The organism is Rufibacter soli (assembly GCF_054781795.1).
In genome coordinates this window covers 403,306-485,252 of sequence record NZ_BAAGTS010000001.1, presented here as the reverse complement: position 1 = coordinate 485,252, position 81,947 = coordinate 403,306, and the positions used below count along the sequence as shown (strand labels likewise).

The following is an 81,947-nucleotide window of genomic DNA, read 5'->3' as shown; positions in this document are numbered from 1 at the left end:
CGTCCGTAGACTTGAACCCTACCACCGTGGCCCCTTGGTCAAAGCGCAAAAGGGCCATTACCCTGTTTTGGCCCATGTGCAGGACCTGGATTTCAGAGAACCCGCTTCTTTCGTGGATTTTATGGAAAGTCCACGTCTGGAAATAGTCGGTGGTCTTGATGCACCAGCCCCGGCCCGGCGAACCCGCCGTATAGCCGAACTGGAAGAACCCTATAAGGTACTCCCCCGGCGCATCCCCCTTGGTGATGGGGCCGAACGTGCTGCAAGACTGCGTGACCTCTGGCACGTTGTTGGCGCCGGGGTCGGTGAACAGGTATCTTCTAGAGCCCCAATTCAGGTTATCATCATTGGCAATCCTTAAGAAAGGCTCGGCATTCCCCGGTGTTTCCGGGGCGGTAGAAATATACCGTATGGCCACGGGGCTTTTAGAGGAGAAATACACATACTTCCCGTTGTCCATCGCGCCGCCGTAGCAGTCACTTAAATCGCGGTCAGGCTCGGTGTCAATGGTGGTTTTTTCAGAAAACGTATCCGTACTAGGGTAATAATGAAATTGCATCGTGTCACCCTTGTACATGTGGGCGTAGGAGTGCGAACCGTCCGGCTCCGTCTGGCTGATACCTTCTCTACAGATGTAGGTGATCCTATCCGCCCCGGTCTGCATGGCAAACCCGAAGGCGGTATACCTCTCCGTCTGCTGCTGCGAATAGGGCACCACGCGCACGTTTTTCGTAAAGTCACCTCCTACGGGCGCGGGCGGTTGGGAAAGGGTCGCGCTATGGCCCTTTTCCATTAGGCTTATAACAGCGCGTATCATTATGAGATTGCGTATTTAGCCATTAACTCCTCTATAACCGCCTGCTTTTCATCCTCCGTCAAAACCACTTTCAGCAGCCTGTGTTCCAACAGCATGTAGTGCGCGGAAAGCCCGGAGGATTCATAAAGCTGGAGCGTTACATTCGTGTCCGCATCCCCTACCGGGCCATCTGCCCCCTTTACCTCGTTTACATATAATTTCCCGTTGGCGGTGCCTGGGGCCCCGGCGTTGAACTCCTTCAAAAACACAAAAGGTACACCTACCTGAACCCCTACCGAGGATTCCAGTACAGTGTTGTTATCGCCCACCATGTAAGGTTTCAGACCATTCACCCCGTAGGCCATGGTGGAACAGTGCTGCATGTACCCATAGGCACGTTGCTCTAGGAGAATACAGACAGAGACAACCGTCAGCGGCTTGAAATGCGCCTCCCCGCTGTTCCATTGCAACTTATCCCCCGTCCTTATCTCAATCCCCTGGTATCCATTCAGCGCGTTAGCCACCACCTTTGGCCCCGTTCCGCTAGGGTCTACCACCAAGTCCGTGAACTCCGTAGAGGTGGCCGTTTTGTTGTTGATGGAAACTATCACCCTATCCGCCCCGGTGCCTGTAGTGGTGATATTGGCGTCCTCCATGGTGTAATCAGAGTAGTAGCGGCTGTACTCAATCCCCCCCGCTGGCGGGTTCTCCGTGGTGGTGGTGAAACCACCAGAAACCGCGTTAGGACTTTGGTTGCGGGTGCCACTGGCAACAGAGTAGGCAGTAATATTGCCCTCAATATTGCCCACCAAAATCACCCCGTTAGCAGGCACGGCCTGCGCCTGGCTTGCCCCCTCTGCTGTGATGTACCACCGGTAATCTGTCATAGGTACACCGCTGGCAGGCACCAATGTGACTGTGTTGGCGGTATCGTCAAAGGCCGTGAAGGCAGGCGCTGCCGGGGTGGTGTTGCCAGCAGGGGCCACGGTAAAGGCGGGGGAGTTGGCAACAGAAGATTCGTTTCTGCCGGTTGCGGCCTTCACCTTAAATTTCCAGTAACCGGCGGCACGCGCCACATCTCCCACGTTGATGGTCCCGGCATAGGCTACATAGGCCCCGCCGTTGGTGCTCACCACAATCTCAGAGGTACCCAGCGCATGGGAGGCGGAAAGGGTGTTGGCGGCATCATCTGCCGTTACAGTAGGGGCGGCAGGCGTAGTATTGCCGCCGCCAGTGTTAGAATTGGCAGTACTGTAGTCAGGGTAATATTTTGTCACCACCCCATTGGTGAGAATACCCACACTGGTACATACCCCAGCGGCAGGGTCAATACTTACGGCGTCACCGTTGATCATTAGGGTTCTGGCCCCTTCCTGCTGGGTGATGTTCAGGACGGCGTACATGGGTACCCGGTGCGGTGAGAAGATCAGGTTCACATTCCCACCTGCCGCCGTGATGTTGGCGGTCTGTCCCTCTTCGGTAGACCAGATGGGGTTCAGTCCAACCAAATCCTTTTGCACCCGTTCCGGACGGTTCAGGTTGAGCAGTGCCTCCAGAAGGTCTGCTATCCTGATCTTGCTGTTGGCTCCGGCCTCGGTCTCGTTTCTGATGAGCGCAATCGCCTCTATGATTTCCTGTTCTGTCATTATGCTAAGGGGGTAAACCGCGTTTTAATATCGTTTCTGTCTAACTGCTTCATGGCCTCAAAGGACACCTCCACCCGCCAGCCGTAGGAGCTGTCTGGTCCATGCTGCGAAAGGCTCAGCCAGCTGGTGGCCTTTAGCGAGTAGAGCACCTCCTCCATTCTGAGTATCTCAATGAACTCATCGGCGTACTGCTTGGTCTCATTGAGCAAGGCCCGCTCTGACCTGGTGCCGGGCTGGGTGCCCTGCTGCTGAGGCAGCACCAGAAAGAGCAAGGCAGTAGAGTAGCCGGCAAGGCCCGGGTTGGTTTCGCTCACCTCCATTTCGGCTTCCATAAACAGGTGCGGGTAGACGGTGTTGCCGCCCAGCCCCTGCTCATCACTGAAGCCAAAGGCGAAGGAAGCCACCGGCGCATAGCGGTCGGCCACCCCTTCCAGGTAGGCGATTACGTCTTCAAGGGTTTGCATTGGCAGTCGTAAGGGTTTGCATATAGGGGTAATGCAGAAGGGCGGGTTTATTACAGTTTTGCCTGGGAGTTATTTTTCATCTCCCACTCCATGGCCTCTAGGACTTCTCCAGCGTTGCGCGTGCGGAGCGTATAAATTTCCGTACCAACCACCTTGCAGTGCGCAAAGAGCGCGTCGGTGAAGGTCCAGCCAGAGTTGTTTCCAGTTCCCGCATCGTCTGCAGCGCCTGACTTCGGTGCCGGGAATACATGGCGATGTGCGCGGCGTGTCTCGCTGAGCTGGTCAAAAAAAAAGACAGCGCCCCCCAGGCGGTGGACATGGGCAGTGCGGCGAAGGTCTCAGCGGCCTGGGCTACGGTGGCGGCGTCCTGCACGGTGCCCTGCTCTTTGTAGAGCACCGCCAGCAGCATCGGCGCGGCGCTGAGCGGGTCACCTTCGGCGGTTTCTAGGAAGGAGAGCAGCGCCTCAAACTGGCCGGCGTCTACCCTGTCCAGATTCCCCACGTGGTCATAGAGCCGGCCTTCATGCGAGAAGAACGGCAGCGGCGAAGGGTCCGGGAGTTGGCCGAGCCAAGGCATCTGTTCCATGATGGGTAGCATGAGCGATACGTCTGCGCTCAATATCTCTGAGGGTAGCTCGGTCAGGCAGGAGACTAAGAGGATTCCTTCCATGCCAGCGGGCTTGCCTTTGATGGCGGTGTGATAATTGACCCAGGCAGCGAGCGGCACCTCGTGCCAGCCGGTGGGCAGGCGGCCGGTGATCTTGGCGCCTTCGGAATCGGTGAGGGTGATGGTCTTCATAGATTTGAGGTATTTTATTTGGCCTGTTTTTCAGAAAACAGCTATCATTTATTTGGCCTGTTTTTTATAAAACAGCCTAAATAATTTCCCTTGGGTTATGCGTAGCCGAATGATGATGTAGTAAGCTCAAAGTATTCGCGCATCATGAGCGCATCTGAGATGTCAGGTGAGCGACCCAGAATCTCCTTCACCTTGTCTTTAGGCATCACTGCCTTTTTAGTGTCCTTATCCATTTTGTATTGCTTCACCTGCTCCATCTCCTCAATTAGCTTTTCCCGAATGGCAGGGTCTGGGCATTCAACGAAGACCTCTGAGCGCTGAACCCGCTCTGCCAGTTTGTAGTAGCACTGGCTCTTGAGGTTGACATAGTTCTCACCCTTCAGCGCCTTAGATCCGTTCAGGAAACCCTTACACTTGAGGATGTCTTTGACACCGCCACCTACTCCGTCTTCATCGACAACAATTTGCGATAGCGGTACACTATGCTGTTTTGCCATCTGTCTAACAGCGTCAGCAACTTCAGGGACGCTTGCACCTTTAAGCACCTGTATTGATACAACACGAAAACCACTCCAAAGCAGAAGGACCGAGCTATCAGCTCCAAAGCGAGCAATGTCGCCAGTGATGTATTTCTTACCAGGTAGCACAAAATCGTTAGTGAAGCAATCAATAATCTTCTCATAGTCCATCAGTTTAGCGGGGTCGTTCTCGTACTCCCAGTTGCCGAAGAGCAGCCTTTCCTTGCTGGCCTTATCCAGTGTGAGCAGGTTCTCCCGGTAGTGCTTTGACACGTAGGGGTTGTCAGACAGGAGCGACTGCACAAACTTCTTGAAGGGCTCCAGAAGCTTCTCTTTGGCCGGCTTGTAGAAGTAGGTATAGACCCAGGTCTTGGCCGGGTTGCAGCTGCCCATCAGCTTTGGGATAAGCCCGAACTCATCCAGCTTGTAGCGTATGCGGGACTTCACGATCTGCCATGCCTTCTGCACTATCTGGTTGCACTCATCCACAAAACCGCCGGTGATCTCCAGTGAGCCGAGGCTGTCAAAGTTGGGGTCACTGGGGTAGAGGAACAGGTCCTTCAGAATGATCTGGCTGCCGTTGGTGAAGTAGATGATGTTGTCCTGCTGGTTATAGCGGTAGACGGCGGTAGACACGCCCTGAAGCTTGCAAATCTCAAAGAAGGTGTTGAGCGTCGTTTCCTTCAGACTCTTGAGCTTGGAGCGTCCCATGAGCCAGCGGGTGCCCGGGTAACGCAGGCAATTCTTCAAAAGCCAATAGCAGCCAAGGGCACTCTTGCCCCCGCCTGCCCCACCGCCATACAGCAGCTCTGTGGTCACTTGGTCTTCCAGAATATCCAGCGCCCTAGTCTGCTTTATCGTCAGCCTCATAGGTGCGCTCTTCTTTCCAGGTGATGTTCACGCCGCCGTCAATATTGACCTGCTGCTGATTGCCATATTTCTTAGGCAGCAACTTTGAGGCAACCCACTTGCGCGCATCAATTTTGATTTTGCTGCGTTCAATCGCGCCGCTGTTTGACACCGCATCTCTGGAGTTGTCGTCGGCGATATCCACAATCTCATCGGCGAGTAGCTCAGCCTGCACTTCGCGCGCACGCGTGTACTGCTCCAGAAAGTCTTTGTGAGAAGGTGAGGCCAGCCAACTGCAAACTGAGGAAAGGCAAGGCATGCCATCAATTTCGCATATTTTCCTGAGACTCATACCCTCCATGAGTAGGGAGCAAATGATTGTGGCCAACTCCGTACTATACAGAGTTGGCCTTCCCATTGCTACTTCTTCATGGCTGCTTTCTTTAGGTTGGTCGCTTGCTTGTGACTTCATAGGATGTGAAGCTACCAAGGTAAAAGGGCCGGGTTACGAAAATTCCCCTTAGTTTTTTCGGGGGTGTTTCTGCAGTTCCGGGTGACGCTCAATGAACCGTTCCAGGGACTTGGTGGAACGGTTGAGCTTGGCGGCTACCTGGTGGGCGCGGTACCACCCATGGGTGTAGTTGGCCAGGATGAAGCGGTAGTCTGCCATGGTGAAGGCCATGCGGGTCTTGATGGCACGCGAGAGTCTCACGTGCAGCAGCTGGGGTGCTGCCGGTAGTAGAGCTAATTGCATATCGTAAGGGTTGGATGGTGGTGGTGTTAGGCGGCGGCGAGCTGGCGCTCGGTAGGTTGGGGGCGGCGGGATTGGATAAGCTGCAGTATGTGGGCAAGGTGCCGGGCGTCGCTGTCCCACTTGCGGACGGTCCAGAGGTAGTTGGCGGCCTCCTGGGGCGTGATGGCGAAGTAGTGGTAGAGTGGAGAGCGGAAAAGCCTTTCGGTGTCTTGAAGGGCAGCGGCCACCCGGCGTACCTTGCTTTTGGAATACTGGTTTATCAATGCCTGAAACTCCTGGGAGGGCCTAAGTGGTTCCATGCGGTAGTGACAGGTATTCATAGATGAGCATGCGGAACTGTTCCTCAGTGGTGACGACCTCCACCCGGTAACCCTGGGCCTGCAGCTGAGGGATTACTTTCTTCTGGCTGTCAGAAAGGTTCTGGCCCGGGCGCTTGAACTCCACGTACAGACCGTGCCAGCCACCACGTGGAACAGCCAGGTAGGTATCTGGGATTCCAGCGGTGAGGCCCATTGCCGTGTCAGTGGCAGCGGTGGCCTTGTGCTTGTGGCCGTCGTTTTTGTTTTGGTAGAAGAGGTCGCGCAATTCGCGGTAGGTGTTCTTAAACCAAACAACGCTGGCTGACTGGATGCGGGCTTCTGAGATGCGGATGGTAGATTCCATGAGGTAAGTAAAAATTAGGCCTTTAGACCTATTTTAAAATCATTAGTTAAAAATCAAACTTTGTGTGTCTGAGCCCTTTTATCTCATTTTCCGGTTTAAATCGTTCATCACGAATACAGCGAATTAAACCATGATGCAATAGTTTCTTGGTTGTTTCACCTCCTACAACCATACACTTCTGCCCATACACACATCCATCATTTTGTAAAACTTTGACCCATATCTGGCGGGCTTTATTGAGGTGAATAACGGTCACCTTATAAACCGCCCCTACTTCTATTTCAGGCTTAGTTTCTGCTTCCATAATCATTAGGTTTTAGTAGATGGTGGCACCGTTTACAACATGGTCAAGCAAATCATACTTAGTTTCAAACTCATCACCTTCCATGTTGTCAATGGTCTTGAGAACCCAAACCCCCATATGTGAGTCGTAATAAAAATCAATCAGGTCTGGTCTATGCTGCTCCTGTAATTCGGTCAGTTCCTGTTCATGAGATTCAATACAACCTTGTTTGAATAGGGTCTTGTTTTTGCCCTTTAGCTTCTGATATTGAAGCCTCGCTTTTTCTATTTCTTCTGCTGAGTGTTCCATTTTATCATTAGTTTATTGTTGCACACGAAATCGTTTCCTTCCTCTTTCTGGGCGCCCTTTGGGGTTTGGGCTGGGCTGTTTTCAGAATGGTGTCCTGAATTTTCATAAGCTCTTCCAGGGCCTTGGGGGAAAGGGAGTCCAGGGCGGCGGCCTGCTCTTTGATGAGGTTCCCCAGTTTCTCCTGCCCCCGGTTGATCACCGCCACGGCCCGGTTCACTTCAGCCAGGAAGATCACCTTCTTATTCTTGGGCAGTTTCTCCCACAGACCTTCGGGCAGCGCATCCACGGCTTGCTGCTCATGGATGGCCATGAGATTGATTTCCTGATTGGCCAGTTGGAAGAGCGGGTTCAACCCGTCTATGGTGGCCGCCATTACCTGGATGGCACGGGTGGCAGCGGGTGACAATTGGCGGCGTATGTGGTTCTGTACCACCTCGGTAGCTGCGTTTCTAATGGATTCGTTGTTCATGGTATTAAACGGTTTTACTGAGTAAGGCTAATTTCATATCTACCTGGTGTCTGGCTTCTTCCATTGCCGTCTTTCGTTTCTGGAAGAGAATAGAGGGAGAGAAGGCAGTGTGAATTTTGAAGAACTGTTCCTCTGCGTGCCTCATCTTTCTGAGCAGCTCCTGTAGACTACCCGTGTCAACGTCTTTGGCAACCCAGCGCAAGGCACTGTCAATGGAGGCGGTGGTATTCAGAATATTCTTAACCAATCCGTCTGGCCGCTTGCCCGGGGTCTGGTGGTGACGTTGTAAGACCCTTAATTCTGCCGCTTTTTGAATAAGGTAAAGCTCTAATTCTAAGGGGCTCATGTTTGAAAATGCTTTTGCCATAGTGGTAAATGTTTGAGGTTGTTGCGTCCAAGTGTCCAAGTTTATCCTAACCCCCCTGCTTATTCTTATTATTTATACTTTTCTAATACAACACATATAGGAGAAGTACAAAAAATAAAAAGGAATAAACGGGAAGGGTTAAACTTGGACACTTGGACGTTTGAATGTGAAAAAGTACTGGTCTTTGTCTACACCAAGGGTTCTATTCTTGCGCTCTTCGTACCCTAATCCGGTTAAGCTGGCGTAAGCCTTCAGCCATCTGGAGAAGCGTACCTGGGTGATTTGCTTGGTGTCAAAACCATAGGTGCCGATGAAGCTGTCATACTCCAGTTTCTTGGAGTACTCAAAGTCGCGGGTCAGCTCATCGCAGAACTGGGCGAACTCCGTATTGGTGGCCTGCAGCAGCTTGCGCCGTTGAAGGTTGATGGGCGCGGCGGCCTTGAGCCCCTTGGTGAGGAAGAGCTTGGTGCAGCCCAGCATGAGGTTGTCAAAGGTGTTCCAGTCGGCCTCGGTCCAGTCGTTGAAGAACTCGTGGCCGAACTCATCTACCGGCGAACGCTCGCGGGAGTAGTAAGGCGCAATCTCCACCTCAAACTTGCGGCGGGCGTTGCTGTCACCCTCCCCGCCTACCATGTCATTGGTGGCCAGGCCTATCTTGGCGCTGCGCTGGTACGGGATGGAAACGGCGCCCAGGTACATCTTGTGCACCTTCATCTCCCCGGTGGCCATCACGAAGAGGCGGTCAAAGGAAAGGCGCTTGCCGTCCCAGTCGTCAAAGAAGACCACCCGGGTAGACTCGCCTACTTCCTGCATGGCGAACCGGTCCTTGAAGTCAATGTTCTTGCCGTCCAGGCGCACCATCTCCCGCATGTGGCCGATGGCCTCAAACACCAGAGACTTACCGGTACCGCCGCTGGGCACGTCACTGATGGCCTCATCTACCAGGCAGATCACCTTGGGGTTGGCCGGGGCCTTGTACCCATGGAGCAGGTAACCGATGGAGGTGAGCAGGGTGACCAGGCGCTCAGGGTCTTCGCCGGAGATGTTGAAGAGGAACCGGTAAAAGTCGCACTCATCATTCACCTCGTCGGCGTCCATGAGGTTGAACTCCCGCTGCACGATCTGCTTTTCCCAGATGAGCCCAGGCAGGCAGGAGTAGTCACGCAGCACCATGCCGGCCTTAGTCACCTCCACGTAGCCGTTGGCAAAGAAGAAGTAAGCCGTGGCCTTGGTGTCTCTGAGGAAGTTGTCCGGCAGCTCCCTTAAGAACTCCAGCATGCCTTCATCGAAGAACTGGCGGTGCTCCCGTTGCACCTGGTCAATGAGCTGGGAGCGGAAGACGTGGTCAAACTCAAAGGGCAGCTCATTGAGGTAGCCCATCACATAGTCTTTGATCTCAGCTCTTGTGACTTCGGTCACCACGTTGTGCTGCACGCGCACGGTGGTGTAGCCGCGGCCGGCCTTGAACTTGCGGAACCCAGCCTCTTCCAGAAAGGCCATGTACTTGACGCGGGAGAGTACCAACTTGTAGGTAGCCTTCTCCTCATTGATGTCCACGTGCCAGAAGGCCTGAATGGTATGCTCTTTCTCAGAATAGATCTCGGCCACGGCCTGGGCAATGGCAGGCGTGTTGCCGCCGGTGGCCACCACTAAACGGGAGGTAACAATGTCCTGACTGTCATGGTCACGCTTGCCCACCCGCACCACGTACTCTAAAGGCTCTGGCAGGATGGGTTTCTTCTGGCCGTCGCGCACCGCTACCGTAATCGTGCGAATCGCTTCCTTCATGGACTCCACGTTGCCGCGGGAAGCGATGGCACCTTCCAGCGCCTGAATGACTTCATGTTCCTGCAACAGGCCCGTAGCCACATAGCCCCCGCAAAGAAAGGCCATGGTGTTAAGGGTCTTGTGCTTGAATCCATCGGGTGCTTCCAGCACTTTTCTTACAGCGGTGTGCAGGGCGGCGTGGCCGTAGCTGGCCGGTACGGTAGGGGCCGGGTAAGAAGCCGGGGCGCTCTTCTTCTTCTCAGGCGTGTATACCTCGGTAAAGATCTCACTTTCAGGATTGAGGTACAGGTTAGGGTCATAGGACACAAAGCGCGGGCGGCTCACGTCCGGCAGGCTGTCAATGGTGACGCCGTACTTGGTAAGGTAGTAGCGCTGCAAAGCCCGGAAGCTGCCGTTGTGGTTGGTGCCAGGGATGCGCACAATGGTGAAGAAGCCATCACCGCCGGCAGAGACTACGCAGGCAAAGGTGTAGGGGTCAACGGCCACCTCTTCCATTTTGGAAAGGTCGTGGTCAATGTCCAGTGCCACCAGACCGCTGTGCTCCAGCAGGCCCTTCTCGTTTCGCGTGGAGAAGGTACCGGACACGGTGAAGTAAGGCAGCAGCTTTTTAAGGGCCCGGCGCTCGGTTACGGTTTCAACGGCCCGCACCGCCTCTACCTGGTCTTTCCAACGGCCGTTGCGGATTCCCTCCAGCACGGCAGTGATGTCGGCAGAGGTACCGTTGGTGACTTCGGCTATGTTCTTATATAGGGATACGGTGGTCATAGTCATTTCAAAAGGGCGGTGTGGTGTCTTTGAATAAAGAAGACTGCATTCCAGCTTTATCTATCTTCTTCCCGTCTTTGTAATATTTGGCATTGATCTCTAGGAATTTCACCCACATCTCTTTGCGTTCCTCAAAGCTTCCTTTGAAGTCGGCCCAAGCAGCAAAGGCATTCCATGCTTCAGGTGGTTGCCCTTCTGGCCGTGGCCGGTTCTTAAATGGGCCTGAGTGTATTTTCTTAATTGGTGCACTCATGCTGCCACCTTCTCTTTCTGCTTCTGCTGCCAGAGCCAGACGAAGCCTTTCTTGTAACCTCTAATCTCAGCCACTTCCTGCAGCTCTTCCTTTGTCATGTCCATATAAGACTTGCGCAGGTGGTCCGGCAGCGGGATCTTGATCTTGGCACCTTTGGGCAGGAAGTCGTCCAGCTCCATGAACTCAGCCTTGGGCAGCTCCCGCTCGGTGATGTGCAGGGTGAACTGGTGGTCGCACTCCTTGCAGTGGCGGGCGCCCACGTGCTGGATAAAGAAGCATTGGGGGCATTCCTTCACCGGGGCCGCCTGCTGGGCCTTCTTCTTGGGCACGTCTTCCAGCGTGTACTCATCGGGTGCATCTACCGGGCCGTGGTTCCAGACATTGCCGCCGTGGTCTAAGACCGTGCAATGACGCTTGCCCGGGGCTGGCCTTAAACCGCGGCCCACCATCTGCAGGTAGAGTGATTTGGATTTGGTGGAGCGGTTCAGGATCACGGTCTCAATGGCCGGTAAGTCAAAACCCTCGGTCAGGATGTTCACGTTGCAGAGCACCTGGTATTTGCCATCTCTAAAGGCGGCCAGAATCTTGTTGCGCTCTACTGGCGAGGTCTCCCCGTCCACGTGGGCGCAGGAGATGCCGGCAGACAGGAACCGGTCCCGCATGCTCTCAGAGTGCTTCACGTCCACGTTGAACACAATGGCCTTGGTGCCGGGGGCGAAGGAGTTGTATTTCTCAACCACCTCATCATAGAGCTCGGCCTTGTCAAACTTCATGTGCATCTGGTGCACGTCATAGTCACCGCCCTTGGTGGCCACGTCACTCATGTCTTTGGGCACGCCGATGTAGCGGGCGGGCACCAGGTGCCCCTGCTCGGTCAGCTCACCCAGGGAGATGGGCGCCACAATGTTGGTGTAGCCCACAGAGCCGAGACCTTTACCGTCCAGGCGGTAAGGCGTGGCGGTGAGGCCCACAATAAAGGCATTGGGGTACTGGTCCAGAATCTTCTTGAAGCTACCGCTGGTGGAGTGGTGGCACTCATCTACCACAATCACTGTGGCATGGGGCAGCTCCCGTTTGATGAGGGTCTGCACAGAGGCCACGTTCACGGCGCGGTCTTTCCGGTGTTTCCACCCCGCCATAATGACGCCGGGGTGGATGCCGAATGAGTGCAGCCGGTTCTTGGCCTGGTCTACCAATTCCTTGCGGTGGGCCATGAAGAGCACGTGATTGCCTTTGGCCGTGGTGTTGTGGATCATCTGCCCGGCCACCGTGGTCTTGCCGGCACCGGTGGGCAGCACCAGGAGCTGGGCGCGGTGACCGTCCAGAATGCCCTGGTTCAGAAGCGCCAGGGCATTGAGCTGGTAGTCGCGGAGTTGGGGGAGGTTACTCACCTGAACCTCCTGTTCTATTTAAAGCAGAAAGCCCCTGGGCTCTGGCTGCAACTAAGTCAGACATAGCTTCATTGCTGCCACCTGTGTCTGGGTGGGCTGTCTTTGCCTTCTCCCTGAATGCCTCGTTTATTTGGAAAGCATTGGCATTCCGCGAAATCCCAAGAGTTTCCCACCATTCTGGTTTCCTTGTTTCTCCAGAAACAGGCAGAGCCTTGAAGCCAGAGAAAGCAGTATTGAAGGCACCAGCGCCGCCGTGGCGCTCAATCGTTCTTAAAGCTTCCACCACGTACTGCACTGCCCGGATATTCTCAGCAACGGTTAAGTACTCATCACATGGGATTACCCGTTGCTCGCCTTTCAGAATAAAGTAAACAGCAACCCCACTGTCTTTAGGCTCTTTGAAGCTGGAGTAAGGCGTGTTGTCTTTTTTCGCAGGGGCGTTTGAACTTATGACAACCCCTTTTGCTTTCCACATCTCAAGCTCAGACAAAAGGCCTTGGGTGGCTTTTGCAACAGTTAGTGAATACAAATCAAAGCGGCTCTTCCTTTGAACACTGGTTCGCTTATGGCCTAATGGCCACTGCAACGGATATGCTTGTATTTCATCTATCATACCGCTACCACCTCCTTTACCTCTTCGCAATAGTCCATAGAGCAGAAGCCGCCGAAGCACACTTCAAAGGGTTGCTCCTGAGTGTGGTTGCGCAGGATGCCCAGCACCTTCTCATCCCATTTGCCGTTGTGCATGACCACCACCCCGGCGTAGTAGCTTACCCCTTCCGGATGCACGCGCACCTTCTTAGCTTCCATGCGCTCAGCGGTTTCGCGGGTTTTGGTTTCGTTAAATCTAAACTGTGGCATGGCTAGAAGAGGGGTATTTGGTTGGTGGGTGCTGGTTCCGGTTCTATCAGTCTGTCAACCTGGGCCTCGTGAATCTTGGCAGCTTTCAGGTTTTCGTTGGTGCGGTACTGGAAGTAGGTCTTTTGGGCCGCCCGCATCAAGCGGACGGCTTCAAGTAACCTGTGGCCTTTGGCGGCTTCCACTACAGAGTTGGCGGCCTGTGTTTGGAAACTATTCATTGCTGGCCTCCTTTCTATCTAAAGCTTCAACCATGGCCACTGCCACTGCGGCAACTTGAATTAGTTCTTCTCTATAGTTTGCCCAGTTATTTGAACTAGCATAACCAGTGAAATGAGCCTCTACAGCGGCTTTGGAAACTTCCCCAAACTCTTCACCAAGGATTGCAACCCATTCTAAAGGGTGGTGATTTTGTTCGCTAAACTTTGCGTCCTGCCGCTCACGTTCTGTTTTGACCTCAGCTAAGACATTATCTAGTTGCTCTCTCATGCTGCCACCTCCTCTCTCACTTCCTCACTCACCACAATCTGCATGCCTTCGCCGTCGCGCTGCACCATCTCCACAAACAGCTGCACCCCGTTGTTGGCGGCCCAGACTTCCACCTCAGCCAGTGACTTGTTGTCCAGAAGGCTACCGTCAAAGCGGGCAATCTTCACGTCTTTCATCAGGGCCAGGTTGATCTGCAGACCGGCAATGATTTGCTGGGCGGTGTTCTGCTGGGCTTTCTCAAAGGGCAGACCGTTCAGATACAAGCCTTCATCGTCAAAGGTCAGGCCCGGTACCGGCAGGGCGGCGGCGGCGATCTCCTCTTTCTTGGTGCGCTCAATGTTGGCCAGCTGCTCATTGAGGGTGGCTTGCTGCACCTCTGCGGCTTTCAGTTTGTCCACTTCGGCCAGAGCTTTCAGGGTGATATCTACCTGGGCGTTGTGCTCAATGGCTCCGTCAAACTGGGCCTTAATGGCAGATGTGTCCACTGGGGGGTTGTCATTCAGGTGGCGAGCAGCTAGGTAGATCTTGCCTTCGTTTTCCAGAATCTCGGCGTTGTTCTGCTCTATTTGTCTGAGCAAAGCTTCATTGTTAGCTTTTAGATTAGCATTCACTGCCTCCCGCCCTTGCTTGCGTTGCTCTATATCAGCCAATCCACGGTTGAAAGCATTAGCCTGCTCCAGCTCAGCAGTCAGGGCAATAAGATCAATACGCTCAGTCTTGCTACCATCCCACTTCATGGAATCCACCACGGCGCCAATCTCTTTTACCTGGCGGTTCACATAGGTGCGCTCATCAAACAGGCGCTTGTACTCAGCGTCCAGGTCTGAGAAGTCAATGCCGATAAGGGATTTGATAAACTCCACCTTCTTCTTAGGCGTCATGGCGAAGAAGCCGTTCAGGTCAAAGTCCAGCACACCTATCTTGGCGTCCAGCATGGTGCGGGGCGTCTTGTAGATCATGCCATCAGGCGAGGTGAGGGTAAGGTTCAGCTTCTCGCTTTTGGCGTTGAAGCCCGCCTCTACTATCAGTTCGCCCAGGTTGATCTTCACCTTGCCGTTGGTGGCACCTTCCTTGGTGAGCTTGCTGGGTAGGTCCTGGCCGGTGAGCACCTTGAAGATGGCGTCCAGCAGGGAAGACTTGCCGGCGGCGTTAGGCCCCAGCACATACACGTTGCGGCCGCGGCAGTCAATGGATTCCTGGCCAATGGCCTTGAAGTTCTTTATTTCTACAGATTCTACTTTCATGGGATTATTGATTTGGGTAGGGTGGTATGGGGCTAATTCAATTCACTATTGAAGTTGTACACAATGCGTCCGGCTTGCAGGTTGGCACCTACCACATGGTCTTTCTGCCATGTCTGGGTGGTGGGGTCATAGGTGAATCCTTTGGCGCTGAGCTGCTTTTTGATTCCTCCCGAGGGAGAGAAAGGGAACCGGATTTCCACCCGGTCCTTTTCTTTGTTGACATTGCTAGTGGCCTCCATATTAGAAAGGCAAATCTCCTTCGTCTAAGACCACGGGCCGGCCGGCGTTAGATTGAGCGGCGGCCGGTGCGGCCACAGGTGGCGCAGGGGTAGTTGCGGGAGCCGCGGCGGGCGCTGGTGCAGCCGCTCCCACAGCTGAGGGGGCTTGTTGCGGGGCTGTATTAGAGAAAACATCTGCACCAGGAATGAAGAGGGCCTCTAAGTCAATAGGCGTTGCCATGAAAGCAGCCTTCACATCTTCTGTTACAGGCTGGTGAGGAACCGGATTCACTGAGTAGGTGGTTTTGTCGCCAACTACAGTCTTCAGGATCTTCACGTCATAGGCTTTAGGGTTGCCCCAGTCCTTGTCGCGGCTCAGCTCAGCAATTCTATTTTGAAGTGTGGCCTGGGCAATCTGACAAACTTCCATTTGGCCCGTATTATAGTTGTAGACTTTCAGTGCCCAGAAGTGCTTCACTCTCTCTTCACGTCCTTTTGTGTCTGTCAGACGCATGTCGGCGGGTTTGCCTTTGGGTTGGTCCTTCAGCCTAACCGGCTTGTTTGATGTATTCCAATATTCGTAACCAAAAGCAGGATTTGAGAGAATGCGTAGCCTGGTCTCACCGGTTTCGAACTTGGTGTACTTGCCTGAACTTGCTGCGGGTGCCTGGTAATCTGCGGGTAAGAATGAATCTTGAGACATAGTAATTTGGAATTTGGATTATTGATTTGGCGTTATTGCCTACTTTTGAACTGGATTATTGATTTGGGTTAGGGCCTTGCGCTAGCTCAAATTGAGGGGTGCTGTCGTAAGGGGGCGCCCTTCGGCTTTTAGGGCCCGCACCTTGGCAGATAGTTGCTTGGTGCTGCAGCGGATAGAGAAGGTCTTCATCAGGCAGCGACTCTTTGGTGGGCGGTGCGCAGTGTGCTTACCTTCTCTTTGAAGCGCTCAAACACTTCGTCTTCCTGCTTCAGGTCTCCCATGATGCACACGCTGTCGGCGTGGTGAATATCATTGGTGGTCTGGCCCGGCTTACGGTAGTAGGCCTGCACGCAGAGCATGGCGTCAGACACGCCGTCATGGTTGGTGGTCACCATGGCAGAGGCCACGGCATGGATGAGGTTGTCAGCCTTGGCGATGGCGTAGGCGCGTTCGCTGAGGTCAAAGGCGGTAGGGATGTACTCTAACTGTAACATGGCATCTTTCGGTTAAAGGGCGATTCTTAAATGGGAAATGCTTGGGGTGGATAACTGCTTGCTCTCGTTGTAGTCCAGCAGGGACTGGTGGTCATAGACTACCTTTCTGCCCTTCTTGCCAAACTTGATCAGCGTACCGGGCCGGGCTCTTTCGTTCTCCAGGCCCCGGCGTGACAGTCTGATTATCTCCATGGCCTCTTCGGTGTCTACATCCTTTCTGGCCAGCTTCTTCAGGATCTGGATTTCCCGATGCAGCTCCCTTATCATGGCCACGATGGGCTCAAATTCTTCTTGGGTGATTACTTGTGCGGCCATGGCGGTCTATTTAAGCATGAGGAATGGCGTCACTTCCAGGGTGACAGAGTACAGGTAGCCCACCTTCACCAGCAGATCCATGATCTCAGAGCGGGTCATGTGGCTTTTCTCTTTGGCTACCGCAATCACCACATCGGTTACTTCCCGCTGCACATGGTCAATCATCTCTTCCCCGTTGCGGGGGCAGGGAGGGTTGGTCCAGGCGTAGTTGATGATGGCGGTGTTTAGCTTGGCGGTGAACTCATTCACCAATAGCTGGTTGTGGTGCTCGCAGCGGACGGGCTGGACGAACATAGTTGTTCTGGGTTGGAGTAAAGTTTGTGGCATCTTTCTCAGAAATTTTATGGTGGATTATTGATTTTTGGTAACCTTGCTTTTTATATAGCGTTAAGAGAATATCTGCGGCGTCCTGCCGCTTATTAGGCGCAGAGCAATCGCTGCTCTAACTCTTTCTGTTCCGCCTCTTCCTTCTCCTTTTTTGCTTTTGTTTCTGCGGCCAGTTTGAGGGCTTCCTTGTAGATCGGGTGATCCTTATCCTCTGAGTTCACCACGGTATAAATCATCTGCCGCACCTTATACCCGAGACGCTTTCTTAATATCTCCCCGTAGTTTGCGGGCATCATATCCCGCAATCGTACTCTGCTTGTATTGGTGACTTGTTTCATACAGTTTGATATTTGATGTATATTTGTTTACTACCGATTTGATATTACAAACATACGTCAAATTTGAAACATAAGTCAAGTTTTACACTTCATATTTGATACATTATTTTACAAATGCCTATAAATCAGCGAATAAAAATTCTCATAGATGAGCTAGATATGAACCCAAACTCCTTTGGACATGCCATTGGAGTGCCTGTCCCTACCATGAGAAGGGTCTATAATGACAAGAATATACCTGGAGCTGACATTGTAGAGAAGATTCTGGATACATTTCCTTCCATTTCAGCGGAATGGCTATTGAGGGGAAAGGGCGAGCACGTCATAAATGACGCATCAATTACGAATGAATCAGCAACTACTATAAGTAATGACTTCGGAATGAAGTCCGACAAAAGACAGGAAGACCAAACTATTCCATTATATAATATAACAGCAGCAGCAGGACTCGTGAGCTTATTTAATTCTTCTAAGAATATTATCGATTATATTAAAATACCTAATCTCCCTAAATGTGATGGAGCTATCCATGTAGCTGGGGATAGTATGTACCCTCTTCTTAAAAATGGAGACATAGTAGCCTTTAAGCAGGTGGCAGACCGTGAAGGGATGTTCTTTGGCGAGATGTATGTGTTAGATGTATTGTTCCCAGGTGACCCAGATCCTATCACAACAGTCAAGTTTGTGCAGAAGTCAGAAAAGGGAGAAGAATATATCAAATTGGTAAGCCAGAACCAATACCATGCGGAGAAGGAAATCCATTGGAATCAGGTGAAGGCTATTGGATTAGTCAAAGCAAGTATAAGGATTAACAGCATATCCTAGGGACCTAAGGAAAACCACTCAAAACAATAATAAAATCTATACTATATTAAATATGAAGATTTATGAATTTACCAAACCAGGTTCTTTCCTTGTCATTGATGGAAATCTAGGCAATTTCATCTCTTTGCTTATTAATATTGAAAATTCATTTTACGAGGCAAATATCGCTTTAAACTTATATCTGCAGGAGAGAAAAAAAATAGAAGATTTAATGATTCTAAGATTTAATACCACCGTGGGTGAGCAGGAGGATGAGCAAGATTATATTAGAAAGCAAGAGATTCAGAGGGATTTATTAGGCGATAATGACTTTTTCCAAATAACAAGCGAGGAAAGAGAAGAGCTATACACACAAGTGGAAATTACTTTAAAAAGAGAAAAATGGGCTTTAGGAAAAGGTCCGCGAGCGCATCAAAATTTAACTTATATCATCTATGCAAAAGCTTTCATTTACGCGTTAGATACCTTTTACAAATCGTTAGATAAACTAATAATAGAACCTGGTGCACCAAAAGAAAAGCTAGAGCAATGCAAGGACAAATTCAAAGAGTCATTTGACAAATTAGTCCAAGCTAGAAATTCTGCTCATCACACTGAAGATAGGGTTCTAGGCCTACACCATAAGAAGAAAATAGAAACAAAACCAATTCTTGGAGGACCAATCCATGCCCCCGAGGGAGGGGTGATTGTTATAAATAGCATGATTAATGGAAACTTTGCATGTACTACTTCGGATGGACATTTAGTGCAAGTAGAGGTATCAGAGGTATCTATGGAGAAGGCGAGTGTAATTATTCAAGAAGTTTTTAATGCCTTTACTTGGAAGGGCTCAAAGCAAATTGTGCCATATTAGTTAAACACCATTTTTAAATATTTTTCACCTATAACTTTATAACATCTTTAATCAAATGAAAAAAACAATTAAGAAACTAATTCTATTTATAGCTGTGGCACTTACACCACTGCTAACTACTGCTCAAGAGAAATATCCAGAACTTCCGCAGAAAGACGGAGTGATCACTTATGAGGGCGTTGTGGATATGGGAGAATCAAAATCAAAGGACATCCTGTATAAGGCAGCCCGACAGTGGTTTGTGGAAACCTATAAAGACGCCAACGCGGTTCTCCAGATGGACGATAAAGCTGATGGAAAGCTAATTGGCAAAGGCCTCCATCCCTATAGTTTTGTAAATGGCGTAAACATCTCAGAAGTAAAGCTCTCCTTCATAGTCAATATTGATGTGAAGGATGGAAAGTACCGCTACAAATTATACAGTTTTAGCGGTGAGAATAAGAATAGTAGCTTACTATCTAGTACAGCTGCCCCTTCGGTTTACAAAATTAACTATGATGAAGAGTATAAGCTTCTAAAAGAAGGGAAGCGGCCTGGCTACAGAGGTAAAATTGTGAGTGGGCTTCATAACGAAGCTGAAGCGATTATTGCTTCCCTAAATAGTGCGATGAAAAAAGCGGAAGCCTCAACTGATTGGTAATAGTCATTTAATCAGAAAATACGTATCTTCACACATGGAGAGTGGCATCTCCTCGGAATTTGGAAGACCCCTCCCTTGTGGCGGGGTTTTCTGTTTTAAGTAGAGACCGAGCAATGCCACTATGCCAGCGACCGTAAAAGTAACCCTCAAAGCCAAGGCCAAGGCCGACGGCACCCACTCCGTCCTGATCCGCATCACCAAGGACCGGGTGCCTAAGTACCACACCACCGGCATCTATATCAGCAAGAGCCACTGGAACCCCAAAGCCAGCTACGAGAAAAAGAACTGGATCAAGACCGCCAACCACGAGCACGCCCAGTACAACCACCGCCTGGATCTGGACATGGCCGGCTTCATCGCCCTGGCCGCCGTTACCGAGCACCTGAGCGCCGAAGACCTTATCAAGCTTTTCGTGGAGTTGAAAAGGAAACTTATTTCTCCTTATATAGAGTCTTCCCAGCTGACCCAGCTTTACCGGAAACTCCAGGAAGAGCCGGAGCAGGAGGCGCCCGATTTCCTGAAGCTTTTCAAGCGGGAGATTGAGCGCCTGGAGAAGGCCGGCCAGAGTCGCACCGCCCGCCGCCGCAACTCCATGTATGAGAAGCTGAGCGACTACGCCGGCGGCTCGCTGCCCATGGTGCAGCTCACCCATGATTACATGCTGGACTACATCACCCACCTGCAGACCATGAAGAAGCCCAACGCGCCGGAAACCATCAACAAAGAATTGCAGGTGTTTTCCGGAATCGCCAAGCTGGCCATGAAGCGGGGCGAGCTGCCCTACGCCCAGAACCCGTTCCCGATGGCGGTGAAGGGCAAGGGCAAGAAGAAGGCCACGCTGGATAGGGAGCAGCTGCAGGCGCTGCTGGCCGTGGAGGTGAAGGAAGAGCAGAACGTGCTGCGCCACGCCCAGAAGGTTTTCCACATGCAGTACCTGCTGTTCGGGGCCAGGGTGGGCGACGTGCTGGAGCTGACCTGGAAAGAGAACGTCACGCCCACCCACATTGACTATGTGATGCGCAAGGGCTCAGACGGGCAGCTGGGCAACGGCAAGCGCATGCGCATCAAGCGCAATGCCGAGATTGACGCAATTCTTGCCCTTTACCCAAAGGGACCGGGGTATGTCTTCCCGTTCCTGGCCCCTGAAGACCAGGCGCTGGAAAAGAAAGACCTGGACGCCTTCCTATACAAGATTGAGAAACGCACGGCCCTTATCAACCGCAGCCTGAAAGAGCTGGCGAAACTTGCGGAAATAGAAGCCAACATCTCCACCCACGTGGCGCGGCGCACTTTCGGCAACCATGCCAACGAGGAACTGGGCGACCTCTGGAAAGTAAAGGAGATGATGGGCCATGAGTCTATCAAGACCACCGAGAAGAACTACATGGACTCCATGAAGCAGGCAGAGTTTGATGCCGCCGCCGATGTGGTGTATGCCAAAAAACAGGCCGGGTGAAACATGGGTAAAACAAACTAGTGACACGGGTGCGTTTCCAGTACGCAAATACCGCCCAGAAAGCGATTAAATACAGGGTTTGCGCAGTAGAGACGCACGGGTGTGCACTTTTGTTAGTCCTGTTCCCGCTACCTCAGATGAAGAAAAAGCCTTGTAAGGAAACTTGCAAGGCTTTTTACTTTTTAGCGGGTACCAAGTAGGTGACATCCTGATGAGTTGCCCCAAGCTACCTGTTTTGAGACTGCAATTGTTTTTGCAATTTACCTCTCTCCCCGTCCTACTTCTCTGTCCTATAAACACTGGAATGAATTCTCAGGAAGGGGAAACATCCTATCAAACCATTTAAAGCCAAAGAGCATGCTTTCATTCTACCCCCTAGAAAACAGAGAAGACCTGGTTGCCACCATAGCCTTAGATTGGTGCCGTAAGGAGACACTAGCCTTATCAGATGCGGAAAAACTGGAATGGGCCAAGGCGCGGATAAACAGGAGAGAATTTTTGAAATTGGAAAAGCCCAGACAAATGGAAGACAAGCTTTTCAAACAGATGTACCTTCACCGGCTAGAAATTGAGCAATGGGGTCGGCTAGTAGCAGATGTTAGCCTGATCTGCACGGAATTCTACACCAGAAATGCCAGTAAAATAGACGCAGACACGGCAGAGCAAATAAGACAAGAGGCAGAAGCCATTGGCAAACAGTTCCCAGAGCCAACCCAGCAGGAGAAGTTGGCCAGCAAACGCCTGCAGGCCAAAATGCAGGAAGAGGCCACCTTCAAAAAAGCGACCTTTAAGGAAGGTCCAGATACCAGGCCAGACAAGATCCAGCTGGAGTTAGAAGATGGGGTGGCTTATGTTTCCAAGAAGAGCGGCTGGGTGCTTTCACAGTTCTAGCCAAGTGAGTGGCCCTGCTGTTTTCAAATGTCTTGTTAACGCTTCTGTATTTACCTTAACAAAATGCCTTTTCTATGTTCAGAGAAGGCATTTTTTTTAGCTCTTATATAGGAATAGCCTTTAGTGGCCTGGTGGCTTCTTTTTTTCACCACTTCTTTTGTTTTGGGCCTGTTTTCTGAAAAACAGGCTCAAAACGCATCGCATTATGAAAGGCCTGCTTAAAGGATTGCCACACGCTCTTACTATATCCTTCCAATACTTCGAATTTCAAGGCGATTTTAAAATACTCCTGTAAGGTTAGGTTAAGAGTTAATAGTCGAATTCCTTAGGCTCTCCCGCCTCCTGGAAGGCCTTTTTCACCGCATGTATTTAGCCTTTTCTTTTGTTCAATACTGATAAACCAATTGCCGTATTATATCTGAATATATAATTTTAACAATTAATCATTTAACTTTTTAAATATTTATTTGTGAATTCAGGTGATATTAATGGCTTATTTAATTGCATAACACTAAGATAAATTTGTACATTTATATTCTCAGCAAGACAATCCCTGCCTAGCTCATTAGTTTATTTTTAAAACAATAAAAATAATCCTATGGCAAAACTCTACCCAAGTATCTTATTCCTGTGCGTGCTTCAGTTATTGCTAAACCTAGCGGTTTATGCCCAGGATTGCCAGGTAGCGATAACGGCAGATGGACCTACTACGCTATGCCCAGGCAAGTCCCTTATCTTGACCGCCGCTACCACCAATATAGGTGCTACCTACCAGTGGAACAAAGACGGAGCTGCTATTTCTGGTCAAACTAATAAGACGCTTACGGTCACTTCCGCCGGGGATTATACGGTGACGGTGAAGGGCTCGGCGTGTCAGGAGAAAGTATCCTCACCGATGACCGTGACCGCCGGTACTTCTCCGGTAGCCGACTTCTCCTTTACCAACGATGACTGCTCCGGTAACAGCCTTAAGTTCACGGGGGCTTCTTCGGGCCAGGGTCTTTCCTATGAATGGACGTTCGGAGATCCTGCCTCTGGTAGCGGCAATACCAGTACCAGCCGCGAGCCTACGCACGCGTTCAGCGGCAACGGGATAGTGAAGTACCAAGTCACCTTAAAGGTAACCAATGCCGGTGGCTGCACCGCCGAAGTGACCAAGGAAGTTGCCCTGAACCAACAGTTAGATGCTTCTTTAGAAGATGTGGTGGCAGAGCAGAGTTTTTCGGCGCCCTTTGTCAACTGCTCGCCGGTGGCGTCTAACTACGTGCTTAAGGTGAAGAATAAATCCTCTACCAAAGGCATTAACCAGTCTTACACCATTAAATGGGGTGATGGCAAAACCGAGACTTTTCCCGCCTCTTTTCAGGAAGCGCAGCATACCTACACTACTCAGGGCGCCTTTGATTTACTGGTAACAGTTGCCGGGCCCAATGGCTGTACCGCCACCAAGAAGATACAGGTTTTCAACGGCAGCAACCCCAGTATTTCCGTGGGGAACCCCGGCAATACGGTGGGCTGTGCGCCGGTTGCCTATACCTTTCCCATTTCCGGCGTGGCCAATAACAGCCCCTCTACCACCTATGTCTTCCAGTTTGATGACGGGTCGGCTCCCTACAAATTCACGCAAGCGGATTTGCCCGCCGCCATCACCCACACTTTTCTGAAGACGTCTTGCAACAACGTCACCAGCAATGGCACCCCTAGCAATTCCTTCTCCTTAACGGCCAGCGCCAGCAACCCCTGCGGCACCACCAATGTGACGGTCAGTTCCATCCGGATTGCCGCCACTCCCGTGTCTAAGTTCGAGATTGAGCCCCAAACGCCTATTGGCTGCCTGGACACAGATTACACCCTCAACAACACCTCCATCACCGGGGCCAACATGTTCAACAACAGCACCTGTAACAGTGATGCTATTTACCAATGGGACATAAGCCCCGCTACCGGCTGGACTCTTACCAGTGGCTCGCTCACGTCTATGAGCCCGGTGGTGAAGTTCCATGCAAAAGGAGCCTACAGCATTACTCTAAAGGTGACCAACAGCTGCAACACGGCGGTGATCACCAAAAACTTCTCCATCATTGACAAGCCCGTCGCAAAGTTTACCACTAATCTAAGCCCTACCAGCCTGTGCAAGAACCTGGAGGTGGTCACCGCCAACCAATCCATTGGCGAACCGCTTACGTACCAGTGGGTGGTTAGTCCAGACACAGGCTATACCGTCACTGCCGGTTCCTTGACCAGCAAAGACCCTGTCTTCCGTTTTACCGCCAGCGGCCTTTATACGCTTACCCTAAAAGCCACCAACCAGTGCGCCACCAGCACCGCCAGTTCCCAGATAACAGTCAAAGCGCCGCCCACCGTCACCTTGCCTGGTCCCCAGACGTACTGCGGACCGCAGCAACTGGCTTTCGCAGAGGCGAATGCTATGCACAGACCTACGTACGCGGCCAACCTTGGCACCATCACTGCCTATAAATGGACCATTACGGGCGGGGCCACCTTTGTCGGTTCGGCTACGGATGCATCGCCGAACCCGGTAATTGCTTTCCCGACGGCTGGGTCCTATACCGTTTCCCTTGCCGCCACCAATGAGTGCGGCACCTCAGAGGTAGCGTCTCAGGTGATTTTTATCACGGCACCAGTCAGCAACAATACCATCAGTTCTCCGCAAACCATCTGTGACGGCATGACCCCTTCTAAACTGGTCGGTTCGGTTCCTGAGAGTAACCGGCCGGGGGCTGTCTTTACCTACGTATGGGAGCAAAGCACTACCTCTGGCACCGCCTCAGATTTCACGGTTATACCCGGTGCCCAGGACAAAGATTATACTCCTGGCTATCTCAGTAAAACCACCTGGTTCAGGAGGCTGGCCTCTACGGGCGGCTGCATCAGTCCCTCAGAGGCGGTCATGATCAAAGTAGATCCTTTGCCGGCCGCCCTTTCCTCTAACAGTCGGGTTATCTGTGAGGGAACCAGCACCGTCTTAACCATCAATGGCACCGCTCAATGCCAATGGTTTGACCAACCTTCCGGCGGAACCGTTTTAGGCGCCAGCACTTCCTTCACCACCCCGGTCTTAACAGCTACTACCACCTTTTATGTGCAGGTGCTCAATGAAAACGGCTGCCCCAGTCCGCGTACGGCCATTGAGGTGATTGTCAATAAAGCAATTGGCAATAACATTGCCTCCGCAACAGGCGACCAGGTTCTGTGCGGCGGTGCCACTCCCACTACCCTTATTGGCTCTGTGCCGGCCGGAGGAGACGGCCGGTATACCTTCTTCTGGGAAAGCAGTACCACAGGGCCTAAACAAGGCTTTACCCCGGCCCCAGGCGATAACACCAAAAGCGAGTATTCTCCCGCGGGCATTACGGCCACCACCTGGTTCAGGCGCAGGGTAACGGCCGGGCCTTGTGCCGCCAGCGTGAGTGAACCGATCAGAATTCTGGTGGTGCCGGCCCTGGCCAACAACCAGATTTCACTGGCGCAGTCTATCTGTGCGGAAAGCCTTCCCGCCGCCCTCATCGGCTCACAGCCGCAAGGTGGGGAAGGAAATTATGTGTATGTATGGGAAAGCAGCACCATAGGCCCTTCTACTGGTTTTGCGCCGGCCGCAGGCAATGCCCAGGGCAAATCTTACCAGCCGCAGAGCTTGAGCCAAACCACCTGGTTTAGAAGAAGGGTGGTGTCTGGGGGCTGTTCAAATACGTCTGCCACTGTACAGATAACGGTGGTACCGGCCATCGCCAATAATACCATTTCAGCTGGCCAAACCATTTGCCGGGGTGACGCCGTGCAGCCTCTTACTGGTTCCGCGCCCACGGGAGGCATTGGCACCTACACATTCCTCTGGGAAAGCAGCACAGATGGCATTAGTTACGCGCCCGCCGCAGGGGCCAACCAGGCAAGGGATTACACCCCGGGCCAGGTGACCAGAGATACCTGGTTCCGCCGGGCGGTTACCTCGGGGCCTTGCGCGGCTACTAGCAGCAAACCGGTGCAGATCTCGGTGATCACGCCCATTACCAATAACATTATCCAGAAAAACCAGGAAGTATGCGCCGGCGTGCCTGTTGCCGCGCTGCAGGGCTCTGTGCCTACCGGCGGCGGGCCCAATATGCTATACCGGTGGGAGGTAAGCACCACGGGGCCCTCGGGGCCTTTCTCATCGGCAGCAGGCAGTAATGCGGGTTTAAGCTATGAGCCGGGCGGGTTGCAGAAAACCTCATGGTTCAGGAGAGTAGCCGTGGCGCCGCCCTGCCTGGTACAGCCCAGCAATGTGGTGGCCATTACCGTCTTCCCGCTGCCTGCACCCCCGGCCCTAACTTCAGGATCTCTGAAGGTGTGCCCCGGCGAAAAAACTATCCTGACCGTGAACAACCCCGGTGCCCGGATAGAATGGTATGACCAGCCCTCCGGCGGAAGGCTGCTTGGTACCAATATCTCCTACGTAACCCCTTCCCTCACCCAAACCACCACCTACTACGCGCAATCTTTCTCTGTGGAAGGCTGCCCCAGCACCAACCGGACCGCGCTAAAGGTAGAAGTGGTGCCGCCCATGGCCAATGCCGGGCCAGACGTGACCATTATCCAGGGGCGGTCAGTCAAGTTGGAGGCTACCGGGGGCGTGAAGTATGAATGGGCGCCACCTACAGGCCTGTCTTCGGCTACTTCTGCGGCGGTTACGGCCACACCCCAGGAAACAACTACTTATACTGTCACGGTCAGGTCAGCGGAGGGCTGTTATTCACAGGATGAGGTGACCGTAACGGTGCTGCCGCAGGTATTCATTCCTAACGTGCTCACGCTTAACAAAGACGGCATTAATGACCATTGGGAAATTCGGAACATAGAGAAATACCCTAACTGCAAGGTGGAGGTGTTTAACAGGTGGGGCGCAAAAGTCTTTTCCTCACAGGGGTACGGTGTCAAATGGGACGGCACCTACCAGGGGAAACCGCTGCCGGTGGCCGCTTACTTCTATGTCATTTATCTGGGCAACAAAGAAGAACCCATCTCGGGAAGCATCACCATTATCAACTAAGGCCATGAGCGGAAGAAATTTCTCTTGCCTTACCCTGCTTTTTGTCTGTGGGGTTTGCCTCCAGGCCAACGGCCAGCAGAAGGCCCAGTTCAGTCAGTACATGACCAACAGTCTGGTCATTAACCCGGCAGTGGCGGGCATTGAGAATTACATGGACATCAGGTCTTCTTACCGCAAGCAGTGGGTGGGGGTGGAAGGGTCGCCTACTACGTTTTACACCAGCGTGCACGCCTCTATTGGCAAAAGCGATCGCAACGCGCAGGGGCGGGGCAAGATAAGCCCGCGCACCAGCAAAAAGGGAGTCAACGTCAACAAGAACAACAAGTTCCATAGGGTAAGACCGCACCACGGGGTGGGTGCTATGGTGCAGATTGACCAGGCTGGGCTGTTGAAGACCAGCACCGTTAACCTGATGTACGCCTTCCACTTGCCGCTTACCAGCACGATTAACCTATCTTCGGGCATTTCTGGGGGCGTACTCCGGAACAGCTTCAACACAGGCCAGGCCCGGGCCATTGATCCTTCAGATGCCTCGCTTGCTGGGGAGATGATCAACATGACCAAGGCAGACGTGAGCATTGGCACCTGGCTTTACACCACCAACGCGTTCCTGGGCATTTCAGCGGCGCAGCTGCTTAACAGCAGCAGTGATTTCAAAGCCCCGGTAGACCATGTGCTGTCAGGAAGGCTGGTGCCGCATTATTTTGTCACCGCCGGGTACCGGCTCAAGGTAAACGACCTCACCCTCATCCCTTCGGTTCTTTACAAGAAATCTAACCCAGGCACCGGCGCCATAGACCTGAACCTGAAGACCATGTACAATGACCGTATCTGGCTGGGGGTCTCCTACCGTGACAAAGATGCCGTGGTGTTCCTATTTGGGTTAAACGTCAGCCACATTCTGGACGTGGGGTATTCCTATGATTTGCCCACCTCCAGCCAACTAGAAACCAGTGCCGGCTCTCATGAACTGATGTTGGGCATTAAAGTGAACAACAAGAACAAGGTGTTTTGCCCCGAATGGATATGGTGAAAACTTACTAGTAACTATCTAAAGATACCTGCCTTCAGTTTAAAGCCTGAGGTAGCCTGAAGCTGTTTTGGGCCTGTTTTTCAAAAAACGGGCTTAAAACAGCTTCAGACTTTTGCACTTTCCTTTTCCATGCCGGCAGCTTTTCTTCCAGAACCAGCTTTCCTTATTATTCTACCGCATTTTAGCGCCTGCCGCGAAGCATGGGCAACCGCCTGTCCCGCGCGAAAGATCTTTCTGTGACAGGCCAAAGTAGAAGTGCGTTTCCGAGCCGTTTTTTGCCAAAACAGGGCAAAACCAATTCCCCTGCCGCAATTGCCAAATACCGTAACCACTGATCTTTCTCCTGTTCAAATCTTTTCCTTCTTCCGGGTGCTGAGAAAGCCGTTTAGAGAAGTTTTTTATTCATACTCTAAAAACCTCATTCTTAACAAGATGACACCCATTCCCTTTCCTTAAATATTAAAGATAACATATATAAATTTTACTATTGTATTCCATTTTATCTTTATAAATTTGTGGGGTTATAAAATTTGTACTTAAGCAATTTACTGCTCTGGTTATACACATCATTGCTGCTTCTTTTAAATCAAAGAATTTTAGTATTTAACCTTTAAAAGGAATTATTAGGCAAGGATTTTATAATTATATGTATAAATCAAATATCAAATTAAAGATTATCAAGCTTTTTGGACTTACGCTTCATAAAGCAGATTTATAAAAAGGGAGTGTGTATGAAGATACGGTTACTGTTATTCTTTCTTTTCTTTCTGTTAGGGTTTGGGGGTTACGCGCAGCTAGGGACCGGGTTTAAGACATTGAACGGACTTTCTGTAGCGGGTGCCAAAGGTATTACTTCCCACGGCAAGACTATTACTGGTTTGAATGTGCCTGCCACGGCAGAGCACCAGGCCAAAGCTGTGGAAGAAATAAGCGCTCTGTACGCGGCACTGCAACGTCAGCAGCCCACGGCTACCTTGTCGGGGGGTAGCCTGTCCGGTGCCAAGTTAGCGCCGGGCGTGTACCGGGTAAATGGCAACCTGCACCTGCAGAAATCACTGGAGCTCCTGGGTGGTAAGCAGCCGTATGGGGTGTTTGTGTTTCAGGTGGAAGGAGATCTTTCCGTAGACCCTGCGGTGGCTATTGAGTTGCGCCAGGGAGTAAGGGCCAAAAACGTATTCTGGCTGGTAAAAGGCAAAACCTCACTAGGGGCCAGAAGTGCCTTCAAAGGATCGGTTATTTCCCAGAACGCCATTGAGGCTGGCAACGGCACTACCGTAGAAGGCAAACTGCTGAGCCAGGCGGGTGCCGTTACCCTTTCCAATACCGCCATCGCCCCGCTGGGGTCAGAAAACATTGCCGACCTGGAAATAAAGCACGTGGTGAGCAGCGGCCCCTACCGGGTGGGTCTGGAAGTGACCTATACCATTACCCTCACCAATAACGGCCCCGACAAAGACACTAATGTGGTAGTGAACTTTGAGATGCCCTCCGGGATTCAATACCTTAGCTCTACCACCTCAGAGGGAACCTCGTTTGATCCGGTCAGGAGAGAGTGGGTCTTAGATAGATTCGCCAAGAACGGGTCTGCCACCATGGTGGTGAAGGCCAGCATTGTTAAAACGGAGTTCTCTACCACCGTGGCCACTGTTACCGGTGATGGCACAGATCCCAACATCAAGAACAATACCTCTGAGCTATCTATCTGCGCCACGCCCTCCAAGCCCGGCGACATTAGTGGCCCTACTACCCTGTGTATTAGCACCCCCGGCAATGTCTACAAAATAGCCACTGTCTCCGGGGCCCGTAAATACACCTGGACGCTTCCGGCGGGTTGGGTGATTACCTCTGGAGTAGACACCAACACCATCACCGTAACCACTGGCGAGACCGAGGAAACCGGCACCGTTACCGTGAGGCCGGTAAACGCCTGCGGCGATGGCCCAGAAACCACCTTCACTGTTACCACTGTTTCTTCGCCGCCACCCATGCCTTCCAGCATTACTGGACCCAAGGAAATATGCGCCAGCCAGGAAAATCTTACCTATTTCATTAACCCGGTAGACGGAGCTGTTTCTTACACCTGGGAAATTCCCGCGGGTTGGGCCATCGTGTCCGGGCAGGGTACACCTTCTGTCACCGTGAATACGGGCAGCACCGGCGGTACCGTGAAAGTAACCGCCACCAATGGGTGCAGCAAAAGCGCCAGTAGTGAAGTAAAGGTTACCATAGCGCCGCCGGCGCCCCAGGCTCCGTCTCAGATCACGGGCCCGGGTCAGGTCTGCGCCAATGCCACAGGTCTGTTGTACCAGGTGGAAGGCGTCCAGAATGCTACTGGCTACACCTGGACGGTTCCGGTTGGCTGGACTATTGTCAGTGGGCAAGGCACGGCTTCTCTGGTTGTTCAAGCCGGCACAGCTGGCGGGGAGTTTAACGTGAAAGCCCAAAACAGTTGCGGTACCAGTTCTGCCATTTCCTACGCGGCTACTATTTTCTCAGAAGTGCCAATGGTAGGGCCTATTGTAGGGAACGCAATGCTTTGCGCCACTTCCCCAGACCAAACCTATGCGGTGGAAGAGGTAACCAATGCCTCTACTCTCACCTGGAGCGTACCTGCCGACTGGCAGATCGTTTCGGGGCAGGGAACAAAAAGCATCAAGGTAAAGGCGGGCACCAGCGGAAAGGTGCAGCTAGTAGCGTCTAATGCCTGCGGCACCGGGGCCGCGTCTGAGTTAAACATCTCGGTGAGTACCCAGCTTCCGGCCACGCCTACCATCATTACAGGCATACAGGCCCCCTGCGTAGCGCAGGAAAACGTTCGCTATTCCGTAGAACCGGTTTCCGGGGCTACCGGCTACACCTGGACGGTGCCCTCCGGCTGGACCATTATCAGTGGCCAGGGAACGGAAGCTCTAGTTGTGAAGGCAGGCGCTACCGCCGGGAACCTGACAGTGACCGCTAACAACGGCTGCGGAAGCAGCTCCACCCGCAGCCTACAGGTAACCCCTGCTACCACTGCGCCGGCCGCCCCGGCTGCCATTAATGGAGAAACTATTCCATGTGTAGACGGGCAACAAACCTATACTGTAAGTAATCCTCTCCCTGGGTTCACTTACAACTGGACCGTGCCAACGGGCTGGAGCATCATCTCCGGGCAAGGTACCGCCATGGTGGTAGTGAAAGTGGGAACTAGCGCAGGCCAATTACAGGTCATTGCTGGTAATGGCTGCGGACAAAGCACCGCTACCTCTTTGTCTGTGGCACCTACCAAGGGGTCTCCTTCCTTAACCGCGTCTATTGAAGGAGAAACCGCAGTCTGTGCCGGTAACAGCCAACTTACCTACAGCATTTTGGCGCCCGCCACCGCTTCTGGTTTTAACTGGACTGTACCTAGTGGCTGGACCATCCTCTCAGGACAAGGAACCCGCGAAATAAAAGTACGGGCAGGTGCCGCCGACGGTACCGTGCAGGTAACCGCTGCCAACGGTTGCGGCCAAAGCGCGGCCCGCACCCTGGCCGTGACGGCCTCTTCGGCTACCCCACCCACCCCAGGCAAAATAACCGGTATTTCTGATGTGTGCGCCAACAGCGGGGAGGCTACCTACTCTATCACCCCAGTAGACGGTGCCACCACCTACACCTGGACAGTGCCTTCCTCCTGGACTATTGTGCGGGGGCAGGGAACCCCTACTTTGGTGGTAACCATAGGTACCAGCACTGCTCAGGTAGGCGTAGTTGCCTCTAACACCTGCGGTACCAGCGCCGCTTCTGTCTTGAACGTGAACATGTCTCAGGCACCTCCGGCCAAGGTGGGGCCAATTGCGGGGGAAACCTCGCTTTGCGTCTCTACTACCACGCGTACTTTTTCGGTGCCGGAAGCCGAAGGGGCCAAAGGATATACCTGGGTCGTCCCCACTGGCTGGACCGTTCTTTCAGGACAGGGAACCCGGTCCATTAGCGTACAGACCGGAAACAACAATGGCTACGTGAAGGTAACCGCCTTCAATTATTGCAGCACTACCGCAGACTCTAGCTATGTCACCCTTTCGCAGCCTTTGTCTGCTTCTCCAACCGCCATTAAAGGAGAGACGGCCCCCTGCGCATCAGAAACACCCGTTACTTATTCAGTTGATGCGGTAATTGGCGCCACACAGTACACCTGGACGGTTCCCGCCGGATGGGAGATTACCGGCGGGCAGGGAAGTGCCGCTATTCAGGTAAAAGCAGGTACCGGGGCCGGGGCCATCACCGTGGCCGCCGCCAACGCCTGTGGACCCAGCGCCGTGGTCAGGTTAGAAGTAACCCCTCAGACAGCCGCCGTTACCCCCGCAGAGATTACAGGGCTAACCACACCTTGCGGAGGCGGTACACAGCAAACCTATAGCGTAAAGAATCCCATAGCCGGGGCTACCTATACCTGGGCCTTGCCTACAGGTTGGGAATTTGTGTCTGGTCAGGGAACAAGCAGTGTAGTGGTGAAAGCCGGAAATGCCGCTGGAAATATTTCAGTGCAGGCGTCCAATAACTGCAGCACCAGCCCTGCCAAAACATTGGCAGTGACGCCCGCTTCCCTGCAACCGGCCACCGACCCTATTCAGGGGGTGAATACTGTATGCGCCGCGGCCGTGCAGTTGTACTCGGTGGTGGCAACAACGGGTGCTACCAGTTATCAGTGGCAGGTGCCTGCCGGCTGGACCATCCTTTCGGGGCAGGGTACGCATGAGGTGCAGGTAAAGGCCGGGTCTGTTTCTGGCGAGGTTTCCGTGAGTACCCAGTACAGCTGCGGCCCCGGAGACAAACGCGTGTTAACGGTGAACGTAGCCCCAGACAATCTGACCGCGCCAGAGGCCATTACAGGAGCCAACGGAGTCTGCAACAACCAAACCCAAATCACCTATTCCATTCCTCCGGTAACGGGAGCTTTAACCTATGACTGGAGTGTGCCAACTGGCTGGACCATTGTGTCTGGGCAAGGTGGTCTTTCTATTCAAGTAAAGGCAGGCACCACCGGTGGCCAAATAAGCGTAGTTGCTAAAAATGTGTGTAATACCAGTACCGCATCTACCAAACAGGTAAGCGTATCTGGAAACGTGGCACCAGTGTTGGGAGCTATTACGGGCCAATCTGCGGCCTGCCCTACCTCCAGGGTGACGTACCAGGTGGCCGAGGTAGAGGGAGTCACTTCCTATACCTGGACCTTACCGCAGGGTTGGACCATAGAAACAGGGCAGGGCACCCACGTCATTACCGCGCTAGCCGGAACCACCAACGGAACCATAAGCGTAGTAGGGAAAAACGGATGCGACCTTTCTTCTACGGCCAGTGTGCTGGAGGTAGAGGTACTACCCAATTCCCTGGCTAACCCAACTCCTATCCAGGTGATTGCCTCGTCCCTTACCCCCTGTTCAGGACAAAGCGGTTTGGTGTTCAGCATTGCTCCGGTAAACGGCGCCACTACCTATGAATGGAGCTACCCGGCAGATTGGAAACTGGAAGGAGGCCAAGGCTCCACCGTTCTTAAATTAACCGCCGGCAACACCGCCGGGAAAGTGAGCGTGGTAGCTAAGAACGCCTGCGGCCAAAGCCAGGCCCAGACGGTGGCCGTTGCCCCAAGCACGGGAGTACCGGTCATTAGCGGAGAGATTACTGGAAGTCCTTTTGTCTGTGCCAACGCAGGTTCTGTAACTTATAGCCTTAGTGGCGCTTCTGGTGCAGACCAGTATTTCTGGACCGTACCTACTGGGTGGACGCTGGTAACAGGACAGAACTCCAGCTCTATTACCGTTATCCCAACCACGGCCGGGGGACAGATTACCGTTAAAGCCCAGAACAGCTGTGGTATCAGTGCAGAGAAAAACCTAACCGTTTCTACCAGCACTGGTCAGGCAGTAAAACCAGGTATTATCACCGGCCCTGCCGCCCTGTGTGCTTCAACTGATGAGTTGGTGTACAGCATTACCGCCGTGAACGGAGCCTCTGCCTATGAGTGGACCCTGCCGGCCGGCTGGAAACTCATAAGCGGCCAAGGTTCTACCAGTATTAAAGTTACCGCCGCTGCAGGCACCGGTACCATAAGCGTAAAAACCGTTAATGGTTGCAGCACCAGTGAACCATCTACCCTCACCGTAACGGTGTCACCGCCTTTGGCCGTCAACCTGCAAATCACAGATGAGAGCTCTGTTTGTCTGGGCAACCAGTTCTCGGTGCCCGCCAATCCTGGGGTTACTTTTACCTGGAGCATTGTTACCACTGAAGCAGGTTGGTCTATCTCCTCTGGGCAGGGCACCAATAAAGTGACGGTAAAAGGACCGGCCAATGCCACCCTTTCTTCTGCCAAAATTTCCGTGACCGCCAATAACGCTACCTGCTCCGTGAGCTCTGGGGTGCATGACATCAATCCTAAATACCTGTCTCCTGAGTTGAACGTGCCTAATGTTTTCTCTCCCAACAATGACGGCAAGAACGACCTGTGGGTGGTACGAAACCTGGAGGAGTTCCCAGAGAATGAGTTGGTGATTTTGAACCGTTGGGGCAGTGAAGTGTACCGCATGACAAAGTATCGCAACAACTGGGACGGCGGTGGCCTGGCAGAAGGCACTTATTTTTATGTATTGAAAGTACGCCTCTGCGATACCCAGGAAGTGATTCACAAAGGCTATGTAACCTTGATGCGCTAGAGATGATGACGAGGAGAATGAAAAAAGCAATAGTATCTGCCCTGGCGCTGGTCACATGCCTTTGGGTTCCTCTGGTGAGTATGGCCCAGCAGGACCCGCAGTTCACGCAATACATGTTCAACGGGTTGCTGCTGAATCCCGCCTATGCCGGCAGCAATGAGGTAACCAGCATCAGTGGGTCGCACCGCAGCCAATGGACCGGTTTTGACGGTGCGCCGCTCAGCCAAACCCTGAGTCTGGACGGAAGCCTGAGCAAGAAAGTAGGGGGTGGCCTGATCATTACCAATGACCGGTTGGGCGCTCAGCGCTTTACTGAAATGTCCTTGAATTCCTCCGTCAGGATTTCACTGGACCCCACCACGCGTCTAGCGTTGGGCATGGCCCTGGGCGTTACCCAACAGACCCTAGACGGCACCAAGCTAAACCCAGATGAGCGGGATGACATGGCCATCCCGATGGGGGTGGAAAGAGCCATCAAACCAAACGCCAGGTTTGGGGCCTACCTGTACAGCAGCAAGTTCTATTCGGGCCTGTCAGTAGGTAATATTGTTTTCTTTAAGGAGGGATTGCCTACTGACCCACAGCCCCACGTGTTCCTGACGTCGGGCGGGGTATTTGATGTGGCGGCCAAAACCAAGTTCAGGCCTAGCCTTTTACTCAAGGAAGATTTCAATGGGCCGGCTGCCTTAGACCTGAACGCCTTTGTGCTCTACAATGAGCAGATATGGCTGGGTACTTCCTTCCGGACTACGCTTAATATCTTCAACAATACGTCCAACAGCAATGCTACCCGGCTGGGCAACGCTTTGGCCATTCTGTTAGAACTGCACCCCAATCCGCTTATGCGCGTGGGGTATTCCTATGATTTCTCCCTGAACCAGTTGCGCCAGTATTCCAGCCATGAACTGTCTTTGGGCTATACCTTTATAAAAAAGAAATATGGCCGCATGTTAACCCCGCGCTACTTTTAAGGAGAACCAATTAAAAAGTGCAATCTTAGCTGTTTCTTGGAAAAGGCATTAAAACAGAATTTATTTACCAACCCAAAGGTACAAGAACCGCAACTGTGAAAATTTTTTACCTCTTATTCCTGCTTTGCCTTACTCTCTGCTTACCTCCCCACCTGGCGCAGGGGCAGGCAAAACAGTCCAAAGCAGATAAACACTTCAATAACTTTGACTATGCGTTGGCGCTGGGAGAATATGAAAAGCTCCTGGAACAAGACCAGCCCGACCAGCACGTGGTGGAACGGATAGCAGATTGCTACCGCCTCATCAACCAGCCCGGCGCGGCCGAATTCTGGTACAAGCAGACCATGGTTTTCCCAAATCTGTCTACGGCCAACCTTTTCCATTACGCCAATGCCTGCCGCCAGAACGGCAAATATCTGGAAGCCAAAAGCGCCTACCAACATTTTGCCAAACGTGACCCCAGCCGCCGTGAAGAGGCGCAACAACTCATAAAAGCCTGTGACCTGGCCATGAGCTGGATCAACAGGCCTTTGTCTGTAGACGTGCGCCTGGATAGCGTTCTCAGCTCTTCATTCTCTGATTTCAGCCCGGTCTTCTTTAAAAACAACCTGGTCTTCTCCTCTGACCGCGGCAAAGGAAAAAGCTCTAAGGACCAAAAAGTATACGGCTGGACCGGTGCCCCTTTCCTGCACCTCTACCTGGCAGAGCGGCCCACAGACAGCACCTGGGCCAAAATCGAACCCCTGGAGAAAAGCATTAACACCAAATTCCATAACGCTACCGCCTCTTTCTCGCCAGACTTCAATGAGATTTTCTTTACGCGTACCAAACGGGTGAAGAAGCGGGTATTGCCCAAGGAACTAGCCACGGAGGGCAGTTGGCAGCGATATTCCAAGAGCGATGATTTTGTGGACCGCCTGGAGATCTACAGCGCCACCCTGGTGAAAGACAAATGGAAAAACGTGAAGATTTTCCCGTATAGCAAAGGGGAGGCCTACTCAGTGGGGCACCCGGCCCTATCGCCAGACGGGCAGATCTTGTACTTTGTCTCAGACATGCCCGGCGGCTACGGCCAAACCGATATTTACTACTGCCTGCGTCAAGGCCAGGATAGCTGGTCTGAACCCGTGAACGCCGGTCCCGTGATCAATACTCCGGGCAAAGAGGTATTCCCGTTGGTGCAGTCAAACGGAACGCTTTATTTCTCTTCAGACGGGCACCTGGGCATGGGTGGCCTTGATATCTTTTCGGCCAGAGGAAATGGAGACGTCTGGGAAGGCGTGGAAAACCTGTACTACCCCTTTAACTCACCCCGTGATGATTTTGGCCTGATCTACGAAAAAGACGGCATACGGGGCTTTCTGTCTTCTAACCGCGGAGGTGACGGCAACTCAGATGATATTTACCGCATTGGCCCTTCTACCGTGCCGTGCCAGGTGGCGGGCGGTACCTATGTGCGCTTACCAAACCCAGACGGTCGCACCCGTAAAATTCCCCTAGAAGAGGTGGACCTGCAAATCACCACCAATGGCGACCCTACCAGCTCGCCTCTACGTCTGGTGTCTAATGCAGAGGGTAAGTTCATCTTTGCGGCCAAAGGTAACCACACCTACACCGTAAGGGGTAGCAAAAAAGGTTACCTGACCAAGACCGTACAGATTGCCCCAGATTGCCGCAAGGTGATTGATACGGTGCACATTGAAATGGTCTTGGACCGCAACACCTATGACCAGTCTATTGTGCTGGACAATATCTACTATGACCTAGACAAGCACACACTGCGCCCCGAAGCCAAAGAAGAGCTCAACCAGATAGTAGACATGTTACGGGAAAACCCAGAGGTGCGCATAGAGCTTAGCTCCCACACAGACAGCCGGCAGACCCACCGCTACAACCAGATGCTCTCCCAACTAAGGGCTTCTACCGCGGTTCTGTATATTCTGTCAAAGGGCATTGACGCCAAACGGGTAGTGGCCAGAGGGTACGGCGAAACCAAGCTGCTCAATAAATGCCAGGACGGCGTTTCCTGCTCTGAGCAACAGCACCAACTGAACCGCCGCACCGAGTTCAGGATCATCAAGCCTTCTGAAGGGAAGCAGTAGCCGTCTTTTTAGAGTTTCTCTTCCAACCACAGGAAGCCCAGGGCCAGTAACAAACTCAACCCAAAGGGCCAAAGCGGAAGCGTTTCCTGGCGGGTAACCGCAGCGTTGGCGTTTGGACTAGCCTGAGGTTTTGCGGCAGCGGCCAGGGTGGCCTGCTGCCTTGCTTGCAGCCGGTGCGTGTGCCAGGCGGATTGTGGGTACACGTAAAAGCGGGCCTCCTCTCCGTTTAACGCCAGCGAGTGCCAGCCTTTTTCCTGGGGCCAGGTAGTGTAGGTTTGCCTTAAAGGCAGAGGGCTGGTCGCCGATGTTACAAGGGATACGGTTTTGACGGAGGCCTCAGACTTTAATTTTGGCTCCTTGAGGTTTTCTTCAGTCAGTTCTACCAGAAGCGGTTGGTGGCTTTGCGGCCAGACTGGCTCAAAGGTTATTTCCTTCTCCTGGCTGGGTTTTGCCAGCGTGGTTAACATATTGGCCCAGTAAGCCTGGTACAGTTTTTCTTTGCCCTCCAGGGCCCACGGAAACGTTTCGGCCAACAGACTTACGCCTACTTGGCCCAGGCCTTTGCGGTAGTGTACCGCCAGCGCATGCTGCGGGTTCCTTTCCCATACCAAGGCCTGCTGCCCCTCAAGCGGTTGCCATACGCTGCCCGGCACCGGCAGTACCACCCCGTTTTGTCCTGGCCACTGCACCGTTGCGTTTCTAGCCTGTTTTTCTGAAATCTGCCTCAAACCAGCCTCCGCGAAGAAAGGAATCCGTTTGGGCCTGTTTTCAGAGAAACAGGTCAGCAGGCCCAAACCCTGTTGCCGGACGGCCTGTTGCAAGGCCTGCTTCTCTCCGGTAGACAAACCCTGCAGGGTAGCCCCGTCAAGCACCACCATGTCAAACTTCTTTAGTAGGCCTCCTGACAGGCGGCTAAGGGCAAGCCCTGATAGGTTTATCTGCTCTGTCTGGTACACGCCTTTGCTCACCTGGCTTCTGACGGCCACCCCGTGGCCTTTCTGAGCAAGAGCGTTCTTCAGAAATTTCACCTCAAAAGAAGGAACCGCGGCAAGGATTAGTACCGCAAGCGTTCTAGGGGCCTGCACCGTTACGGGTAAGGCCTCTTCCTGCACCGACTCATCTTTCCCTTTCCACTGCAAGGTGTATACAAATTGGCCTGTGGCCTTAGGCGTAAACCGGAACGCAAAAGAATGCTCCCTTCCTGGTTTGATTTCCAGGGAATCACGGGGGCTACCTGCGGCCTGCAAGTAGAGCTTGGTAGTCTGCGTTGGAGTGCTGAATTTCCCTTGCACCTGCACCTCTTCGCCTAACGTGATTTTCTGAGGCCAGGAAGCGGCCAACACGCCTGTAGGCAATCCCGCCAAGTGGGGCACCAGCCGTATCGCTTTTAAACTTGCCAGGTCCTCTTCCTCCAGCCCATGGCCCAGCACATGCAGCGTCTGCACCGCCGGATTATGCGCCTGGAAAGCCGCCAGGTCAGGCACCGGTATTCCTTCGGCAGCGGTACCGCTCACTTGAAACACCTGCGGCTTAGGCTGGAGCCTGGCCTGGAGCGAACGGAGGGAATCTGGGTGGTAGCCCTCGGTGAGTAGAATGGCTTCTGAGGCGCTGTAGGTACGGGTACAACTTGGGGGAGAAAGCAGCAAGGCCAGACTCGCCACGGACACCCAGGTCGCAACCAACCGCCAGATACGCCTTCTCCGGTCTGCTCTGCTGGGAGCCAGCCAGGTAAGCCAGGCTCCCAGCAGAACGGCAACAATCAGAAGAAGCGGTAAGGGTAAGGTCACTATCTGTTTTTTAAATTAGAGGCCATAGCAAATGTGAAGATTCGGAAGCAAGGGAATGCCTTCTGCTTTTGGAAGTTTTGCGCCTCTTTTATGAGTCTTCCTTCTTTAGTTTCATGTCTTGCTTCCATCAATCAAGGCGGTTAAAGTAGTCCTGCACTAGTTTTTTTTCTGGGGAAGGTAACAACCGTTTATGAGCCGTTTTTTCAGAAACAGGCAAAAACCGGTGCAAGGCCTTCTCTATCCGCGCCAGGCACTCTTGGCAAAGGGCACGCTGCTGCCTTATGGCTTGCACCACCTGCCGGATATCCTGCAGGGCCCCCAGGTATTTGCCTGGCTCGCGCACGGCGGCCTTACCTAGTTCCTGGCCCGCCTGTTCTAAAAGGGCCGCATCTTGGGCCTGTGCAAATTCACCTGCGGTAAGGGCAGCAACCCGTTGCAGGGCCTGGCGCACCACGGGGTAAGAGGGAATTGGCTTCTCCTGGCGGCGCTGTTGCAGGGTCTGTACCTTGCTTAGGTCTCCGGTGAGGCGTTTCTCTGGCTCTTTAAGCGGGGGCGGCTCAAAACCGCTTTTTTTCACGTATACCCTTGATTTCTGCTGCACGTCTTTGAGCAGGCGCAGGGCCTTGTACTCAAACGGCAGCGCCTCTTTGGGCCGGTTGGTGCGTAACCTAAGCTCCGCCTCCCACATCTGGGCCAAGGCCCCTTTAAGTTGGGCTTTAATGGCGGGCTCAAAAAAGGTGGCGGCTTCCTCCTGGTCGTGTTTGTGCAGGTAGGGGTCCAGCAACTCATTCATTTTGGCCTCGTGCTCAGAGGCGCCTTTTGTGGCCCCGTGGTCATGGCCATCATCGGTGGTGTGGCCTTCTCCCAGGCCTTCAGGCAAGGCGCCCTTACCTATGGTAGATTCAAACTCCTCGCCCAGAAACTTTCCGTAACGTAGCCGGAGGAGTTTCTGGTCTACCCCGATGTTGTTAGACCTTTCGGCAAAGGTGGCTTGGGGAAGCCTTTTCTGCTCTTGGATTAGTCTCTCCGTGTCAATAATGATTTGGCGCTGGCTCCTGAAATACTCGGGGTTGGGGTTCACGCCCAAAGACAGATCATCCGTGGTTTCTACCACGGTTGTGTCTTCAATCTCTATCAAGAAAGATTCTGTGCGGGTGTAGCCGCGATGATTGTCATAGGCCTGCAGATAGAAGTAAAGCTCATCGCCGTAGGTCATGCCTAATTTCTTCAGATCCAGGGTCTGGTTTAACTGTAGCTGCCGGGGTTGGCCGGAAAAGGAGAGGTGCAGGGGAATGCGCTGTTCCCTGAACTTGACGGCCTCGCCTTCGCCCTGGGCCACGGTGGCTACCAAGTTGGCAGTCTTGAGCCCGTAATCATCCAGGAAGGTGGCCTGCACGGTCACGCGTTGCGGTTCCCCGAACAGGATTTCCAGGTACTGCGCCGGTTTCTTCACCGTGATGCTGGGCGCTTCATCTGGCATCACTTCAATGGAGTAAAAGTCAGAAGCCTGTCCATTAAGCTGGAGATGGTACAAGGTGGATTGGGACAAAGTAACGGAAGCCGAATACGTATTTTCCTGATTGGCCACCGGGCGCAGCACTATAGGCTTCTGGTTGCTCAACACCAGTGTAGGCGAGGTCACCGCCTGGTTAGTTTCTATTGTCCAGGTAACCTGGGCGCCTGCTTCTACCTTAAAGGAGGGCGTGGTGACCGCATACGGTGCCTTTCGCATATAGGCCGGTGGCGAGAGGCGTATGTGCATCTGCTCTATGGCGGGCAGAATGGCTTTGGGCTGGCCTATAACTGCGTTTGGATTTTGCGAGAAGCCATTGCCGGGCGTGGTTGTTTCTTCCTGGTTTGGCAGGTAGCGGGGCACAAACCATAGACCCATTGCCAGCACCAGTCCTATGCACAGGGGCAGAAAGCCGTTTTTGTAACGTACCTGTGACGCCTTCTGCGCCGAGATGTGGGTCAAGGCAAGAGCTACCCGCTGTTGTTGGAGTTGCGCCAGCAAGGGAAGCTCCTCTTCTGGTTGCAGCAATAGTTGGGTGCTTTCTTCTAGTTGCGGGTATTTCCGGTTGAGGTGTTGCGCCACGTCAGCCAGGCTGGTTTTCCGGTAAATGTCCCACCAGCGCCAAAGCTGCAGGGCCAGGATAAGCACCACTAGCAGAATTGCCGCCATGACACCTCCTGCCCCGCCCCAGCCCTTGTAAGCCCACACCCCCAACGGCAAGACCATGCCCACTGCCTGCAAGGCCATAAGCTCTGCCTTCCTCCGGAAATAATGCGCGCGCACTTTCTCCAGCGTAGCGGTCTGTGGGGTGATATGGGAAGTGGGTGAGGTCAAGGGTATAAGTTACTATTTTTTGTTCGTCAATAATCTAAGAGGCCACCATGTAGAGCTATTGCTGCCTTCTTGCCGCCAGCCAGCGTTCCAGCGCCAGGAGCAAGGCCAGTACCCCCACTAACCAAAGCTTCAAGTCCAGCACCTCTTCCGTTTCGGGCCTGTTTTTCTGAAAAGTGCCCGAAACCAGGGTTGGGCGCTCCGCCTCGGGCGGCAGGGCGCGGGTATCATATAATTTCTTCCAGGTAGTATCCTCCGGGAAAAGCAGCCGCAAAAGCACCTCGGGGAAGTGACCGTTGTCTACCAGGGCGTTCCACGTGGGGTTAAACCTACTGAAGAATTGGTAATGGGTGTGCAAAGAGCCTTGCTGCTGCGTGAGTAAAGGATCACCAAAACCGTCTTGCCATAGCACCTGCGTGCGCGGGCCTTTTTCTGCAGGGGTACGCTGGTGTACAGGAATCTGTGAGGGAACCCCGGGCATCTGCAGCCAGCTTTCCCATTTCTGTACCCGGGCCGTGCCCGAAGCGTCTTGCAGCGTTTTGAGCCTCTTTTCGGGAAAACGGGCCAGAAACGGAGCCAATGGTTCATCGGTTAGCCAGAATACCCAATGGGGCGCAAGGGTGGGCAGGGGTTCAGTTGCCGAGGAAACAGTGAGCGAATACGCCTGCCCGCGGTATTCCAAGGCCGTTTGCAGGGCGGCTTTTACATAGCGTGCATCGGATTGCCGGGCTTTGTCAACCCGCACCAGCATTTGCAGGGGTTCTTTGGGGAGTAGAATGGTGTTGCGGGCACCGCCTTGCAGCCTTAGCGAATCTGGCTGGGCGTGAGCCAGAAATTGAATGGGCGGAAGGGCCGGTAAGGAGATGGTTTGCCCCGGAGCGGGTTTGGCGACCGTATGTTCCTGGAACGTGACGGCCTGGTCATTGCTTTGCCCTATTTTGAGGCGAAGCTGTTGGTCTTGAGTGTACCAAGCTTCCTGCAGCCAGACAGCCGTTTGGGGGACGCTCACCGGTTCCCAGGTAAAGCCCGCCCGAAGCTGGGGTTGCGGTCCTTGGTGATGGCGCAGCAGGTCGGTGGTGAAGACCCAGGCTTGGGCGTGAGCGGGCAGGCTTCTGGAAAGTACCTTGAGCCGGGCCCAGGCATTGGTAGTATCTAAGGCAGTGCTGTCGGTTTGAAAAGTAGTAAGGGAGGTTTCCTGGGTTACCGGCAGTTTTGGAAATCCCGGTGACAAGGTATGCACTTGCCAGCCTTGGTTGGCCAGGGAATCTACGGTAGCAGAGATCTGTGACAGGTATTGTTGCTGGAGCAGCGCTGGATGCAGATACACGTGCTGTTCAGAGGGGGCTTGTACAAAGCGGGTCCAACGCGGTTGAGCCAGCACCAGCGCCAGTAAAAGCACCAGAAGGCACCGGAGCAACAACAGCCAAACCTGGGTAAGGTGCAGGCTGCTCAGTTTCTGGCTTTGCGAGGGCTGCAGCCATTTAATGCTCCCTACCAACACCGTCCTGGGCGGTTTCTTATTCCATAAGTGAATAGCAATGGGCACTACCACGCCGGCTGCCGCCCATAACCAAACCGGATGCAGAAACTGAAGCAAGGCTACTTAGAAAGATACAGGAGGTAAGACATAAGACGCAGGCCAACAAAGGCGGGTCACCGCCGGAAACAAGATACTGGCAGTGGGCGGCATTTCCTATACCTCAGGCCGTTATTCTGGTTTAGCAACAGGCACAAGCCGGTTCTTTCACTTGCCAAGAACATACTTAAGATGCCGGTCATAGAGAATGACTGTTCCCGCCGAGGCCACATTTAAAGACGTTTCACCGGGCAGTTGCACCAGGTGGTGGCACTTGGCCAGAGCCGCTTTGGTGAGGCCATGGTCCTCGGCGCCCAACAGGTACACGCAGCGCTCTGGGTGCACAAACTGCTCTACCGGTACCGCTTTCTCATCTAGCTCCACGCCTACCAACTGGCAACTATACGGCAGGTGCCGGTAAAAATCCTCCAGGTCCTGGTAATGGTACAGCGGAATCTCTTTCCAACTTTTATTGGTGTCTGTACTCTGCTTTTTGTAGCGCTTGCCAATGGTAAAGATAAAACTGGCCCCCAACAAACTCGCCGACCGCCACAGGGTACCCATGTTGGTCTCATGCTTCGGCTCAAAGATGCCTATCCCAAAGTAGCCAGTTTTTGACATTGAGTGATTGAGAGATTGAATGAGTGAGAGAATGGGCAAAGGTAAAAAGGTGGCAGTCCGTTTTGGGGCTGTTTTTGAAAAAACGGGTTGGAAACAAATATTGCTTTCTACTCACGTTTCTAAAATCAGAAGGAGGCTATTGTTTTGCCCTATTTAACAGGAAGGCTCTCAAGGCTTTATCTAAAGGCTCATGTAGGTGGAAGCGTTCGTATTGGATCTGCCGTTTGCGGGTATCTGTTTCTTTGCCTTGTAACCACGCGTGGAGGTTCTGTAAATAGTCTGCCCGTTGCGACTCTGAGTTTACCTGCAAGGTCTGGCCAGTCTCTAAATCCTGAAAAGAAACCTGTCCTTGGTACTTGAATTCCAACTCGTTCTGGCCCATGAGGTGAAACAGAAGCGTGTCTTTTTCGCGGGCGCCTATCTTGCGCAGGGTTTCCGTTATCTCTGAGGTCTGCTCGTACATATCTGTCACCAGCACGGTAATCTCTTTTTGCCTCTTTTTGGCAAAAACAGGTGTTAAACGGTCAGCCGTCGGGAAATTCCCGTCAGGTTTTACTTGGTCTAGCAGGTGGAAAAGGCGCTGCAGGTGCTGGGTAGATTGCCCGGGCGCTACTTGTAGCACCTGGTTTTCCTGCAAGACAAACAAGCCCACGGCATCGCCTTGCTGGACGGCCAAATAGGCCAGCGCCGCTACCAGATAGCGGGCATAGTCCAGTTTGGTAAGGGCACCGTCTTGGTGCGCCATAGAGCCGCTGGCATCCAATACAAACCGCACGGCTACGCTGCTGTCTACCTCAGATTCCCTAATGTAATACCGGTCTGACCGCGCAAACATCTTCCAGTCCAACTGCCGCAGATCATCACCGGGCTGGTAACTGCGGTACTGACTGAACTCAATACCCGCCCCCCGCCTGATACTCTGGTTTTGCCCCAGCAGAAACCCATCTACCACAGCCTTCGCAATTAAGCGCAGGTCTTTGATAGCAGAGAAAGTCTGTGGGTTGAGGAGACGGTGGGGCATTTTAAGTCTATTTATTTTTAAGGAGCTTCTTCATCCCCCTTTGAAGGGGGATTATGAATTCATTCAGTGTAAAAGCTAAGGTTAAGTTTATTAAAAACTGAACAAGCCTTATCGACCTGCAATCTGTTTCAAAATGCTGACTCTCCCCTTGAGGGGAGTAAGAGGGGTGTTTACATAGGAGAGCGCGCATTCCAGGGCCTTCACAAACAATTACATTTCTTCAAAAGAAGCAGAAGAACATCTTCAATATGCGGACCGGCAGGTGTAGACACCCTCTAGCTCCCCTCAAGGGGAGAGTCTGCGCTTAGTAGAGGCCCTTGTTAAAATGGGATGCAGCTAGCATAAACCTTGCCTACCGCAACACCTCCCTCGGCAAATCCACGCCTTTAACCAGCTCGTCTACCACTTTGTCTGTGGTAATATTATCTGCCTCTGCTGAGAAATTCACCAGTATTCTATGCCGAAGCACTGGATATGCCATAGTGTGCAGATCTGGCAACGTCACCGCAAACCGGCCTTGCAATAAGGCGCGGGCTTTGGCGGTGAGAATGAGCGCCTGACCAGCGCGCGGACCTGCTCCCCAGCGCACAAAGTCCTGCACAAACGATACTTGGGTATCTTCGGGGCGAGTGGCCCGGACCAGGCGCGCCACATAGGCCACCAATTCATCTGAAATGGAGACTTCCCGCACCAGGCTTTGCAGCGCCAGAATCTCCGGTCCCGACAAGATAGGCTGCACCTTTTCCCGCGCTCCCCCGGTGGTGCTTTTAAGAACGGAGATTTCCTCCAGCTCTGTGGGGTACTTGATTTTGATGTAGAGGAGGAAACGGTCTAGTTGGGCTTCTGGTAACGGGTAGGTGCCGCTCTGCTCAATTGGGTTTTGGGTGGCAAGCAAGAAGAAAGGCCGGGGCAGCGGATAGGTCTTTCCCGCGTAGGTCACCTCAAATTCCTGCATGGCCTCCAGAAGCGCCGCCTGCGTTTTAGGCGGTGTCCTGTTAATCTCATCTGCTAACACAATACTCGCGAAGATGGGGCCTTCATTGAACTGGAAAAAGCGCTTGCCGGTGGTGTGGTCCTCTTCCAGCACCTCGGTGCCCAGAATGTCTGTGGGCATGAGGTCTGGCGTGAATTGAATACGCCGGAAAGGAAGATCAACAGCGCTTGCCAGCGTGCGCACCAAGAGCGTTTTGGCTAGGCCCGGAACGCCTTCCAGCAGACCGTGCCCGCCGGCGAAGAGCGTGATGAGCACCTCATCCAGCACCTCTTGCTGGCCTACAATGATCTTCCCAATCTCCTGCCGGAGAACGGGGAGTTTATCTAAAAGCTGATTTACTTCTTGTGCAGTCAAGGTAGGATAAAGCTTAGGTAATTTGTGTGTCGTAAGTAAACGATTGTTGTTGGGATAATTTTCCGTTTTGGGCCTGTTTTCCTGAAAATGGGCTTAAAACAGAAATCCCTTTAACTGGTCAGGGCATACATGAGAATGTTCACGCCAAACTTGGTGTTGTCCTCGGCCAGCCAGCGCTTGTTCCTAAAGTCATAGTCCCACTCGCAGCCGTAGTCTTTGTTGCTGTAGAGCACGCCAATGCGGCCGTTCACTTCATAGGCTTTGAGGTAGTCGTGCACCAGGTCATCGCCCCAGCCGTTGAGTTCAAAAGAGGTAGTAGGCGGACCTTCCTCAAACTTGAAAAAGGACCTATACAGCGGGTGATTGTTGGGGAGTTTTTTCAGGGCCCTCGGGCCGAAGCAGACGCGCATCTGTTCTTCAAACGAGCGGGCAAACAGGCCGTCAATGTCATGGTTACAGTCGTCTACAAACACGAAGCCGCCGTTCTGCACATACTTCACAAAGTTGGCTTTCTCTTTGACGTTGAACTGCACCAGCTTGTGCCCGCTCAGATAGCAAAAGGGGTACCGGAACAGGTCGGCACTTTCCAGAGAAATGACTTTCTCCTGTTCCATCACGGGCACGGTGGTGTACTCTACCAGGGAGTTCAGCAGGTTAGAGGGCATGCGCTGGTCAGTGTCCCAGTTGCCGGAGCGGTATTGCAGGCGTACGAAGGTGAAGGGAGTAGGCATGAAGGTAATAAGTGACCTAAAGAAGGCCGGCAACAGACAAATCTTCGTCTATATCTTCCCAATGAATACCGAGGCCGTTGCCAATCAAGCGCCAATTCATGCGCTGTTCTTCAGTGCAGTCTCTTAAAGCTGGAAACCATTCAAGGGGAACGCCCACTTCTCTACCATCAGAAAGCAGAACATACATCTTAGCATCTGTAAACCAGACTTTCAGAGCTTGTGGAATTGAGTGTTTAACTAAAGTATTCATGCCATTTTTGCTCAAAGAGCGGCTTGTGTTCCTGCACTAATTTACGCAGTTCATTCAGTTCCTTTGCATTGAAGCGGTAAGAACTTGCCAGTTCTACAGGCAACAGCCAAAATTTTGCATAGGCTTCTGCTTTTTCCACATGAATATGTGGTGGCTCAGAACCTTCATTACTGAAGAAGAAAAACCTGAAACCCAGTATTCTTAAAATGGTAGGCATCCCTCCTGTTTTTATTACTGCCAGAAATGACATCCGTTTTAAGCCCGTTTTTCTGAAAACAGGCCCAAAACAAAAAAGCCCCTCTCCACAGGGAGAGGGGTTATGGTTCAAATTATACCGCGTCAGACAAACTGGTGAAGGTAAAGTCTCTGATCTTCATGGGAGGTACTAGGTTTCCGCCAATGCGTTGCGGTTTGCCTAAGGCTTCTAAGTTGTTGAGCATGATGACTGGGCTCTCGTTGAACCGGAAGTTCTTGACCGGGTGCTTGATCTTGCCGTTCTCAATGTAGAAGGTTCCGTCGCGGGTAAGGCCGGTGTAGAGTAAGGTCTGTGGATCCACGGCACGTATGTACCAAAGACGGGTGACCAGAATGCCTTTCTGGGTGCCTTTGATCAGGTCTTCCAGGCTTTGGTTGCCGCCGGCCATAATAAAGCCCCCCGGCGAAGGCAAGCCTTTTACGCCTTTCTTTTCGGCCCAGAACCTTGAATAGGGGATGTTCTTGATCACGCCTTTGTCAATCCAGGTTACTTTCTCATGGGGTCTTCCGTCGCCGGCCCAGGTAGAGGAAGGGATTTCTGGGTTGGTGGGGTCTGAGGTGATAGTGACGCGGGAGTCAAACATCTTCTCGCCCAATTTGGTAAGCCCTCCGGTTTTGCTCAGGAAAGAACGGCCTTCCTCCGCGGAGCGGGCGTCCATGCTTCTAAACATGTTCTCCAGCAAATCTACTGCGGCCGTAGGTTCCAGAATCACGGTGTATTTACCGGGCTCAATGGCTTTGGCACCTTTAGAGCCCAATGCTTTCTGGGCAGCAATCTCAGAGGCGGCGGCGGTGTCCAGTTTGCTTACGTCACTCACGTCACGGGTGACGTAACCAGAGCCGGTGCCATCTTCAGTGCGCATGGTCACCGAGAAATCTACGTCTGAGCTTTGGTTGTAGGCAAACAGGCCTTTGGAGTTCATTTTGGCATTGAAGCCGCTACGGTCTTCCCAGAAGCCCGCCGAGGTCAGTTTCTTGCTGTCGGCCAGGGCCATGCTTTTGCGGGCGGCCTCGGCGCGGTACTCTGGGTCAATGTCTGCCGTGCTTTTGAACCACGCGTTGCTGGGTAGGTAGTTCTGCGGTCCCAGCATGGGCACATACTCCGGGCTTTCGGGGGCAATGCGGGCCACCTCTTCAGCGCGGCGCACTACTTTCTCCAGCGAGGCGTCATCAAACTCATTGATGGTAGCCACGCCCGAACGTTTCCCAAACCTTGATTCTACCGCCAGGGACATGTTTTCTTCCTCGCCGCTGGTACTTACCGTGCTGCGCGCGTAGCGGATGTTACCGCCTTTATAACCGCTGAGGTTTACCTCACACTCATCGGCTTTTGAATAGCTCAGGGCTTTTTTGAGAAGCGCCTGGGCTTGGTCTTTTGATAATATTGCCATTGTTAGGATACGTCTGATGTTGATGGAAACTGATTGGTATTAGTTCTGAGTCTTGAGTTCTGAGTCCTGAGTTGGTGAAGCAAGAACCTTTTTCTCATTCTTTTTTGAGGTCAGGATAATGCTTTTCAAGATTTTGATGAGTTCTTCACATTCCTTGTGCACGCTATCAAAGGAGGAGACAGAGATTATTTCTGAGTCTTTCAGCAGTCTAAGCCAATAGCTTGTCTCGCGCGCTTCTTTGAGCGCGATGGTCAGCTTATTCCTAAAGTCTGCGCCTGACGGACTTCCCAAAGCTTCTTCTACATTTGCCCCAATAGAAGTTCCACTGCGCAAGACTTGCTTGGTCAATACATAGAACTCCCGCTGCTCTTTCTGCAAATGCTTATATAACTTGATCATCCGCAAAGCGAAACTGTAAGACTTTGTAGCGATGATACTCTCAGCCATAAAAGTGTTTTTACGTTTTCAAACTCAGGACTCAAGACTCAGAACTCAGGACTGATCAACACAGGAAGGAAGATTGCTAAATCTTACGACCAGTATTGATGACATTGACCCCATTGAAACGCGTATGCGCAGAACCGTGAGACACGGCGCTTACCTGGCTGGGCTGGCCTTTGCCGTCAAAGAACGACCCGAACAAGCGGTAATCGCTTTGGTCGCAGATAGCCGCGCAGGAGTTCCAGAATTCCTGGGTGTTAGACTGGTAAGCCACGTCTTCTAGAGGACCTACAATCTTGCCGTCTTTGATTTCATAGAACAACTGACCGCCAAACTGGAAGTTGTAACGCTGCTGGTCAATGGAGTAAGAACCGCGGCCGGCAATGTAGATACCGCGTTTCACGTTTTTGATCATCTCATCTACGCTCAGCTTGTCCTTGCCCGGCGCCAAGGAGACGTTAGGCATGCGTTGGAACTGCACGGAGCTCCAATTATCAGCGTACGAACAACCGTGTGATTCTTTCTCGCCTATGATGTGCGCCTGGTCGCGGGTGGCCTGATAGTTGACCAGCGTGCCGTCCTTGATAAGGTCCCAACGCTTGGTTTTCACGCCTTCGTCGTCAAAGCCTACGGCGCCCAGAGAGCCTTCCTGTACCTTGTCTGCGAAGATGTTCACCAGTTTGCTGCCGTACGGGAAATTCTTGGTTTTCCACTTGTCCAGGGTGGCAAAAGAGGTACCGGCGTAATTGGCCTCATAACCTAACACGCGGTCTAGTTCCAGCGGATGACCCACACTTTCGTGGATGGTCAAGCCCAGGTGATTAGGGTCAAGAACCAAGTCATATTTACCCGCCAGCACTGATTTTGCGGTCAGTTTTTCGCGGGCTTGTTTGGCGGCCAGACCAGCGTCTGCCACTATATCATAGTATTTGTCATAGCCTATCAGGCCGGTGCCTTCAGGTCCTTTGAGAGTAGGCGCTTTTACCGTGAGGTACTCAAAGCCCATGCCCATGGGGGCGCTTAGGGCATCACGGGTTTTAAACTTGCCAGAGGCTTTGTCTACCGCGGTTACCGTGAAGTTGGGCCAGATACGGTGAATGTCCTGGTCAATATAGGAACCGTCTGTAGAGGCAAAGTATTTTTGCTCATTGATCTGGAACAGCGCTGAGTTTACGAAGTTAGCGCCACCCGCCAGAGCGGCAGCATTGGCCGCTAAAAGGATATCTGCCTTTTCAGAAACGGGCACCGCGAAGGCGTTCTGCTTGATGGGGGTTTTCCAACTCACCTCACCGTAGCCTTTTTGCGGGGCCAGTTGCACTGGCTCTTTCTGCAGTTTAGAGTTGGCTTTGGCAATGGCCACGGCCTGCTCAGCGGCTTTGGCAATACCTTTGTCGCTCACGTCTGAGGTAGCGGCAAAGCCCCAGGTGCCGTTGGCGATCACGCGTACCCCTACACCGTAAGACTCGGTGGTGCTGATGCCCTGCACCTGCTTCTCACGGGTGAACATGTTCTGGGACAGGTAACGGCCAATGCGTACGTCGGTGTAGGTAGCGCCTTTGGCTTTGGCGGCGTTGAGGGCCACGTCGGCCAGGCGTTTGTGCAAGGCCACGTCTACCGGTTCCAAGGCGCGGGCCGGATCAATCTCATGACCGAACGTTGGGATGCCGGAAAGCATAAGCCCTCCTACGCCCATGGCGGTCAGTCCTATAAAATCACGTCTTTTCAAGAGTTTGTCTGTTAAGGGAGGTAGATAAAATGGGTGGTTTGTAACTCTAAGTTTACCGGTTGTTCGGCAGGAATGCAAGAAAACGCTTTTATAATTACCACAACCAACCTCACTTAAGAAGCGCAACGGCTGTTTTAAGCCTGTTTTTGAGAAAACGGCCCTAAAACAGAGTAATCTATCTGCCAGGGGACAGTATAAAAAAAAGGAGCCACCCGCAACAGGTGGCTCCTTTTACTTTCAAAAGAAGGAAGAACAGGATCCGTCTTATTTAGTCAGAATCATGCGATTAGTGATTACCTGATTACCGGCCTCCACGCGGTAGATGTAGGTACCACCAGGCAAGGCAGAACCGTCAAAGTCTACCGTATAGGCGCCAGATTTCTTGGTTTCAGACACCAGAGACTTCACTTTGTTACCCAGCACATCATATACGCCAATCTTTACGGGGCCGTCCTGGGCCACTACGTACCTGATGGTGGTTTTACCCGAGAATGGGTTAGGGTAGCTAGACACGCGCTCACTGGATGCCACGGCAGCCGAGGTGCTGGTAGCCGTTGGCTGGGTGCCGGCGTTCCATTGGGCATGCGTACGGGTAATGATCACGGCAAAGTCGGCGCGGGTTACGTCTTGCAGCGGCTTAAAAGTAGCATGCAACGTAGGCTGCAGGTCATACGGCCCTTGCGTCACGCTGTAGTAGGCGTTGATCAGGTTCAGTTCCAGGGCCACGCTCACGTAGCCTTCCAGACCGGCTGGAATGGAAGCAGCATCCTCAATAGGGTAGTTGATACCGTCTACTTCTACCGTAGGGGTTTTGCCATTGCGCTCCAGAGCAAACTTCTGCAAGCCCAGGGCCTGCACCAGCGAATAGGCAATGTCTGCCCGGCTCACTTTTCCGTTGGGCGAGAATTTGCCTGGCGCCACGGGCATCATGATGCCACTATAGGCATGGTTGATATCACGCAGGGCGGCACCTTTGGCCACAATAGATTCGGCTAGCAGGTTTCTTTCCTTTACGTCTGTCAAGGTAAAGGAACCGTCAATGGGCAGAAACTGACGGATGCCTTCGCCCATCATGAGGTAATCTGCCAGGTCAATGCGCTTGAGCAGGTCATCGGGCTTGTAACCGCCTCCCGCCAAACCATCGGCTAGGCGGGCTTTCACGGCCATTTTGATGGAAGCCTCGGCTGGATGGCCGGCAATGTCCCCCAGACCCGTGGTGCCAGCGGCCGCCATCATGTTCACCACGCCCTTGATCTCCTCTGGGAACGCCACACCGTTCAGGCCGGCAATTCTTACGGTCCAGGTACCAGGTTCTGGTGACGCCACGGCCACACCCCGGTCATAGCTGGTGGCAAACAACACTGGAATACCGCCTTTGGTCTGTACCCCGCTAGGGGAGATAAGCGCCAGGCTTACCGGGTTTCCGGTTTCGCCGGCCAGGCCAGTTGCCTTTATCTTGGCTTCAATGCCGGTGGTACCAGCAGCTACGTTGAACTTGTATTCATTGGTAGCGGTGGTGGCAGGGTTGAAGTTGATGGTGAAATTCTCTGCTACATCTACAGAGTTCACGTTGCTGTTGAAGGTTCTGTTCAGGTTAAGGGTAGAGCCATAGATAGCCGATGTTCTGAACGCTCTGTCTACGGCCGCATAAGCGTTCACGTACCCGGCTCCTACTTCCCAGGACTCACGATCAGGCATGTTGGTAGCGGTTTGCTGCAGAATCTCCTTTACCTGGGCCACGCTCAGGCTAGGATTAGCGTCCAGGATCAAAGCCACAATTCCGGCAATGTGCGGGGCGGCCATGGAGGTGCCACTCATGTGAGTGTAGAACGGCACATAGGCGGGGTCAAGGGTGGTAGCGTCTTGCTGGGCCGATAGGGAAGATACTGGGGCAATCACTCTGGTAGAGACAATGTCTACGCCCGGCGAGGTAACAGTTGGGCGGTCTTGCCAGGTATAGGTTTCGCCGTCAAGGGTGAAAGAACCACCCCGGTTTTTAATGCCTCTGGAAGAGAAACTGGCCAGGCGGCCTTGCTTGTCACCGGCAGCTACGGTAATGATCCAAGGTGCTTTTTTATACTTTCCGGTGATGGTGCCAGAGCCCGGGCCGGAGTTGCCCGCTGAGAAAACCACCACAATGTTTCTGTCTACGCAACGCTTGGTAGCAATGGTGATTGGGTCTGCCGGGTCTACGTCGGTGCCGGTATCACTGGTGTTCCCGAAGGAGTTGGTGATGACCCTGATATTGTACTGTGCCTGGTTGATGAGCGCGTAGTCAAAGCCAGAAAGTACGTCTAACAGCAGAAGTGCCGCGCCAGAACCGTAGCCTACCAGGCCGGCGCCGGGGGCTACCCCGGTATATTTTCCGGCAGAAGCCTGGCCGGTTCCACCTACAATGCCGGCCACGTGGGTCCCGTGCCCACCGGTGGCGTCAGTGTTAGGGATGTTCTCAATGGGGGTATAAGGAAGGATGCCCGAAACCGAGTTCAGGTTAGTGGCGGCGGTTACGTTCTGCTTCAGGTTTTTGCCTAAAGTCAGGTCTGGGTGCGTGCCGTCTACACCGCTGTCATTCACCAGCACGCCAATGCCCCGGCCAGAAACCGGGAAACCGCCGTTTTTAGCGGTGAAACCTGCTTCATTGCGCACCTTGTTGACCCCGGTAAGCGCCGTGGCGCCGTCATTCTCATAGTTAAGGGATTCATTCAGGTACAGAGACAGTACCCTGGGGTTTTTAGCCAGCGCCTCAATCTGGGCGGGCAGGGCTATCACACCGGCAATGGGCAGGGCTCTTAGAGTCAGGCCCCTGGTAATGCCCGCCTGGGTGAGGGCGGCCACGTCTAGTACGGAGGGGGCGGCGGTGCCTTTGAAGGTGACCACCACCTGCACGGGGATTAACCGATCAAGAAGGGCGGTTTTGAGTTTTGAATCAATTAGGGCTTGCGCCAGAAGCTGTCCGGTAACCAAAAGGCACAGGACCATCAGAGATAAAATTTTTCTCATACAGTTTGGGGTAAGAGTTAAACATTGGTGAGGTTTGTTTGTTAGGCAATGCTGCATCTACGGAGAACCTATAGATGATGGTTTTATGTTAAGCTGGATTTAATCCCATGGTTTTAAAGAAATATTTACGTATATTTTTCTTATTTCTTTAAGCTATATTTAATTGTATTTATCTAATAATGTTATTTATAAAATTTAAAAAGTCAATTAACTACGTTCCTTCTTCCCTCTAGTGCCAGCAAGAAAAGGAGGAGATCGATTTCTCAATCCTCTCAAAAACAAAAGCCCCGGCAGAAAGATCTGCCGGGGGCTCCCGCACTTGTCAAGAAAAGAAATAACTAGATACGCCGTATTTTGCCCATGCCGCTGTGGCTCACTTTAGGCGAACCTTTGTAGTCTACCGTCACTATGCCCGCGGCATCTACGGTAAGTTCTTTGGCCACGCTTACCTGGGCACTGCTGGCTCCGGCGGCGTCAAGGGTCAGGTAATTGGTTTTAAGCTCCAGGGCTTTCAGGTTGGTGGCCCCGGCCAGGTCCATGGTTACTTTATCGGCGCGGCCACTTAAAGTTACTTTGGTTCCCCCCGCAAAATCGGCGGCCAGTTCTTTAACCTGCAGGGCCAGGACAGCGTTTATGCCGCCCGCAAACTCCAGCGCCAAGCTAGGGGCAGAAAGGGTATTGGTGGTTCTTAATTTGATGCCGCCAGCCAGCTGAAGTTTTTTAAGGTCTTGCACGGTGACAAAGACCTTGAGGGTTCTGGCGTTTTTAATGCCCTTTTTCATTTTAATGGTAAGGGTACCGTTCTGCACCGTAGATTCAATTAACGGAAGCACGTTTTCCTCGGCCTCCAGTTTCAGGCTTGGGGCCGTGCCCTGGGTTAGTTCCACCTCAAAGCCGCCCGCAATGGAAAGGGCTGTAAAGGAAGAGACAGAGCGAGTTTCGGACTTAAACTTGCCGTTGCCTTCTACGTCTTGCGCTTGCGCTGCTACGCCCACAAAGGCCAACAGCAGCAAAAGGATGGATAGCTTTCTCATGGTTCTAGTAATTGTATAGCAAGTCATTTCTCCTATAGATGCAGAAAGCAGGCAAAGGTTGCTTGGCCGCTTTTGCACCTCAGAAATTAAACCGCCAGGCTAACCACCAGCCCCAGCAGCAGCGTGATCATACCGGTGACCAAATACAAAGACAGCAGCACAAACATATTAACGACTGTGCGCAGGTTACTGCGCCTGAACACCCGCTTTAGCCCAAAGAAGAGATACAGCAGTCCCAGTAGGTTGGCCCAGCCAAACAAATCAAAAGAAGTGAACAGGTATAGACTAAGCATGTACAGAATGTACAGCATAAAGTAGAAGCAGTGCAGGTGAATGCTGAAGATGAGGTGCTCCATGTAATACCGCCGGGCCCGCAGAAACACCAGCTTAAGCAGTAGCGCGAACACCGGCATGAGCACAAACATCATCACCGAAAAGTACTTGAGGGCCTTGAGGGCCAGTTCGTTTTTAGTGAGACGTTGAAAATCGGCGGCTTTTTGGAGGGCGCCCCGGGTAATCCAGTTGTGGCTGGAGACGCCGTAGGCGGTTAACGCAGAATCTAACCTGCCCTTAGACGCATGGGACGGGATACTGTCCAGTTTGGAAAGTTGCTCCTCTTCCTGTTTAGAGTTGGTGACCAGCAGGCTGTCTGGGTTAATGCCTTTCTCCCCCAGCTTTTTCCTGAGCGAGTCACTGGCGCCGGGCACGTTGGCAAAGGCATCCAGGCTGTCTACCGCAATGGAAGGGGTAAGCTGTAAATCTGAGCGCAGGGTGTGCTCGCCGCCCTTCAGGTGGCCCGCCCGCAAGGAAAGCAGAAAGAAAAAGATGAACGAGATGAACACGTAGAGCCTGATAGGCGGCACGTAGCCCATGCGACGGCCCCTATGAAACTCATTGGTAAGCTTACCCGGGTAAAAGAGCAGGTATTTAAGGGTTATCCAGAATTTGCTGTCATAGTGAATGGTGCCTTCCAGCAGTTCCAGGGCCACGTGCTTGAACGGCACGTTAAGGTCATGGTTTTCCTGTCCGCAGCTAGGGCAGAAGTTGTCTGGCTGCTCCTTGGTGAAGACATAATCACAATTGGTACAGATGGGATACTTCCTGAGATGCTTGGCCATGGTGCCTTACTATGTTCTTTCTATATATAGGAAGAGCAAGATACTTTAATCCTGGGCAAGTGCCAAAGGAAGGCCGTGCCGCACGGTGACGGGCCGCGTCTGTTTTGGGCCTGTTTTCCGGAAAACAGGCCCAAAACAGACGTCCTTTACTTACGTGTGTTCTACGCCGTTAGGTCCAAAACGAATGCTTTGCCCCGCCGTGGTATTAGAGAAGAGACGCCAGAAGTACCCGGTATTCTCCAGCACACCCAGTTCCGGTTGCACCCGCAGCACGTGTTTGCCCTGCATAGTGATCATGAGGTCGCCGGCCGGCGATGCTGAAACCTGCACCACGCGCAATGGCTCTTCCTGGCCCCGTACCAGGTCCTGCAATTTTTTGTCTCTCAGGTTGCTGCCGGGCACCTGGGGGTCAAAAGCCGGATCGGCGAGGGCTTGGGCGTCACGGGCGCTCTCAGCGTCTGTAAAGGCGATGGCCACCGCGCCGGCCGTTTCCAGTTGCCAGTGGCAGGCCACTTCCAGGGTCCAGGCGCCCACGTCCAGAATAAGGCCGTTGGCATTGGTCACGTGCGCCCGCCCGAAGTGAAAAAACTGTACCTGTCCCAGCCGGGTGGTTTTGGTCAACGGCAACTCCAGCAGGTGCTGCAGTTCCGGAAAAATATGCTCGCTCATAGGTGTACCTGTAGAAGGCGCTAAGGTAATGATTTAGCGATTTGGAGCGTAGTCTTGTTTTGGGCCTGTTTTCAGAAAAACGGGCTTAAAACGAAAAAAGGATAGATCCTGGGACCGCAGTTGGCTAGAAATTTCCTTCCAAGTCTATCCTCCGCTATCCTAATAGAAGCCAAGGCAGTTTCCTGGGCATCCACCGTGATCTTTGAACCAGATTTGGGATAAAAAAAAAGGATAGTACAACTGGTAGCCTTGGGGTTTTCACAGTTGGGTTCGGGTTGACGGGCGCCTACTGGAAAATCGTTTTTAATGCCCGAAGACGCTAGAAAAGGCCACGCTTAGCTAGAAGGGCTTCTGCCTGGAAAGAAAGCGGTCCTTCTTCCCGCCGGTGGGGACTGGTTTTATTTCCGGGCGGCTTTTTCCAGCACCTGGGCAATTTTGGTGAAGCCCCGGTCTTTGGCATGTTGTAGCGCCGTTATCCCTTCCTTGTCCGGGATGCTGACATCACAGCCGGCCTCTACCAGGGTCTGTACTACTTTTACATACGTGCTACTGCCATTCCCTAAAACAACGGCTTCCATCAGGGCTGTCCACCCCAAGCGGTTTACATGGTCAATGGGGAAGCCCGGGGTGTTGGCCAGAAGTTTGACCACCGGCAGGTGTCCTCTTTCACAGGCCGGAATCAGGGCACTGCCGTTGTAGCGGTTAAAGATGTCAAAACGGGCCCCGTGCTCCAGGTAGAGCTTCACCAGTTCTGTGTACCCAGAGGCTCCCGCATACAGGAAGGGGCTATCTTTGATGTCATCCTGTTGGTTAACGTCCGCCCCGTGGCTTACCAGCAGTTCTGCCATTTTCAGGTCATTGTTCTGCGTGGCCAAGAGCAAGAGAGACCTTTTTTGGCTATCGGTGGTGTTTACATCAGTGCCCTGCTTCAGGGCGGTCGCTACCTCGCTTAGGCGTTTGTTTTTCACGTCTTGGATGATGGCGTCTTTGGCGGCAGGTGTTTGCATGGCGGTTTTTGAATGGCAGGAAGTGAAAAGTAAAAGCGAGAAGGTTAACAGTAGAAAGTTCATTTGCCTGGGGTTTGACATACAAGATGGCCTCTAGGGATTAACGTCCATACCGAAGAAAACGCGTAACGACTTTGGCCCAGCGGCCCACGTCCAGTAAGGCATGCCCAAGGCCGATTAATTCTGCGAACTGCCCTTATCTCTAACGGAAGAATGGGAGGCATGGCCAGTTTCAGGCGTCTGGAGAGTTCTGAGGCAGAAGCCTAGCCCCAGGGGAAAGATTAAGAGAATTCTGAAAGACATCTAAGGGCATTGCCGGAAACCAAAGCAACAGGGTATGGAGACATTTGGCCAGGCCTGAAATCTTTTGGCGGAAAATAGTTACCTAACCCACACCTAGGCACTACAGGGAAATTGATTGTATCAGCTGGTTTTGGCAATCTGTTCCTGGTAGGCAACCGGTTTTGCCCCAGAGAATCTTTCAGTGGCGCCTTAAAAACAGCAGGGCCCGCGAAATGAACGCGGGCCCTGCTGTTTTTGCCTAGAAGAGAAAGAAAGATTAGTCTTTGGTTTCCCGTTTCTGGTTGATGGTGAAATTGCTGCCGTCTTTCTTGAGGGTGATGTCAATGTCTTCACCCTGCGCTTTGGAGATCAGCTTTTTGTATTTCTGGTACAGGGCGTCTGACTGTTTCTTGTCATTGAGGTAAAGGCCGGTCTTGTCCAGCTTGAAGGTATAGTCGCCCTCGGGGTCTTTGATGAAACCGTCTTTGACCAGTTCTGCTTTCAGCTCCTTCATCATGGCCTCATGTTTTTTCATGCGCTCATTGTGGGCCTCCATGCGTTTTTCATGGTCTTTCATGCGGCGGTCATGCTCTGCGTTGCGCTGGATACTTATCCGCTCCCGGTCAATGGCTCTGCGACCCGCTTCTTCGGCCAGGCGGCCATTCCGTTCTGCCATAGCGGCATGTCTACGAACCAGGGCCTCGGCATTTCCGTCAAAGCGGTTTCCCATGCGGCTGGCGTACTGGCCCATTTCTTCGCCGTATTTCTCCATTTCGGCTTCAAACTTCTTCATCTCGGCCTCATAGGCTTTCATTTCTTTGTCATAGCGGGCCTGCTCTTTTTTAGAGATTTTCCCGTCTGGTGACATAGGAGACATTGGTGGAGCTGGAGGAGCCGGTGGTGGCGGAAGCTGTGGTCTTCCTTCTCCAAAACCAGCCATGGGCGGCATTGGGGGCATGGGCAGACGGGGTGCTCTGCGGCTTCCCTGGCCCATGGAGGACCTTCTTTCTACCCGCGCCAACTCACTGCGCGCCGAGTTCATGGCCCGGCTCACTTCCTCTTTGTCTCTTAGTTTCTCAGCGTTCTTGGTGCGGTTTAGGCTGGCGTCTATCTCAGATTGGTACTGGCTTATCTGGCCAGAGGGGATTTTCTTCCCGTTTACGTACAGCTCAATGATCTTGCCTTTCTTGTTCCGCACAATAATAAGGTCATTTCCGCCTTGCTGCAGGTACTGGGCCCGGGCGCCTTCCTCCCTGGCCGGCGCCGCACTTGACACGATTTGGGTCTGCTTTTCAGGAGCCGGGACTGAAACAAATTCCGTAGACGCCTCCTTAGCCGGGGCAACTTTGGGCGGGGTGGCGGGGGCTTTCTTAGGCGTGGTTTCTGTCTGGTAGGCCATAGCACTAACTGAGAACAGCAGAATGCCTACCATGAGCACGCAGGCTGCCATAAAGCCTTCAGAGAAAGAAGGTCTTAGCGAGGGGCCTTGCACCAGCCGTTTAATGCGGCTCAACAGGGAACGTTTCTTGCCAGAGAACGCCATGGCAAGCTTGGGGGTTGACACAGGTTTTTTCATAATCATTTCTTCAAGATTGGTTAACGCGTAAGCATAAGTGAGGGAATTGTCACAGAGGGTGAGGGCCAGGTCATCACAGCAGTGCTCGCGCTCTGCCCGTATGTTTTCTGAGATCCACCAGACGGCCGGGTGGAAGAAGAACAAGGCCTCTACCACGCACTGCAGCAGGTTCATGAGGTAATCATGCCGGCGCACGTGGGCCAGTTCATGCGCCAGAATGGCTTCCAGCTGCGCGGGGCTAAGGCCGGCGGCGGTTCCTAATGGCAACAGGATAATGGGCTGCAAATGCCCTACCACGGCCGGCACTTTCACCAGTCCAGATTCGGCTAGCTGCACCAGTTTCTTCAAGCCCAGTTTCTGGCTCAAAACCTGCACCCGTTGCTGCCATTCCAGGGGAAGCGGTTTTAAGTGATAGCTTCTGAGCCGGCGGGTATAGGCCCAGCCGCCCACCAGGCGTAGCAGCATGGCCGTAAGCCCCAGCAGCCAGATGGTTACAATAAGCGGCAAGTGCTGCCCAAAGTAGCCCTGGAATTCATGGGTCACCGAGCCCCACCACCCTGCCTCAGGCAGCACTGGTATGGATGTCTGTACGGTAGCGGTAGAAACGGCCTGCCTTATAGAAGTGACCTGCGCTGCCGTAGCCGGTTCATATACCTGAAAGAACGTTATGCCGGCCATGACCAGCAACAGTCCCATAGAAAGGCTGGCTACGCGGTACCTAATGCTGGCCGAATGCCGGTGCAAGACCAACAGCAGTAAGGAGAGCAGAACGGCCAGCAGGGCGCCCTGCCAGAGCGAATGAAGCAGGGTCCAGCCCAGGGCTTTTACTAGGGCTTCGGGCAGAAATGGGTGGAGCGGGTTCATTGGTGGCCTCCTTTCTCTAGTTGGTTTAACAGCGTGCGTATCTGGTCAAGCTCTTCGGGGGTAGTGGTGTGGTTGCCCAGCGCCTGCATCACCAGTTTCATGGCCGAGCCCCTGAAGGTAGTATCCAGGAACCGGCCTAGCAGATGCTGCTGGGTTTCCTCCTCGGTGACGGCGGCCTGGTACACGTGAGACCGGCTTTCCTCATCACGGCTTACCAGGTTTTTCTCATGCATGATCTGCAGTAGTTTTAACGTGGTGGTATAGCCGGTTTCCTTGGTTCTATTCTGAGCCTCGTTCACGAACCGGACCGTGCTGGGGCCGTTCTGCCACAGAATCTGCAAGATCTCTAGTTCCGTCTCGGTGGGCTTTAAGGGTGCGTTCTCTTCCATACTGTTCTATTATAAACCGGTATCTACGACGGGCTTCGTAGGCAAGTATACGAATACTTTCGTAAAAGAGAGCCTTTACCCACGAATTTTTTCGTACTTTAACATACGTTAACATAACACTTGCCTTTCCAGCAAAGGAATAAAGGAGTTAAAAAGGAATAGTGAGATAGAGATGAATACCCGCTCAACCTGTCAAGGAGGTATTCTGAGGGCAAACCATTGAAAGGAAATAAAAACAGGAACGGATCCAGAAAAGCAATTTGTGCCACCCAAGGCAAGAAACCAGAGCAGAACGGCGTTTCAAAAGCAGACTTTCTCCGTAGACGGTAGCCACGGTTCTGATTTCTCTTGCGTACTTTACCCTATGAAAAAAATATTCCTGCTGGTATTTGGCTTCTCCCTCTTAGGCACCTTGCCTGCCCTGGCCCAGCGCTATAAGACCGCCGCCGGCGTTAGAATTGGCAGCGATGATTTCGGGCTTACCCTGCAGCAGAAGATCCTGGAGAAAACCACTCTGGAAGGTCTGGTAACGGCCGCGCCCCGTGAGATAGCCGTTACCGTGTTAGGGGAACAGCATTTCCCCATGTTGGGTCAGCGCCTGAACTATTACTTGGGCGGGGGTGTGCACGCGGGTCACCTTAAAGACTACGGCGCCATTTATGGGTTTGACGCTATCACCGGCATAGAATACAAACTGAACGGCTTTCCGCTGCTCTTGTCTGCCGACCTTAAACCCGCGTTCCATATCAAGCATGAGAACTGGTTTAACCTGGGCGGCGCCTTCTCCATCAGGTATGTGCTGGTAAAAGAGAAGCCGCCTGGGCCCATGGAAATCATAAAGGGAATTTTCAATCCGTCTGGCAAAAACAAGAAGAAAGACTAAGCCTCTTTGTAGAAAGAAAACCTTGCTTACGTTTCAAGGCCGTTTTTCTAAAAACAACCCTAAAACAGCAGGCGGCTTAGGCGCGTTCTTGCACGTGCTGGCCCAGGCTGTCGGCGGCCAGGGAAGGGGCTGGTTGGGTAGTGTGATCAAGGTAGATCACTTCTTGCTGGTAGTTAAGTCCGCTTAGGGCATCTTTCAAGGCCAACCCAGATCCAAAACACATAGCGAATAATAAGATGATAACTTTCATGGCTTTATTCTTTTAAAACTTCTTTTCTTTTAAACTTCTGTCAAATCACATTTGCGGCAGGCCGCCGAAGGGCACGGGAGGAGTCTCTCTGGTTTCTGCGGCCGGTGAAGATCCGGTAGCGGTCCTTTTGATCACCCTCGTTCTACCCTACCTTTCCTAATACTGTGCCAATCAGTTAAATAATTGATTTACAGATAGTTGATAATAAAATACACCATAAAAGATGTCCGGTCCTGAACGTAAAATGTTCAGGACCGGACAGTGGCTGACCGGGCATTTTGAGATAACTTTACCGCACCAGATTCGGTATACACAGGCTTGCGCTCGGCCATGACTCCGCACCGCCGCCGGGGCCTTTACGTACAAAATTCTATGCTTCCAGATCTTACGCCAGAACTTACATTTCAAACCTCGCGCAGCAGCGGGCCCGGCGGGCAGAACGTGAATAAAGTGGCCAGCAGGGTGGAAGTTTGGTTTTCTATTGAGAACTCTGCCTTGCTCACCCCGCATCAAAAAGAACTGCTCCTGGAAAAGCTAGGCCCCCGGCTCAACAAAGAAGGCTTCCTGCACCTGGCTAGCCAGGACAACCGCAGCCAGTTGGTCAACAGAGAATTGGTGGTACAGAAACTGTATGAAGTGCTGGAACAGGCCCTGCACCGCCCCAAGCCCCGTAAAAGAACCACTCCTTCCAAAGCCGCCGTGCAGAAAAGACTTGCAGCCAAACAGAAACAAGGCCAGAAGAAAGCCAACCGCAGGGCAGGCGGTTCTGGGGAGGAATAAACGTTTTGGGGTCGTTTTCTGGAAAATGGGCTCAAAACGCAAGGACCGGTGTCCCTTCTTCCTGGGGAGAAGTTAGGATGAGGGGAGAAGTTGCTTATTAGAAAAGCAGGTATTGACAGGCTAATGATACGCTTCTGATTGCCCCTACACTTCTGCCTTCTTCCTCGTCCCCCTTTGAAGGGGGTAGGGGGATGACCAGGCAGCCGAAGAAGCGATATTCCCACCAAGCGCAAGAAGCAAGGATAAAATCACAAGAAACGCGTCCTCTGCACGAGTAGTCATCCCCCTACCCCCTTCAAAGGGGGACGAAATGCGTGGAGTAATCTTTCAGTTGGCAGAATAATCCCGTCTAGAAAATCCTTTGCTTGGAACTGCCGCTGCCCCTCGCCCTAACCCTCTCCCACGGGGAGAGGGAATTCCGCTATAGCGTTTTGGTCCTGTTTTTTTTAGAAATCAGCCTCAAAACACCTCCTTTAAAAGCTTACCTGAATGCCGTTGGTGAGGCTGTAGAGATAACTGGGGATGGGCACAATGGGCCGGTTCTCATAGGTGTGGGAGAAGTTGGTGGTAAGCTGGAACCACTTGTTTATTTTCATGACCAAAGAAAAGTCTCCGCTGAACCGGTGGCGCCACATGCTGGCGGGGTTGTCATAGCCCACCTGGTAATAATGGATGCTGCTCAGTTCCAGATACGGGTTTAAGGGCAGGCGCACGCTGGCATAGGTAGAGAGCTTGGGAATATCTTTCCTGATGTAGAAGTTTTCCTGCAGGTTGTGCCACCGCTCATGCTCAAACATCAGGCTGGTGCCCAGATAAAACCGAAGGTTCTCCTTTCGCACTACCGCGTACCTGATACCGGCCCCGGCCAGCGCTCTTAGTTCCAGCCCCCGGTTGTAGTCATACTGCGTTTGGGCGTAGGCCTCATAAGACAGGCGGGCCTGGCGGTTAAAAGTCACGCGGCCGTGTACGTAGCCGGTCTCTACCTGGGTCTCGCCTCTCAGGCGCACGTAGTTGTAAGAGCCCAGCAGCAAGTAGGTATTCTGCTCAGATACGTAACCGATATTGCCGTTGCCGGTAAGCCCGATAAAATGGTCAGTAAGGCCTTCTTTGCCCACCGGGCGGTTAAACAGGTTGAGGTTCAGGCCCAGCTTACCGGTAAAATAATGAGAGGAATCGCGTTCTACCCGGGTCTTTTCCACATTCAGAATCTGGGCCCAGGCGGAAGAAGAGAAGAACAGGAGGAAAAGGCAAAAGGAGGAAAAACGTACTGGAAAAAACATAAGCAAAACAGCACCTCGGCCTAAGACCAGGTACCTCAAAGAAGCATAAAAATTAAAACGGGCAAAAGAAGGCCGTCGGGCTACCCCGCCAGCCGCTACCAATTTCCTGGCCGCCTTTATCCCCTAAAGTACTAAACAGCGCCCAAGGCGGCAAACCCAATCCCGCAAAGGACCAGTCTTAGAGCGTACCGACAGGAAACAAAAAACCTGTTTTGGGGCCGTTTTTAGAAAAACAGCCCCAAAACAGGTTTTGCCTTTATGGGCTACGCCGAAGATTCTGCTTAGTATCTCTATATGGGAGGACTGAACTGCTGGATGGCTTCGCTGAGGTCATACACGGGCACCTCTGCAACTCCTGTGGCCACAATGCTAGCCCCGGCCGCCGACCGATACCCACCCGCGCAATGCACCACAATGGGTTTGTCGGTGGGGATTTCTTCCAGGCGCTCGCGCAGTTCAGGAAGGGGTATTGCCAGGGCGTTTGGGAAGATGCGTTTTTCCTTTACTTCATTCTGGTTGCGCACGTCTAAGATGGTGTAGTTCTCTGGGTGGGCTTTGAACTGGGCCAGGTCCAGGTCGGGGAGGGTTTCCGTGCCCTCGGCCGGGGCCGAGGAAAGGGCGCCGCAGATAAAGCGCTCGTAGCCAATCTTGGCGGTCTTGGCGATCAGTTCCCGCAGGGTTTCCTCGTCTTCAGAAAGGAGGTAGAACTTTTCTTCGGGGTTGACAATAGACCCCAGCCAGGTTTCAAACTTGGGGCCGTCCTGCAGATTAATGGCTTTAGGCAGGTGCCCCTTTTTGAACTGCTCCCGGGGCCGGGTATCAATGACCAATCCTTCCTCTTCCAGTTTATGGCCCGGCTCCAGCACCGGTACCTTTTTGGTGGAAGAATCAAATTTGGAGGCTCCTTTGCGGTTGAGCTCTACGTCATAGCCAAAATAGCGGGGCACAAAGGGTTGGTCTGCGGTAATAAAGGCCACAAAGGCTTCTTCAGACATGGGCTGCAGGGCACGGTTAGAAAGCTTTTCGGCGCCAATGGTGCTGGACTTGGCGTCACTCAGGGCTTTGCCGCAGAGGCTGCCGGCCCCGTGCGCCGGGTATACCAGCACGTGGTCTGGCAGGGTCATCAGTTTGTGGCGGGTGGTGTGGTACATCTGGCGGGCCAGGTCTTCACGAGTGGCGGTCTCCTGTCCCACGTCTTCCCGAAGGTCGGGGCGGCCCACGTCGCCTACAAACAGGGCGTCTCCGGTGAAGACGGCGTGCTCCTTGCCTTCCTCGTCCAGGAGCAGCACGGAGATGCTGTCTGGCGAATGCCCGGGGGTATTGATGGCCCGTAGGGTTACCTTGCCTACCATGATTTCCTGGCCTTCATCAAAGGTGGTGTGGGGATATTCTGCTCCCACCGCAGCGCTCACGTAGACAGTGGCCTGCTTGGCATCAGAGAGCTCCAAGTGACCGCTCACGAAGTCGGCGTGCGGGTGCGTTTCTATGACGGTGGTAATGCGGGCGTCATGCAGCATGGCAAACTCCTCATATTGCCGGGGGTTGCGGGTAGGGTCAATGACCGCAATCTCGGCGTCGCTCATGATCACGTAAGAGAAGTGGGCCAGGCCTTTATCTTCAAACTGGTGGATTTTCATAGGGTTATGGGCATTAATAAGGCAGTTACGGTGTTATACAGAAGCCAGGATAGTAAAAGCTGGCAACCAAAGGCCCTGCCAGAAGATACCTTTGAGGGCCGCTCTTCCGTAACAGTACTCTGTTTGGTCCACGTGTACGCATAAAAGCCTGGCTAGGTAAGAGCCGCGAAGCATCCTTTTAAAGATTGGGAGGCCGGGCACGTTTTTCCAGGGTACCCACTTCCTTCGCTTTTTGGCCGCCCCCTCTCCGGCACCTTGTACATCTGGTCAAATCTTGTAGTTTTGAACCAGGCGCAGCCCTGGGCAGTAGCATTTTTTTACCGTTTACTATTTTTTTGATTTTTTATATGCAGCACCCCAAAGGAACCCTTATTGCGCTTGGCGGCGGTGATGATGACGGGTTAATCAACCTTATCCGCTCAGAGATCTGTAGCGTGGAATCTAATATTGAGGTAATTACCACCGCCACCTTAGAGCCCATGGAATCTGGGCAGGCCTACAAAGAAGCGTTTGAAGAATTAGGCTGCAGCAGCGTGCGGTTTATGCACATTGACGAAGACAACAAAGCAGACTCCAAAGACTATATCACCCGTATTGAACAGGCCGAGGTGATCTTTTTCACCGGCGGTAACCAGCTTAGACTAAAGGAGTTTCTGAGCGGCTCAAAGCTGCACCACCTTATGCAGCGCCGGTTTATAGAAGAGGAGATCACCATTGCCGGAACCAGCGCCGGGGCTGCCGCCATGTCTAACCGCATGATTTATGAGGGCTACGGCTCCTATTCCCTGGTGAAAGGCGAAGTGAAAACCACTGATGGCCTCTCCTTTATCAACAACGTGTTTATTGACACCCACTTTACCGAGCGGGGCCGGTTTGGCCGGTTGGCGCACGCGGTTTCTAAACGCCCCGAGTTTATTGGCATTGGCCTGGGCGAGGAAACGGGTATCATCATCAAGCACAATAACCACATTGAGGTCTTCGGGACGGGGGTGGTCACTATCATGGATGGCTCTCAGGTAACCTATTCCAACCTGCAGGAGGTAGAGGAAGGCGACCCTATTGCCATTGAGAACCTCACTATGCACCTGCTGGTGGAAGGCCATGAATACTGTATCCTGGACCGCGCCTTCCGGAAACTCTCCCAGAAAAAGCGCAACACCTCGGCTAAAGTTTAGCATTAAGCCTTAAAAGTGAGTCGTCCCGTTTTGGGCCTGTTTTTAGAAAAACAGGCCCAAAACGGGACGACTCACTTTAGTGGCAAACACGCCTTACAGCCTGAATTCTTTCTGCAGTTCCATGTTAATGGCTACCCCGGCTTTGGTGCCTTCGGCGGCGGCCACAATGACCAGCTGCATGTCACGGGCGGCGTCACCGGCCACGTACAGACCGGGTATGTTGGTTTGCTGGTGTTTGTAGGTTTTCACTACCCCCTTGCTGGTAAAATCACAGGCCAATTGCGCGGCCAGATCTGAGTGCTGGTCAGAACCGGTGGCAAAGAACAGGGCCTCCCGATTTTCCACCTCGCCGTTTTTAAGCACCATGCGCTGTAACTGCCCGCCTTCACCTTCCAGGCGTTCAATGGGCAGCAGGTTTACCTGTACCTTGTTGCGGGCCAGTAGTTCGCGGTCTTCCCGGGTCAATCTTTTGGTGCCGTCTGTGAACAGCATCACATCACTGCTCCAGGTTTTGAGGGAAAGGGAAAGGCCTATGGCGTCACGGTTCTTTCCATAGGCCGCCAGCGGTTTGTTCTTAGACTCAAATCCGTCACAGTAGGGGCAGTGGTGAATGCTGGTGCCGTAAAAGGGCTCTGCCCCTTCCAACTTGGGCCAGCGGTCACACAGGCCCGTGGCCAGCAGCACCTTTCTGGAAATATAGACCTGGTTGTCCTGGTCACAGGCCTTGAACAGTTCACCTTCCTTGGTGATCTGCACTATGCGCTTCTGCTTGAACTCCACCTCATACTTCTCCAGGTCTTTGCGCGCTAGTTCCAGAAACTCCTGGGGCGGGGTGCCGTCTCGGGAAATGAACCCGTTCATGGCGTGCGAATAGGAGTTGCGGTATTGGCCGGTATCAAATAAGGCAACTTTTCGCATACAGCGCCCCAGCAACATGGCCGCGCTCAGACCGGCTGGCCCACCCCCTACTATTAAAACATCATACATTTTCTTTCCTGTTTAGCCAGAAATGGATTAACGCAACTGGCAAAAAAGGGGATGGGTTCTGGCCCGCATTTTTTGTGTCGCAATGCCGCTAAGCTGCTGGAAAGCGGTTGGGACGGGCAACTCTTCCTCATTTAGCCTACAAGCCTCTATGGGGAGTGAAATTAAAAAATGAAAAAATATAGTGCTTATGCATAACACTATGCGAAACTGTGTGCAATTTTTCTATATTTGGTTACCAAATCCACAAGAAATAATTTTACCTATTTTTAACTAGCAAACGCATGAAAAGTAAATTACTAGCCTTTCTAGGAGGTGCCATGCTCACGGCAGGCGTCGCCAACGCGGGTGGCTTCCAGGCTAACCTTCAAGGGCAAAAGCAGTTAGGCATGGGGCACGCCGGAACCGGCCTGGCTCTTGACCAAAGCAGCATCTTTTTTAACCCGGGAGCCCTGGCCCATTTGCGCCAAAACGGCATCCAGCTGGGCGTAAGTGCGTTGAACTCTAAAATTGCCTACCGTGAGCCGTCACCGGGTATCTCACAGTCCCAGACAGACAATAAAATCAGCACGCCTTTCCAGATTTACGCCTCCTTTGGCAAAGAGGAAAGTCCGTTACGTTTCGGTATTGGTGTATACACACCCTATGGTTCCTCAGTTAACTGGGGCGACACTTGGCAAGGACGGTTTGGCTTGAATGAGCTAAGCCTGCAGGCCATCTTTATTCAGCCTACCATTAGCTACCAGGTAAATGATAAAATTGGCGTTGGCGCTGGTTTTGTCTACTCTACCGGTGGCGTGAACCTACAGAGAAGCCTTCCTTTGATTGATGCCAACGGCGTGGAAAGCGGCCTTGAGCTTGACGGCAAGGCCAGCGGCATAGGCTTTAACGTGGGGGTGTTCTTTAAACCCACAGACAAGCTTTCTTTGGGCCTCACCTACCGGTCAAAAGTAGAGATGGAAGTAAAAGACGGAGACGTGACCTTCACCTTACCTACGGCCTCTGTAATAGCGCCTAACTTTGGGGCCACCAAGTTTGACGCCACCCTGCCTTTGCCAGCCAACATCACGTTAGGGATTGGATTTAAACCCACCGAAAAGTTCACCATTGCCGCCGACTTACAGCGGGTACAGTGGAGCGCCTACAAATCTCTGCGCTTTGACTTCAACGGTACTGCTGGGGGCGCCGGAGTTACTTCCAGCGAGAGTCCCCGCAACTATGAAGACGTATTCATTTACCGCTTAGGCTTGCAGTACCAGCTGTCTGATATTTTAACGGTTCGCGCCGGTGGGTACTATGACCAATCTCCGGTACAGGAAGGCTACTTAACCCCAGAAACCCCAGACGCAGACTCCAGAGGGTTATCTGCCGGCTTAACCCTTGCCTTGTCTGAAAAAGTAGACCTGGACGCCTCTTTCCTTTACCTCAACAAAAAAGAGCGCACCGATAACGCCAGCAAATCTGGTGGCGTACCGGGTACATTCAAGTCAATTGCCTATATCCCCGGGGTTGGGCTTAACTACAAGTTTTAATTTTTACCTAGTATGAGAAATATAGTACACAGACTGGGCGCTGTCGCCCTTCTTTCCAGCGTTTTCCTCTTTGCAGGTTGTGATCCCGAATTTGAAGATGATGTAGTCCTGAGCAAAGGCAGCCTTGATCTTTCTAAATACGTGGCGGTAGGCAACTCCCTTACCGCCGGTTACCAGGACAACGGCCTTTACTTGGAAGGGCAGGTATATTCTTACCCTAACATTCTGGCTAACCAGTTTGCCTACGTGGGCGGCGGGAATTTTACGCAGCCCCTTTTCGCTGCTGACAAAAGCCAGGAAAACGGCTCTGGCTACCTGAGACTGAAGGGTTTCTCAGCCAGCGGCCTGCCTATCACCGAGACCGTGACTAAGAACCTGGCCGTGGTAGGTTTAGGGGCTGACCAGAAAACACCTCTGTTGGCTAAATACACAGATGAAGTCCAGAACCTGGGCGTTCCCGGCATCAAGATGAAGGATGTAGTAACCGCTGGCTATGGGTATAACAATCCCCTGGGCTTCAACCCGTATTACCAACGCCTGCTTTCTGACCAGGTAGCACCAACCGGCGCCCTTCTCCCTTATGCCAACAAGGTAGCCTCTGTGAAAGGAACCTTCTTTACTATGTGGCTGGGCAATAACGACGTTTTAGGCTATGCTACTTCCGGAGGGTTGAGCCCTATTTCTACGGACGCTGAGTTTCAAACTGGTCTGGACGCGATGCTGGCGGTGTTACCTGCCCAAGGCGTGATTATAAACATCCCAGATGTTACTTCAGTACCGTTCTTCACTACTAAAGCAACTTCCTTGTTAATAGCGCAGGCACAAGCAGCGGGCGCTAAGCTTTACATTAAAACAGGAAGTGGCGCCACGCGTGAAGCCAAGGCTACAGATTATGTTCTGCTTACCTCAACAGTGGGTACGCCAGAGTCAGTGCCCGGCATAGCGCAGCCTGTACCGCACGGATTCTCTCCTTTAAACCCGCTTGCTAACCAAGAGGTATTGGATGAGGTTGAAACCGAAGCGGTGAAAACGGCCACCCAGACTTTCAATGGCAAATTGAAGGCCGCCGCAGATGCGAAGAAAGTAGCGTATTCTGATATGAACGCCTATTTCAATACTATTAAGAAAGGCCTTATGATTAACGGGGTGAGCTATTCTCCTTCCTTTATTACAGGTCATTTATTCTCTTTAGACGGAGTACACCTCACTCCAAGAGGATACGCCATTGTAGCCAATGAGCTGATCAGGACTATTAACCAGAAATACAGCGCTACTATCCCTACCATTGACGTAACGCAGTTCCGGAGCGTGCTTATCCCGTAAGGAGCCCACGTTTATTGCCTTTATTTAAAAGACCAGCCCGCGAAAGGCTGGTCTTTTTTGTTAGGCCGGCCAGTAGCATTGGTAGTTTTTTTCCTGTTGGTTTTAGGTAGTTTTATAGCAGAATCGTATAAAGATTTATTTTCGTGGCTTATGAAGAACTCTCCTCTACTCCTGCTTTTATTTTGTGCCACCCTTTTTACCACTGCCTGCAGCAAGAAAGACGACCCTGATCCTACCAAGGAAGAGATGGTCCAAAACAAGCGGTGGCAGGTTACCGGCTTCACGGTGTCTAATGTCTTAATTGGTACCGTAGATTACTACGCCACCTTGGGGGCTTGCGAGAAAGACAATTTCCTGGAGTTTAAGGCAAATAATGTGTTGATAGCCGATGAAGGCGCCACCAAATGTGATCCCAGCTCTCCCCAGCAGACGCAGGGCACTTGGAAACTGGAAGGCGATGTCTTAACTCTTTCAGCCCCGGGCCTCACGGCAATTGTGCAGGTGAAGGAACTGAAACTAACCATCAAAGAACTGACCGCCACCACCCTTACCGCCGATTTCAACGAGAGTATTTCTGGCTTACCGGTAACCGGAACGATAAAAATGACGGCCATGTAAAAGAGGGAGGCATAGTAAAGCCTAGAAGCAAGGGATAAGCCCTGCCTCAGACCAGTGTTCTCGCTGGCCAGAGGCAGGGCTTCTTTTTGCAGGTGCACCTGTAGTTTTGAGAACCCTGGTTTTACCCCCATTTCCTGGGGTTGTATAGAATGATGATCACTTTACGGAACAGGTAATTTCTATACCCACCAACTTCTCCTACTTCCTCTCGTAATCTAAATATCCTTCTTTTTATCAAATTAATATAATAGCCTGATACCCCTCCCACCTATTTCTTATATTCTGCTTAATGGCTCTGCCACATGATAGTAAGGAAAGGAGCGTAAGTGTATGTTGCCTCTTAAGCATCTTAATTTATTTAAACCCGTTTATCCCCCAATCTTTACCCCTAATCTTAAAGAGCCATGAAAAAACCTTATTTGCTCCTTAGTATCCTGGCAATTTTCTGCGTCACCTTTAGTGGCTGTAACAATGACGATGATGAAAAGCCGGATGATAAAAAGCTTTTGACCAGTAAATCCTGGAAGTTAACCGCCTTTACCGCCACCCAGGGGTCTGTGTCTTATGATATTTACGGGGACCTGGAACCCTGCGACCAGGATGATCTCTGGAAGTTCGCAGACAACGGCACGTATGAGCTGAACGAAGGAGCCAGCAAGTGCGACCCTTCCTCTAACCAGGTGTATGAAACCGGAACCTGGACCCTGGATAACGGCACGCTTACGCTTACTTCTTCTGGCAGCAGTGACACGTATAAACTGGTGGAGATTTCTAGCAATACCCTTAAACTCACCATAGACCAGGTGCTGAGCGGCACCAACACCAATTTCAATCTCACCTTTGCCGGGCAATAACCCTGCGCGCAAATCCTATAAAACAGAAAAGGGAGCGTAAGAGCTCCCTTTTCTGTTTTATAGGATTTCTGTTTTAAGCCTGTTTTTCTGAAAACGGCCTCAAAACGCTTAATGCGCCTGCAACCAGTTGTCGCCGGTGCCCAGGCCTACTTCCATAGGTACGCTTAGGGGGAAGGCGTGCTTCATGAGGTCTTCAATCTTGGCTTGCACCAGTGGCAGTTCCTCTTTCACTACGTCAAACACCAATTCATCATGCACCTGCAGAATCATGCGGCTGGCCAGTTTCTCATCCCGTAGCCACTGGTCAATGTTGATCATGGCAATCTTGATGATATCAGCGGCGGTACCCTGGATGGGCGCATTGATGGCGTTTCGTTCGGCGTAGCCCCTGATGTTCTGGTTACGGGAGTTGATGTCTCTGAGGTAACGGCGGCGGCCCAGCAATGTCTCCACAAACTCCTGCTCGCGGGCCTCATTGATGGCGCTGTCCATGTACTGCTTTACCGCCGGGAACTCCTGGAAATAGGCTTCAATAATCTCGGCGGCCTCTCTTCTTGGAATAGCCAACCGCTCTGCCAGCCCGAAGGCCGAGATGCCGTAGATAATTCCGAAGTTGATGGTCTTGGCCTTGCGGCGCATATCACCATCTACCTGGTCTACGGGCACGTGGAACACCTTGGCGGCGGTACTGGCGTGAATGTCCAGCCCCTTTTGGAACGCCTCTTTCATGGTGGCGTCATTGCTGAAGTGCGCCATGATCCTCAATTCAATCTGGGAGTAGTCAGCGGAGAGCAGCACGTGGTTCTCATCACGGGGCACAAAGGCCTTGCGTATCTCACGGCCTTTCTCTGTTCTGATAGGGATGTTCTGTAGGTTAGGGTTGGTGGAACTCAAACGACCCGTAGCGGCCACCGCCTGGTTGTAGGACGTGTGCAGGCGGTTGTCTTCGTTGCAGATCAATTGCGGAAGGGCGTCTACGTAGGTGCTCTTGAGCTTGGTGAGCTGCCGGTGGTCCAGGATGAGCTGTACAATCTCGTGCTCAAAGGCCAGCTTAGAGAGGATCTCTTCGCCGGTAGCGTACTGCCCGGTTTTGGTTTTCTTGATCTTGTTGCCGCCCAACTGCATGCGGTCAAACAGCACCTCGCCCAACTGCTTGGGTGAACCGATGTTGAACTCCATGCCGGCCAGGTTGAAGATTTTCTGCTCAATTTCCTGGATGCTGGCCTGCAAGGAGATAGAAGACTCGGCGAGGGCCTCAGCGTCTATGCTCACGCCCTCGCGCTCCATGTGGCCCAACACACGCACCAGCGGGTTCTCCACTTCATTGAAGAGGCGTTTTAAGCCTTGTTTTTCTAAAAGAGGGTCAAAGTAGTTTTTGAGTTGCAGCGTGACATCTGCGTCTTCACAGGCGTATTCATAGATCTGCAAAGCGGGAAGCTTATCCATGGTGAGCTGGTGCTTGCCTTTGCCCAGCAGCGTCTCAATAGCAATGGGCGTGTAGTGCAGATAGGTCTCCGCGAGCAGGTCCATGTTGTGGCGCATGTCGGGTTCCAGCAGGTAGTGGGCCAGCATGGTGTCATAAAGCGGCCCTTGCACGTCTATGCCGTAGCGCTGCAACACCACCAGGTCATATTTGATGTTCTGGCCTATTTTGGTAATGGTAGGGCTTTCCAGGATCTCCTTGAATTCCTGCACAATCTCAAGGGTGGCTTCGTGGTCATCAGTCGGCACCGGAATGTAATAGGCCTCGCCGGGCAGGTAGCAGAACGAGATGCCTACCAGGCGGGCGGTGATGGCGTCAATACTGGTGGTCTCGGTGTCAAAGGAGACTTCTTTCTGCAGTTTTAGGTACTTGAGAAGTTGCTGCCGTTGCTCTGGCGTAGTGAGCAAGTGATACTCGTGCAGGGTGGTGTCAATGGTGCGGCGAGGGGTAGAGACAAAGCCTTCGGTGCCTTCCTGCGCCAGGCCTTCTTCGGGGGCCATGGTCTCGGCGGCGGGCATGTCAAACAAAGAGGTCTGGCCCATGGGTTTGTCAGACTTGAAGCCTTTGCCCACGGTGGGCTTGTTGGAGATGGGTTTGGGAACGGCCGGCGAGGCGGTACCCAGCACGCGGGTAGCCAACTGCCGGAACTCCAGCTCGTCAAACAGCGCGGCCAGTTTCTCCATATCCGGGCCTTCGTAGAGCAAGCCCTGCTCGTCAAAATCAATGGGTACGTCTAGGTGAATGGTGGCCAGTTCCTTTGACATTAAACCCTGCTCCGCGAACGTCTCTACGTTTTCTTTCTGCTTGCCTTTCAATTCATGCGAATGGGCAATAAGATTTTCCACCGAGCCGTATTTCTGGATGAGGGTCTTGGCGGTTTTCTCCCCAATGCCGGGTATACCGGGTATATTATCCACGGCATCACCCTGCAGGCCCAGAATATCAATCACCTGCTTTACATTGCTGATTTCCCAGCGCTCCAGCACCTTAGGCTTGTCTATGATCTCAATGGCATTGCCCAGGAACGCGGGTTTGTAGACGAAGACGTGATCGGTGACCAGTTGATAGTAGTCTTTGTCGGGGGTCATCATGAACACGTCATAGCCGGCTTTTTCGGCTTTGCAGGAGAGCGTGCCGATGATGTCGTCGGCCTCGAAGCCGTCCAGCATCATGCCCGGTATGCCAAAGGCCTCCACAATCTTCTTCACGTACGGAATAGCAATGGCGATATCCTCGGGCATGGCCTGCCGGTTAGCCTTGTATTCCACGAAATTGGTATGCCTAAAGGTCTTGGAAGGCGCGTCATAGGCCACGCCAATATGGGTGGGCTTCTCGCGGTTAAGTAGGTCTACCAACGTGTTGGTGAACCCCAGGGCCGCCCCGGTGTTCATGCCCTTGGAATTGATTCTGGGGTTCTTGCTGAAGGCGAAGTGGGCCCGGTAAATGAGCGCCATGGCGTCTAGCAGAAACAGGCGTTTGTCTGGTGTACTCATAGAAACGAAGGTACGGGCAATGCCGCGGTTGTGCAATGGGTTTTTGTATATAACTGCCGTGGTGGAAGAAGGTTAAGGAAGAGGGCTTTGCTTTCGCTGATGTGCGTATTTTTTCTGCTGGCGTGGTTAGAATTGTTGCCGTTTGTTGGTGTTCGTATGGGCCAACAACCAAGACTGCCCTTCCATTTGGGAAATGCCTTTTTCTGCAATACCCATTCCGGTTAACCCTTGGCATGTCTGCTTTCCTATGGCTTCATGGGTTGGGTTGTTTCATCTATTCCCTCCGAGCGCTCACGGCCGCGAGGCCCCGCCTTCCGCCCTCGCGCTGTACCCTCTCGCCTGGCCCCCAGGGCCTGCCGCTCACCGCGGCACCGGGTCGAGTGCTAGGCGCTCAGCCGAAAGGCTGGAAACGGAAAGGCGTAAGTAATAGGGTAAAGGCGTTCTGGGCACGTTTTTGGAAAGGCAGGCTCAAAACGCATTTTTGCTCTCTATACCCAGTACCGCTAAATAAATCCAGACTCTCCCATGAGGATTGCCCAAACGAGAGTTTGAGGCAGCGAGCGAAGCTCTGCAGAGGGGTGTTTACACAGGAGAATACCCATGGAGGGCAATCCCCTAAACTCAAACTCATGTAGGAGTGTATCGCATACACCCTACCCATTGCCCTCTTCCTCATCCCCACCCTGAAGGCCTATACTCTTGCAAACTCAACTTCTGCCTACCCCAAACCCAACAAAAAAGGCCACTCCTTGCAGAGTGGCCTTTTTTGTAAAACCTCGGCGTGCGCCGATGAGAACTTAGGCTTGTGCTTCAGCAGTTTCGGCAACTGGAAGAACAGATACGTAAGAACGGTTTTTAACGCCTTTCTTGAAAGAAACTACGCCGTCTGTCAAAGCAAACAGGGTGTGGTCTTTCCCGATGCCTACGTTAGCACCTGGGTGGTGAGCAGTACCGCGCTGACGCACGATAATGTTACCAGCGATGATGGCCTGGCCACCGAAGATTTTCACGCCTAAGCGCTTGGAATGTGATTCACGTCCGTTGTTAGAACTACCGACACCTTTTTTGTGAGCCATTTCGTTTCTATGTTAATCCCGGGGAACCCCGGAAATTTGTTCAACAATAATTTTCTAGTCTTGGCAAAAATTAACCAATGGTGTTGATCAACACTTTGGTGAACTGCTGGCGGTGACCATTTTTCTTCTTGTAGCCTTTTCTTCTTTTCTTCTTGAAGACAATGATTTTATCACCTTTAGCGTGGCCCTGGATAGTTCCGGTCACCTTGATGTTGTCAAGGAAAGGAGCACCTACAGATAAAGTACCGTTATCATCAGTTAAAAGAACATTGGCGAACTCTACGGCGTCACCCTCATTGCCGGAAAGCTTGTTAGTGTAGAAGAACTTACCGCTCTCTACTTTCGTCTGGATCCCAGCGATTTCAACAATTGCGTACATCAGCTTACGATTATTTTAAAAATGAACCGCAAAGGTAAAAACACCCGGGTTAAGAAGCAAGAGCCCTTGGTTTAATTTTTAATGCAGTTGCCGGGCCCTAGCCCGCTGGTTTTTAAGGCGTTGAGAGTTACCCACGGGGTGTGGATTACTAGTGTGGATAAATAGAAACCCTAATGATAGTCAATTAGTTACGCGTGGATAAAGCCAACGCGATGCAGGGCCGCGCCCAAAACGCGGAAAATCTGAGGGGACGGGAAAGGTAAGAGTAAGCGTGCCTTTTGGCTGAATTGTAGATGAAAATAGCAGGTTTAAGTGCTAAAGTCAACAAAGTCAATTGATTTATTTTCTGCCGGCTTGGGTTAGGTGTCTGCAGAAGAGGACAGATTGGTTATCCAAAAGGGTAAGGTGCTAAAGAGGGTTCTGGTCACTTGCTTTTAATCGGCTAAGGATGGCCTGGTGGCTCGGTTTTTCCGAAGGATTCTTAGGTCAATCGATCTTCAGGCTGGTAGGAAAAGTTTAGCCAACAGGAGGGTAAGCGCTTGGTGGCTGTAACTCGTCAAAGATGGGGGGAGAGTAGTTTCTGGCGGCATGTTAGGGTGCGTAGGTTCGTGATTTTCTTTAGACCGGCGTAGTGGTCAAGCTGGACTTCAACTTTCTCTGCTATCCTTTAAGATACCATGTTTTGTTACATAAAAGAAACGCTATATTTGAGGTTTCTAATTTTGATAAAAATTTAACTTATTGTATTTCAATGAGTTATAATGTTGATAAGTGCGGGATAAAGATTGTATAAATTCGGCTACCCGATTCGGGGGAACTACGTAATTGTGCCTATATTTGAATTCTCAAGACGGAGGAAAGGCAGCCTAACGTCCGTTCTTAGAGTTCATTTGAGCTGAGGGGTAGCCCCTGAAACCTATCACCTGCTTTCTAGTTTAGTCATACAATAAAAGAGTCTATGGAGCCAATATTACAAGAGAACCCGAATCGCTTTGTTCTGTTCCCCATTCAAAACGATGCCGTGTGGCAAATGTATAAACAAGCGGAAGCTAGCTTCTGGACCGCCGAGGAAATTGACCTGAGCCAGGACAACAAGGACTGGGAAAAACTAAACGACGGCGAGCGCCATTTCATCTCACACGTGCTGGCCTTCTTTGCCGCTTCAGACGGAATTGTGAACGAGAACCTGGCCATCAACTTCATGCAGGAAGTGCAGATGCCAGAGGCGCGCTGCTTCTACGGGTTCCAGATCATGATGGAGAATATCCACTCAGAGACCTACTCGCTGCTCATTGACACTTATATTAAAGACCCGCAGGAGAAAGACCGCCTGTTCAACGCGTTGGAGACTGTGCCTTGCGTGAAGAAAAAAGGCGAGTGGGCGCTTAAATGGATCAACTCTGAGAACTTCACAGAGCGTCTGATTGCCTTTGCCGCGGTAGAGGGTATCTTCTTCTCTGGCTCGTTCTGCTCTATTTTCTGGATGAAGAAACGCGGCTTGATGCCAGGTCTTACCTTCTCTAATGAATTGATTTCCAGAGATGAAGGACTGCACTGTGATTTTGCCTGTCTGCTGTACTCCATGCTGCAGAACAAGTTACCAGAGGACCGCGTACACAGCATCATTCGTGACGCGGTAGCCATTGAGCAGGAGTTTGTAACCGATGCCCTACCTGTTGACTTGATTGGGATGAACGCAAAACTGATGAGCCAATACATTGAGTTTGTGGCAGACCGCCTGCTGGTGTCTTTGGGCTGCAGCAAGATCTACAATTCAACCAACCCCTTTGACTTCATGGAGCTGATCTCCCTGCAAGGCAAAACCAACTTCTTTGAGAAACGCGTGGCTGAGTACCAGAAATCTGGTGTGATGAGCGACCGTGACTCTAACGTATTCTCCCTGGACGAAGACTTCTAGTCTACCCTCTAAAACGGCCTTAAATGCGTTTTAGGGCTGTTTTTCATAAAACGTGCCTAAAACGCCCGGCAGCCGGTTGGGTTTCTGTACCAGAGAAGAGCTTTTAATACTATCCTAGTACCCTTTCTTCTCTTCTCTATTTTGTCACCTTAAAAGGATCTTGGTGGCGAATGGTAACAGCAGTGGCACAATTGTCTATCTAACTCACTGCCAAGGTCTTTCCAGGAGGACAGTTTGGGAAGAGGCAGATGCAGAAATCTCCAGACAACCCCCACCCGTTTAGGGGCTGTTTTTAGAAAAGTAAGCTCAAAACGCCGGGCAATGGGCCAGGCAAATCCAAGAAGATTTCCTTAGTACAAGTACCGCCTGTGGCACCCTGGCAAGCGGCAGGCAAAAGATATTCTGGATGGTCCCCGCCATCCTTCACCCATATAGTGTAAGCGTATGTTAGTTGTAAAGAGAGATGGCCGCCGCGAGTCGGTCAAGTTTGATAAGATCACGGCCCGTATAGAGAAACTGTGCTACGGCCTGAACATGTCGTTTGTGAGCCCTATTGAGGTAGCCAAAAAGGTAATTGACGGCATCTATGACGGGGTAACCACCGTGGAGCTGGACAACCTGGCCGCGGAGACCGCTGCGTCTATGACCACCAAGCACCCAGACTACGCTATTCTGGCGGCGCGCATTGCCATTTCCAGCCTGCACAAGGTGACGCAGAAGTCGTTCTTCAACACCATGAAGCAGCTCTACACGTATGTAGACCCCAAGACTGGTGAGAATGCTTCTTTGATTGCCAAGGATGTGTTTGACATCATCAAGAAAAACGCGGCGGTGCTGGACTCCAGCATCATCTATGACCGTGACTACAACTATGACTACTTCGGGTATAAGACCCTGGAGCGCTCATACCTGTTGCGCGTGAACGGTAAAGCCGTGGAGCGTCCGCAGCACATGCTCATGCGCGTGGCCGTAGGTATCCATAAAACCGACATTGACGCGGCTATCAATACCTACAACCTCATGTCTGAAAAGTGGTTCACGCACGCCACGCCTACGCTCTTCAACGCCGGTACACCTAAGCCACAGCTGTCTAGCTGCTTCCTGCTCACTATGAAAGAGGACAGCATTCCGGGTATCTATGATACCTTGAAGAACTGTGCCTTGATCTCGCAGAGCGCGGGAGGAATCGGCTTGGCCGCCCACAACATCCGGGCCACCGGTTCTTACATTAAAGGAACCAACGGTACCTCTAACGGTCTGGTGCCTATGCTGAAGGTGTTCAATGACACGGCCCGTTACGTAGACCAGGGCGGCGGAAAGCGTAAAGGCGCCTTCGCCATTTACCTGGAGCCGTGGCACGCTGATATCTTTGAATTCCTGGATCTGCGCAAGAACCACGGCAAGGAAGAGATGCGTACCCGTGACCTGTTCCTGGCTCTTTGGACGCCAGACTTATTCATGAAGCGCGTAGAAGCCAACGGCGACTGGAGCCTGATGTGCCCCAACGAGTGCCCTGGTTTGTCTGACACCTGGGGTAAGGACTTTGAGCGCCTGTATGAGAAATACGAGAAGGAAGGCAAGGCCCGCAAAACCATTAAAGCGCAGGAATTGTGGTTTGCCATTCTAGAGGCCCAAACTGAGACTGGTACCCCGTACATGCTGTTCAAGGACCACGCCAACGGCAAGTCTAACCAGCAGAACCTGGGCACCATCAAGAGCTCTAACCTCTGTACCGAGATTATTGAGTACACAGACGCCGATGAGATTGCGGTGTGTAACCTGGCGTCTCTGGCCTTGCCGCGCTATATCAAAGAAGAGAAGGGCGTGAAGACCTTTGACCATGATAAGCTCTACGAGGTTACCTATACTGTTACCAAGAACCTGAACAAGGTTATTGACATCAACTATTACCCGGTACCTGAAGCCAAGAAATCAAACATGCGCCACCGCCCCATCGGGTTAGGGGTGCAGGGCTTGGCAGATGCGTTTCTGCAGCTGCGCATGCCATTTGAGAGCGAAGAGGCCGCCCGCCTGAACAAGGAGATTTTTGAGACCATTTACTTTGCGGCCATGACGGCTTCTAAGGACCTGGCCAAAATTGACGGCGCCTATGAAACGTTTGAAGGTTCGCCTATCAGCCGGGGTATCTTCCAGTTTGATATGTGGGGCGTGAAGCCCGAGAGCGGCCGTTGGGACTGGGAAGCGTTAAGACAGGAAGTTGTAGAACACGGCGTGCGTAACTCCTTATTGGTAGCGCCTATGCCAACGGCTTCTACCTCACAGATTCTGGGGAACAATGAAGGCTTTGAGCCTTACACCTCTAATATTTACGTGCGCCGCGTGCTGAGCGGGGAGTTCATGGTGGTGAACAAGCACCTCCTGAATGACCTGATTGCGCTCGGCCTCTGGAATGACTCCATGAAGAACGCCATCATCTCGGCGAACGGATCTGTGCAGAACATCCCTAACATCCCGCAGAACATCAAGGACCTGTACAAGACGGTGTGGGAAATCAGCCAGCGGACCATCATTGACATGTCTGCTGACCGCGGTGCCTACATCTGCCAGAGCCAGAGCCTGAACCTGCACGTGTCTAACGTGAACTTCGGGAAGCTGACCTCTATGCACTTCCACAGCTGGAAGCGCGGCCTGAAAACCGGTATGTACTACCTGCGTACCAAAGCCGCCGCCGATGCTATCAAGTTCACGGTAGAGAAACAAGCCGCCGAAACCCTGGCCCCCATGTACAACGCCGTAGAGCAAAACCAAAGCGATATGGCGTGTAGTTTGGATAACCCAGATGCATGTGAGGCTTGCGGTAGCTAAGAAATAAAAGTCATTAAAAAAGGAGAAGCCTTACTTCTCCTTTTTTAATGACTAACGTGTATAACTATTTCAATAATTATTTTAATTATATAAATAATAAGGAATCGCGAGAAGATAAACTACAGAAAAAAGAAAAGAATGCCACAGTAGCAGCATTCTCTCTAATAGGATAAAAGCTTTGGCGAGCAATTAGGGCTCTTCACCCTAATCAGGTTATCCTTGAAGTCTTGCAAATGTGTAGAATAAAGAAACAATCTACAAGTGCCACGACTTTTGCTACTAGATTTTCTTATTAAAAGGATAATGAAAAAAACTAAAAAAGTAGAAGTGTCATTAAAAGAGCGTACCTCCCCTAGATTAACAGTAAATAAGACGGGCGAATATTTGTGTGCCCTAGCAGCAAGAAGGGCTAGGATTATTCATGACGCAAAATA

The 81,947-nt window shown here is 52.3% G+C and carries 73 protein-coding genes (1 of these 73 running past the window's edge); 20 read left to right on the top strand and 53 right to left on the bottom strand.

Annotated elements, in window-relative coordinates:
• The 27 genes from ACYVJQ_RS02025 to ACYVJQ_RS01895 form a co-directional block, all read right to left on the bottom strand.
• Positions 1-793, bottom strand: a 793-nt coding sequence (locus tag ACYVJQ_RS02025; RefSeq protein WP_460891401.1) for a hypothetical protein, incomplete at its 3' end; no start/stop codon positions are given.
• A 23-nt stretch (positions 794-816) separates the two neighbouring features.
• Complete coding sequence (locus ACYVJQ_RS02020) at positions 817-2,442, bottom strand: hypothetical protein (protein ID WP_460891400.1); 1,626 nt, start codon at positions 2,440-2,442, stop codon at positions 817-819.
• Entirely contained in the window at positions 2,442-2,906 is a 465-nt protein-coding gene (locus tag ACYVJQ_RS02015) for a hypothetical protein (protein WP_460891399.1), read from the bottom strand. The genes ACYVJQ_RS02020 and ACYVJQ_RS02015 overlap by 1 nt, the downstream gene beginning before the upstream one ends.
• Positions 2,907-3,003: 97 nt before the next feature.
• Positions 3,004-3,705, bottom strand: a complete 702-nt coding sequence (locus ACYVJQ_RS02010) for a hypothetical protein (RefSeq protein ID WP_460891398.1) — start codon at positions 3,703-3,705, stop codon at positions 3,004-3,006.
• 95 nt (positions 3,706-3,800) lie between these two features.
• Positions 3,801-5,093, bottom strand: a complete 1,293-nt coding sequence (locus ACYVJQ_RS02005; RefSeq protein WP_460891397.1) for a terminase large subunit domain-containing protein — start codon at positions 5,091-5,093, stop codon at positions 3,801-3,803.
• Positions 5,068-5,544, bottom strand: coding sequence for a terminase small subunit-like protein (locus tag ACYVJQ_RS02000; protein WP_460891396.1), 477 nt, complete (start codon positions 5,542-5,544; stop codon positions 5,068-5,070). Before ACYVJQ_RS02000 ends, ACYVJQ_RS02005 begins: the two co-directional genes overlap by 26 nt.
• Before the next feature lie 48 nt (positions 5,545-5,592).
• Complete coding sequence (locus ACYVJQ_RS01995; protein WP_460891395.1) at positions 5,593-5,826, bottom strand: hypothetical protein; 234 nt, start codon at positions 5,824-5,826, stop codon at positions 5,593-5,595.
• A gap of 26 nt (positions 5,827-5,852) precedes the next feature.
• Positions 5,853-6,125 (bottom strand): hypothetical protein, encoded by a 273-nt coding sequence (locus ACYVJQ_RS01990; protein WP_460891394.1) that lies wholly within the window; start codon positions 6,123-6,125, stop codon positions 5,853-5,855.
• A complete protein-coding gene (locus ACYVJQ_RS01985) occupies positions 6,112-6,489 on the bottom strand; it encodes a VRR-NUC domain-containing protein (RefSeq protein WP_460891393.1) in 378 nt (125 codons plus the stop codon). The genes ACYVJQ_RS01990 and ACYVJQ_RS01985 overlap by 14 nt, the downstream gene beginning before the upstream one ends.
• 46 nt (positions 6,490-6,535) lie before the next feature.
• Positions 6,536-6,793 (bottom strand): hypothetical protein, encoded by a 258-nt coding sequence (locus tag ACYVJQ_RS01980; RefSeq protein WP_460891392.1) that lies wholly within the window; start codon positions 6,791-6,793, stop codon positions 6,536-6,538.
• Between the two features lie 12 nt (positions 6,794-6,805).
• A complete protein-coding gene (locus ACYVJQ_RS01975) occupies positions 6,806-7,081 on the bottom strand; it encodes a hypothetical protein (RefSeq protein WP_460891391.1) in 276 nt (91 codons plus the stop codon).
• A 7-nt stretch (positions 7,082-7,088) separates the two neighbouring features.
• Positions 7,089-7,550: a hypothetical protein gene (locus ACYVJQ_RS01970; protein ID WP_460891390.1), complete on the bottom strand. Its 462-nt coding sequence runs from the start codon at positions 7,548-7,550 to the stop codon at positions 7,089-7,091.
• Positions 7,551-7,554: 4 nt separating this feature from the next.
• Positions 7,555-7,896, bottom strand: coding sequence for a hypothetical protein (locus tag ACYVJQ_RS01965; RefSeq protein WP_460891389.1), 342 nt, complete (start codon positions 7,894-7,896; stop codon positions 7,555-7,557).
• 159 nt (positions 7,897-8,055) lie between these two features.
• Positions 8,056-10,470: a BT4734/BF3469 family protein gene (locus tag ACYVJQ_RS01960; RefSeq protein WP_460891388.1), complete on the bottom strand. Its 2,415-nt coding sequence runs from the start codon at positions 10,468-10,470 to the stop codon at positions 8,056-8,058.
• A gap of 7 nt (positions 10,471-10,477) precedes the next feature.
• Positions 10,478-10,723, bottom strand: coding sequence for a hypothetical protein (locus ACYVJQ_RS01955; protein ID WP_460891387.1), 246 nt, complete (start codon positions 10,721-10,723; stop codon positions 10,478-10,480).
• Positions 10,720-12,114, bottom strand: a complete 1,395-nt coding sequence (locus tag ACYVJQ_RS01950; protein WP_460891386.1) for a DEAD/DEAH box helicase — start codon at positions 12,112-12,114, stop codon at positions 10,720-10,722. The genes ACYVJQ_RS01955 and ACYVJQ_RS01950 overlap by 4 nt, the downstream gene beginning before the upstream one ends.
• A complete protein-coding gene (locus ACYVJQ_RS01945) occupies positions 12,107-12,727 on the bottom strand; it encodes a hypothetical protein (RefSeq protein WP_460891385.1) in 621 nt (206 codons plus the stop codon). Before ACYVJQ_RS01945 ends, ACYVJQ_RS01950 begins: the two co-directional genes overlap by 8 nt.
• On the bottom strand, positions 12,724-12,975 hold the full coding sequence (locus ACYVJQ_RS01940; protein WP_460891384.1) for a hypothetical protein: 252 nt from the start codon (positions 12,973-12,975) through the stop codon (positions 12,724-12,726). Before ACYVJQ_RS01940 ends, ACYVJQ_RS01945 begins: the two co-directional genes overlap by 4 nt.
• Positions 12,976-12,977: 2 nt before the next feature.
• Complete coding sequence (locus tag ACYVJQ_RS01935) at positions 12,978-13,193, bottom strand: hypothetical protein (protein ID WP_460891383.1); 216 nt, start codon at positions 13,191-13,193, stop codon at positions 12,978-12,980.
• On the bottom strand, positions 13,186-13,461 hold the full coding sequence (locus ACYVJQ_RS01930) for a MazG-like family protein (protein ID WP_460891382.1): 276 nt from the start codon (positions 13,459-13,461) through the stop codon (positions 13,186-13,188). The genes ACYVJQ_RS01935 and ACYVJQ_RS01930 overlap by 8 nt, the downstream gene beginning before the upstream one ends.
• Entirely contained in the window at positions 13,458-14,705 is a 1,248-nt protein-coding gene (locus tag ACYVJQ_RS01925) for an AAA family ATPase (RefSeq protein WP_460891381.1), read from the bottom strand. Before ACYVJQ_RS01925 ends, ACYVJQ_RS01930 begins: the two co-directional genes overlap by 4 nt.
• 32 nt (positions 14,706-14,737) lie before the next feature.
• Positions 14,738-14,944, bottom strand: coding sequence for a hypothetical protein (locus tag ACYVJQ_RS01920; RefSeq protein ID WP_460891380.1), 207 nt, complete (start codon positions 14,942-14,944; stop codon positions 14,738-14,740).
• Position 14,945: 1 nt separating this feature from the next.
• The gene (locus tag ACYVJQ_RS01915) at positions 14,946-15,626 is read right to left on the bottom strand and encodes a hypothetical protein (protein WP_460891379.1); all 681 of its coding nucleotides are present in this window, start codon (positions 15,624-15,626) and stop codon (positions 14,946-14,948) included.
• Positions 15,627-15,814: 188 nt separating this feature from the next.
• Entirely contained in the window at positions 15,815-16,120 is a 306-nt protein-coding gene (locus ACYVJQ_RS01910) for a hypothetical protein (protein ID WP_460891378.1), read from the bottom strand.
• Between the two features lie 12 nt (positions 16,121-16,132).
• On the bottom strand, positions 16,133-16,435 hold the full coding sequence (locus ACYVJQ_RS01905) for a hypothetical protein (RefSeq protein WP_460891377.1): 303 nt from the start codon (positions 16,433-16,435) through the stop codon (positions 16,133-16,135).
• A gap of 6 nt (positions 16,436-16,441) precedes the next feature.
• Positions 16,442-16,729, bottom strand: coding sequence for a hypothetical protein (locus ACYVJQ_RS01900; RefSeq protein WP_460891376.1), 288 nt, complete (start codon positions 16,727-16,729; stop codon positions 16,442-16,444).
• 125 nt (positions 16,730-16,854) lie between these two features.
• The gene (locus ACYVJQ_RS01895) at positions 16,855-17,100 is read right to left on the bottom strand and encodes a hypothetical protein (protein ID WP_460891375.1); all 246 of its coding nucleotides are present in this window, start codon (positions 17,098-17,100) and stop codon (positions 16,855-16,857) included.
• Positions 17,101-17,214: 114 nt separating this feature from the next.
• Between ACYVJQ_RS01895 and ACYVJQ_RS01890 the strand changes: the two genes are divergently transcribed.
• From ACYVJQ_RS01890 to ACYVJQ_RS01845, 10 genes are all read left to right on the top strand, one after another.
• Positions 17,215-17,925, top strand: a complete 711-nt coding sequence (locus ACYVJQ_RS01890) for a S24 family peptidase (RefSeq protein WP_460891374.1) — start codon at positions 17,215-17,217, stop codon at positions 17,923-17,925.
• A gap of 52 nt (positions 17,926-17,977) precedes the next feature.
• Complete coding sequence (locus tag ACYVJQ_RS01885) at positions 17,978-18,778, top strand: hypothetical protein (protein WP_460891373.1); 801 nt, start codon at positions 17,978-17,980, stop codon at positions 18,776-18,778.
• A gap of 55 nt (positions 18,779-18,833) precedes the next feature.
• Entirely contained in the window at positions 18,834-19,418 is a 585-nt protein-coding gene (locus ACYVJQ_RS01880; RefSeq protein ID WP_460891372.1) for a DUF4468 domain-containing protein, read from the top strand.
• 121 nt (positions 19,419-19,539) lie between these two features.
• Positions 19,540-20,874: a phage integrase SAM-like domain-containing protein gene (locus tag ACYVJQ_RS01875; protein WP_460891371.1), complete on the top strand. Its 1,335-nt coding sequence runs from the start codon at positions 19,540-19,542 to the stop codon at positions 20,872-20,874.
• A 522-nt stretch (positions 20,875-21,396) separates the two neighbouring features.
• Complete coding sequence (locus ACYVJQ_RS01870; protein WP_460891370.1) at positions 21,397-21,765, top strand: hypothetical protein; 369 nt, start codon at positions 21,397-21,399, stop codon at positions 21,763-21,765.
• Between the two features lie 598 nt (positions 21,766-22,363).
• The gene (locus ACYVJQ_RS01865; protein WP_460891369.1) at positions 22,364-26,812 is read left to right on the top strand and encodes an Ig-like domain-containing protein; all 4,449 of its coding nucleotides are present in this window, start codon (positions 22,364-22,366) and stop codon (positions 26,810-26,812) included.
• 4 nt (positions 26,813-26,816) lie between these two features.
• Entirely contained in the window at positions 26,817-27,845 is a 1,029-nt protein-coding gene (locus ACYVJQ_RS01860) for a PorP/SprF family type IX secretion system membrane protein (protein WP_460891368.1), read from the top strand.
• A gap of 731 nt (positions 27,846-28,576) precedes the next feature.
• Complete coding sequence (locus tag ACYVJQ_RS01855; RefSeq protein ID WP_460891367.1) at positions 28,577-34,519, top strand: ice-binding family protein; 5,943 nt, start codon at positions 28,577-28,579, stop codon at positions 34,517-34,519.
• A 17-nt stretch (positions 34,520-34,536) separates the two neighbouring features.
• Complete coding sequence (locus ACYVJQ_RS01850) at positions 34,537-35,490, top strand: PorP/SprF family type IX secretion system membrane protein (RefSeq protein WP_460891366.1); 954 nt, start codon at positions 34,537-34,539, stop codon at positions 35,488-35,490.
• 95 nt (positions 35,491-35,585) lie between these two features.
• Positions 35,586-37,592, top strand: a complete 2,007-nt coding sequence (locus tag ACYVJQ_RS01845) for an OmpA family protein (RefSeq protein ID WP_460891365.1) — start codon at positions 35,586-35,588, stop codon at positions 37,590-37,592.
• An 8-nt stretch (positions 37,593-37,600) separates the two neighbouring features.
• Here ACYVJQ_RS01845 and ACYVJQ_RS01840 read toward each other — a convergent pair whose 3' ends face one another.
• The 19 genes from ACYVJQ_RS01840 to ACYVJQ_RS01750 all read right to left on the bottom strand — a co-directional run bounded on the left by ACYVJQ_RS01840 (position 37,601) and on the right by ACYVJQ_RS01750 (position 61,022).
• Entirely contained in the window at positions 37,601-39,379 is a 1,779-nt protein-coding gene (locus tag ACYVJQ_RS01840; protein WP_460891364.1) for a hypothetical protein, read from the bottom strand.
• A 127-nt stretch (positions 39,380-39,506) separates the two neighbouring features.
• Positions 39,507-41,726 carry a DUF4175 family protein gene (locus ACYVJQ_RS01835; RefSeq protein ID WP_460891363.1) on the bottom strand — a complete coding sequence of 740 codons (2,220 nt, stop codon included), beginning with the start codon at positions 41,724-41,726 and terminating at the stop codon, positions 39,507-39,509.
• Between the two features lie 55 nt (positions 41,727-41,781).
• Positions 41,782-43,320 carry a BatA domain-containing protein gene (locus ACYVJQ_RS01830; protein WP_460891362.1) on the bottom strand — a complete coding sequence of 513 codons (1,539 nt, stop codon included), beginning with the start codon at positions 43,318-43,320 and terminating at the stop codon, positions 41,782-41,784.
• A 147-nt stretch (positions 43,321-43,467) separates the two neighbouring features.
• On the bottom strand, positions 43,468-43,920 hold the full coding sequence (locus ACYVJQ_RS01825; RefSeq protein WP_460891361.1) for an RNA methyltransferase: 453 nt from the start codon (positions 43,918-43,920) through the stop codon (positions 43,468-43,470).
• Between the two features lie 136 nt (positions 43,921-44,056).
• Positions 44,057-44,941, bottom strand: coding sequence for a DUF58 domain-containing protein (locus ACYVJQ_RS01820; protein ID WP_460891360.1), 885 nt, complete (start codon positions 44,939-44,941; stop codon positions 44,057-44,059).
• A gap of 352 nt (positions 44,942-45,293) precedes the next feature.
• Positions 45,294-46,289, bottom strand: a complete 996-nt coding sequence (locus ACYVJQ_RS01815) for an AAA family ATPase (protein ID WP_460891359.1) — start codon at positions 46,287-46,289, stop codon at positions 45,294-45,296.
• A gap of 110 nt (positions 46,290-46,399) precedes the next feature.
• Positions 46,400-47,020, bottom strand: coding sequence for a DUF4159 domain-containing protein (locus tag ACYVJQ_RS01810; protein ID WP_460891358.1), 621 nt, complete (start codon positions 47,018-47,020; stop codon positions 46,400-46,402).
• Positions 47,021-47,036: 16 nt separating this feature from the next.
• Positions 47,037-47,270, bottom strand: a complete 234-nt coding sequence (locus ACYVJQ_RS01805; RefSeq protein ID WP_460891357.1) for a DUF2442 domain-containing protein — start codon at positions 47,268-47,270, stop codon at positions 47,037-47,039.
• A complete protein-coding gene (locus ACYVJQ_RS01800; protein ID WP_460891356.1) occupies positions 47,254-47,598 on the bottom strand; it encodes a DUF4160 domain-containing protein in 345 nt (114 codons plus the stop codon). The genes ACYVJQ_RS01805 and ACYVJQ_RS01800 overlap by 17 nt, the downstream gene beginning before the upstream one ends.
• Position 47,599: 1 nt before the next feature.
• Positions 47,600-48,916, bottom strand: coding sequence for a TldD/PmbA family protein (locus ACYVJQ_RS01795; RefSeq protein WP_460891355.1), 1,317 nt, complete (start codon positions 48,914-48,916; stop codon positions 47,600-47,602).
• A 39-nt stretch (positions 48,917-48,955) separates the two neighbouring features.
• Positions 48,956-49,363 carry a four helix bundle protein gene (locus tag ACYVJQ_RS01790; RefSeq protein ID WP_460891354.1) on the bottom strand — a complete coding sequence of 136 codons (408 nt, stop codon included), beginning with the start codon at positions 49,361-49,363 and terminating at the stop codon, positions 48,956-48,958.
• Between the two features lie 76 nt (positions 49,364-49,439).
• Positions 49,440-51,083, bottom strand: a complete 1,644-nt coding sequence (locus ACYVJQ_RS01785; RefSeq protein ID WP_460891353.1) for a TldD/PmbA family protein — start codon at positions 51,081-51,083, stop codon at positions 49,440-49,442.
• Positions 51,084-51,347: 264 nt separating this feature from the next.
• Complete coding sequence (locus ACYVJQ_RS01780; RefSeq protein ID WP_460891352.1) at positions 51,348-54,083, bottom strand: S8/S53 family peptidase; 2,736 nt, start codon at positions 54,081-54,083, stop codon at positions 51,348-51,350.
• Positions 54,084-54,421: 338 nt separating this feature from the next.
• Complete coding sequence (locus ACYVJQ_RS01775) at positions 54,422-55,117, bottom strand: head GIN domain-containing protein (protein ID WP_460891351.1); 696 nt, start codon at positions 55,115-55,117, stop codon at positions 54,422-54,424.
• Between the two features lie 86 nt (positions 55,118-55,203).
• Positions 55,204-56,235 carry a DUF3667 domain-containing protein gene (locus ACYVJQ_RS01770; protein WP_460891350.1) on the bottom strand — a complete coding sequence of 344 codons (1,032 nt, stop codon included), beginning with the start codon at positions 56,233-56,235 and terminating at the stop codon, positions 55,204-55,206.
• Positions 56,236-56,385: 150 nt separating this feature from the next.
• Positions 56,386-56,904 carry a hypothetical protein gene (locus ACYVJQ_RS01765; protein WP_460891349.1) on the bottom strand — a complete coding sequence of 173 codons (519 nt, stop codon included), beginning with the start codon at positions 56,902-56,904 and terminating at the stop codon, positions 56,386-56,388.
• 398 nt (positions 56,905-57,302) lie between these two features.
• Positions 57,303-57,974 carry an ankyrin repeat domain-containing protein gene (locus ACYVJQ_RS01760; RefSeq protein WP_460891348.1) on the bottom strand — a complete coding sequence of 224 codons (672 nt, stop codon included), beginning with the start codon at positions 57,972-57,974 and terminating at the stop codon, positions 57,303-57,305.
• Positions 57,975-58,470: 496 nt separating this feature from the next.
• On the bottom strand, positions 58,471-60,633 hold the full coding sequence (locus ACYVJQ_RS01755; protein WP_460891347.1) for a M56 family metallopeptidase: 2,163 nt from the start codon (positions 60,631-60,633) through the stop codon (positions 58,471-58,473).
• Positions 60,630-61,022, bottom strand: a complete 393-nt coding sequence (locus ACYVJQ_RS01750; RefSeq protein WP_460891346.1) for a BlaI/MecI/CopY family transcriptional regulator — start codon at positions 61,020-61,022, stop codon at positions 60,630-60,632. The genes ACYVJQ_RS01755 and ACYVJQ_RS01750 overlap by 4 nt, the downstream gene beginning before the upstream one ends.
• Before the next feature lie 364 nt (positions 61,023-61,386).
• Here ACYVJQ_RS01750 and ACYVJQ_RS01745 point away from each other — a divergent pair, with 364 nt between their 5' ends.
• Entirely contained in the window at positions 61,387-61,905 is a 519-nt protein-coding gene (locus ACYVJQ_RS01745; protein ID WP_460891345.1) for a hypothetical protein, read from the top strand.
• 76 nt (positions 61,906-61,981) lie between these two features.
• On the opposite strand, the gene ACYVJQ_RS01740 is transcribed toward ACYVJQ_RS01745, so the two are convergent.
• Positions 61,982-62,155, bottom strand: coding sequence for a hypothetical protein (locus ACYVJQ_RS01740; protein WP_460891344.1), 174 nt, complete (start codon positions 62,153-62,155; stop codon positions 61,982-61,984).
• A gap of 372 nt (positions 62,156-62,527) precedes the next feature.
• Between ACYVJQ_RS01740 and arfB the strand changes: the two genes are divergently transcribed.
• Positions 62,528-62,935: an alternative ribosome rescue aminoacyl-tRNA hydrolase ArfB gene (gene arfB, locus ACYVJQ_RS01735; protein ID WP_460891343.1), complete on the top strand. Its 408-nt coding sequence runs from the start codon at positions 62,528-62,530 to the stop codon at positions 62,933-62,935.
• 473 nt (positions 62,936-63,408) lie between these two features.
• On the opposite strand, the gene ACYVJQ_RS01730 is transcribed toward arfB, so the two are convergent.
• Complete coding sequence (locus tag ACYVJQ_RS01730; protein ID WP_460891342.1) at positions 63,409-64,215, bottom strand: DUF481 domain-containing protein; 807 nt, start codon at positions 64,213-64,215, stop codon at positions 63,409-63,411.
• A gap of 290 nt (positions 64,216-64,505) precedes the next feature.
• Positions 64,506-65,852: a rhodanese-like domain-containing protein gene (locus ACYVJQ_RS01725; protein ID WP_460891341.1), complete on the bottom strand. Its 1,347-nt coding sequence runs from the start codon at positions 65,850-65,852 to the stop codon at positions 64,506-64,508.
• Positions 65,853-66,199: 347 nt separating this feature from the next.
• Here ACYVJQ_RS01725 and ACYVJQ_RS01720 point away from each other — a divergent pair, with 347 nt between their 5' ends.
• Entirely contained in the window at positions 66,200-67,027 is an 828-nt protein-coding gene (locus ACYVJQ_RS01720; protein ID WP_460891340.1) for a cyanophycinase, read from the top strand.
• Positions 67,028-67,120: 93 nt separating this feature from the next.
• On the opposite strand, the gene ACYVJQ_RS01715 is transcribed toward ACYVJQ_RS01720, so the two are convergent.
• Positions 67,121-68,014 (bottom strand): NAD(P)/FAD-dependent oxidoreductase, encoded by an 894-nt coding sequence (locus ACYVJQ_RS01715; RefSeq protein ID WP_460891339.1) that lies wholly within the window; start codon positions 68,012-68,014, stop codon positions 67,121-67,123.
• 281 nt (positions 68,015-68,295) lie between these two features.
• Here ACYVJQ_RS01715 and ACYVJQ_RS01710 point away from each other — a divergent pair, with 281 nt between their 5' ends.
• The 4 genes from ACYVJQ_RS01710 to ACYVJQ_RS01695 all read left to right on the top strand — a co-directional run bounded on the left by ACYVJQ_RS01710 (position 68,296) and on the right by ACYVJQ_RS01695 (position 72,338).
• Positions 68,296-69,543: an OmpP1/FadL family transporter gene (locus ACYVJQ_RS01710; RefSeq protein WP_460891338.1), complete on the top strand. Its 1,248-nt coding sequence runs from the start codon at positions 68,296-68,298 to the stop codon at positions 69,541-69,543.
• 12 nt (positions 69,544-69,555) lie between these two features.
• Positions 69,556-70,866, top strand: coding sequence for an SGNH/GDSL hydrolase family protein (locus tag ACYVJQ_RS01705; RefSeq protein WP_460891337.1), 1,311 nt, complete (start codon positions 69,556-69,558; stop codon positions 70,864-70,866).
• 150 nt (positions 70,867-71,016) lie between these two features.
• The gene (locus ACYVJQ_RS01700; protein WP_460891336.1) at positions 71,017-71,484 is read left to right on the top strand and encodes a lipocalin-like domain-containing protein; all 468 of its coding nucleotides are present in this window, start codon (positions 71,017-71,019) and stop codon (positions 71,482-71,484) included.
• 404 nt (positions 71,485-71,888) lie between these two features.
• On the top strand, positions 71,889-72,338 hold the full coding sequence (locus tag ACYVJQ_RS01695) for a lipocalin-like domain-containing protein (RefSeq protein WP_460891335.1): 450 nt from the start codon (positions 71,889-71,891) through the stop codon (positions 72,336-72,338).
• 108 nt (positions 72,339-72,446) lie between these two features.
• Here the strand turns inward: ACYVJQ_RS01695 and polA are convergent, their stop codons facing one another.
• From polA to rplU, 3 genes are all read right to left on the bottom strand, one after another.
• Positions 72,447-75,314 (bottom strand): DNA polymerase I, encoded by a 2,868-nt coding sequence (polA, locus tag ACYVJQ_RS01690; RefSeq protein ID WP_460891334.1) that lies wholly within the window; start codon positions 75,312-75,314, stop codon positions 72,447-72,449.
• Between the two features lie 797 nt (positions 75,315-76,111).
• A complete protein-coding gene (rpmA, locus tag ACYVJQ_RS01685; protein WP_460891333.1) occupies positions 76,112-76,390 on the bottom strand; it encodes a 50S ribosomal protein L27 in 279 nt (92 codons plus the stop codon).
• A gap of 70 nt (positions 76,391-76,460) precedes the next feature.
• Complete coding sequence (gene rplU / locus ACYVJQ_RS01680; protein ID WP_460891332.1) at positions 76,461-76,769, bottom strand: 50S ribosomal protein L21; 309 nt, start codon at positions 76,767-76,769, stop codon at positions 76,461-76,463.
• 958 nt (positions 76,770-77,727) lie between these two features.
• Here rplU and ACYVJQ_RS01675 point away from each other — a divergent pair.
• The 3 genes from ACYVJQ_RS01675 to ACYVJQ_RS01665 form a co-directional block, all read left to right on the top strand.
• On the top strand, positions 77,728-78,687 hold the full coding sequence (locus tag ACYVJQ_RS01675) for a ribonucleoside-diphosphate reductase small subunit (protein WP_460891331.1): 960 nt from the start codon (positions 77,728-77,730) through the stop codon (positions 78,685-78,687).
• 444 nt (positions 78,688-79,131) lie between these two features.
• Complete coding sequence (locus ACYVJQ_RS01670; RefSeq protein WP_460891330.1) at positions 79,132-81,513, top strand: ribonucleoside-diphosphate reductase subunit alpha; 2,382 nt, start codon at positions 79,132-79,134, stop codon at positions 81,511-81,513.
• A 303-nt stretch (positions 81,514-81,816) separates the two neighbouring features.
• Positions 81,817-81,947 carry the 5' portion of a hypothetical protein gene (locus tag ACYVJQ_RS01665; RefSeq protein ID WP_460891329.1) on the top strand. 571 nt of this gene lie beyond the right edge of the window, so only the first 131 of its 702 coding nucleotides appear in the window; it begins with the start codon at positions 81,817-81,819; its stop codon lies beyond the right edge, outside the window.

Excerpts from the sequence above, each read along its gene's own strand:
- ACYVJQ_RS02015 (WP_460891399.1), bottom strand. The coding sequence starts at position 2,906 with ATGCAAACCCTTGAAGACGTAATCGCCTACCTGGAAGGGGTGGCCGAC.
- ACYVJQ_RS01855 (WP_460891367.1), top strand. The coding sequence starts at position 28,577 with ATGAAGATACGGTTACTGTTATTCTTTCTTTTCTTTCTGTTAGGGTTT.
- ACYVJQ_RS01865 (WP_460891369.1), top strand. The coding sequence starts at position 22,364 with ATGGCAAAACTCTACCCAAGTATCTTATTCCTGTGCGTGCTTCAGTTA.
- ACYVJQ_RS01775 (WP_460891351.1), bottom strand. The coding sequence starts at position 55,117 with ATGAGAAAGCTATCCATCCTTTTGCTGCTGTTGGCCTTTGTGGGCGTA.
- ACYVJQ_RS01995 (WP_460891395.1), bottom strand. The coding sequence starts at position 5,826 with ATGCAATTAGCTCTACTACCGGCAGCACCCCAGCTGCTGCACGTGAGA.
- ACYVJQ_RS01825 (WP_460891361.1), bottom strand. The coding sequence starts at position 43,920 with ATGTCAAAAACTGGCTACTTTGGGATAGGCATCTTTGAGCCGAAGCAT.
- ACYVJQ_RS01905 (WP_460891377.1), bottom strand. The coding sequence starts at position 16,435 with ATGGCCGCACAAGTAATCACCCAAGAAGAATTTGAGCCCATCGTGGCC.
- ACYVJQ_RS01870 (WP_460891370.1), top strand. The coding sequence starts at position 21,397 with ATGGAAGACAAGCTTTTCAAACAGATGTACCTTCACCGGCTAGAAATT.
- ACYVJQ_RS01895 (WP_460891375.1), bottom strand. The coding sequence starts at position 17,100 with ATGAAACAAGTCACCAATACAAGCAGAGTACGATTGCGGGATATGATG.
- ACYVJQ_RS01715 (WP_460891339.1), bottom strand. The coding sequence starts at position 68,014 with ATGTATGATGTTTTAATAGTAGGGGGTGGGCCAGCCGGTCTGAGCGCG.
- ACYVJQ_RS01890 (WP_460891374.1), top strand. The coding sequence starts at position 17,215 with ATGCCTATAAATCAGCGAATAAAAATTCTCATAGATGAGCTAGATATG.
- ACYVJQ_RS01860 (WP_460891368.1), top strand. The coding sequence starts at position 26,817 with ATGAGCGGAAGAAATTTCTCTTGCCTTACCCTGCTTTTTGTCTGTGGG.
- ACYVJQ_RS01885 (WP_460891373.1), top strand. The coding sequence starts at position 17,978 with ATGAAGATTTATGAATTTACCAAACCAGGTTCTTTCCTTGTCATTGAT.
- ACYVJQ_RS01945 (WP_460891385.1), bottom strand. The coding sequence starts at position 12,727 with ATGATAGATGAAATACAAGCATATCCGTTGCAGTGGCCATTAGGCCAT.
- rplU (WP_460891332.1), bottom strand. The coding sequence starts at position 76,769 with ATGTACGCAATTGTTGAAATCGCTGGGATCCAGACGAAAGTAGAGAGC.
- ACYVJQ_RS01790 (WP_460891354.1), bottom strand. The coding sequence starts at position 49,363 with ATGGCTGAGAGTATCATCGCTACAAAGTCTTACAGTTTCGCTTTGCGG.
- ACYVJQ_RS01930 (WP_460891382.1), bottom strand. The coding sequence starts at position 13,461 with ATGAGAGAGCAACTAGATAATGTCTTAGCTGAGGTCAAAACAGAACGT.
- ACYVJQ_RS01980 (WP_460891392.1), bottom strand. The coding sequence starts at position 6,793 with ATGGAAGCAGAAACTAAGCCTGAAATAGAAGTAGGGGCGGTTTATAAG.
- ACYVJQ_RS01920 (WP_460891380.1), bottom strand. The coding sequence starts at position 14,944 with ATGGAGGCCACTAGCAATGTCAACAAAGAAAAGGACCGGGTGGAAATC.
- ACYVJQ_RS01805 (WP_460891357.1), bottom strand. The coding sequence starts at position 47,270 with ATGAATACTTTAGTTAAACACTCAATTCCACAAGCTCTGAAAGTCTGG.
- ACYVJQ_RS01700 (WP_460891336.1), top strand. The coding sequence starts at position 71,017 with ATGAAGAACTCTCCTCTACTCCTGCTTTTATTTTGTGCCACCCTTTTT.
- polA (WP_460891334.1), bottom strand. The coding sequence starts at position 75,314 with ATGAGTACACCAGACAAACGCCTGTTTCTGCTAGACGCCATGGCGCTC.
- ACYVJQ_RS01915 (WP_460891379.1), bottom strand. The coding sequence starts at position 15,626 with ATGTCTCAAGATTCATTCTTACCCGCAGATTACCAGGCACCCGCAGCA.
- rpmA (WP_460891333.1), bottom strand. The coding sequence starts at position 76,390 with ATGGCTCACAAAAAAGGTGTCGGTAGTTCTAACAACGGACGTGAATCA.
- ACYVJQ_RS01705 (WP_460891337.1), top strand. The coding sequence starts at position 69,556 with ATGAGAAATATAGTACACAGACTGGGCGCTGTCGCCCTTCTTTCCAGC.
- ACYVJQ_RS01740 (WP_460891344.1), bottom strand. The coding sequence starts at position 62,155 with ATGAAAGTTATCATCTTATTATTCGCTATGTGTTTTGGATCTGGGTTG.
- ACYVJQ_RS01850 (WP_460891366.1), top strand. The coding sequence starts at position 34,537 with ATGAAAAAAGCAATAGTATCTGCCCTGGCGCTGGTCACATGCCTTTGG.
- ACYVJQ_RS01765 (WP_460891349.1), bottom strand. The coding sequence starts at position 56,904 with ATGAGCGAGCATATTTTTCCGGAACTGCAGCACCTGCTGGAGTTGCCG.
- ACYVJQ_RS01910 (WP_460891378.1), bottom strand. The coding sequence starts at position 16,120 with ATGTTACAGTTAGAGTACATCCCTACCGCCTTTGACCTCAGCGAACGC.
- ACYVJQ_RS01725 (WP_460891341.1), bottom strand. The coding sequence starts at position 65,852 with ATGAAAATCCACCAGTTTGAAGATAAAGGCCTGGCCCACTTCTCTTAC.
- ACYVJQ_RS02020 (WP_460891400.1), bottom strand. The coding sequence starts at position 2,442 with ATGACAGAACAGGAAATCATAGAGGCGATTGCGCTCATCAGAAACGAG.
- ACYVJQ_RS01940 (WP_460891384.1), bottom strand. The coding sequence starts at position 12,975 with ATGCCACAGTTTAGATTTAACGAAACCAAAACCCGCGAAACCGCTGAG.
- ACYVJQ_RS01820 (WP_460891360.1), bottom strand. The coding sequence starts at position 44,941 with ATGCCCCACCGTCTCCTCAACCCACAGACTTTCTCTGCTATCAAAGAC.
- ACYVJQ_RS02010 (WP_460891398.1), bottom strand. The coding sequence starts at position 3,705 with ATGAAGACCATCACCCTCACCGATTCCGAAGGCGCCAAGATCACCGGC.
- ACYVJQ_RS01970 (WP_460891390.1), bottom strand. The coding sequence starts at position 7,550 with ATGAACAACGAATCCATTAGAAACGCAGCTACCGAGGTGGTACAGAAC.
- arfB (WP_460891343.1), top strand. The coding sequence starts at position 62,528 with ATGCTTCCAGATCTTACGCCAGAACTTACATTTCAAACCTCGCGCAGC.
- ACYVJQ_RS01935 (WP_460891383.1), bottom strand. The coding sequence starts at position 13,193 with ATGAATAGTTTCCAAACACAGGCCGCCAACTCTGTAGTGGAAGCCGCC.
- ACYVJQ_RS01875 (WP_460891371.1), top strand. The coding sequence starts at position 19,540 with ATGCCAGCGACCGTAAAAGTAACCCTCAAAGCCAAGGCCAAGGCCGAC.
- ACYVJQ_RS01975 (WP_460891391.1), bottom strand. The coding sequence starts at position 7,081 with ATGGAACACTCAGCAGAAGAAATAGAAAAAGCGAGGCTTCAATATCAG.
- ACYVJQ_RS02005 (WP_460891397.1), bottom strand. The coding sequence starts at position 5,093 with ATGAGGCTGACGATAAAGCAGACTAGGGCGCTGGATATTCTGGAAGAC.
- ACYVJQ_RS01730 (WP_460891342.1), bottom strand. The coding sequence starts at position 64,215 with ATGTTTTTTCCAGTACGTTTTTCCTCCTTTTGCCTTTTCCTCCTGTTC.
- ACYVJQ_RS01745 (WP_460891345.1), top strand. The coding sequence starts at position 61,387 with ATGAAAAAAATATTCCTGCTGGTATTTGGCTTCTCCCTCTTAGGCACC.
- ACYVJQ_RS01780 (WP_460891352.1), bottom strand. The coding sequence starts at position 54,083 with ATGAGAAAAATTTTATCTCTGATGGTCCTGTGCCTTTTGGTTACCGGA.
- ACYVJQ_RS01880 (WP_460891372.1), top strand. The coding sequence starts at position 18,834 with ATGAAAAAAACAATTAAGAAACTAATTCTATTTATAGCTGTGGCACTT.
- ACYVJQ_RS02000 (WP_460891396.1), bottom strand. The coding sequence starts at position 5,544 with ATGAAGTCACAAGCAAGCGACCAACCTAAAGAAAGCAGCCATGAAGAA.
- ACYVJQ_RS01900 (WP_460891376.1), bottom strand. The coding sequence starts at position 16,729 with ATGTTCGTCCAGCCCGTCCGCTGCGAGCACCACAACCAGCTATTGGTG.
- ACYVJQ_RS01960 (WP_460891388.1), bottom strand. The coding sequence starts at position 10,470 with ATGACCACCGTATCCCTATATAAGAACATAGCCGAAGTCACCAACGGT.
- ACYVJQ_RS01750 (WP_460891346.1), bottom strand. The coding sequence starts at position 61,022 with ATGGAAGAGAACGCACCCTTAAAGCCCACCGAGACGGAACTAGAGATC.
- ACYVJQ_RS01755 (WP_460891347.1), bottom strand. The coding sequence starts at position 60,633 with ATGAACCCGCTCCACCCATTTCTGCCCGAAGCCCTAGTAAAAGCCCTG.
- ACYVJQ_RS01965 (WP_460891389.1), bottom strand. The coding sequence starts at position 7,896 with ATGAGCCCCTTAGAATTAGAGCTTTACCTTATTCAAAAAGCGGCAGAA.
- ACYVJQ_RS01770 (WP_460891350.1), bottom strand. The coding sequence starts at position 56,235 with ATGGCCAAGCATCTCAGGAAGTATCCCATCTGTACCAATTGTGATTAT.
- ACYVJQ_RS01985 (WP_460891393.1), bottom strand. The coding sequence starts at position 6,489 with ATGGAATCTACCATCCGCATCTCAGAAGCCCGCATCCAGTCAGCCAGC.
- ACYVJQ_RS01675 (WP_460891331.1), top strand. The coding sequence starts at position 77,728 with ATGGAGCCAATATTACAAGAGAACCCGAATCGCTTTGTTCTGTTCCCC.
- ACYVJQ_RS01720 (WP_460891340.1), top strand. The coding sequence starts at position 66,200 with ATGCAGCACCCCAAAGGAACCCTTATTGCGCTTGGCGGCGGTGATGAT.
- ACYVJQ_RS01710 (WP_460891338.1), top strand. The coding sequence starts at position 68,296 with ATGAAAAGTAAATTACTAGCCTTTCTAGGAGGTGCCATGCTCACGGCA.
- ACYVJQ_RS01810 (WP_460891358.1), bottom strand. The coding sequence starts at position 47,020 with ATGCCTACTCCCTTCACCTTCGTACGCCTGCAATACCGCTCCGGCAAC.
- ACYVJQ_RS01925 (WP_460891381.1), bottom strand. The coding sequence starts at position 14,705 with ATGAAAGTAGAATCTGTAGAAATAAAGAACTTCAAGGCCATTGGCCAG.
- ACYVJQ_RS01795 (WP_460891355.1), bottom strand. The coding sequence starts at position 48,916 with ATGGCAATATTATCAAAAGACCAAGCCCAGGCGCTTCTCAAAAAAGCC.
- ACYVJQ_RS01990 (WP_460891394.1), bottom strand. The coding sequence starts at position 6,125 with ATGGAACCACTTAGGCCCTCCCAGGAGTTTCAGGCATTGATAAACCAG.
- ACYVJQ_RS01760 (WP_460891348.1), bottom strand. The coding sequence starts at position 57,974 with ATGAACTTTCTACTGTTAACCTTCTCGCTTTTACTTTTCACTTCCTGC.
- ACYVJQ_RS01955 (WP_460891387.1), bottom strand. The coding sequence starts at position 10,723 with ATGAGTGCACCAATTAAGAAAATACACTCAGGCCCATTTAAGAACCGG.
- ACYVJQ_RS01695 (WP_460891335.1), top strand. The coding sequence starts at position 71,889 with ATGAAAAAACCTTATTTGCTCCTTAGTATCCTGGCAATTTTCTGCGTC.
- ACYVJQ_RS01670 (WP_460891330.1), top strand. The coding sequence starts at position 79,132 with ATGTTAGTTGTAAAGAGAGATGGCCGCCGCGAGTCGGTCAAGTTTGAT.